Origin of the sequence: Actinokineospora terrae (assembly GCF_900111175.1) — a bacterium.
GTDB classification, from domain to species: Bacteria; Actinomycetota; Actinomycetes; order Mycobacteriales; family Pseudonocardiaceae; genus Actinokineospora; species Actinokineospora terrae.
In genome coordinates this window covers 216,198-331,540 of sequence record NZ_FOGI01000002.1, presented here as the reverse complement: position 1 = coordinate 331,540, position 115,343 = coordinate 216,198, and the positions used below count along the sequence as shown (strand labels likewise).

Sequence of the window (115,343 nt, the reverse complement as noted above, 5' to 3'; positions counted from 1 at the left end):
CGGCCTCGCTCCAGCCCTTCGAGCGGGAGAGGTTCGTGGTCTTGGGGACCCGGGACTTCGCGGAGTCGCCGCGGTTGGCGCTGCGGCTCTTGGAGCGGTTGGTGCTCTCGTTGTGCGACTCGCCGTAGTTGTTGGCGTTGCTGACGCTGTTGGCGACCGAGTGGGTCTCCTGGCCACCGAGCGTGGTGCTCAGCTGGGAGACCGTGAACGTGTACTCGCGGCCGATGAAGTCCGCCGCCCTGGTGGCCTGCTGCGGGTCGTTGAGCCGCATGAAGGTGACAACGCCGCGACCGATCATCCTGGCCGTCACGTCCTCGAACCGGCGGAACAGCGCGACCAGCCGCACCCCGCGCCGCTCGCACAGCTCCGTCAGCCGGTCCAGGTGCCGCACGGCCAGCCGGTCGGCGGCGGTGAGCACCAGCGTGGGCACCGCGCCGGGGTGGTCGATCACCTGGCGCGCGGCCCAGCCGACCAGCAGGTCACCGAGGACGTCGGCCTGCGCGCTGGTCCACTCGCTCGACATCGACAGCACCCGCAACCGGCCGACCAGCGCGGACACCTCGCCGGTGCCCATCGCCGCGAGCGGACCGGTCATCGCCTCCAGGTCCCGCAGGTTCGGCAGGACCTGGCGGCGGTACTCGTCGGAGAAGGCCCGGCGCAGCGCCGAGCGCTCGTCGAGGGAGAGCAGCGACTCGTCGGTGTCGCGGACCCGCGCCCGCATCGCCACCCGCAGCGCCGCCGCGATCCGGCCCATCGACAGCCCGCCCGCCGCGAGCACGTCGAGCACCAGGGTCATGATCCGCTCGTCCACGCCGCGCACGCCCGGGTCCAGCCGCGCCTGACCATCGTGCCTGGCCTCGACCAGCAGCCTGGACACCTGCTCGCCGCTCATCCCGGCCAGCAGGTCGACCTCCGGCAACTCGGTCGGCAGCAACCGGAACGCCACCGGGTAACCGGTTTGCCGGGCGCCGCGCACCAGCTCGCCGACCACGATGTCGCCGGTGAGGTCCAGCACGGTCACCGACCCGCCGTCGGCCAGGATCGACGCGCCCGCCACGGTCAGCAGCGCCTCGGAGCCGTAGGCGTTGTCCCCGATGACACTCACCCGCGTCACCGACGGGGACAGCGGCGCGGCGGTCCAGTCGGAGATCGTCGCCAGCCGCTCGCGTTCGCCGTCGTCGAACCGGTCGCGCCTCGCCATCCACTCGACCACGCGCTGCTCGTGCCGCTGGTGCGACAACGACCACGAGTCGCACACCACGTTCTTCAGCCCGCGCACCACGCGCGACCACGTCCACCACGCCACCGCGGCGGCGGGAACCGCCACGGCCGCCGCCCACACCGTCGTCGTACCCAATGACAGCGCCGCAGCCCCGTGGAACCAGGAGTACACACCGGACACCAGCCACGACAGGAACCCGCCTGCCAGAACGAGAACCAGCACACCGACCGCCACCGGACGGGCGTCCCCGCTCCGCCTCTCCGCGTCCACCTCCACCCGCCGCAAGTGGCGCTCCAGGGCGTTGTCCCGCGCCTGGGCCCTTGCTCCGCCGAGGAACCCGCACGCGGCGGGTAACAACACCGAGGGCACCAGGCTGCCCGGCGTGCGCACCGCCTCGCCGCGCCAGACCGGTTGCGGCTCGGTGAACACCTGCTTGTGCGCTGTGCGGTCACTGAAGCGCCACCCCAACCGCTCCGGCCCGCGGAACAACACCGGTCACGCCCCCGCGTCGTCCGACGACACCAATCCCCACCCCGCTCCCGATTCCACGGCCCGGCGTCCCCGACGCCGTGGCCGCGCCCTCCCCGAAGGCGGCTGTCACGCTTCTGACCTGTTCCGCGCCAACGCTTCCGCGTGACAGGCCGATCTGAGATCAACGCTGACCGGGCGCGATTCGAGGGGAGAGGACTCTTCGGTGATCATGTACCGGCGAACTTCACTCGATCGGCGGGCACGAGTCGACTGCGGGTGACATCCGAGGCGATCTCGCGGCGGTGTAGTTCACCAGTGCGAGGAAGTTCGTCGCGAGTTTCGGACGAAGGCGTTGCGGTTTCACGATTGTCGCGATCCGGTGAACCGCCGTTCACGTCCTGCGCTGACCACAGCGGTACCGCTCGCGCGTCCAGACTCCGCCGAGGCCATGCGGAACATTCCGCATGGCGCGGTAATCAGCGGGCTTCCGCGCGGCCGTCCAGGGAGGCGAGGAGATCGGCCAGCCCGCCCCGGGCTCGACCGCGGGTGCGGGCGCTGGTGGTGACCGCGTTGTCCTCGGCGTAGGTGTGGCGGTAGCCCGCTCGGGTGAGGCGGTTCCAGAGGCCGTGGTCCTCGCCGGTGTTCAGCGGGGGAAAGCCGCCGATCGCGTGGTAGGTGTCGGCGCGGATGGCCAGGTTGGCGCCATAGACGTTCCCATGTCCTTCTGGGACTCGGGCCAGATCCAGGACTCGGGCGTAGCGCCGGGCGGCCGCTGTGGTCGGGGCAGCCGGGTGGTCCAGTCGGGTGGTGCCCGCGATGGCGTGCGTTCCCTTGGCGGCCAGCCGTAGGAGGCTGGTCAGCCAAGTGATGGGCACGGTGGTGTCGGCATCTGTTGACAGGAGCCAGGTTCGCGCTGGGTCGTTGTTGCCGAGCAGGGCTTGGGCGTGGCGCAGGCCCAGGTCTCGGATCGTGCCCAGGGGATGGTCGACGCTGTTGTGGACGACCAGGGCGGGCAGTCCGTCCAGTTCGGACTCGGCGATGCGGGCCGTGTCGTCGCTGCACCGGTCGGCGACCAGGCACAGGGCCCAGGCGGTCGTCGGGGGTAGGGCGCGCGCGGCGGCGACGATGGCGCGGAGGCAGGCCCGGATGCGGTCGCGCTCGTCGCGGGCTGGGACGGCGATGGCGACGGCTGTGATCATCGGCGGCGCAGGACGTGCACGGCGAACTCCTGGTCGAGGTGTTCGACGAGCGGGTCGAGGTCGGGGTGGGCGAGCAGGTGGCGGTGCGCTGCCATGCCGTCGCGTGGTGCTTCGGCGGCCCAGGGCAACCAGTGCGCCGCGAGCAGGTGGCCACCTGACCGCAGTGCCGCGATCGACCGGTCCACTGTGGATCTCAGGTCCGCGTCGCTGAGGTAGTAGAGGATCTCGCTGAACACGATCAGGTCTGTGGGCCCGGTAGGCAGGTCGGCGGGCAGTGATCCGATGTGGACATTGACGTTCGATAGGTGCGCTGTGTGGGTGGTAGCTTGCGCGACCGCAGTCGGAACAGGGTCGAAGGCGGTCAGTTTGTCGCATCGAGAGGCCAGCTCGGCCGTGAGCCGGCCGATGCCACAGGCGGGTTCGACGACGGTTCCGTACCTCTGATTGGGCAGGCAGGCCAGTGTGATCGCGCGTTTGCGGTGTTCGTACCAACTGTTGTGCACTGACCACGGATCGTCCTGCGCCGCGTAGAGCTCGGCGAACCTGCTCGTCGGCGCACTGTCGCGCGGCGGCTCTCGGAACACGACCTCGACGTCCCGGTCGAAGTGGCGCAGCATGGCGGCATCGAGGATGGGCGCGCCTTCTGGGCCTGGCGCCAGTTGCGAGGTGAAGGCCTCGATACCCGCGGCCTTGCGCGCCCGCTGCTCCTCGCTGAGGCCCAGGATGAACGCCCGCGACTGCGGGATACCGGGATCGTCCGGACGCAGCCAGTGCCACATCCAGATCGGGTACGACCAGCGATGCGAGGTGACCGGTGCGACCCGCGCCGCCACCGTCCCCGCCGCCTGGTGGTCCGGGTGCGGATCGCCCGACCACGGCGCCAGGACCAGGTCGGCGTCGACCAGCAACGGCCGCAGCGCGTCGGCGAGTTCGTCGGAGTGCTCGGCCAACCCCGAATCGGGCAGCCCCAGCCACCGAACGTCCACTGCGGACAGACCCTGCGCGCGCAACGACCCAACCAGCTCCCGACGTCTCGTCCTGCCCAGCTCGACCCGGTCCGCGGCGGACAGCGTCGGGAACGCGGCCTCGCCATCGGTGGCGACCACCAACCGCACCTCGGTCCCGCGCTCGTGCAAGGACTGGATCAGCCCGCTCGCCCCCAGCGTCTCGTCATCCGGATGCGCGGCCACCACCACGGCCCGGCCAGGTCGGTCGTCCGGGAACGCCCGCAACCCGGCCAGCCAGGGCACCCACTCGGCTTCCTCGGTGGTGGTCACCGGGCCTCCAGGACCGCGCGACCGAGCGCGGCCAGGTCGCGCTCGGCGTGGTGTTGGCGGACGTAGAGCTGGAGGTCCACCAGGCGCTGGGCGAAGACCCGGTCCCGGCTCAGCGGCGTCGGTCCGACCACACGCGGCACACGGTCCAGGGTCTCCCACGCGGCCCGCTCGGCCACCGTGCGACAGGTCGCCAACTGGACGGGACGCACGTCGCCGTCGTCGATCGAGTGGGCAACGCGTTCCAGGTAACCGGCAGCGCCCTCCACGGCCGCGTGCAGTGCCCCCACGTGCGCCAGTTGGTGTTCGTCCGGTTCCCGTTCGGCCAACAGGTCGAGCACGTCGTCGAGGACACCGGCCGCGCCGCCCAGCCACACGGCCGCGACCCCGCCGCCGCCCACCAAGAACCCCGCGCGCGAGGCGTACCACCCGGGCGACCCGACCACCGTGCCCGCAACCCCCTCGAACCGCACGTCGGCACTGGCGGAGGCGTCCATCCCGATCGCCTGCCAGCTCGCCCGGTCCGGCACCACCGCGGGGTCCGCGAGGTCGACCTCCACCAGCGAGTCCCCAGCGACCACCAACGCCCGGTCGATGCCGCCCGCACCCGAGCAGTACCGCATCGTCCCGCTGACCCGACCGTCCACCAAACGGACGCTCGCCCCACCCGACCGCGACGCCCACACCCCGTACAACGCACCCGGCGCGACGCCCCGCCCGGCCTCGGCGAGGATCGCGACCGCGTCCACGTGCCCCTCGGCCACCCGCGCCAGCGCCAGGTCCGTCCGGCCCAACGCCGCCAAGGCCGCCCACCGCCCCACGGTGTCGACCGGCATGTCCAACTCGCCGGAACCAAGCCGCTCCCGTACGGCCGCCACAACACTGTCCGCCGTCCGCGGCCCCTTGAGGCGCTCAGGCCGTTCCCTGCTCAACACCGTGCCTCCCCAGTTTCGGACCGACCCCGGCATACCCCGAGGATCTCCGGGCCAACCCGGGTTTTCCGAGGTGGGGATCGGGGAACCAGTGGCGGGTGACCGACGAACCCGAGGCGCCGACCGACCTGCCCCGCCGCTCGTGGTGGGCCGTGCTGAAGAACACCGCCAAGGAGTTCCAGCGGGACAACCTGCTCGACTGGGCGGCCGCGCTGACCTACTACGGCGTGCTGTCGCTGTTCCCGGCGATCATCGTGCTGACCTCGGTGCTCGCGCTCCTCAGCCCCTCGGCGACCGCGGCGCTGGTGGACAACGTCCGCGCCATCGCGCCGGGGGAGACCGCGAAGATCATCGTGGACGCGATCGAGGAGTTGCAGCGGTCCAACGGCGCGGCCGGGGTGCTGGCCGTCGTCGGGGTCGCGGTGGCGCTGTGGTCGGCCAGCGGGTACGTCGGGGCGTTCATGCGGGCGTCGAACTCCATGTACGAGATGCCGGAGGGGCGCCCGGTGTGGAAAACGATCCCGCTGCGGTTGGCGCTCACCGCCGCCGTGGTGGTGTTGCTCGCGGTCAGCGCCTTGGGGATAGTCGCGACCGGCACCATCGCGCGGCGGGTCGGCGGCGCCATCGGGATCGGCGACACCGGTGTGCGGATCTGGGATATCGCCAAATGGCCCGTGATCGCCCTGCTCGTCGCGCTGGCGTTCGCGCTGCTCTACTGGGCCGCGCCCAACGTCCGGCAGCCCGGGTTCCGCTGGCTCAGCCCCGGCGGCCTGCTGGCGGTGCTGGTCTGGGCCCTGGCCACCGGCGCGTTCGGGCTGTACGTGGCCAACTTCGGCTCCTACAACAAGACCTACGGCTCCCTCGGCGGCGTCATCGCGTTCCTGGTCTGGCTGTGGATCTCGAACATCGCCGTCCTGCTCGGCGCGGAACTCGACGCCGAGCTGGCCAGGGCGAAGGAGGTCGCCGAGGGGCTGCCCGCCGACGTCGAGCCGTTCCTGCCGCCGCGCGACACCCGCTCGCTCGACGACGACGAGCGCGCCGAGGCCGTCGCGGGCACCCGGGGCGAGAGCCCGCGATGACGGTCGTCATGCCCGGGGTCGCCGACAGCGCTAGGGTGGCCCACGGGGAGGACGACGTGCTCGACGACTCGACCGCACAGGACCACGTGGCGACGGCCGACGTGGCGGTGGCGGGTTCGTCGACCCTGCGGGTCGAGATCACCGCGGTGACCGAGGACGTCCCGGTGTTCCGCGCCGCGCTGCGCGCCTGGCTCACCGCCCGCCACCTGCTCGACCGCCGCGGCGAGGACATCCTGCTCGCCGTCGACGAGGCCGTGGCCAACAGCGTCGAGCACGCCTACCGCGGCACCGCGCCCGGTCCCGTGGTGCTGACCGCCCTGACCCTCGGCGCCGCCACCGTGCGGATCTCGGTGGCCGACCGCGGCCAGTGGCTCACCCCGACCCCGGACGACAACGCCGTGCCGCTGCGGGGCCGGGGCCTGTCCATCATCCGCGCGGTGGCCGACATCGTCAGCATCGACCGGGGCACCCCCACCGCGCCGGGCACCACGACCACCGCCGAGTTCACCGGCCGGTGAGGTCAGAGGAAGGTCGTCTGTCCGATCGGGACGGTGATGCTGGACAGGCCGCCCAGGGCGCAACCCAGGTTCGGGTTCGCCGCGGCGACGGTCAGTGACGTCGTGCCCGCCAGTGGCCCGCTGGTCTGCCAGGTCTGCAACGTGACGAGCCCGTTGAGCGGGTTCGTGTTGACGGTGAAGTCGAACGTGGTGTGACCGCCGGTGGGTGCCCAGTCGATGGTGGCGCGGCCGGTGATGGTCGCCAAGAGGTTGCACGGGATTCCACCGAGACTGGTGACGGTCCCGGTGGCGTCGCTGACCGTCCCCGCCTGCAAGTGGCCGTAGTTCCCGCTGGGGGACAGGCAGTTGACGACGTTCGCGACGCCGGTGACCGCCGCCGTGGTCTGCGTGGCGGTGAGGGCGGGACTGAAGCTCAACTGGACGTTCACGTTGCAGGTGAGCTCGACGAGGGCGGCCTGGGCGGGCGCCGCGGGTACCAGGAATCCGATGACGAGCGCGACAACCCCCGCGTACACCGTTCTGCGTGCCATGGTCGTCCTCTCCGTCGGGCCGGTAGGGACAATGCTGGGATCCGCCGCCTGCCGCGGCAATCCCCATGACACGGTCGCCCGGCAACGTCACCCGCTCGTCCGGCAGGGCCGTCACCTAGAGTCGTGCGCATGAACGGCGTTCAGCTCTTGCTCATCGTCGGCGTCGGCATCGCGGTGACCTCCGTGGCCCGCAGGCACCGCGTCGAACCCGGGTGGTTGATCGTGGTGCTGGCCGCCGGGGCGTCGTTCATCCCCGGCGTGCCCCGGTTGGAGCTCGACAGCGAGCTGATCCTCGCCCTCGTCATCCCGCCGCTGCTGTACTCGGCCACCCGCGGCGCCTCGTTCGCCGGGTTCGGCGCGAACCTGCGGGCGATCACCTACCTGGGTGTCGTCACCGTGGTCCTCACCGCCGGGGTCCTCGGCTGGCTGTCGTCGCTGCTGCTGCCCTCGATCGGGCTGGCGGCGGCGTTCGTCCTGGGATCGGTGCTGGCCCCGCCGGACACCATCACCACGGTGTCGCACGGCGCCGAGATCGGCATGCCGCGGCGGGTCACCTCGATCCTCACCGGGGAGAGCCTGGTCAACGACGCGACCGCGCTGACCCTGTTCACCATCGCGGTCGCCGCGGTCAACGGCCAGCACGCCACCTGGTACGGCGGCATCGGCGAGTTCTTCCGCAACGCCCTGGTCGGGCTGGCCATCGGGCTGGTGTTCACCCTGGTCGCGCTGGTGATCCGCAAGAAGCTGGGCAACCCCACGCTGGAGACCGCGCTGGTCCTGCTGCTGCCGTTCACCGCGTTCCTCACCGCCGAGGCCGCGCACGCCTCGGGGATCCTCGCCGTGGTCGCCGCCGCGTTCTCGCTCAGCATCAACCTCGCGCTCGACCCCAAGCACCAGTACCCGGGCGGGCACCTGACCCGGTTGCAGGAGGAGAGCGTCTGGCGGGTGGTGGACTTCCTGCTGGAGACCTTCGTGTTCGCCTACATCGGCCTGCAGCTGCGCTTCGTCCTGGAGGACCTCGCCGACTCGCCGGACACCGGCGTGGTCAAGACCCTGGTCGCGGCCGGGGTGCTGCTGGTGGCGGCGATCGTGTTCCGGATCGCGGCGGTGTTCGGCCTGTTCGGCCGCTGGACCCTGCGCCACCGCGGCGTGCAGCGCCGGATCGACCGGGACCCCCGGTTCCGCGCGTCCCTGGCCAGGCGCCGCCGCGGCGGCGAGCCGCTGCCACCGCCGACCACCAAGGAGACCGCCCTGGTCGGCTGGACCGGCATGCGCGGCATCCTCACCCTCGCCGCCGCCGCGGGCATCCCCGAGACCACCACCGCGGGCGCCCCCTTCCCCGGCCGCTCCGAGATCCAGGCCATCGCCCTGATCGTCACCCTCGGCACCCTGCTCATCCAGGGCACCACGATCGGGTGGCTCGCCCGCAGGCTCCGCTTCGACCTGACCGCCGAACGCGCCGAGAACCACCGCCTGCTGACCGAGGGCCGCCGCCTGGTCGCCGAAGCCGCCACCGGCGAAGACGACGCCTCCTACGACGCCCAACGCCTGGCCCTCGGCGTGGCAGTCCACGAACGACGGCTGCCCGAGCACGTGGCCCGCGAGTTGGTCGAGGAAGTAGACCTGCGCCAGGCCGCCCGTCCTTTAGCGCAGTGACCGGGAAATGGTGTTCGCGGCAGTGGACAACTGTTTCGGCAACTAGGCCCTGAGCTGCGGTTCCCCGGCGGGAAAACGCCGGGGTAGTGATGGGGAACAGAACTCTTCAACCGCGTGGAGAAGGCGGGTTGACTTCCGCCGTCCAAGCTCCACGCGGATGAGGAGTACAGCAATGCCCTGCAAATCACGAACGTTACTGGCGTCCGCCGCCGCCCTGGTGGCGGTGGTCGGTGCGGTGGTGGTCACCCCGGTGGCCTTCGCCGGTCAGGCGGAGGGGCCGGTGCGGGTGGCGGCCAAGAACCCCGTCCCGGGGGTGTACCTGGTCAAGCTCAAGGACTACGCGGGTGCCGCGGCGTCGTCGAGCCGGGCGCAGGCGTTGACCGAGCAGTACGGCGGGACCGCGGCGCACGTCCTCGACCGGGTCATGCGCGGCTACGTCGCCGAGAACCTCGACGAACGGGGTGCCCGGCGCCTCGCGGCCAACCCCGAGGTCGAGTCGGTCACGCAGTCCGGCACCTCGCACGCCGCCGACGTCCAGGACAACCCCGCGAACTGGGGTCTTGACCGGGTCGACCAGCGGGACCTGCCGCTGGACAAGAAGTACACCTACCCGGCCAACGGCGGCGCCGGCGTCAACGCCTACATCGTCGACACCGGGATCCGGTTCACCCACCAGGAGTTCGAGGGCCGGGCGAAGGTCGCCGCGGACTTCGTCGTGCCCTCCACCAACGGCAACGACTGCGACTCGGCGAAGGCGGGCCACGGCACCCACGTGGCGGGCATCGTCGGCGGCAAGACCCGCGGCGTGGCCAAGAAGGTGAACCTCTGGGCGGTGCGCATCCTCAACTGCCAGTCCTCCGGCAAGGACACCGACATCGTGGTGGCCGCCGAGTGGCTGGCCAAGAACGCGGTGAAACCCGCCGTGGCCAACATGAGCGTCTACGCCGACGACCCCACCATCGGCGTCGACGCGATCAAGGGCTCGATCGCCAACGGTGTCCAATGGGGACTGATCACCGGCAACAACGGGGGCAACTCCTGCGACTACGGCCCCGGCAGCCGGGTCGACACCGGTGTGCGCACCGGCAACTCGACCTCGTCGGACCAGCGCGCCGGTGACTCCAACGACGGCCCGTGCATGGACGTGTTCGCGCCGGGCAGCAACATCGACTCGTCGATCAACTCCTCGGACACCGCCTACGGGCAGAAGTCCGGCACCTCGATGGCCGCCCCGCACGTGACCGGCGCGCTGGCACTGAGGTTGGCCGAGGCGCCGTCCTCGACGCCCGCGGACCTGAAGAAGTGGATCGTCGACAACGCCACCACCGGCAAGATGACCAACATCCGCACCGGGACCCCGAACAAGCTGCTCTACCTCCCGAGCGCGCCGCCGTCGACCAACGACTTCGGCATCGCGGCGAGCCCGGCGTCGGTCAGCGCGGACCCCGGCGCGGCGGCGACCAGCACGATCTCCACCTCGGTCGTGCGCGGCTCGGCGCAGAGCGTCGCGCTGTCGGCCAGTGGCCTGCCCTCGGGCGTGACCGCCGCGTTCGACCCGACCTCGGTGACGGCGGGCAACTCGTCGAAGCTGACGCTGTCGGTCTCCTCCAGCGCGTCCCCGGGCTCCTACCGCGTCACCGTGACCGGTAAGAGCACCGACGCCACGCACACCGTGGACGTGAACCTGACGGTCAACGGGACTGTTCCCAACGACTTCAGCCTCAGCGCCTCCCCGAGCAGCGGCTCGGTGGCGGCGGGTTCCTCGGCGTCGACGACCATCAGCGCGAGCGCTGTGCGCAATGCCCGCGACGACGGTCTCACCGATGGCACGTCCGGCACCGCGTCCGGGCCGGGTGTGATCAACGGGTCGCCGACGACGGTCGCGAAGTACCCGTTCATCATCTCCCAGCACCGCACCGGTGGCGTCCGCCCGCAGGAGCAGTCCTGCACCGGGTCGGTCGTGGCCAAGCGGGCCGTGCTCATCGCCGCGCACTGCAAGTTCTCCCAGGGCGACCCGAAGTACCTGGTGTACGGCCGCGACGACCTCAACGCCACCAACACCGGTACCCGCGTGGAGATCGAGGAGTACCGCACCCACCCCAACTACGACGCCAACGACGGCTGGCGCACCGGGTTCGACGTCGCGGTGATCTTCACCAAGACCGACATCCCGGTCCCGGCGGGCTTCCAGTTCCCGAAGATCGCCAGGTCGGGTGACAGCCTCCCGTTGGGCACCAAGGGAACCGCGATCGGCTACGGCAAGACCGACGCCAACGACGCCAACAAGAACGCCCTGCTGCGCGAGACCACGCTGCCGACCGTGGCGGACCAGAACTGCGCGAACATCAACTCGCAGTTCGACGCCCGCTACATGTTCTGCGACGGGTTCGGCAACGGCAGCACCGGCCTGTGCCAGGGCGACTCGGGTGGTCCGTACTACTACGACGGCACCATCTGGGGCGTGTTCTCCTGGCTGCGCACCGACTGCGCGTCCTACAACGCCCACGGCAAGCTCTGGGGCGTCATGGGCGACTGGGCCAACCAGCAGGTCGGCACCGGCCCGCAGCCGCCGACCGGCGACATCACCCTCTCGGCCAGCGGTCTGCCCTCCGGCGCCACGGCCGCGTTCAGCCCCACCGCGATCGGCGCGGGTGGCAACTCCACCCTCACGATCAGCACGTCCGCGTCCACGGCCGCCGGTGAGTACCGGATCACGGTCAGCGGCACGCGGTCCGGTGTCACCCGCACCACGGTCTACACCCTGACCGTCACCGGCGGCGGCAACACCCCGCTCACGGTGGCCAACCCCAACACGCAGACCAACGTCAAGGGGAAGCCGGTCAGCCTGCAGATCAACGCCAGTGGCGGCAAGGGCGGCAACCGCTTCACCGCCACCGGGCTGCCCGCGGGGCTGGGCATCGACGCCACCACCGGGCTGATCTCCGGATCGCCGACCACGTGGGCGAACTACCACCCCACGGTGACGGTGACCGACAGCTCCGGCGCCAAGGCGAGCGCCACGTTCTACTGGTTCATCTTCCCGAACTGATGATCCGACCGGGCTGGGCCCCGGTCTCCGATCGGACCGGCCTGCCGCGCCCTGGCTCCTGAGGGCGTCGACAGGGCCGCCCTGCCGGTGCAGGGACCTCGCGGGCGGCCACACCGGTCCGGGGAATGGCGGGCGGGCACCACACGGTGCCCGCCCGCTCTCGCGTGGTTACGCCGTTGCGTGGCTACATCTGGCCGTTGGCCGGCCGTGCCCTTCTCGGCGCGGCCGCGACCGTCTACCTTCCCCGGAGCACCCTCGGGAGGTGGGCGATGAACACGCAGACGCGGCGGCTGCTGCGCACCGGGCCGTTCGAGGTCGCGCTCGACACGGCCATCGAGGCGTCCGGGCTGACCCTGGACCGGTTGTGCCGCAGGCTGTCCGACCGCGGGATCACGGTGAGCCGCACCGCGATCTCGTACTGGCGCAGCGGCCGCAGCCGACCGGAACGGGCCGAGTCACTGGTGGCGCTGGGCGTGCTGGAGGAGGTCCTCGGGCTGCCCTCGTCGTCGTTGGTGGCCCTGCTGGGTGGGCGCCGACCGCGCGGTGGGGCGACGAGCCGACCGCCGGGGACGCTGTCGCGGCGCGAGCTGTGGCCCTCGTGCGGGCGGCTGCTGACCGGCCTGGACGCCGCGCCGGACGGGCAACTGGACTACCTGGGCGTCAACGACCTGCTGGTGGTCGACGACCGGACCGGCGAACGCAGGCAACGCATCCGGCTCGTCGTCCGCGCCACCGCCGACCGCGTCGACCGCTGCGTCGTCTGCCACGAGACCGACGACCCCGACTTCACCGCCCCCACCCTCCTCGGCGCCACCTTCGCCCGCCTCGGCCGCGCCCGCCACGACCCCACCACCCGCTCCCTGGTCGCCGAGTTCCTCTTCGACCGCCCCCTCAACCGCGGCGAGGACGCGGTCGTGGAGTACGACCTGCGCCTGCCGCAGGGCCAGCCGATCGACCACATCTACCGCCGCTTCCCACGCCCGGTGGGCCTCTACACGATGCAACTGCGCTTCCTGGGCGTACCACCAGCCCGAGTGCGCCGCTACGACCGGGTGGGACTACGCGGCCCGGAACAACACGTCGAAGACCTGTGGATAGGCGCCGCGGGCACCACCGCCCTGGTCATCCCCGCCGTCCGCCCCGGCACCGTGGGCGTCCGCTGGGAGCGGTAGACCGCCGCACACCCGGGGCCGCTGAAAAGGCGGTGACAGCGGGGCTCGGCCGCCGGGAGTATCTCCGGAATGGACGAACCCGACGCGCGAGACGTGGTGGCGGAGGCACTCTTCCGCCCGCACCAGGGCGGGAAGATGCCGTCTGCCGCCTACGTGAGCGAGGAAGGCGATCTCCTCACCGCACTCAAGTACACGTACCTGTTCTGGCCGAAGCTCGTCGAGGTGGAGGGTGCGGTGATCATCGTCCTGGACGGGAACGTGTACGACGAAGTCATCGGTCGGTTGGCGCAACGAGGCGACAGTTCGTCGTCGTGGACGGACGCCGTGGACAGCTTCAACTGGTTCGAGCTGTGCTACCTGTTCAGGCAGTGGTACGACCTGGGCGACTGGCACATGGACACGTCCCGGGAGCTCGGGCAGGTGCTGGTGCGGGCCTGGCGGGCCAGGCTGCTGGAGGCGTACCCGGATCGCGAGTTCCTCGTCCGGTTGCTGGAGCCGACGGACGACTGGGATCCGCGGATCGAGGTGGTCCAGGTCGCGCCGCCGCTGCTCACCCCGGACTCGTGGCGGGCCGCGAGCTGAGCGGGGGTCGGGTGTCCACGGTGGACTCTCTCGCGCCCTGTCACCGAGGTGTCACGGGGCGTTGGGTGGTAGGGCGTTGCTGGGGGGTAGGGAGTGCCAGTAGTCGACGGCGCCTTGGAGGACTGTGCGGAAGAGGGCGAAGTTGACCGGTTTGTAGATGTAGCTGTCCGCGCCCGCCGCGTAGCAGCGGTCGATGTCGGCTGAGGTGGTGGAGGAGGTGAGCACGATGATGGTCAGGTCGGCGAAGGTCGGGTCGGCGCGGACGGAGGACAGGACGCCGTAGCCGTCGACGCCGGGCATGGAGAGGTCGAGGAACATGAGGGAGGGGCGGGGGCGGGACCGGTCGCGGAGGCGGTCGAGGACGGTGTTGCCGTCGGGGAGGAACTCGAGGACCAGCTCGGGGTGGGAGCGCGACAGGGCGCGGTCGATGGCCTCGCGGTCGACCTCGCTGTCCTCGACGACCAGGACCAGGTTGTCGTCGATCACGCTGTCAGTTCGGTCCACGCGGTTCCTCCGTTGGGGTTCGTGAGCTCGATCCGCGCCCACGTCGCGTCGCCCGAGACCTTCGCGGTGATCGCGCAGGGGGCGGTGAACTGGAGCAGGTGGTCGGGGAGTGCCGCCGGGTGGCCGAGCTGCCGCAGTGCGTCGGTAACAGCACCCGGCATCTCGTCCGGCGGCAGCTCGCGGTCAAGAGTGGTGACGCCCAGGTTGCGGACCACGAGCACCGCGACGTCGTCGTTCACGTGGTACCGGTCAGAACCGGCCAAGAGAGCGTCAACCATCGCGGGCAGCGGTAGATCACGCGACCGGGTCAGAGTCAGGTTCAGCTCGGTGTCGCCATAGAAGCCCCCATCGGCGTCGCGCGCCTCGATCAGCCCATCGGAGAACAGCACCAACAGCTCCCCGGGCAGCAGCGTGCTCACACCGGGGCGCAGGTCCAACCGCGGCAGCACCCCCACGAGCCGCCCACGGCACCCCGACTCCTCCACGGACCCGTCCCGGCGCACGACCAGCGGCGGCGGGTGCCCGGCCGACTGGGTCTCGACCAGCACCTCACCCCGCTCACGCTGCGACAACGTCGCCGTGGCGATCGTCAGGAACCGCGAGATCCGCTCGCGCAGCATCTTGCGGTTGAGGATGTCGAGCGCGTGTGGCGCCGGTCCGCCCTGGGCGAGCACCGTCTCCAGGGTGTGCCGGGCCAGACCGGTGACCGCCGTGGCCGCCGCGCCGCGCCCGCAGACGTCGCCGACCAGCGCCACCACCGTGCCGTCCGGCTGGTCGACGACACCGTAGAAGTCGCCGCCCACCTCCAGCGCGTGGTCGGCCGCGTTGTACCCGGCCGCGAACTCCAGCCCCGGCACGGTCGGCAGGACCGCGGGCAGCAGGTGCTGCTGCAGCGAGGTGACGTCGTGGCGGCGCTGCTCGTAGAGGGTCGCGTTGTCGATCGCCAGCGCCGCGCGCCCGGCCAGGTCGTGCAGGAACCGGGTGGACACCCGCCGGTCGGACTGGCCGCGGTGGAAGAACGTGAGCAGGCCGACGTCGCGCCCCCGCGCGCGCAGGACCCCCATCGTCATCGTGTCCAGGCCCACCTCGACCGGCAGCCCCGCCGGGTACGGGCCGTCGACCGCCCTGGCCGTGCCCGTGACGACCGGCTCACCCGCCCAGCGCCCGCCCCGCAGGTGCTCGGCCAGCAGCCGCTCCCGCCGCGCGTCGACGTGGGCGGCGGCGATCTGCACCATCAACTCGTCGCGCCGGATGTGGATGGCCGCGCCGTCGGCCAGCGCCGGGACGACCATCCGCAGCACCGCGCGCAGCGTGTCGGCGATGTCGAGCGAGGCGTCCATCCGCAGCGACGCCTCCGCCAGCAGCGCGTCGAGCGCCTGGTGGTCCTCCAGGGCGCGCTGCTCGCTGATCCGGTGGTCCGCGGCGACCACCAGCTCGACCACCTGCGTCAACGCGGTGCGGAGCTCGTCGACGTCGCTCTCCCGGGCCGAGGTGGCCAGCGCGATCAGCCCCCGCCCGCTCTCGGCGACGCCGAAGACCGTCATCAGCAGCCCGTCGCCCCCCACCGCGGCCACCCTGGCGGCCATACCGGGGGAGCGCCGGGTCAGCTCGGCCAACGGCAGCAGGTACTCACCGGGGTCGGAGGGCAGCTCGGTGGCGTCGGCGGCGAGCCCCCTCGGTCCGCTGGACAGCCCGGACTCGTCCGCCCAGCGGGTGACGAGGACCTCGTCGGCGGGCGAGAGGCGGGCACCGAGCACGGCGCGGACGCCGGGGAGCACGAGCAGGCCGGTGTAGAGCTCGTGCGCGAACTGCCGGGTGCTCACGGCCGCGAACGCGGACCGCCACAGCCTGTGCAGTCGGTCCGGCCAGTGGCCCTGTCGGTTGGGGTGCACACTTCCACTTCGCTCGTTCGGGGACGCCGGTCCAACTGTAGGGTCTGCCCCCGGGCCCGGCCGCGCGGCTCGGGGACGGTGAACGGGGTGGGTGTGGGCACTGGCGACGACACGGTCTGGCAGCCGGACGACCGCGCCAGGGCCGCCGAGGTGGAATCCGGGACCTCGTTCGACCTGTCGGTCTGCCTGAACGAGCCGATCCACCGGCTCGGCGGCATCCAGTCCTACGGGGCCCTGCTGGCCATCGGCGCGGACGGGCGGGTCGAGGTCGTCAGCTCCAACTGCGAGTCGCTGCTCGGCCTCAGCCAGGACGCGGTGCTCGGGTCGTCCGCCGAGGCCCTTTTCGGTGCGGACGCGCTGGCCGCCGTGCACCGCACGCTCGACGCCCCCACCGGCGACCGCGGGCTGCTCAGCCTCACCGTGGCCGGGCGCGAGTTCGACGCCACGGTGTACCGCGCCGACGGGCGGCTCGTCGTCGAGCTGGAACCGGCCACCGCCGAGCGCCCGTTCGTGTTCTCGCACTTCTACCCCGCGGTCCGCGCCGCGCTGGCCAAGCTCCAGCACGGCCGCACCGTGGTCGACGTGTGCGCCGCCGCGGTCGCCGAGATCCGGGCGCTGACCGGCTACGACCGGGTGGTCGCCTACCGGTTCGAGGGCCAGGCCGGGCCGGGCGAGGTGATCGCCGAGTCGCGCGCCGAGGGGGTGGAGCCGTGGCTGGGGCTCTGGTTCCCGGCCACAGACATCCCGCCGCAGGCCCGCAGGCTCTACGAGCGCAACTGGATCCGGGTCATCCACGACGTCGACGACGACACCGCGCTGCTGGTCCCGCAGGTGGGCGAGCCGCTGGACCTGTCGGACTCGGCGCTGCGGACGGTGTCCGGGTTCCACCTGGAGTACCTGCGCAACATCGGCGTGCGGTCGTCGATGTCGGTGTCGCTGCTCAACGACGGCAGGCTGTGGGGGCTCATCGCCTGCCACGGCCTCGCGCCCCGCAAGCTCAGCGCCGAGGTCAGGGCGGCCTGCGAGTTCTTCGGCGTCACGCTGTCGCTGCAGCTGGCGGCCCTGCAGGACACCGAGGCCACCATCGCCCGCCAGCACGCCCGCACAGCGCTGTTGAGCCTGCTCACCGGTCCGTACTCGGATCTGCCCGGGTCGCTGCTGGCCAACAGCGACGAGCTGATCGCCCTCGTCCAGGCCGACGCCGTGCTGGTGCGGTTCGCGGGTCAGACCGCCGCCGAGGGCGCGCCGCTGGACCCACGCGTCATAGAGGCACTGTGGGGTCATGTGCCGCCGTTGGCCGCAGGGCGGGTGTGGAGCTGCGAGAGTCTCGCCGAGCTAGACCCGGCGTTCGTCGGTAGCGCTGCCGAGCTGAGCGGCGTATTGGTGCTGTCTTTGGACGGTGGGGATGACCTGGTCGTCTGGACCCGCGGTGAGCGGCGCGCGTCCCGCACCTGGGCGACTGACCCGGCCCAGCCTGTCCGTCTGGGACCGCACGGGCAGCGGCTCACCCCGCGCGGGTCGTCGGCGGTCTACCAGGCCGTGGTGCGGGGGCGTTGTCTGCCGTGGACCGCGGGTGACGCGGCGGTCGCGGAGGAGTTCGGCAGCGCGCTGCGCACCGCCGCCCTGCGCCGCGCGTCCGAGCTGTCCGCCCTCAACGACGAACTGCGCCGCGCCAACGACGACCTCGACACCTTCACCCACGTCGCCGCGCACGAGATGAAGGAACCGCTGCGGGGCATCGCGACCACGGCGGCGTTCATCACCGAGGACGCCCCCGACCTCGACACCACCACCGCGCGCAGGCTGGGCACCATCCAGAAGCTGGCCCAGCGGATGGACGAGCTGATCAACAGCCTGCTGCACTTCGCCCAGCTCGGCCAGGGCGCGCTGCACCCGGTCGAGGTCGACCTGCGGGCCGCCACCGAGCAGGCCATGGAGGTCGCGGGCATCCGGCTCGCCGAGCGCGCGGTCGAGGTGATCCTGCCCGAGCCGGGGGTCGTGGTGGTCGCCGACGCCGAGCGGCTCCAGGAGATCCTGGTGAACCTGCTGGTCAACGCCGCGAAGTACGCCAACCCGGAGCCCCCGCGCACGGTGGCGGTCGGCGCGGTCGGCGCGACCCTGTTCGTCCGCGACAACGGCATCGGGATCCCGCAGGCGCACCAGGAGGACGTCTTCCGCCTGTTCCGCCGCCTGCACCCCCGCGACTCCCACGGCGGCGGCCACGGCGCGGGCCTGGCGATCGTGTCCCGCATCGTCGAACGCCACAACGGCCACCTGCGCCTGGAGTCCACCCCCGCCGAGGGCACGACGGTGTGGTTCACCCTGGGCCCCGAAGTCTGAGCGCCGGGGGTGTGGTTCGTCGCGTTTGCCGCTTCGACCGTTGAGGCATCCCCGGGCATAGCGTTTCCGCCCGACGTAGGAGAACCCCCATGGTCGACGTCCAGCGCACCTTCACCGTCCACGCGACCCCCGAGGCGGTCGTGGACTACCTCAAGGACTTCGCGCGGACCGAGGAGTGGGACCCCGGCACAGTCTCCTGCCGCCGCCTCGACGACGGCCCCATCCGCGTCGGCTCCACCTGGCACAACGTCTCCAAGTTCCTCGGCTCGGAAACCGAACTGACCTACGAACTCGTCACCTCCGAGCCGGGGCACCTGAAGTTCATCGGCAAGAACAACACAGCGACATCCACCGACGACATCCGAGTGACCCCAGGCTCATCCCCCGGCGAGTCCGAACTGACCTACCACGCCCACATCGACTTCCACGGCGTGGCCAAACTCGCCACCCCGGTCGCCAAGATCGCCTTCGAGAAGCTGGCCACCGACACCGAGAACAACCTCACCAAGCTCTTCAGCGGTGCCCCCTGAGCACTTGTGCTGACCTGCGATGATTCGCTGGTGTCCGATGACGGAGACGACGTGAGATGTCGTCGGTGTGGACGGCCGGTCCGGATCAACCGGGATCGCTACGAGACGTTCGAGCGGATGCACTACGTGTGCTTCCACTACGAGTTCGAACACGAGTTGGCCGACGTCGACACTGATCCTGATGAGGACTGCGGTGCTCCCGGCTGCCCGTCGGCGGGGCTGACCGAGGTCGTCCCCGACCCGACCGCCGACTAGCCACCGCTCTGTGACTGATCGGGTTGACCGCCGGGCTTAGATGGGGCGGTGGTGGAGAGCAGTGGGGTTGTGGCGCGGCGGCAGCTGGGGTTGTTGCTGGGGGCCAAGGTGGTGTCCGATGTCGGGTACGCGTTGGACTTCGTGTGTTTGTCGATCTTCGTGTGGGAGTCGAGCCGGTCGGCGTTGGCCACGGGGTTGGTGAGCGTGTCCCTGTACGCGGGGGCGATCGTGGGGGGCAGGCTCGGGCACGCGCACGGCGCGCGGTGGGACCGGCGGGCGGTGATGATCACCGCCGACCTGGTGCGGATGGCGGCGCTGCTCACCCTCGCCCTGCTGCCCGGGCAGCCGCAGCTCTACGTCGCGGTGTTCCTGGTCGGCATCGGGCGGTCGGTGTTCGAGGGCACGTTGAGCGCGGCGACACCGGTGCTGGCGGGCGAGAGGACGCAGCTGGTCAACAGCGTGCTCGCCGCGCTCAAGGGCGTCGCGTTCATGCTCGGCATGAGCCTGTCCGCGTTGGCCGTGCCGCTCATCGGGTTCCAAGGCGTCTTCGCCCTCGACGCCGCCAGCTACGCCCTTTCCGCGCTCGTGCTCGTCGCGATCCGCGTCCCCTTCCGGGAGAACGGCCCCACCGCGGACACAACCGACAAGAAGGTCGTCTGGCCCGCGGTCGTCGCCGCCGGGCTGGTGCCGCTGTTCGTGGTCCGCTGCCTCGACGCGTTCGGCAGTTCGTCGCAGCACGTCGGCATCCCCATCCTCGGCAGCGAGCTGAACCCGGCGACACCCACCCAGGTCGCGGGCCTCATCTGGGGTGTCTGGGCGGCCGGGCTGCTGCTCGCCGGGTTCGTCTTGCGCCCGCTGGCGACCAGCCTCATCGCCCGCGCGCCTGGGGTGGTGTTCTGCCTCGCCACGATCGTCATGTCGCTCGGGTTCATCGGCATCTTCTGGTTCGACGACTGGGGACTGCGCCTGGCCTGCGCCGCGCTCGCCGGGATCGGGGACGCCTTCAGCGAGGTCGCGTTCAAGCAGGCCGTGCAACGCCTGCCCGACGAGCGGCGCGGACCGGTGTTCGGCCTGTCCCAGATCGTCGTGAACAGCGGGTTCATGGCCGGGCTGCTCGCGACCAGCCTGCTGCTCACCCCGGACATCGTGCCGCAGTGGGTGTTGCTGCTGCACGGCGTCCCGCTCGTGGTCGCCGCCGTCGCCGCTGTCCGGTTGCGTGTCCGGTGACCGCCTACCTCGACTACGCGGGACTCGGCAAGCTCCGCCAACCGGCCGTCACCGCCATGCGCGACGCGCTGGTCGACGTCCTCCCGCACGGCAGCGCCGAGATCGGCCGCATCTTCCCCGCGCGCCGCCGGGCCCGGGCACTGGCCGCCGACCTGCTGGCCTGCTCGACCGACGAGATCGCCCTCGTCACCAACACCTCGACCGGCCTGCACCTGGTCGCCGACGGCCTGGACTGGCGGCCGGGCGACGAGGTCGTGGTGTTCGACCGGGACTTCCCCGCCAACGTCCACCCGTGGCGGGCCCGCGGTGCCCGGCTGGTCTGGGTGCCGATGCGCGACGGCGGGTACCGGTTGGAGGACGTCGAGGCCGCCATCGGCCCCGCCACCCGGCTGGTCGCGGTCAGCCACGTCAACTTCGCCACCGGCTTCCGCATCGACCTCGACGCCGTGTGCGCGCTCGCCCACCGGGCAGGCGCCCTGGTCAGCGTGGACGCGGTGCAGAGCCTCGGGGTGCTGCCGCTGTCGATGGCCGACACCCCGGTCGACTTCCTCGCCGCGGGCGCGCACAAGTGGCTCTGCGGTCCGGTCGGCACCGGGATCTTCTTCTGCCGCCGCGAGCACCTGCCGCGACTGCGCCTGCCGGGTGGGTGGTTCGGCTTCCAGGGCGCCAACGACATGCTCACCAAGGGCGCCGGGCACTTCCGCTACGACCTGTCACCACTGCCCACGGCCGCGCGCGCCGAGGGTGGGATGTACGACGTGCTCGGCATGGTGGGACTCGCCGAGACGCTGGCCGAAGTGTCCGAAGTGGGCATCGCGGCGATCGCCGACCGGGTGCGCCGTTTGACACAGCGGCTCTGCGCCGGACTGCGCAACGCCGGGTGCGCCATTTCCGCGAGCACCGAGGACGACGCGTGGTCCGGCATCGTCGGGTTCAGCCACCCAGCGGTGGAATCCGTCGCGCTGGCAACCGAACTCGTGGCCTCCGGCATCCACGTGTCGCACCCGGATGGACTCGTCCGCGCGGCGCCGCACTACTGGACCGGGGAAGCCGAGGTGGACGCGCTCGTGGCCGCCATCACCCTTCGTGTTCATTGACCGGAAATGTTCGGTGTGCACCGGCGGGCATCGGCTGAAAGCAGTCTTGTTAGGCCATGGACCCGCTGCTATGTTCCGATTCACTGTTCCTCGCACCAAGGAGTCGGAAATGGCCTACGAGACTTGGGAATCGCTCGCGGACGAGGTCGAGATCAGCACCGGCGCCGCTGACTGCTGGGTGTGCCTGGTCGACGCCTGACCCACCTGGACCGGCCCCGCGCCACGGGGCCGGTCACCCCATCCGACGACGAGAACGCGAGGCGATGGACCGCTGGGAACGGGCGCACGGCCACATCGGGGCCGCCGCGCCGAGTTGGCTCACCTTCGAGGTCCACCGGCCCTACCTGGACGGCGCCGACTCGGCGCTGACCACGGTGCACGCCAGGGGATCCCTGCTCGCCGCCCGCCGCTTCGAGCGCCGCCAGCCCACCGCGCCGCGGTTCGGGATGACCATGCCGGGCAGCTACCGGAGCCTGCTCGACGGGGAGGCGCGGCTCGCCGGGTACCGGGTGCGCGACCCGCTCGGGTTGGCCGCGGACCTGGCGTCGCCGACGTGGCGGCGGATGGCCGAGGCATACGAGCACCGGGCCGATCTCGACGATGTCGACCGCGCCGGGCTTGCCCAGTGGCTGATCGCCGTGTGCCTGCCGGATTCGGTGCTGGAAGTGCTCCCCGCGGACCTTTCGGAAAGCGACTGCGCGGACCCGGTCCTGGCCATTGCGCAATGGTCAAGGGCTAGTGCTCTATTCGCCATCGAAGGCCTTTCGGACCGTGCTAGAGCGGCCTATTCGCCGTTGGTCGACAATCCCGCGCCGACCGTGGCGCACGCCCAGGCGGTCGCCGCGTGGGGCTACCTCGTCACCCGGCACGCCGCCGACGACTCCGGCACCCCGGAGCTGTTCGCCCGGGCCGAGGAGGTCCGAAAAGGACTCGACCTCACCGACTTCGAACACGCCCTGCTGCACGCCAGACTCCTGCTGCGCCGGGTGATGCACGCCGAACGGCAGAGCGCCTTCGACGAGGCGTGGCAGCTGCTCGCCGAGGCCGCGGACGTGCTCGAACCGCCGGTCGACGCCGATGGGGAAGCGCTGACCGTCGAGATGCGGCGCAGGATCATCGACCGCCGCGTCGACATCGCCGTGCGCCGGGGTGATCGCGCGGGCGAGTCCGCGTCCATCGCCGAGGGACTGGCGCTCGACCCGTACGACGTCAAGATCCGCATGCAGGCCGCCCAGGCGACGGAACGCCTGGGGGACAACGAGAAGGCGCTGGCCGAATACCTCGACGCCGCCCGGCTCGGCCCGTACGGCACCGCGTTCGCGCTGCTGGCCGCCGTGCGCTGCGCCAAGGCCCTCGGGCACGACGAGTTCGCCCGGGTGCTCGCCGAACGCGCCTACCGCACCGCGCCCCGGTCCGCCCGCACCCGGGAAGCCCTGACCGAGCTGTCCGACGGCCCGCTCGCCGAGATGATCTCGCTGCCCGCCGAGCACCCGTACGAGCACAACTGGCACTACCGGATGTACGCGGCGTACTTCAACCTCGGCGAGTCCCGCTCTCCCGGTCTCTACGCCTCTCTACCCACCCTGGCCTACGAGTTCGCCGAGGCGGGGGCACCGCCGGAGGTCAACTGGCAGCGGTTGATGCCGCCCGCGTTCCGCGCCAACCTGGTCCGCGAGTCCGGCCTCTCCGAGTTCGCCGTCACGCACCCCGCCGACCTGCCCGCCCACCTGCGGACGCCCGCGTGGGACCAGCTGTGCGCGTGGGTGGCGCGGTTCCCGACCGCCGACGTCGAACGGCAGTACCTCACCGCGGTCGTGCTGTTCCGGCTCGGGTTCGGGAAGCTCGTGCTCGACCTGCTGCCGCCTCGACCCGTCGCCGAGTTGACCACGCCCGCGCAGTTGCGGTTGTGGCACTGGCGCGATGTCGTGCGCTACGTCGGCTCGGTCGGTTCGGCGGGCGTGGCGGAACCGACCGCGTCGTTCGAGATCGCCGACCACCCGGCGTGCCCGACGCACCTGCGGTTCGTCATCGCCGTGTTCGCGGTCGTGTTCCACGCCAGGGAGACCAAGTCCCTGGAGGCCGCGTCGCTGTGGCGGGACAAGGCGCAGGCGAGCCTCGATGAACTGCTGGCGGGGGAGGAGCACTCGCCGTTCGAGAAGGCGATGATGGAGAGCCGCTTCTACCGCAGCGTCACCTACGTGCCGTTCCTGCGCCGCGACCGCGACCAGCTGGCCCGCGAGATGGACCGCGCCGAGGAGTTGGCCCGGTCGGTGCCCGCGAGCACCCGGTACGAGGAGTTCCTGGCCAGGGAGAACCTGCGGGCCTGCCTGGAGAGCCGGTCCAAGGAGGCGTTCGGGTTCGGCGAGCACGAGAAGGGCAGGCGGCTGGTCGAGGAAGTGCTGACCATCGACCCGTACGAGCCGAAGACGCACATGGAGTTGGCCGAGGTGCTGCTCGCGGAGGGTCGTGAGCGGGAGGCGGGGGAGTCGTACCTGCGGACGGCCCGGCTCGGTCCTATCGGGACGGCGCGGGGATTCGCGTTGGCGGGGGAGTGTTTCGACCGGGCGGGATTGCCGGTGTTGGCCGAGGACTGCTTCGTGCAGGCGCTGCGGGTCGATCCGCACGCGGTGTCGGCGGCGCGTGGCTGGGCTCGGGTCGCGTCGGGGGCGTTGGCGGGTGTGGCGGCGGAGTACGCGCGTGACCTGGAGGCGTGGGGCGCCGCGCGGCGGAGCCGATGACCGAGTGGCGATTGGCATCGGCTGGTGCGGGCATGTCCGTGCTACCGGCATACTCGGACCGGCTGCCTGATGTGGTGTCGGCCGAGTACTTGGCCGCCGTGGGGTTTGACGGGTCGGTCGGCCAGGTCGTCCGGGCGCCGGATGTTGTCCTTTTCGGACTCGGCGACTCGGGCGAGGTGGGCGCGGACGCTGTTCGGGCCGCCGCGGGGTGCCTCGCCCGGGAGGTCCGGGGATACTCGCACCTGTCGATCACCGTGCCCGCCGGGCTCTTGCGACCGCTGGTCGAGGGGTTCGTGCTTGGCGCGTACCGGTTCGACCGCTACCGGAGTGACGCCAGGCTGACTGCGCCTGCGCGTATCGACCTGATCGCGCCGGACGCCGACGCCGCCGAGTTGCGGACCGCGCTCGTGCTGGCCGAGGCGGTGACCCTCGCACGTGACCTGGTGAGTGAGCCGGGAGATGTCCTCACTCCGAGCGCCCTCGCCGATCGGGCCGTGGAGGTCGCCCGTGCTTGCGGCTTGAGCTGCGAGGTCTGGGACGAGCACCGGATCGCCGAGGAACGGCTCGGTGGGCTCCTGGGGGTCGCGCGCGGATCTCGCCAGCCGCCTCGGCTGGTCCGGTTGCGACACTTGCCGGACCAGGGTGCGCCGATCGCGTTGGTGGGCAAGGGGGTCACGTTCGACGCGGGCGGGCTGTCGCTGAAACCGACCCCGCAGATGATCGACATGAAGGCGGACATGGCGGGAGCGGCCACCGTCCTCGCCGCCATGTCCGCGCTGGGACCGCTGTCGTGCCCGCACCCGGTGGACGCGTGGCTGCCGCTCACCGAGAACATGGCCACAGTGGACCCGATGCGCATCGGCGATGTCCTGCGCGTCCGCGACGGCACCACCGTCGAGATCCGCAACGCCGACGCCGAGGGGCGCCTCATCCTGGCCGACGCCCTCGTCCTGGCAGGCGAGACTGACCCATCCGCCATCATCGACGTCGCCACCCTCACCGATGCCGCCGCGATCGCCCTGGGCCGGGACATCGCCGCGGTCATGGGCAACGAACAGCCCCTGATCGACGCCATCCTCGCCGCGGGCAAGCGCGCGGGTGAACCCCTGTGGCAGCTGCCACTTCCGCCGAGCTACCGGTCTCAATTGGCCTCGACCATCGCCGACCTGGTCAACTACACCACCGGCGTCCGCCACGGCACGGCGTTGTTGGCGGGACTGTTCCTCCAGCACTTCGTCACCGCCCCCTGGGCGCACCTGGACATCCAGGGCACCGCCCTCACCGACCGAACCCACGGCGAATGGCCCCAAGGCCCCACCGGGTTCGCCGTCCGCACCCTCATCGACCTCGTCACCACAGGCCTACCGCGGTGAGGTCCGCGATCCGCCGGTAATGCACGCCGGTCATCCCCACGGCCCTCGCCCCGACGATGTTCGCCTCGGTGTCGTCGATGAACAGGCACTCCTGCGGCGGTACGCCCGCTTCCCTGGCCGCTGCCAGGTAGATCCCCGCGTCCGGCTTCGCCACCCCGACCCGAGCGCTGCTGACCACGAAGTCCACGGCGTCCATCACACCCAGCGCTCGGAGGTCGTCCTCAAGCCGGGTGGTCGCGTTCGACACCAGACCCACCGGCACCTTCCCCCGCAACCCCGACAGGATCTCCTTCACGGCTTGGTCGACCTCGCCGCTGATGAGGGTCCAGGCCGCGACCACCTCGCCCGCCCGCTCGACGGAACCGCACACCTCGGCCAGGTCCTCGGCGACACCCGACCGCCACCCCGCGTCCGTCACCTGCCCGACGATCGCGGGCCCCAGCCTCGCCTCTCGGAACGCCGCCCCGGCCAGGGTTCCCCCGACCAAGCCGAACTCGCGATCCACTGTGGACATCGCATCGGCGTCCCACAGCCGCAGCACCCCGTCGACATCACACAGCACGGCACCGAAAGTGGTCACGCGGTCAGGCTATCGGCCGCAGCACGATCCGCTTGCCGTCCCGGTCGCCGCGAGCCCAGAGGGCCTCGACGTCGGCGAGCGGGTGCTGATCGGTCGCGACCTCCAGGGTGCCGGTGGCGGCGAGGTCGACAAGGGTGCCGGAGGCCTTCCGGCGGATGTCGGGCGGGGCGAAGCCGCCGGACCCGGCGAGGGTGATGGCGGCGCTGCGGAGGGTCCGCCGCCGCGGTGAACGCCTCGACGAGCGCCTCCCGCGGCTGGTCGAGCCGGATCACCGCGTCCGCGTCCAGTGACTCCAGCGCGCGCGGGTCACGCCCCGCGGCCACGACCTGGCCCGCGCCCAACACCCTCGCCAGCTGCACCGCCAACCTGCCCGTGACCCCGGTGGCCCCCACCACCAACACCGTCTCACCCTCGACCAGCCGCCCGCGCCAGGCCAGCGGCAGGTACGCCCCCATCCCGGGATTGATCAACGCCGCCGCCTCGGCGTCCCCGACCTCGTCGGGCAGTGGCGCGCTGAAGGCCTGCTGGACAGCCGCGTACAGGGCGGTCCCCGATCGGTGGCTAGTGAGTCGGTGAATCGTGATTCACTGACGTTGGGTTCACTATCCGCTCGGTCGAGAGGAGCTGTCAAGCAGCGGCACGGGACCCGCCCGCGGCGGGGCGCCGGGGCGTGTGAGATCTTCGGGACTAGGCCGGGCCGGAGATGCCGTGCAGGAGGAAGGCGGTGAGGGTGTCGATGGCCTCGTCGTCGGACAGCGGGGGCTGGGCGGGGTCCGGCTGGTCGAGGATCCAGTTCTGGCAGAACTCGGTCAGCGTCGCGAGCATCGCCGAGGCGACGTGGTCGTTGGAGCCCGGGAGCACGTGACCCCTGTGGCGCATGGCCTGCAGGTGCTCGCGCAGGACGTGCGTCTCGGCGAAGCGCAACGCGCTCAGCCTGGCGGCGAAGGCCGGGTCGACGATGGCGGCCTCGCGCAGGGCCCGGATCTCGGGGCCGTGCTCGCGGTAGGTGCGCCAGACCGCCGCCACGTGCCAGTGCAGGTGTTCGGGGTCGGACAGGTCGTGGTCGTCGCCGTGCTGGGTGAGTTCGTCGCCCGCGGCGGCGATCCAGTCCGTCAGCAACGACTCCAGCAGCGCTTCCTTGCTCGCGAAGTGGTTGTAGAACGACCCCGACGCCCGGCCCGCCTCGGTGGTGATGTCGCTGATCTTCGCGCCGACGAAGCCCTTGCGCGCGAACACCTGCCGCGCCGCCGCCTTCAGCGCGATCTCGGTCAGCTCGGCCTGCCGCTTGCGCGACCCTGGCGCCGCCGTCATGTCGTCTCCTGGCTGGCCGGGGCTGCTGGCGGACCCCATGATGAACCAGGGCTCACTGAACCACAACTCACCGCTGGGACAGGCAGAGGACGTAGGAGTCCTTGACCGACAGGGTCCGGGAGATCTCGACGCCCCCGTAGGTCTCGACGTTGTAGAGCTCGACGATGAACGCGTGGCTGTAGCCGCGCTTGCCCGCGCAGGCTTTGCCGTCGGTGGTGGCCACGAGCTTGTTCAGCACCTTGAAGGACCCGCTTTGGCACTGCGGGGCGGGGGCCATGGCGGGTGCCTCGTCGGTGCCCTGGTTGGCCAGGCACGAACCGGGTTTCACGTCCTTGAGCGCGTCCTCGCTCAGCAGCGTGCGGCGGGGTTCGACTGTCGGGGGCTGGGTGGTCGCGATCGGGAGGGACGTGGTCGTGGCCGGTGGCGCGGTGGTCGGTACCGGCGAGCGGGTCGTGGTCGGGTCGAGGGTGTAGGTCTTGACCGGCAGGTAGGAGGAGGTGGGCGCGGCCGCCTCGTCGGAGCTCAGGGTGGAACCGGCCCGCGCCACGCCGAGCGCGATGGCCCCGACCAGCACCACCCCGCCCACCGCGGCCCAGATCTTCTTGCGGTTGCTCATCTTCGGCACTTCCAGGACCCGGACCAGCATGTACGGCCCGTCCGGCGCCGTCCCGATCGGCAGCAGGGCCCCGTCCCGCACGTCCGCGGGGACGTGCACGTTCAGCGTCCCGGCCTCGCCGTTGACCGCCACGGGGATCGGCACCACCACCGGACCCCGCCCCCGGACCACCCGGATCTCCCCGACCACGCGCGGTGGCACACCCGTGAAACCGTCTTCGTCCATGGTCGTTGATACGCGACCCATCGGAATTCCGTTACGCGGGGCTACCCGTTCGGCCCAGTGCGCGCCGAAGCCTTGCGCGGGCGGCGATCGCGGTCAGCCGGTCGACCAACCGCCCTCGGCCGCGGTGGCGTGCGCGAACTCGGCGAAGGTGCGCGGCGGGCGACCCAGTGCTTGCCGGACACCGTCGGAGACGTGCGCGTCCTTGCCTTCGCGGATGGCCGCGAAGAGGTCGGCGAAGGCCTGGGCGTCTGTCGGCGATGTCCCTTGCTGGACGAGTTCGGCGACGTACTGCTCGGGGGACAGGGGCACGTAACGGATCTCGCGGCCCGCGGCCTCGGAGATCGTGGCGACGGCCTCGGCGAGCGTCACCGGGTGGGGGCCGGACAATTCGTAGACCTGGCCGGAGTGGCCGTCCTCGGTCAGTGCGGCGGCCACCACCGCGGCGATGTCCTCGGCGTCGACGAAGGTCGCGGCGGCGGACCCGCCGGGCAGCCGCAGTTCGCCCGCGCGGATCCCCTCGGCGAAGAACCCTTCGCTGAAGTTCTGGGCGAACCAGCCGGGTCTGGTGATCGTCCACTCCAGACCGCTCGCGCGGGTGGCCGCCTCGCTGTCGACGAGTCCCGGTCGTACACCGGCGGTGTCCTCGGCGTAGTCCGGGTCGTCGAGCCCGCGGCCTGACGCGAGCACAATCCGCCGCACGCCGTGCTGGGCTGCCCGTTCGAGGAAGGGGCGGACCAGCATCGTGCCGTCGAGTTGTACGACGTAGACGGCTCGCACGCCTTCCAGCGCGGCGTCCCACGTTCCCTCGTCGGTCCAGTCGAACACGGGCCGGGCGGCTGCCCTGACCGCTATCCCCTTGGCCCGCAGGTGCTGGACGACGCGCTTGCCCGATTTGCCGGTCGCCCCGGTGACGAGAAGTGACATGGGCTGATCCAACAGCCGGTTGCTGAGACGATCCATGGCTGAGCGGCTCGAGGTGATGTCTGGTCGTCTACGCTGGCCGGGTGGACACTGTGTCGGACCTGCTGGCTGACGTCCGGGCGCGGGGTGCGGTGTTCCGGCAGACGGTCATCGACCCGCCGTGGGCGCTGCGGATGGCAGGCGGCGCCCCGCTCGCCCTGGCCACGATGCTGCACGGCCACGCCTGGATCGTGCCCGACCAGGGCGAACCGGTTCTCCTCGGCGCGGGCGACGTCGCCATCATCCGCGGCGACGCCCCGTACGTGCTGGCCGATGATCCCGCTACCGCGCCGTCCCGGGTGGTGACCAGGGACGACTACTGCCCTGGTGTCTGCGGTGATCCTGTCGGCGGCGCGCCCGTGTTGCTCAGTGGCGCGTTCGAACGCCGGGGTGATCTGAGCGAGAGACTGCTGCACGCCTTGCCGCCGGTGCTGGTCGTGCCCGCCGCGCAGAGCCCGCTGACCGGGGTGTTGGCCGACGAGGTCGCCAGGGACCGCCCGGGGCAGCAGTTGGTGCTCGACCGGTTGCTGGACCTGATGCTGGTCTCCGCGCTGCGCGGCTGGCTGGCCACCCCGGACACCACCGCCCCCGCCTGGTGCCGCGCCCTGGACGACCCGATCATCGGCACCGCCCTGCGCCTGCTGCACGACACCCCCGCCCACCCCTGGACCGTCGCCACCCTGGCCGCCAGATCGGGCGTCTCCCGAGCTACCCTCGCCCGCCGCTTCACCACCCTCGTCGGCGACCCCCCGATGACCTACCTCACCACCTGGCGCCTCACCCTGGCCGCCGACCTCCTGCACCAGACCAACGACACGGTAGCCACCATCGCCCGAAAAGTGGGCTACGCCAACGCCTTCGCCCTCAGCGTCGCCTTCACCCGCCTCCGCGGCATCCGCCCCACCGTCCACCGCCGCCCCCGGACCGGCGCTGTGGGCCAGGTGTGAGGACATCGGGTTGCCAGCGCAGGTTGGCGGTCGTTGTCCGGATACCGGGCTCGACCACCGTCCACTAGCGACTGGGTGGCTTGTTAGGGTTCGGCACGTGAGTGAGTCGAGTCGTCCGCTGGGTGAGCACGTGGTCAACCGGGTTGTCGACCAGCTTCTCGGGCACCGGTTGGGGCATCCGTTGTTGGTTGCCGTCGATGGGGTTCCCGGGGCTGGTCAGGCTGTTCTGGCTCGGGAGTTGGTGGCGGCGGTCGAGGGGCGTGGGCGGGCCGCGATCCACCTGACCGCTGATGGTTCGCCGGACTTCGTGGAGACGGTGGTGCACCAGCCGGGAGCGCCGTCCGATGCCGTGGTGGTGGTCGACGGCGCGTTCCTGCAGCGCGAGCCCCTGGCCGAGGTGTGGGACGAGGTGGTGTTCGTGACCGCCGACCGGCACGACCCGTACCTGGACGAGCTCCCGGCCGAACGCGCCACCATCGTGGTCGACGATGGGCCGGTGTTGCGCCGCATCGGTGGCACGCACTCGGCCACCGTGCAGCTGTTCTCCTACGGCACCCTGCGCTTCCCGCAGGTCCAGGTCGCCCACTTCGGCCGCGAACTCGACGGCACCCCGGACACCCTCCTGGCCCACCGCGCCGACTGGATCACCATCACCGACCCCGCGGTCATCGCCGACAGCGGCACCGACCAGCACCCCATCGTCCACCCCTCCACCGACCCCACCGACTCCGTCCCCGGCACGCTCCTCACCCTCACCACCACCGACCTGGCCGCCGCCGACACCTACGAAGTCCCCGCCTACCACCGCGTCCCCGTCAACCTGGGCTCCGGCACCCGCGCCTGGACGTACCTAGCAGTCAATCCGGCAACACCCGGCTGAACCCGGTCAGTCGCAACCGCTCCGGGTCGAGCGGCGGCACGGGCAACGGATACGCCGCCGAGGCACGCATCCGTCGAGCGCCAGCCCAGGTGCCTGCGCAAGAGGCCTGCATCGACTACGCGCGCGGCGCCTCAGGCCAGGAACGCCACGTCGGAAAGGGTGAAGTCGGCCCGCTTCGCGCGCTCGACGATCTCCCGCATCAGGTCGAACCCGTGCTGCTGACCGCGCCGCGAGTTCGTCGGACCCCCGGTCGGTCGCCTGCAATTCGCTCACGCACTCCAGCAAGCGCACCAGCCCCGCTCACGCGTCCGGCATGGTCAGGGCGCGCTCGCCGACCCGCGCGACCGTCTCGGCGCGATCCGCGGGAAGTGGCTGCAGAGCGTGCCGATGTTGACCCTGGCCACTCGCGCGATCTCCTCCGGCGGGACATCCAGACGGCGCTCGGCGTAGAGCTGCCAGTCTTCGGAGCGGCCCCGCCTTGAGCCTGTCCGCCGCACGGCGCTGGTCTCCGAGTCGCGATGACCCTGGGGAGCGCCGCCCATTCGACAGGGTGGTCAGCGGCGGGCGAGGCGGCGTTCGGGGCGGGTGCCGTAGTCGAGGTGGTAGTGGGCGAAGACCTTGGGTTCGTCGGCGGCGGCGAGTTCGCCGTCGGTGGGGATCTGGGGGGCGTCCCTGACCTGGTCCTTGGTGTACTGGACGCGGACGGCCTTGGGGGTGACGGTGGCGCCGACGACCGGGACGAAGGCCAGGTGGCGGGTGAGCAGGCCGAACTGCACGGTGACGAAGAGCGGCTCGTCGCTGAGGGTGTCCACGTACACCGCCTCCAGGGTGCCGATCTTCTTGGACTCGGGGTCGATGATGTCGAGGCCGGTCCAGTCGCGCAGGTTCTCCACGGGGAACATGGTCCCGGTGTACCCCGCCGCGGCCGTGGTCACTCGGGCGCGGTGATCGCGGCGCGCGCGATGAGGCAGAACGGGTGCCCGGCGGGGTCGCGGTAGACGCGGAAGTCGCTCTCCGGGTGCGGCTCGGTCACCCGCTCGGCGCCGATCGCCAGCACCAGCCGCTCCGCCTCGACGGGGTCGTCGACCACCAGGTCCAGGTGCACCTGCTGCGACCCGGCCGGGTCCGGGAACCGCGGCGGCTCGTGCCCGGGGGACAGCTGGCAGGCGATCCGGAGCCCGGTCGGGTCGGTGACGACGTACCAGTCGTGCTCCTCCGTGGTCACCGCCCCGCCCACCAGGCCGACGTAGAACTCGGCCAGCCGCCGGGGGTCCCTGGTGTCCAACACGATGCTGCGCAGTCGTCCGATCACGACCTCCAGTGTGCCCCCGCGCCGCCTACAGTGCACCCATGACGAGCGACACCCGGCTGGCCGACTGCCTGCGCGACCACGCGGCGGGCGGCTACCCGGTGACCCACGTGGTCGAGTCCGTGTGCGACTGCGGCGGCCGCGAGTTCCGGGTCGCCGTCGACGACACCGAGGGCTGGGCGGAGCGGTTCTGCGTGGCCTGCGAGTCGATCACCGCCATCGCCGACAGCGCGGAGCACTGGGACGATGCCGAACCGGGGGAGTGCGAGTGCCCGTGCGGCGGCGCGACCTTCGCCGCGGCGGTCGGGTTCGCGCTGCACGCCGACGGCGAGGTCGGCTGGGTGAGCCTGGGCCTGCGCTGCCTGACCGACGACACCGTCGGCGTCTACACCGACTGGAAGATCGACTACCTGCCGTCGCGACACCTGCTCGACCGGGCCTGAGGGCCCGCTCGGTCGGCGGGCCCCCAGGATTGCTGTCCTCAGTAGGCGAACGCCTGGATCTCGTTCACCCGGGCGATCCCCGGCGCGCTGGTCGAGCCGACCTTGACCAGCACCCGCACGGCCCTGGTGGTGCGCGCGCCGAACCAGGCCTTCACCACGGTGTTCGTGTTGTTGTTGTAGGTGGCGACGGTGTCCCACCACTTGCCGCTCTCGTTCAGCACCTGGATGTCGAAGTCACGCGTCTCCAGCAGGAGACTGTTGTAGACGACGACGTGGCCGACGCTGCGCAGGTCCGGCCAGGTCACCGACACCCACTCCGGGTTGTCGATGGACCGGTTCGCGCTGACCCAGGCGTACTGGCAGTTCGACGCGGTCCCGATGTTGCCGTCGTTGACCTTCGCGGGCGAGTAGTAGTTGGTCAACGTCGACGACGCCCTGGCAACCCCGGACAGCGCGAAGTTCTCCCCCGGCAACGGCGGCCGGGGCGTGGTCGGCACCGGCGGCATGGTGCTGCTCGGCTGCGTCGTCGACGTCGCCAGGTAGGTGGTGCCCGACGGCGGGCTCGACGGCGGCCCCTGGTAGCACGGGTCCCACGTCGGCAGAGTGGGCGGCGAACTCGGCGGCGTCGTGGTGACAGTGGTCGCGACGGCGGTACTGGTGTTGGTGCCCGCCTGCGGTGCCGCCATCGCGGTCGGGACGAGTACACCGAGGACGGACACACCGGCCAACGCCAACGCGGCGGGAAGAAGATGTCTGCGGTCGAGGAGACGCACGGGGTTCCTCTCAGGAAACAGGGTGAGAAAACCGATATCGGGACGACCCGCTGAAACTACCGAAGATCCCCACCCCTGGAAATGCCTCCCACCAATACCCACCACCGTCCACAAACACGCCTATCGAACAATCCCCGCCACGGCAATGGCCAACGCCCCCACGACGATGTCGGACCGCTTGCCGTCAACCTCGACGTACAGCGTGCCACCGTCTGGTGAGATGTCGGTGGTGTCAGGAGTCGGCGCCGTGATCGACGCCCGGGTCCCAGGCCCGATCAGTCGGGAATCCAGCACGGGGCTGTCGTACTGGACCGCCCACTGATCACCCACCAGTCGTTCGTGGCTCCCACGCTGGAGGTAGGTCGGCTCGTTGAGTGGTGAGCACCGCCAAGTGCTGTTGATCCTGTTCAGAACTCCACCGCCGTCGTACCACACCGCGATCATGCCGCCGTAGATGTCCGAGTCGACATCCGGCGGAGCCGCGCCGGGAGTGCGAGTTTCGCCGGAGCTTGTCGACACGATGGCTGTCGTATAACGCTCCTCGCAGGAGCTGCCATGTGTTCCGCGCACGTAAGCCACTGTCTCGCCATCCGGAGCGATGGCGGCAGCGCCGACTCCCAGATTGCTGTCCGTGGTTCCGAGGCCCCGGACTTCTCCGTCCAGGTTGACCAGGTAGAGGTCTTCCGGTCCGCCATATGCCGCTGTCCCGGCCGCGTCAGGCAAGGTGACGAGCACCTTGCCCTCGGCTCCCGCCTGGAGCCTTGCTGGTTGGTCGGCGTAGTCGCTCGATGGTGGCACTGTGGGCAGCGCCACGGGCGCGACCGACTGCTGGGCTTGACCTCCCGCGAGGTCGGCGATCATCAGCCGGTTCGCTTGGTCGACCCAGGCGATGCGACTGCCGCCCACTGGCACCGCCTTCACGCATCCGTCGCAGGATATCGTGCGACCGGCTCCCGACTCGACGTCGATCGTCGTCACACCAGGCGCGTTCGCCGCGAAAGCGAACCGTCCGTCGAGGGTGAAATTGGGTGTCGGTGTCTGATACTCCTCGCGCATTCGAACATCCGCCTGCGCGGTCACCTGACCGTCTTCGACCACACCCAGTGTGTCGACCGTGGTGAACGCGAAGCGCGACTCGGCAGGCGGCCTCGATGGGGGAGCGGTGACCTTGATCCGGGCCACCTCAGGGGACTGCGGTATCGCCAGTTCGTCCAGTGTGACCGCGAGTTGTGCGGGGTCGTCGGTGAAGGTCGTGTCCGGGGCGAGGGCGCTCAGGGCGGACCGTTGGTCCTCGGGGACCTTGTGGCCGATCACGCGGAGGTCGAGGGTGAGGCCCGCTGTTCTGATGTGGTCCTGGATGGTGCGGGTGACTTCCGCCTGGTCCGCCGTGCAGGCGTCGGCGCCGGTGGTGGTGATCACGATGATGCGGTTGCGTTCGCTGCCGCGGAAGGGGTAGACGCCGGTGAAGTCGTCGACGGCGGCGAGGATTCCACTGAGGAGGGTCGCGCGGCCGGACGGGTGCAGTGACTGGAGGGCGGGCCTGGCCTCGGTGGGGTCGTCGGTGAGTTCAGCGGTGTTGTCGGCCGAGCCGCAGTCGCCGCCGAAGCGCCGGACGGACACGGCGTCGCCGGAGCCGGTGTTGTGCAGGGTCGCGCCGACGGCGTCGGCGATGGCCGGGAAGTCGGCGCCCGGGGCGGACGTGTCGACCAGCACCGTGGTGCGGTAGTCGGGGATCGCCGACACGATGACGAGGCCGACGGTGCCCGAGATCGCCGCCGCGGCCGCCACCGCGATGACGAGCAGCCGCCTCTTCTTGGTCGAGGTGGTCATGTCCGCGCTCCAGGTCCGCTTGCGCGCAGCCGCGCCAGAGTGGCGTTGACCGCGCTCACGCTGTCGTTGTATTCCTTGGCTGAACGCTGGTACGTGCTGAGGTGCTGGTCCAGCGGTATCCCGGATCTGGCCGTTTCCAGCAGTTCCCGCGCGACCTCGACCACGCGCCGATGGCGCTCACGCAGGTCGACCGCTTGGACGTGCAACGCGGTGGCCTCCGGTGTTCTCGCCCTGCTGCCCAGGTTCGCGAACTCGGCGTCCGCGGTCACCGGTTCGACCTCGTCGAGCAGCTCGCGTGCCGTGTCCAGCCTGCCGTCGAGCATCGACCGCACCGCCCGGTCGAGCTGGTCCACCGTCGGGTTGAACACGTCGACCACCTGCTTCGCCGACCGCAGCACCGGTTCGACGTTGGTGATCCAGTCCAACGCGGCCTCGAGCTCGTCCGGGTCCCGCGCGAGCACCGGCGGCGGCGCCTCGGCCCCGGCCGCGAGCGCCTCCAGCCCGCCCTCGTGCCCGGCGGGCAGTTGGTAGCCGACGAACCGGAAGTCCAGTGCCAGCCCGCTCGCCGCGACCCGGTCCCGGATCTCCTCCCGCACGTACCCGGTGTCGTCGTCGCAGGCGTCGACACCGTTGCGCGTCACCACGATGATCCTGTTGACCTGCTTGGCCTTCTGGCTGAACGGCGTCGAGAAGTCCTGTGTGGCCTCGATGATGCCGCGCAACAACGTCGCACCGCCCCCGGTCGCGGCCCCGCGCGCGGCGTCGCCGATCTCGGCGCGGTTGTCGGTCCCGAAGTCCACCAGTTGCGTCGTGTTGTCGTCGGAGCCGCACTCCCCGCCGAAGGCGCGCAACGCGATCGCGTCGTCCTCGCCGGAGTTGCCCAACGCCTTGCGCAGCGAGTCGACGCCGGCGGTGACCTCGTCCCCCGAGTCGGCGCCGGACAGGTCGATCAGGAACTCGGTCTTGTAGGTCGGCGCGAACTGCGGCACCACCCAGGTCAGCACCCCGTAGGTGACCCCGCCCAGCAGCGCCACCACCAACACCGCCACCACCGAGTTCCGCACCGCGGGCGGCATGGCCACGGTGTACCGGTGCACACGACTGATTACCCGACCGCGGAACGAGCCCGTCTGGATGACGGTCTCGGCTTGGGAGTTCGTCAGGCTGTTCCGCACCCCGGGACGATCCGGCTCGTCCATGCCCACCAGATCGCCCGCGTCTCCGCGGTGTTGCGGCCACCCACTTGACCCGACCGAATTCCGCGACGGTGTCAAGTATGTTTCCGCTGGCCACGCTCGCGTTATTGAGCGGCGGTGGGTCTCGGGGCCGGGGTAGGGTGGGTCTTCCGATCTCCTGGGGGTGGGCGTGGCTGGGTGGTCCTTTGTGGATGTTCCGGTCGTCCACCGCCTCGGGTGGGGCCGGTGACCACGTACCGCGCGCTCTTCGCGATCCGTGAGTTCCGGGTGCTGTTCGTCGTCCGGCTGTTCACCATGGTCGGTGTGGTCGTGAGCAGTCTGGCGCTGGGTACCGTGATGTACGGCGAGACCGGGTCGCCGCTGCTGACCGCGATCTCGTTGTTCGGCGGGCCGCTCGTCCAGCTCGGTACCGCGCGTTACCTGCTGGCGTCGTCCGATCTGTTGCGGCCCCGGTCCGCGATGGTCGCCATGGCGGCCATCGCGACGACGACCGCGGGCCTGCAGGCGTTGCCCGGTCTGGCTTGGTGGGCGCGCTTCGTCATCCTGGCGGCGGGGTACGTGGCGATGGGGGCGACGTCGGGGACGGTTCTGGCGTTGTTGTCGGATATCGTGCCGGAGAAGGCTTTTGTGTTGGCCCGCGCGACGATGAACATCACCGTGGGTGGCATGCAGATCCTCGGCTACGCGGTCGGGGCCGTGCTCCTCGCCGCTTTCTCGCCGACCTGGCTGTTCGGCATCGCGGCTGTCGTGGGTGCGGTGGCGGGTGCGCTGGCGTGGATCGGTCTCACGGACCGTCCCGCGCGTGCCCAGGGCAAGGTCGTCGAGCGCAGCCGTCAGGTCAACCGCGCGCTGCTCGGGTCACCGGTCGTCCGGCCGATCTACCTGATGATGTGGATTCCCAACGGCCTCATCGTCGGCTGCGAGGCCCTCTTCATCCCCTATGCCGCCGACCAAGCCGGATACCTCTTCGCTGCGGGCGCCGCTGGAATGCTCACCGGCGACATCGTCATCGGCCGCTTCGTCCCAGAATCGCTCCGCGACCGACTCATCCTGCCCTTGCGCGTCCTGCTCGCCCTGCCATTCCTGGCCATCCCACTGTCACCACCGCTTCCGGTCGCGGGCATCCTGATCACCCTCTCCGCCTTCGGCTACGCCGCCGCCCTCCCCCTGCAAGAACGCCTGATCCACCACACCCCCACCGACGTCCGCGGCCAAGCCTTCGGCCTCGCCACCACCGGCCTCATGACCGGCCAGGCCCTCGGCGCCCTGACCGCGGGCACCATCGCCCAACTCCTCCCCACCCCCCACGCCGAGGAGTGGACCATGACCACCCTGGCCGCCCTCTCCCTGGCGACCACCGCCCTCCTCCGCCCCACTCTTCAGCGTTCCCACCCAGCTCCGGTAGGCAAACCGCCTCGCGTCACCCACGGCGACGCCTGACCGCGCTGATCGCCCCCATTCCCGCCACCCCCAGAACCCAACTCGGCGCGGCGACCACGATCGCGACCAGCAGCCCCGCCGCCGAGCCGGTGAGGATCAACAGCCGCAGAAACGGCGTCCAATCACGAGCTGTGAGTGTCGCCACCAACGCGAACACCAACCGCCATTGCGGCGGGTCGGCCCGATTCGCTGGCGGACGCTCAGCCTGCGCGGGCATTCGTCACCTCAGTTTCGTAGAGAGTCCGCAGCTGCGCCAGCGCGTCATGCTGGGTGACGCGTACTTCGCCGGGAGTCGTCCCGATCGCTTGGGCTGTCTCCTCAGCGGAAAAGCCGACGATGACTCGCAGGATCACGATCTCGCGCTGCTTGTCAGGAAGCATGCGCAGAAGGGTGTTCATCTTGGTGGACAGATCTGTGCGCGTCCTGTCGCTCTCGGCTGCCAGGTCCTGCTCCCGCAGGATGCCTGCCACGAGTTTTGCCGCCCGATCGTCCAAGCTGTGACCCGCGCTGTGGGCACGTGCTGTCTCCGCACCTCGGGTGCCGAAAGACGAGCGTGCCAGCAGATCGCCAACACCGGACCTGCCGATTCGGCTAGCCCGTCCGTCCAAGGTGCGTCCAAGAAGGCGCAGTTCGTCAGTGAGCACGGCTTGGTGCTCTGGATCCGGCGCGAGGCGGTCCGGGATGTCCGGGATGTCGGCTATCGGAGCCGACTTGTTGTCCCTGGCAGCGGTCCTGTGTGCGTCCGCGACCTTGTGCGCCGCGATTCCGTAGACGAACGCGAGGAATGGTCGTCCCTGGTCTCGATACCCGGGTAGGGCGGTGAGCACCGCGAGGCAGACTTCCTGCGCGACATCGTCGGCGCTGACGAAGGCACGTTCCTGCCTGCCCACTCGGGCTCGGCAGTACCGCAGGACGAGCGGACGGATGGCGGCGAGGACGTGTTCGACGGCCCGCTGGTCTCGGGATACTGCACCTGAGATGTAGTCGTCGAGGTTGTCATCGAGGCGAATGGGGTTGGTCATGGTGTCCTCCTCCGCCGGTCTCGGAACGGTTCGACCTTCTGCCTGGCGCGGGTCACACGGCCTTCAACGGCACGTGGGGTCAGGTCCAGGTGGGCAGCGATCTCGGTGTGCGAGAAGCCTTCGCTGATCAGCAGGAAGATCGTGGTCTCGACCTCGGTGAGGATGTCCAGCAGGCGGTCGAGCAGGTCGCTGGAGTCGGCGTGGGGCGAGGTGTCCGCCAAGACCTCGTCCAGACCCGCGATGTCGACCGTCGCGTCACGGCGGTGGCGTTCGCACCACCGGGTGTACTGGGACTTGAACACCAGTTTGCAGGCACCGTCGAAGTAGGTCGCCAGCGAGGCGCCACCGTGCGGGGACCACCCAGACTCGACCAGGCCCTTCTTGACGAACAGGGCGAACCCGGCCAACACGATGTCGCTCGCCAGTTCGTCGAGGTCACCGGGTGCGCCCGCCGGTCCGGAGTACGACCTGCCCGGCAGCAGCGCTCTGGCAGCCAGGCGCATTCGGGTACGGCCCAGGCCGTAGGCGAGGAGGTGGTGGACGAAGCATTCCCAGTCGGGGCCTTGGTACTTCTGCTCGCGGAAGTAGGCGCACAGCGCGATGTCGGCGCGCCTCCTGGCCGCAGCGTCCTCTGCCGGGCGCGGGCGATTCCACTGGCGGAGGTGATCGCGCACGACCGGGTCGGTGCGGTGTTCACCGAACATCCCGCACCTCCCCGGTCGACGCCTACACCCCTTCTATGCGCTCGTTCCGGCTTGGATCCCACGGCGATGTCTGCCATTCACCCGATTGGCCTAGTTGATGTGGGTCGGTGGCTGACCATTCCCGCCGTCATCAAGTACGGGCCTACGTCTTGGCCGAGTTCCGGTGAGTCACGACTCGCCGGTGATCTTGGTTGAGCCGAGGGAGGCCGCGGTGATCGCTCGGGCGGCGGTTTGGGTGGAGGAGTTGGTGTTGAGGCTCGTCAGCGAGGCTGTGTTGAGGGCGTGGAGGACGAAGTCGTAGGTGTTGATGGTCGATGGGGAGCAGGGGCCCTGGTAGCCGTAGAGGCTCGCGCTTCCCCGGTAGTAGATCTGCCTGGCGCCTGCGGGGACGGGCGGGCGGTAGGCGTGTGCGACGTTCTGGGGTAGGGAGGTGGCGCTCACCGGGATGTCGTAGATGACCCAGTGGATGAGGTTCGCGTTGTCGAGGTCGCGCATGATGAGCGCGTAGCTCTTGGCCGCGGCCGGGGCACCCGACCAGGTCAGCGGCGGGGACTCGTTCTTCTTGGCGGGGTCGTTGCCGCCGCCGCTGGTGCACTCGTGGACCTTGGGGATGACACCGCCGTTGGCGAAAGCGGTGCTGGAGAGGGTGAACGCCGCCGCCGGGGACGCGGTGGCGGGGGTGAGGCTGACAGCCCAGGTGACGAGGAAGGCGCACAGCACGATCCGTGTGCTTCTCACTGAAGGCTCCCGTGGATCCTTGGTCCGTCCGGTGGACAGACGTGGACAAGCGCCGGGGAAACCCAGCGTAAGCGCCCCGACCCCGGGCGGCGAATCCGGAATTTCCCAGTCACGCCCAGGCGCACCCAGCCACGAACCGACATGTGCACCGTCAGGACCCAGCACGTGCGCTGCCGCGATCCAGCGTGCGCAGGATCAGGACCCGCGTTGGCGGGACCTGGCGCATGCTGTTGGGGTCTAACACGCGTGTCGTCAGGAGCTGGCGTGCGCACTATCGCGATCCAGGGTGCGCGCAGCCGGGATCTGGGGTGCTCGCTGCCAGGTCCCAGCGCGCGCTATCGGGAACCGGCGTGTGCTGTCAAGAGCTGGCGTGGGCGCGCTGGTAGGCGTTGGTTACCTCAAGGGGGATTCGGCCTCGGTCGCTGACCCTGTATCCGTTTGCCTGGCCCCACGCCCGGACCGCGGCCGGGGATACGTCGACGCGGAGTGGGATCTGGGTGATCGGCTGGTTGGCGGGTTGCAAGTGGTCCAGGAGCACGGCGAACTCGTCGGGGTGTACGCGTCGAGTGCCGTGCAGTTCGGCTTTTTCCGCCTTGCCGCCGGAGAATCCGCCGTCGGTTACCAGCAGGGCTGTTCGCCGGGATACCGAGCCCAGGACGCGGACTCCGAGTCGCTCCGCGCGCTGTTCCAACAGCTCCCGTTGCTCGGCGTCGCATCCCGTGAACGCGACCTTGTCACCGACCCGCAGCGGCTCACCGCGCGACCAGTCGGACGGCAACGGCTCCAGACCGGCGGACAGCCGTGCCAGGCGTGCGGCCTCCGCGGCGTCCAGTACGGCCGTCAGTTCCTTCTCCGGGACGCCCAGCAGCGCCGCGGTGGACGTCAGTTCCGCCTTCTCCACCCGGCTGACCCACCCGTCGTCCACCGCGAGGTGGGCAAGGCTGAGCAGGAACCCACGGTGCGCGGCCGCGACGCCGGCGTCGTCGAGTGCGTAGAGCCGAGCGAGTTCGGTCAACGCCGCCCGCTCGTCGTCGGTGACCACGCCGTCCTCAAGTACCTCGGCGAGTAGTTCGAGGTACGGCAAGGACCCGTCCGGCGCGCCGTCGTCCAGTGCGTCGGCCAGCGAGGCACGTCGCAGCAGGTCGAGCAGCGATTGGGCCGGTGGCTTGACCCGCGGCACGGGCCTGGGAGCGGGTGACGGGGGAGCGACCGGTCCGCTGGGCATGGACGGCCAGGGCACCGCGGATCCCTGCTGCGGCAACGAGAGCAGGGCGGTGCTCGGGCGCGGGCTGGTCCGGGCGTCGAGGTACCCGGCGAGCAACCGGGCGGTCGCCCTGGCGTCGCCGAGGGCCGAGTGCGCGCCGGTGTGCTGGACACCCGCGGCGGCGCAGCAGTCGACCAGGCGCCGCCGGTCCAGGTGTGGGAGGTGGTCCCAGCTGTGGTCGAGCGTGCAGGCCGCGGGCAGCAGCGGCAGCGCCCACCCGGCCCGGTCGTACTCCGCGCGCAGGAACCCGAGGTCGAACCGGACGTTGTGCCCGGCGACCGCCCACCCGGCCAGCCGCTCGGTGATCGCGGGCAGCACGTCGGCGAAACCCGGCTCACCGGCGACGTCGGCGGCGGTGATGCCGTGGATGTGCGTGGCCCCGACCGGTCCGGCCGGGTTGAACCGCGAGACCCACTCGTCGAGCACCCGCCCGCCGGGATCGGTGCGCACGATCGCCAACTCCAGGACCCGGTGCCGTCGCGGCGACAGCCCGGTCGTCTCCACGTCGATGACGGCGAACCCCTGCGCGGACGGTGCCGGAGTGCTCTTGCGGCGGAAGATGTCGAGGAACCCCACGCCCCGCACCGTCGCTCCGCGCAGTGATCTCGTTACGCCGAGTTCCACCACTGGCCAGGATATGCGGTCGAACGGGTGATCTCACCGCAGACCGCGAGCGGGTAACGCGCGCGCGGTTGTTTCGATCTTCCTGACGTCCACACCTGGAGCGGAGCGGGATGCGTTGGGACTGGTTGCGCGGCACCCGAGTGCGGGTCGCGGCAGTGCTCGGGGTCGTGGCGACCGCGGGGACCTTCTTCCTGCCCGACGCGTGGCGGCTCGACGACTGGTTCGACCTCGCCCTGGTCTTCGCGGTCGGCGCACTGCTGGCGTGGCCGAGGGTGTGGCCCGCGCTGGCCCTCGGCGGAGCTTTCGGATACCTGATCACCTTTGACGACCCGGCACGGGAGCGGCTATTCGGCGCGGTGGGCATGGCGGCGGTCGCCGGTGGCGTGGAGCTGTGGCAGCGGTTCGGCCCGAGACTCCTTGCGACCATGCGGTCCAGGGTGCGGCTGGTGTCGTCGCTGCGAACCGGCGACGTGGTGCGGCGGTCCGGGCGGGCGATCCGGTACGCGGTGACCAGCTCGTTCGACCGCTCCGGCCAGGTGTCGGAGCTGCCGCTGGCCGACGCGCGGCAGGTGCTGCGCGAGGGCGAGGTCGTGCTGGTGATCATCGCGGGCACCCTGTACGGGATGTCCTGGCTGGCCGCCCAGTGGTTCTACGGCTCGTTCGGCGTGTCCCCCGAGGAGGTCGGCCTGACCGCGGCCGACCTGCTGCTGGCGGCGGGCGTCGGCGGGGTCCTCGTCGCGGTCGGCATCCTCGTGCTGGACACCCTGTGGCGCAAGGTCCGGCACCCGGTGCTGCGGGTCCCGCTGTTCACCGCGCTCGAGGTGGCCCTGGGCGGGCTGGGCGACCTGTCGGCCGTGATCATCTACGGCGTGCTGTTCTGCGCCGTCGCGATCGGCACCTCGGAGTTCGTGCCCGAGGCGCGGCCGCGGTCGCGGGGCTGGATCCTGTCGGTGACCGGGTTGGCGCTGGTCGGGCTCCTGGTGCTGGCGTACGGGTTCGCCGACGAGATGCGGCCGCGGTTGGCCGCGGTCGAACCGGCGACGCCGAAGCTGGGCACCATCCAGATCGCCGCGCTGTGGGCGCCGACGGTGCGGGTGTGGCCGATCGAGGGTCAGCACCTGCCCCCGGACCTGCCGCCCGGCGGATGCGCGCACCGGCTCGGCAACGCGTACGGCATCACCGTGTTCCTGCGCGCGGGCCGGGTCGTGCGGGTGCCGACGCAGAACGTGGTGAGCGCGGCGGGGGAGTGCCGGTGACCGGGGAACTGTCCCGGTGGACGCTGTTGACCTGGGTGACCGCGCTGTCCGGCCCGGTCGGCTACGCGCTCGGCCGGGTCGTCGTGGAGACCTTCTACAGCCGCTTCGACGTCCTGCCGTCCGAGGTGGGGCTGCGCTACGACTCGCTGCTCGCGCCCACCCTGCTGGTCATGACCGCCACCGCGGCCGTCGGCGCGCTGCTGATCCTGCTCGGCCGGTTGGCGGCGGCGATCGGCGGCGGCATCGGCGTCTACCTGACCATCGACTTCGCCAGGGAGGGGACGCTGTTCACCTGGCGCGGCCTCGGCCTGCTCGCCCTGGTCCTGCTGGCCATCGGCGTGCTGTCGGTGCTGGGCGGCCTGGAGGAGACCTTCGGCCACCGCGTCTGGCTCCTGGTGATGGCCATGCTCGCCGTGACCGCCACGACCCTCGCCCTCACCGCCGCCTCGTCCGCGGCCGACACCGCCGCCGCGGGCAACCCGACCACCGTGACCCTCTTGGGCGTACCCCTGAGCCCCATCCACGCGACCCGGGTCCGCCTCACCGGCATCGACGGTCCTGCCCGTCCGCCCGGCGCCGACTGCCTGCTCCTGCTGGGCTCCGCCGACTCGGTCACCGTCCTCTTGGACCACGGCGTCGTGTGGCGCGTGCCCGCCGATATCGCCAACACCGCAACCGGTTGCGGCTGAAGGTGTCTACTCAGGACGAAGGGGGCTGGGGCCCGCAGGACCCCAGCCCCCTGTGGCACTACGCTATCGCCCCCCGTTTCCAGTCCCAGCCGCCCGCGCCGCTGAGCCACACGCGGTACGGCGCGCTCGCCGAGTCGCCGGAAGCGGCCGTGCCGGGGAAGGTCCAGAGCCCGGACGTGGCGGTCCCGTAGTCGTACAGGGCAAGGACATCGGCCTTGCGGTCGCCGGTGAAGTCACCTGCGGTGATCTTCGAGTTCGCCCAGGTAAACCCACCGGGGCCACTGAGCCACACGCGGCGCGGCACACTCGCCGCGTCGCCGGTCGCACCCGTCCCCTGGGCGATCCACAAGCCCGAGGTCGACGCCCCGTAGTCGTAGAAGAGCGCGACGTCCGCCTTCCCGTCGCCGGTGAAGTCACCCGCCGAGACCTTCGTGTTCGACCAGGTGAACCCGCCCGCCCCGCTGAGCCAGGTGCGGTACGGGGTCGGGGACGTACCACCGGCGGTACCGGGGAAGATCCAGATCCCCGAGGTCGAGGCGCCGTAGTCGTACAGGGCGGCCACGTCCGCCTTGCCGTCGCCGGTGAAGTCACCGGTCGCGATCTTGGTGTTGCCCCAGGTGAAGCCACCCGCGCCGCTGAGCCAGGTGCGGTACGGGGCGGTCGCGCTGCCGCCTGCGGTGCCGGGGAAGATCCACAAGCCGCTGGTGGAGTCGCCGTAGTCGTAGAACGCGGTCAGGTCTGCCTTGCCGTCGCCGGTGTAGTCACCCGCCGAGATCTTGGTGTTGGCCAGGGTGAACCCGCCCACGCCGCTGAGCCACGCGCGGTACGGGGCACTCGCGGCGCCCGCGGCGGCGCCGGGGAAGACCCACAGGCCGGTGGTGGAGTCGCCGTAGTCGTAGAGGGCGAGCAGGTCGGTCTTGCCGTCGCCGGTGAAGTCACCCGCGGTGATCTTGGCGCGGGAGGCCGTCCAGCCACCCGGCGCGCTGAGCCACGCGCGGTAGGGAGCCGACGCCGCGTCGCCGCCCGCGGCGGTACCGGGGAAGACCCACAGGCCGGTCGTCGAGTCGCCGTAGTCGTAGAGGGACAGCACATCGGCCTTGCCGTCGCCGGTGAAGTCCCCGGTCACGCTGCCGCTCTCGGGGGTGACGGGCGGCTGGGGCGGGGTGTCGACGGCGAGGGTCAGGCCGTAGCGCTGCAGGATCTCGTTGACCGGCTGGAAGTACATGGTGCCGCCGGAGGTGCAGTTGCCCGACCCGCCGGAGGTGACGCCCTGGGCCTGGTCGCCGGTCAGCCACGCGCCGCCGGAGTCACCCGGCTCGGCGCAGGCGTTGGACCTGGTGAGGCCCTGGACGGACCCCTCGCGGTAGTTGACCGTCTCGTTCTTGGCCAGGATGGTGCCGCACCGCCAGCCGGTGGTGGACCCCGAGCGGCACACGGAGGCGCCGACCGCGGCCTCGGCCGACCCGCGGACCGCGACCGTGCCGCCCGCCCAGTTGTTCACCAGCGGTCGGGGCGTCCAGTTCGCGTTGGTGCGCACCCAGCCCATGTCGTCGCCGGGGAAGTCCGACCGCTCGACGGCGCCCTGCGCGACCTGGTTGAACCCGGAGGTCGCCGTCCCCGCCGTCCCGCAGTGCCCGGCGGTCACGAACCCGCCCTGCACCGCGAAGCCGATGGAACAGCGCGACCCGCCGTTGAAGTAGTAGGCGTCCCCGCCGCGCACGTCGTGCAGCACCCGGGGTTTCGCCGCCGCCCGCGTGATCCGGACCTGCGGCGCCGTCCCCGCGAAGGCCCGCACGTCGGCGGCGTCGGGGGTGGTCGCGGTCACCACGACGCTGTTGCTCGCGCCGTCCACGTACCAGCCGGTGACCGCGTCGGGTGCCGTCCGCCTCGCGTCCAGCCCGCGCTTGACCTCGGCCAAGCGCTGCTCGCTCCACCGCACGACCGTGGCCTTCGCCCCGGCCGCCCGCGCTGTCCGCGCCGCGGCCTCGTCGGTCACCGCCACCACCAGTTCCGCGTCCGCGTCGAGCCAGGCACCGGCGAACGCCGTGCCCGTCTCCACCCGCACGCGGTGCTCCAGCCTGCCCCCGGCGGCTTCCTTGGCCAACCGCGGTGCCACCTGCTCCGGGGCGTAACCCAGGTCCCGCCCCATGGCCGCCACCACGGGATCGGACACCACCGGCCGCGCCGCGGCGGCCACGGCGGGCGCTCCGGCGCCCAATACCACCACGACAACGGCCACGGGCATGATTCTTCGCAGTCTCACAGGGGATTCCTTCCCAGAATTCACCGATCGACACAGAAGGCATCGGTGTCCGCTACCCCGCGGGCGGACAACTCCCCGATTATCGACACCGGGATCCCCGCCCCACCAGCGCTGATCAGCCCGCAACAACCGGGTCGGGCCACCCGGCCCAGGCCGCCCACACCCTCCCGGTCGGCGTAATCACTCCGCCGCGATCCTCGTCAGCGCAATGCGGTGAGGATCAGAGGGAGGGAAGCCATGAGGACGGCGATTGTCGTATTGGTGCGCCAGTATTGCGCGAGCAGGGCGACGAATTCGCGCAGGAATGCGCTGGGGACGAAATAGGTAGCGGTGGGTGCGCCGATGACGTGGAGTTTGAGGTGGAGGCGGCGGGCCAGCACGGCGGTGCGGAACACGTGGTAGTTGTTGGTGACGGCCACGACCGTGGACGTGGTGGCGTCGGTGAGCAGGGCCATGCTGTTGCGCAGGTTCTCCTCGGTGCTGGTCGCCCTGTCCTCCAACAGGATCCGCTCGTCCTGCACCCCCTGCCCGCGCAGGTACTCCGCCATCGCCTCGGCCTCGGACACCTGTTCGTCGGCGCCCTGGCCGCCGGAGACGACCAGCACCGCGTCGGCGTCGAGTCGTTCCACCGCCCGGTCGAGGCGGTTCGCGAGCAGGGGTGGCACCGTGGAACCGTTGAGCCCGGCGCCGAGCACGATGATCGCGTCCGCCCGCTTGCTCCGCCCGATCCGGCTGTAGAGCACCGAGTACGCGAGCAGCGCCACGAACAGGAACGCCAGATAAGCCGCCACCAACACCACCGACGCGACCGCGGCGACCAGCCAACGCGACCCGCCGAACCCGACCACGGCGGCCGCCGCCCCGGCCAGTCCGAGCATCGCCAGCCCGGCCAGCAGCGACAGCAGGTTCCCCAGCGTGTGCCCTTCCCGCCGCCACATCAGCACCCCGTTGGCGATCAGCGCTCCCGGCAGCACCAACGCCACCACCCCGCCGAACGCCAGCAACCCCACGACGACCACGCGGTCGGAAAGCCCGACCACCAGCCACAACCCGAGAAGGACCGCCGCGACCCCCAGCCACACCGCGTTCCCGATCCGCCGCGGCTCCCGCCACACGCGATACCCGAACACCACCAACGCCACCAAGGCGAGTACCGCGAAAGTCATGACCCTCCGTCACACCCCAGCCGTACCGGCCACGCTATCAGTCCGCAGTGGACGCCACCGATCACCGCGCGGGACTCAGGCAGGCGCGTCCAGTCCTCGTTGCCAGCGCTCGCGGCGTTCCGCTGGGTTCTGCTCCCACCAGGGGGTTCCGCGCTCGCCCAAGGCCACTTTCGCCGCGTGGACCCGCGCTCGGGCGGCTCGTTGCGCGTCGGCGTCCTCGGCGCGCAGGGCCGCTCCGACATCACGGCGGGCGGCCATCAGCAGAGCGCGCAGCCGGGCGGCCTGCTCCGGCGGGATCTCGGGATCGGTGGCCCGCCAGCGCCTGCCCTTGATGATGACGAAGTGGCCGTCCGGGGTGAGTTCGGGATCAGCCATCGGCTGCCGCGGGTAGGTGGATCCTGATCGGGCCCCGCCAGTCGGCCCCGGGGTCGAGGGCGGTGCCGCGTTGGGTGACGCGCACGGCTCCGGTGCGGGCGAGGTCGCGGGTCAGTTGCCGGGCGAGGGGCAGCAGCGGACGCCAGTCGTCGGCCACCGCCCTGGCGGCGTCGGACGGGCAGGTGCTGCTGGAGGCGCCCCGGCCGGTGGCGAGCGCGAGGATCGCGGCCCGCACCCGGTCGGCCGACGCGCCGCCGGACAGGGCGATCCGCGCCTGGTCCGCGCCAGGGCCGTCGCCATCGCGGGTCCGCTCCAGTTCGCGCCGCGGCCCGACCACCTCGGTCATCCACCCAGCATCGCACCCGAGCACCGACTCCGCCTGGCAGCGCGTGCCGGGTGGAACCCGCTTCGCTTGTGCGGAGGCCATTCGGAGCCCGGGAACGCCCGTGGTTCCTGGCTATGCTGGCGTGGATCTTGGTTCGCGGACGGTCGGTTCACGGGGTCGAGGGGGAGCGCGATGGCGTCGGTGCGGGTGTTGGTCGTGGGGGCCGGGATCGCGGGGATGGCGGCGGGGATCTCGCTGCGGCGAGTCGGGGCCGAGGTCGACCTGGTGGACATCGCGCCGGAGTGGAAGGCGGCAGGCGCGGGGTTGACGATCACCGGACCCACGCTGCGGGCGTTCCGGCAGCTGGGTGTGTACCCGGAGATCGCCGAGCGCGGGTACGTGGGGGAGGGGATCCGGGTCTGCACCATCGACGGGGAGCCGGTGCGCGACATCCCGACGTCGATGCCGGAGGGGTCCGGGGTGTGCGGATCGGGCGGGATCGCCCGGCCCGTGTTGTACGACATCCTGTCCGCGCTCGTCCTCGAAGGCGGGCCGGGCCCTCGGCTTGAGGTGTCCGTGGACCGGATGCACGACGACGGCAGCGGCGTGGACGTGGTCTTCAGCGACGGCGGCGAGGGCCGCTACGACATGGTCATCGGCGCGGACGGCGTCCACTCCCGGACCCGCGACCAGCTCTTCCCCGACGCGCCGGGGCCGGAGTACACCGGGCAGAGCGTGTGGCGGATCTTCGTGCCGCGCCCGCCCGGCGTCGACCGCAGGCACTACTTCCTCGGCGGCACCGCGAAAGTCGGGTGGACGCCGATCTCCGCGACCGAGATGTACCTGTTCGTCGTGGAGCGAACCCCGCGCGTGGTCCGGGAACCGCGCGAGCAGCCCGGTGCCCTCAGGGAACTCCTCGCGCCGTACGGGGGCTACGTCCGCGAGGTGCGGGCGTCGATCGACGACCAGACCGAGATCACCTTCCGGCCGCTGGAGTCCTTCTACCTCCCGAGCCCCTGGCACCGCGGCCGGGTCCTGCTCATCGGCGACGCCGCCCACCCCACGACCCCGCAACTGGCCTCCGGCGCGGGGATCGCGGTCGAGGACGGCTTGGTGCTCGCCGAGGAACTGGCCCGGCACGGCACCGTCGCCGAGACGTTCGCCGCGTTCACCGCTCGGCGCGCGCAGCGGTGCAGGCTCGTCGTGGAGAGCTCGATCGAGATCGGCAGGCTCGAACAGGCCCAGGCGCCGCCCGCCGCGCAGACCGCCGTGGTGGAGCGGGCGCTGGCCAGGCTCGTCGAACCCCTCTGAGCCGCCCCGCGTTTACCACACCGCCCCGGCGAAACCTCAGGGAAAGATGCCGAACCGCCGGAAAAAAAACGACGCCCCTGGTCCGGCCGCCGTAACGCCCAACGGCAGATCGGTGGACCGCGGAAATGCGGTTAGGAGATCTTTAGCGATTTTTGAGTCGACTTTCCTAGCCTCGACGCCGACTGGTATTCCAGCGACCGGGGGTGGTGGCGGCACGCTGCGGACTTCGCCCTGAACTGCGGTGACGAGCGTCGATGCGCTGGTCACCCGGCCGCAGCGGGCGGTACTGTCCGGTATGTCGCTTCCGATTCCCGGTAGTTCCCGCCCGGTCGCCGGGCCACGCGTGAGAATGCGGCACACTGTGTGCCGCGAATATGGCAGGTGGTGTTGTCGCAGATTCGACCGGATTCCGCGGGCCGTGCCCGTGGCCCGGTCCACCCGGACCCGCGAGGAATTGACCCGGAAAGGCACCCATGACCACCGCACCCGTCGTCGGGACCGCGCACCGCACACCGCAGGAGGCCCGCGGGCCAGGTCGGACCGCCCCCGGTCGGGTCCTGGTCGAGTTCCGCGCGCTGGGCCCGGTGGCGGCGACGGTCTGCGCGCAGCCGGTCGACCTCGGCGCCCCCAAGCAGCGCGCGTTGCTCGCGCTGCTGGTGAGCCAGGTCGGCCAGCCGGTGCCGGTGGACGTCGTGGTGGAGACCCTGTGGGCGGGCCACCCACCGCCCTCGGCCATCACCTCGTTGCAGTCGTACGTGGCCAACCTGCGCCGGTTGCTCGAACCCGAGCGCGCGCCGAGGGCACCGGCGACCGTGCTGCGCACCTCGCCCTGGGGCTACCTGCTCGACGGCGGTGTCGTCGACGTCGACGTCCGCCGGTTCGGCGAGCACTCCGCCGCCGGGTGGCGCGCCTGGGACCAGGGTGACGCGGAGCGGGCGCTGGCCGAGTTCGACGCGGGCCTGCTGCTGTGGCGCGGCCAGGCCTACCCCGAGGTCGCCGACGCGCCGTGCGTGGTGCCGGAAGTGGCGCGATTAGAGGAGTTGCGGCTCTCCGTCTTCGAGATCCGCTGCGCCGCGCTGCTGGCGGTGGGCGCGCACGAGGTGGTCATCGCCGAACTGGGCGCGTTCCTCAAGGCGAACCCGTGGCGCGAGCACGGCTACGAGCTGCTGAGCCTGGCGCTGTACCGGGCCGGGCGCCAGACCGAGGCGCTGGAGGTGCTGCGGGCGATCGGGCTGCGGCTCAAGGAGGAGATGGGGATCGACCCGGGACCCGCGCTCCAGCAACGCAAGCAGGAGATCCTCAACCAGGCCCCCGCGTTGGACTGGCAGCCCACCACGCGGGCGACCGTGTCCCTTGTCCCGCAGCCGAAACCGGACACCGACAAGGCCGTCTTCGTCGGCCGCGAGCCCGCGCTGGCCGTGCTCACCGAGGCGCTGGCCGCGGCGACGGCGGGCCGGGGCCAGGTGGTCGCGGTGACCGGCGAGCCCGGTGGCGGCAAGAGCGCGCTGCTGACCCGGTTCGCCGCGCGGGCGGCGGTCCCGGTGTTGTGCGGCACCTGCCCCGAACACGTTGCCGCGTCGCCGTTGTGGCCCTGGGAACAGGTGCTGCGCGCGGCGGGCACCTGCTTCACCGACAGCCCGGCGCCGGGCCCCGTGGCCGAGCTGCTCGGCGGCGTGGCCCCGGCGCCCACCGACGACGAGGACGCGAGCGGTGTCGCGCTGCGCCGGTTCGAGGCGATCGTCCACTACCTGACCGACGTGTCCCGCAACGCGCCCGTCGTGGTGCTGCTCGACCAGTTCCACCGCGCGGACCCGTGCTCTCTACGGCTGTTGGCGCACCTCGCCGAGTCGGTGCGGTCGCTGCGGGTGCTGCTGGTCGTGGCCTACCGGTCGGACGAGGCCCCGGTGCTGGCCGAGACGATGGCCGCGCTCTCCCGCGGCGACCTGACCCGGATCGACCTCGGCGGGCTCGACATCCCGGAGACCAGGGCGCTGGCCAGTGCCGTGCTGTGCCGCGAGGTCTGCGAGAGCACGGCCGAGCAACTGCGCGCCAGGACCGGCGGCAACCCGTTCTTCCTCGTGGAACTCCTCAAACCGCCCACGGGACAACAGGTCGACGACCCCAGCGCGGTCCCGCTGCCCCCGCCCGCCCGCGAGGTGGCGCTGCGGCGCGTCGCGCGCCTGCCCGGCCCCGCGGTCGAACTGCTGTCGGTGGCCGCCGTCGCGGGCCGGTGCTTCAACGTGGAGGTCGTCGCCGAGGTCGTCCCGGTCGGCATCGACGCGGCGCTGGAGAGCCTGGACGCCGCCATCGCCGCGGGCCTGGTGGTCGAGGACCAGCACCGGCTCGGCTGGTTCCGCTTCGCCCACGCCGTGGTCGCCGAGGCGCTGCACGACAACCACGGGCGGCTGCGCAGGGCCCGGCTGCGCAGGCGACTGGGCGCGGTGGCGGGCAGCCCGCGGCGGCGCGCCAGGGACTCGACCTCGCGCGGCCGCTGACCTGGACCCGGTGGTGGACAAGCCCTCGAAGGAGAAAACCATGGTGTCGACGGAGAACTCCGCGCCCGCGGGCGTCCCGTTCCTCAACGTCATCGATCCCGAGTTCGACTTCGGGTCGGCCGCGGCCTTATCGGCCCAGGCGGGCAGTTGGTACGCCGACAGCCCGCTCGGGCTGCTCGTGCTGCGCTACGCCGAGGCCCAGGAGCTGTTGCGGGACCGGCGGCTCGACCACAACGGCCGCGGCTACATGGAGCAGAGCGGCGTGGTGCGGGGCCCGATCTTCGACTGGTTCGTCCCGATGATCAACAACCGCGACGGCGAGGACCACCGGCGGCTGCGCGGCCTGGTCACCAAGGCGTTCACCCCGCGGGTGATCGACGCGCTGCGCCCGTTCATCCGCGCGCAGGCCGCGCTCATGGCCGACCGGCTCGCCGACGCCGGGGTGTCCGAGTTCGTCGAGAGCTTCGCCGACCCGTTGCCGCTGGCGGTGATGTGCGAGCTGCTCGGCGTGCCGAACGCGGACCTCGACTCGTTCCGCCGGTGGACCAACGACATCGGCCTGGTCTTCAGCATGGTCCACGGCGGCGACATCATCGCCCGCGTCGAGAAGGCCGTCGTCGGCCTGAACGGCTACGTGGCCTCGCTCATGGCGGAGAAGGCGAAGCGGCCGGGCGACGACCTCATCTCCACCCTGGTCGCCGCGCGCCGGTCCGGGGGCTCCGATGGCGTGGTCTCCGAGGAGGAGCTGCGCAACCTGATCGTCACGCTGGTGTTCGCCGCCCACGACACCACCTGCCACCAGCTCTCCAGCGCCATGGTCACCTTCGCCGAGCACCCAGGGCAGTGGGACCTGCTGGCGCGCCGACCGGACCTGGCGCCCAAGGCCGTCGAGGAGCTGATGCGCTGGGTGCCATCGACGCCGATCATCTACCGCTGCGCCGCCGAGGACTTCGAGTACGGCGGCCTGGCGGTCACCAAGGGCACGTTCCTGACGATGTGCGTGCAGACCGCGCAGCGCGACCCGAGGGTCGTCGACGGCGGGGACACCTTCGACATCACCCGCGCCGGGTCGCCCGCGCCCCTGCTGTTCGGCGCCGGACCGCACTACTGCCTCGGCGCGGCGCTGGCCAGGGTCGAGCTGGCCGAGGCGGTCACCGCCCTCACCGAGCGGTTGTCGCCGCCGACCATCGCGGGCCCGGTCAGCTGGCGGCCGCCGACCGGCATCCACGGCCCGAACGAGCTCCCGCTTCGGTTCACCTCCCGTGCGCGCTGACGGGCCGGGGTCAGCCGCTCGGCTTGCGCTTGCGGGGCACCGCGGAGCGCGGCGGCTGGGCGCGCATGTGGTCGCGCACCCTGGTCATGATGGCGCCGAGGTGGTCGAGGTCGTCGTCGGACAGCGAGTCGAACAGCAGCCCGCGGGTCACCTCGACGTGCCCGGGCAGCACCCGGCCGACCAGGGCCAGGCCCGCCTCGGTGATCGCCACCAGGGTGGAGCGCTCGTCGTCGGGGCTCGGCCGCCGGGTGATCAGCTCCGCCTTCTCCAGCAGCCCGGCCTGGTAGGTCAGGCCGCTGCGGCTGTAGACGACCCCGTCGGCGAGCTGGGTCATGGTCAGGTCGCCGCCCGCGGACGCGAGCCGGGCCAGCAGCTGGAACTGCACGTAGCTGAGGTCGCCCTCGGCGCGCAGCTGCTGCTCGACCTGGTGCTGCAGCAGGCTGACAGCCTCCATCAGCGCGAAGTAGACGCCCAGCTGCCGCGGACCGAGCGCGGGGACGCCGCCCGCGTCGGCGTCGGCAGGGGTACCGACCATGTGCCGAGAGTACCCGGCGCCATCCGGAAACCCGGGCTCCTGCGCGGTGGGTGAACCCGATGTGCTTCGAGTTCGCAGTAGGCTAGATTGGTGCTTCGACTTCGAAGCATTCCGGAGGGAAGACCATGAAGGCAGTGCGGTACCACTCCTACGGCGAGACCGACGTCCTCGTGCACGAGGAGGCCGACAAGCCCCAACCGGGGCCGGGTGAGGTCCTGGTCAAGGTGGCGGGCGCCGCGTTCAACCCGGTCGACGGCTCGATCCGCGCGGGCTTCTTCCCGCAGGTGTTCCCGCTGGTCCTGCCGCACACCCCGTCCTACGACGTCTCCGGCACCGTCGCCGAGGTCGGCGCGGGCGTCACCGGCTGGACCGAGGGCGACGCGGTCGTGGCGTTCCTGCCGATCGCGGGCCGCGGCGCCGCCGCCGAGTACGCCATCGCCCCCGCCGAGACGCTGGCCGCCGCGCCCCGCGTCGGGGACCTGGCCGACGCCGCCGCCCTGCCCTCGGTCGGCCTGACCGCGTGGCAGGCGCTGTTCGAGCACGTCGGCCTCAAGCCCGACCAGACCATCCTGATCAACGGCGCGGGCGGTGCCGTGGGCGCCTACGCGACGCAGCTCGCGGTGCGCGCCGGTGCCGTCGTGACCGCGACCGGCAGCTCCCGCAGCGTCGAGCGCCTGCGCTCCTACGGCGCCCAGCGGGTCATCGACCACACCGAGACCCCGCTGCACGACGCGGTCGCGGGGGAGCGGTTCGACGTGGTGCTCAACCTGGTCTGGTACCCCACCCCGGATGGCATCGCGCGGCTGCTCGACCTCGTCGTCGACGGCGGCGCCTTCGCCAACACCGTCCCCCCGGCCCCGGAGAGCGCCGACCGCGGCGTCCGGGTGCTGCAGGTCTTCGCCCGCAGCGACGCCGAGCAGCTCGCCGAGCTGGTCAGCCGCGTCGACGCCGGTGACCTGGCCATCCACGTCGCGCAGCGCAGGCCGCTGGCCGAGCTGCGCGCCGTCCACGAGCAGGCCGCCGCCGGGACGCTGCCCGGCAAGACGGTCCTGGTCCCCTGACCCGACCCCTCACCCGAGGGGCCGACACGTGAGCTGAGGAGTGGTTGCCCGTGCTGACGACCTTGCATTCCGACCCGGTGGTCGCCACCTTGACCAGGCTGCTGTCCGCCGAGGACCAGCAGGACGTGGTGCGGGCGTTCGCCGCCGCGGGCGTCGACGTGCACGGCGAGTACCCGGACCTGGGCGCGGCCGAGCTGGCCGAGCGCACCAAGGACGTCATCATGTCGGTGTCGCGGGAGGGCGGGGAACTGCTCTACCTGCTCACCAGGGCCATCCAGGCGCGGACCGTGGTCGAGTTCGGCACCTCGTTCGGGATCTCCACCCTCTACCTCGCCTCCGCCGTGCGCGACAACGGCGGCGGCCGGGTCATCACCACCGAACTGCAGGCGGACAAGGCCCGCGGCGCCCAGGAGAGCTTCGCCGCCGCGGGCCTGTCCGACACCATCGAACTGCGGCTCGGCGACGCCCGCGAGACGCTGAAGGACCTGCCGGAGACGGTCGACCTGCTGCTGCTCGACGGGTGGCTGCACCTGCGGCAGTCGATCCTGGAGCTGGTGTGGCCCCGGTTGCGGCCGGGCGCGCTGGTCGTCGTGGACGACATCGACCTGCACACCGACCTGGACTTCGCCCAGTCGTTCCTGGCGCACCTCAAGGACCCGGCCACCGGCTTGCTCACCCTGCGGCTCCCGGTGCACCAGGGCGTCCAGGTGTGCCTCAAGCTCGCCTGAGCGGGTGCCCCCGGGTGACATACCCCTGGCCGGGGCGCCCGCGCACCGGGCGCCCTCGGCCGGGGAGCTGGACGTGCGGGTCCTCGGCCCGCTCTCGGTGCACCACGGCGGCGCCGAGGTCACGCCGACCGCGCAGAAGCCGTGCACGGTGCTGGCGCTGCTGCTGCTCAACCACACCAGGGTGGTGCCGGTCCCGGCCCTGATCGACGAGCTGTGGCAGGACGTCCCGCCCAAGAGCGCCAGGGCCGCGCTGCAGATCTACGTCTCCCACCTGCGCAAGGCCCTGACCACGACGACCGGGCTCAGCCTCGCCGAGGTGAGCGCCGATGTCCTGCAGACCGTCCACAACGGGTACCGCCTGGTCGTCGCCCCCGGCCGGTTCGACCTGGAGACCTACCACCGGCTGCACCGCCGCGGCCACACCGCGATGACGACCGGCGACCACCGCGCGGCCGCCCAGCACTTCCGCGCGGCCCTCGACCTCTGGCGCGGCCCCGCGGTCGCCGACGTCCGACCGGGCACCAGGATCCGCGCCGAGGTCGCCGCCCTCGAACAGTCCCGCCTCACCACCCGCGACTACCGGGTCGAACTCGACCTCCGCCTCGGCGCCCACCGGGAACTGCTCAGCGAACTCGCCGTCCTCACCCTCCGCGACCGCCTCCACGAGAACCTGCACGCCCAGTACGTCATCGCGCTCTACCGCTCCGGCCACCGCATCCGCGCCCTGGAGGCCTTCCACCGGTTGCGGCACAACATGTTGGCCGAGTTCGGCCTGGAGCCGTCGCCGCGGCTCAAGGAGTTGCACCAGGCGGTGTTGACGTTGGACCCGGTGTTGGACCGGGTGGAGGTGGTGCCGTTGCCGCGGTTGCCGGTGGTGGACCTGCCGGAGTTCCCGGCGCTGGCCGGGTCGTTCTAGGGGCGGCGGGGTGGGGTCAGCCCGCGGCGGCGAGGACGGTGCGGATGCAGTCGTCGGCCAGGCGGGTGGCTCTGGCGTGCGGGACCGCGTCGTCGATGTGGGTGAAGTTCCAGTTCAGCGTGTTGTGGCTGGTGGTCACCGAGGAGGCGAGGTAGCCGACCACCGAGATGCCGCCGACGAACTGGGCGCCGGACAGGCGCCAGCCGCCCAGGGTGTCGGGGAAGTCGAAGCGGCCCACGTTGGAGACGAAGAAGTTGAACGAGCCGTGCTCCTCGATGTACCGCACCAGCGGTCCGCTGTCGGCCACCCCGGCAGGCCCCTGCGCGGCCAGCAGGCTGAACACCGGGAACTGCTCGCCCCGCGCGCGGCGGGCGCTGATGTCGTCGTTGACGAACCGGGCCATCCGCCACAGGTCGTCGGGGGCGTAGGCCACCACCGAGTGCACCGCGGAGACGAAGCACCCCACCTCGTCCTCGCCGACCGGCCGCGCCATCTCGTCCCGGAACGCCACCGGCGAGCCGACCGCGAAGTGCGCGCCCGGCTGGGCCCGGGCGTCGCGGGCCACCGCCGCCGCCATCGCCGCGGCCAGGACACCGTGCAGCGTCACGCCCTCCCGCTTGCACGCCGCGGTGAGCCGGGCCAGCGCGTCGCCGTCGATGGACCGGTGCAGCAGCCGGGTCCTGCGCTCGTGGAACGGGACGAACCGGTCCGGCACCACCCGGCCCACCACCACGTCCTCCCCGGCGGCGCGCTCGGGCACCGGGTCCGACATGCTGCGGTACCGGTCGGGGAACAGGTCCTCCACCGCCGCGGGCACCGGTCCACCCTGGACATCCGGCGTGGACGTGTCGCGATCGGCCGAGCCGGGACCAGCCGCCAGCCGCACCCACCGCCGCAGCAACGCCAGCGCGGTCGTCCCGTCGGCGACGCAGTGCGGCAGGCTCAGCACCAGGTCGTGGACGTTCCCCGGCGCTCGGATGTGGACCGCGCGGGCGAGCGGGCCGGTGCGCCAGTCGACGGACTCGGCGAACTCGTGCTCGTCCACCTCGCGCTCCCACCGCGACGGTTCGGCCTCGGTCAGCACCACCTCCCGCACCGGGATCGGGTTGTCGGTCGGGACGAACCGCGCCCCGCCCGGCTCCTCGGCGATCGCCAGCCGCAGCAGCGGTTGCCCGCCCTGCAGCGCGCGCAACGCCGCCGCCAGCGCCGCGGTGGACACCTCGCCCTCGATCCGGACGCGGGCGCAGACGGTGAGTGTGGACAGCTGGTCGATGATCCAGTACCAGCGCTCGGCCGGGCTCAGCGCCCTGGTCCGGCTCGGGTGCGCGTCGACGGCGCCGTGGTGCTGCACGCTCGGGGTGTTCATGCGAATTGGTCCCAATCACTGCGCTGTGCCCGGGGATAGGCCGGAAATGGCCGACAAGGGGAGATGTGCCCGATGCTAGCAACCGGGCAACAACTGTCAACGCGATTGGTGGTGACGTGGATCACTGGCCATTGACCGGCAGGTTTGGCGGCGCTTAACCGCTTTTCGAGTGGGCCGTGGTGCCATTCCGCACGAGGCGTCGAGTCCGTTGCGCGCCAAGGCGATCGGCTTGGTTCATCCACAAAGGACCACGCCGGTCGGGCATGTCGAAAAGCCGACAGACGATCCCGGGTCTCATTCCGGACGGCCGATGGTCCGATTCCCGCATTCCCGATACCACGCCAGCTGGAGGAATTCCGCCATGACCGCCACCACCCCGCCGTTAGTCCACATCGACCCCTCAGGCGCGGACCGGCACGGCGAGGCGGCCCGGCTGCGCGAGCTGGGACCGGTCGTGCGCGCCGTGCTGCCCGGTGACGTCGAGATGTGGATGGTCACCGACTACGCGCTGCTCGCCGACCTGGCCGCCGACCCGAGGGTGGGCCGCGACTGGCGCAACTGGGGCGCGCTGCGCCGCGGCGAGGTCCCCGAGGACTGGCCGCTGCTGAGCATGATCCGGCTCAACAACGCGATGGCCCGCGACGGCCTCGAGCACCGGCGGCTGCGCAAGCCGCTGACCCGCACCTTCACCAGGGCCAGGGTCGAGCGCCAGCGGCCGCGCATCGAGGAGATCGTCACCGGCATGCTGGCCGACCTGCCGCGCCACGCCGGACCGGACGGCGTCGTCGACCTGCGCCTGCACTACGCCTACCCGTTCCCCATGCAGGTGATCTGCGAGCTGATCGGCGTCCCCGAGGCGTGGTGGCCGCGGTTCCGGGAGCTGATCAACACCGTCATCCGGGCCGACACCACCGCCGAGGAGTACCTGTCCACCCAGCAGGAGCGGCACGAGCGGTGGCAGGAGCTGTTCGCGATGAAGCGCGCCGCGCCAGCCGACGACCTGACCAGCGCGATGATGGCGGTCAACGGCGAGGACGGCGACACCCTCACCGACGACGAGCTCGAGGACACCCTGTGGATGCTCATCGGGGCGGGCCACGAGACCTCGATCAGCCTGATCGTCAACGCGACCCGCGCCCTGCTCACCCACCCCGACCAGCTGGCCCTGGTGCGCGGCGGCGACGCCGGGACCTGGTCGAGGGTCATCGAGGAGACGCTGCGCTGGGACGCGCCGGTCGGCAACTTCCCGGCCCGGTTCCCCACCGAGGACATCGAGGTCGCCGGGGTGCGCATCGCCGAGGGCGAGGCCATCCTCGCGCCGTGGAGCGCGGTCAACCGCGACCCGGCCCGCTACGGCCGGGACGCCGACCGGTTCGACATCACCCGCGCCGACCAGCGGCACCTGGCCTTCGGCGGCGGCCCGCACGTGTGCATCGGCCCGGCGCTGGCCAGGATGGAGGCCGCGGTCGCGCTGCCCGCGCTGTTCGAGCGCTACCCGGACCTGGGCCTGGCCGTCGACCCGGCCGAGCTGACCGCGGTGCCGTCGATCTTCTCCAACTCCGTGACCAGCCTGCCGGTCCGCCTCGGCGCGCCCCGGCTGTCCACAGCGGACTGACCGGGCGGGTGACCACGGCGCGCGGGGCCGCCGGGGCCCCGCGCGCCTCATGGGGGTCAGCTCGCGGGCGGGATGTTGTGGTTGAGGCGGAACAGGTTCGCGGGGTCGTACACGGCCTTGATCTCGGTCAGCCGCTGGTAGTCCTTGGCGTCGTAGGCCGAGGCCACGTCCTTGGCGTCGTTCTCCCCGTTGAGGAAGGTCAGCGTCCGGCCGCCGGTGGCCCACGGCGCGAGCGCGGCGAACACCCGCTCGTGCGCGGGCCGCACGTCGCCGATCTCGGCGCGCTCCAACCGGGACACGACATTGATCGCGTACTGGGCGTCGCGGTGGCCGACCGCGTTGGCGACGGCGGGCGGCTGGGAGAGCCTGCCGCCGAGGTGGCGCACCTCGACCACGTGCGGCACCAGGGCGTGCGGACCGACGTGCTCGAGCAGGGCGGTCACCACGTCGGCGTCGAACGTGCCGAGCAGCGCGGTGCCGGACTCGAAGGTCCCCGGGAACGGCGGGTCGTTGTGGATCGTCCCGGCCTGGGTGTACGGGATCTCGGCGACGGTGTCGATGAACGGGTTGAGCGCCCGCAGCGGTGCCACCAGGTCCGCACCCGCGCTCAGGTTGTCCGCGGCGTAGGCGATGCGGACGTGCACGACGTACCGACCGCGCAGCGGCGGGGGCAGCACGGGGACGTCGGGGAAGGAGATCAGCGCGATCGACGAGGTTAGCTCGTCGGGGACGGTGGCCGTCCAGTTCGCGTAGGTCGTGAGGACCTCGGCCGCGGAGCCGATGTCGAAGAACAGGCCGCCGCCGTAGAGCGCGGTGATCGGCATGAGGTCGATCTCGATGCCGGTGACGATGCCGAAGTTGTCGCGGCCGCCGCGCAGCGCCCAGAACAGGTCGGGGTTCGAGGTCTCGGTGACGTTGCGCAGCGTGCCGTCCGCGGTGACCACGTCGAGGCTGCGCACGTGGTCGGCGGCGAACCCGTACCGCCGCGACAGCAGGCCGATCCCGCCGCCGAGGGTGTAGGACACCGCGCCGACCCCGGGGGCCGAGCCCGACAGCGGCGCGAGCCCGGCGGCGGCGGCCTCGTCGATCACCCGCTCCCAGGTCATGCCCGCGCCGACCCACGCGGTGCCCGCCTCCGCGTTGACCCACACGCCGGTCATCCGGGAGGTGGTGATCAGCACACCGCCCTGCGCGGCGACCGCGGACAGCGCGTGCCCGGTGCCCTGCACCGCGACCGGCAGCCCCTGCTCGGTCGCGAACGCCAGCGCCGCCCGCACGTCGGCGGGCCCGAGCGCGCCGACCACCACGTCGGGCCGGTGCCACCGGGTGGTCTGGTGCCCGGCGCGCTCGGCGTCGTACTGCTCGTCGCCCGGGACGTGCACCGGCCCCTTGACCAGCTTGGCCAGTGCCTCGACGGCCGCGGCGTCGACGACGGGGGGCGTGGGTGGTTCGTGGTCAGAACGGGTCATCGGGATTCCTACCTCTGCCGGTGATCGGGAGTGCGCCACGGGATCTGGCCAGGCGGGTACGCGCGACGACACCCGCCGTCGCCGCCTGGTTGTCAGGGTTGGGGAGACCACAGTACTATCGCGGTGCGGATGATTGTCAAGCAACCTGACGAAACTGGCGGGAGGCGGCCCCGATGCCGACGGAACCGGGCGAGCGACCACCCCTGCCCGCCCTGCTGACCCGGGCCAAGGACCTGACCATCGACCTGCTGCACCACCGCCTGGAGGACCAGGGCTTCACCGGCATCCGCTACCGCCACGGCTCCGTCTTCCGCCACATCGACGACGACGGCTCCCGGCTGACGGTGCTGGCCGAGCGCTCCGGCTTGACCAAGCAGGCCATCGGCGAGTTGGTGGACGAGTTGGAGCGCCTGGGTTATGTGGAGCGCGCCGCCGACCCGGGGGACCGCCGGGCGAAGATCATCCGGTTGACCGCGCGGGGGGCGGAGGGGCAGGCGGCCGCTGCGCGGATCCTCGTGGACATCGAACGCCAGTGGTCGGAGCACCTTGGCGCTGATCGGATCGCCTTGCTGCGCTCGACGGTTCAGGACATCGTCGCGCTCCACAGTGGAGAATCGCCGCTCGCGTGATCCGGCCTTGGTAGATTTGTCCACTGTGGATAGTCGAGGGCGGCGTGCGCTCTAGTTGATCCATCTTTCTGCCGACTTGCGCCCGACGGACCCTTCCTCACCTGCGACATGCCATCTGACCAGGCATTCTCTCGGCGGCACCCACTTGGAATTCACCCGTCCCAGCGACAAAAGTTATCCACATCTGGATCTTCGCGCCTCTGTTTCAAGATCCTCTGTCGGCGGCTCCCGATAGGCTGGGACCTGGGACGCCCCCCGGAGAGGGTGGGGGCTGGGGCCGGACTGGCGTGCGCGCGCGAAGCGGTCTGGGTGGGGCAAGAGGTTCGGTGGGGGCATAGCGGTCGGGGTGGGGTAAGAGGCGCGGGGCATGGCCTTAGCGGCGGGCACACTCCCGTGCACACCACAAGCGGCGGCGAATCGTGCCAAGCGGGTACGCGAGCGGCGGCGAACCGCGCGAAGTATGCGCCGCAAGCAGCGGTGAGCCGCCTGAGGCGCACCGCAAGCAGCGGCGAGCCGCCCGAAGGCATTTACACGCAAGCGGAGCGAACGCCCGAAGCGCGCGCCGCGAGCGGCACCGGCCGCGCCAAGTGGGCACCGTAGGCGGCAGTGAGCCGCGCCAAGCGGCACGCAAGCAGCAGCGAGCCAAGCGCGAACACGCGCCGCTCGAACCCGGCACAACCCCAGGCCCAAGTCCCGCGGCCCAAGCGAAAGCGCGGGCAAGCCCAAGTCGTGGCCAAGTGTGGGGCAAGGGGGGTGGGTGAGGGTGGGGGAGGTGCCCCGTCGAGGCGGTTGAGGGGGTGTCTGGCGCGGGAGCGGACTTGAGGGGGGACGTCAGCATGCCGACGTTGTGCAAACCGGCGGTGCGGGTGCCGGAGTACGTCATCACGCTGGAGGAGACGCTGGAGTTGGCGGAGCGGGCGCATGCCGGGAAGCCGCAGTTGCCGTTGGCGCTGCGGTTGATCCGCAACACCGGGGTGCGCAAGCGCCACCTCATCCAGCCCGTCGAGTTGGCGTTGGCGCACCCCGGGTTCGAGGAGCGCAACCGGCTCTTCGAGGCCGAGGCCCGCAAGCGCTGCCCCGCGGTCATCGAGGAGGCCCTGGCCAACGCGGCGCTGGCGGCGCGGGACATCGACGCCATCATCTTCGTCTCGTGCACCGGGTTCACCATGCCGTCGCCGATCGCCTGGCTGATCAACAACCTCGGGTTCCGCTACACCACGCGGCAGATCCCGATCGCGCAGCTCGGGTGCGCGGCCGGTGGCGCGGCGATCAACCGCGCGCACGACTTCTGCAAGGCCTACCCCGACAGCAACGTCCTGATCGTGTCCTGCGAACTCTGCTCGCTGTGCTACCAACCCGACGACGACGGCATCGGTTCCCTCTTATCCGACGGCCTGTTCGGTGACGCGGTCGCGGCTGCCGTCGTCAGGGGCAACGGCGGGTTCGGGGTTGCCTTGGAGCGCAATGCCTCTTACATCATCCCGGACACGGAGAGCTGGATCTCTTACGCCGTGCGCTCCACTGGGTTCCACTTCCAGCTCGACCGCCGCGTCCCCGGCACTATGGAGCCGCTCGCCCCGGTGCTGCGCGAGCTCGCCCTCGACCACGGGTGGGACGTCGGCGACCTCGACTTCTACATCATCCACGCGGGCGGCCCGCGCATCCTGGCCGACCTGAGCAGGTTCCTCGGCGTAGACAACCGCATGTTCCGGCACAGCTGGGCGACGCTGACCGAGTACGGCAACATCGCCAGCGCCGTGGTGTTCGACGCGCTGCGCAGGCTCTTCGACGAGGGCGGCATGACACCGGGCGCCACCGGGGTGATCGCCGGGTTCGGCCCGGGCATCACCGCCGAGATGTCGGTCGGCCGCTGGTCGAACGACACCCCGACCGGGCTCGACCGGGCCGCCGAGGCCATCGGTGCCGCGCGCTGAGCGGCCGCACCACCACCGGACCGCAGGAGGCAGCGTGACCGACCGACCGACACCCGACCGGATCATGGAGATCGCCAACGGCTACTGGGCCACCGGCATCCTGGGCACGGCGGCGAGGTGCTCGCTGTTCACCCACCTGGAGGCGGGCGTCGACACCGCGAGCGGCCTGGCCGCCGCGGCCGGGATCGCCGAGCGCGGCGCGCAGACGCTGCTCGACGGGCTCGTCGGCCTCGGCCTGGTCGAGCGCACCGCAGCGGGTTACCGCAACACCGCTGAGGCCTCGGCTTTCCTGGTCGAGGGCAGGCCCGCGAGCCTGAGCGGGTACGCCGGGCTGAAGCTGGGCCAGATGGACAAGATGGGCGACCTGCTGGCCGTGTACCGCACCGGTGGGCCGGTGGCCGCGATGACCGAGGTGGCCGACAACCCGCACTGGGAGGTCGTCGTCCCGGCCATCGCCGCGCAGTCGGTGCCGGTCGCCGAGGTCGCGGCCGGGCTGCTGGGCCTGGCGGAGGCGGGCGACATCTCCATCCTCGACCTCGGCGGCGGCTCGGGCATCTTCTCCGCGATCTGGCTGGAGCTCAACCCGGCCGCCCGCTCGACCCAGCTCGACTGGGCGCCGATCAACGCCATCGCCCGCAGGCTGCTCAAGGAGCGGCACCTCGCGGACAGGTTCACCTGCGTGGACGGCGACTTCCACACCACCGGGTTCGGCGTGGCCGCCCACGACGTCGTCGTGTACTCGCACGTCGCGCACCAGGAAGGCCCCGAGGACAACATCGCGACCTTCACCAGGGTGAAGGCGGCCCTCAAACCCGGTGGCACGTTCGTGGTCTGCGACTACGTCGTCGACGACGACCGCGGCGGCCCGTTCTTCCCGCTCCTGTTCGCCTCCGAGATGCTGCTCAAGAGCAAGAAGGGCGGGACGTGGCGCCAGGCCGACTACCGGGACTGGCTCACCGCGGCCGGGTTCGACGACGTGTCGTTCCACCCGACGTCCTCGCCGACCGGGCTGGTCCTCGCGCGGTGACCGGGTAGCGGTACCCCGGCACGTTCTCCGGATTCCCCGGCGCCGCGGCGACCCCGGCCGTTATCGTCGCCCGATGTGTCGCGGTGGACGGCTGGACGTGCGGGTGCTGGGACCGCTGTCCCTGCGCCGCGACGGCGAGGACCTGCTGCGGGTGGCCGGGAAACCCCGGCAGCTGCTGGCCCTGCTGCTGCTCAACGAGCCGCACCGGGTGTCGACCGGGTCGCTGGTCACCGAGCTGTGGGACGACCTGCCGCCGCGCAGCGTCACGACCACGTTGCAGACCCACGTGTTCGCCCTGCGCGGCGAGTTCGCCCGGACCCTCGGCGTGCCGCGCGAGCAGGTGGCCAGGGACCTGCTGCAGACCAGGGACGGCGGCTACCGGTTCGACCTCGGCGGGGCGTCGTTCGACCTCACCGAGTTCCACCGGCTGCGCGCCTCCGGCCAGGCGCTGGTCGCGGCGGGTGACGCGCTCGGCGCGGGCCGGGTGCTCAGCGCCGCGCTGCACCTGTGGCAGGGTCCCGCGCTGCTCGACATCGACCACGGCAGGCTGCTGCGGGCCTGCGTCGCCGAGCTGGACAAGTCCAGAGTGGACACCCTGGTGCTGCTGCTCGGCACCCGGCTGCGCCTTGGCGCGCACCGCGAGGTGCTCAGCGAGCTGGCCAGGCTGGTCGTGCGGCACCCGCACCACGAGGAGCTGCACGCCCAGTTCATGGTCGCGCTGTACCGCTCGGGCTACCGGACCCGCGCACTGGAGGTGTTCGACGAGCTGCGGCGCGACCTGCGCGACGAACTCGGGGTAGCGCCGTCGCCCCGGGTCTCCCGGCTCTGGCAGCTCATGCGGGTCGCCGACACCGAGGCCGTCGACGCGACCGGCGGCTACGAGACCCCGCTAGGCCAACAGGGCCGGTAGCTCGCCCAGGGCCGGGTCGCGGGTGAGAGCCGCCTGGTAGCACCGGTACAGCCGCGGGGACGGTTCGAGGCCGAACCGGCTGACCATGTCCTCGCGCAGCCGGTGGAACACCTCCAGCGCGCGGGTCCGGTGCCCGCAGCGGTACAGCGCCACCATGAACTGGGCGTGCAGGTCCTCGTTGAACCGGTCGCGCGCGGCCAGGCCCGCCAGCTCGTCGAGGATCTCGCGGTGCCTGCCCAGCACCAGCTCCACCTCGATGCGCTGGTCGAGCACCGTCGCCCTGGACTGCTCCAAACCGGCCACCTCGGCCCGGATCCCGGGACCCGGCTCCACACCTGCCAGCGCCGGACCGCTCCACGTCCACAGCGCGGCCCGCAAGTCCCACGCGGCCTTGGCCAGGTCGCCCTCGGCCAGCGCCGCCAACCCCGCCCGCTCCCGCTCGCGGAACGAGCGCAGGTCGAACCAGGTCGGCTCGGCGACGAACTTGTACCCGTTGCGCGCCCGGCACAGCACCTCGTTGGCCACGGTGCCCATGTCGAGCCCGGTGGCCTCGGCCAGCCGCTTGCGCAGTTCGAAGACGTACACCTGCACCGCGGCGCGCGCCGTCCTGGGCGCGGGCGGGGTCCACAGCTCGTCGATCAGCGTGGCCGTCGGCACGACGCGCGGGCTGTCGAGCAGCAGCAGCGCCAGGATCTGCCGGGGTTTGCGCGCGACCGGCGCCATGTCGCCCTCGGCGCAGAGAATCCGCAGCGGCCCAAGAAGGTGAACCCAGATGTCGATTCTCCTCTCCGGACACGCGCGTGCGCCGGGCCAGGATGAGTTCACCCGAGTAGCCCGCTCGCAAATCGTGCACCGCGGATATCGAGGCCGATGCTATGGTCGCCGGAAGCCGGTTGTCAAGCAACCTGATAGTTGCCGCCACGGGTAGTGCCCGCGTGGCCCAAGCGATCGCCAACTCCCCGCCAAGGCCCGGGGTCGATGCTGGCGAACGGGTGGCCGCGAACGCTGGACCCGCCGTACCGCACAGCGGGGCGGTGGGCGTGCCGTGTCGCGGCGGACGGACTCGGAGGGGATCAGCAGATGACCGCGGAAGCCACGCTCGCGCGTTTCCGGGAATACATGGTAGGGCCCGCGCGATTCATGAACCTGCTGTCCTGTTTCGAATTGGGCATCGTCGACCACCTACGCGCGAAACCCGGCAGCACGGCCGAGGAATTGGGCGCGGCGGTCGGGGCGAAAGCGGCGGCGGTCGAGCAGATGCTGTTCCTGCTGGTGAAAGAGGGGTTCGTCGCGCGCGACGGCACCACCGGCGGGTACGCGCTCGACGCGCTCGCCGAGGTGGACGAACTCGACCTGCGCAGGCCGCTGGAGTTCATGGACAAGATCAAGGTCACCACCCTGCGGCAGTTGTTCTACCTCACCGAGAGCGTCCGCGAGGGCAAGCCGGTCGGCCTGCGCGAGCTCTACGGGTTCGACGGCGACCTCTACGAGGCGATGACCGTGCACGCCGACCTGCGGGCGTCCTGGGGGCGGCTGATGGACTCCGTGACCGCGCGGATCGACCCCTGGTTCTTCGACAACGTCGACATCCCGGCGGGCTCGCGGGTGCTGGACCTGGCGGGCAACACCGGCCTCGGCGCGATCCACACCGTCAAGATGAAGCCGTCGCCCGGGCTGCGGGTGACCACCTTCGACCTGCCCGGCCGGGAAGAGGCGTGCCTGCGCAACTTCCGCGAGCAGGGGGTGGCCGACCAGTGCTCGTTCATCGGCGGCGACGTGTTCGTCTCGGTGCCCACCGGCTTCGACGTCGTGCTGATCAAGCACTTCCTCAACATGTTCGACAAGGACGAGGTGTTCGCCATCCTCGACGGCGTCCGGGACGCGCTCGAGCCCGGCGGCCAGGTGCACGTCCTGGTGCCCATCTACTCCGAGGACATCAAGGACTCCTGCACCGTCGACTACTACCCGAGCTTCTTCCTCGGCTGCGCCACCGGGCGGGGCGGCCCGCAGAAGCTGTCCACCTTCCGGTCCTGGATGCGGGAACGCGGGTTCACCATCACCAACACCCTCGCCCAGCACCCGGCCGAACTGCCGCCGGACGCCCTGCCGTTGCAGGGGATCCTCAGCGCGACGAAGACCGCGTGACCATCTCACTCACCGATAGCGGAGGGATCAGCACATGACCGCGGAAGCCACGCTCGCGCGTTTCCGGGAATACATGGTGGGGCCCGCGCGGTTCATGAACCTGTTGTCCTGCTTCGAGTTGGGCATCGTCGACGAACTGCGGGCCCGACCCGGGCTGACCGCGGCCGAGTTGGGCGCCGCGGTCGGGGCCAAGGCCGCGGCCATCGAGCAGATGCTGTTCCTGCCGGTGAAGGAGGGCTTCGTCGCGCACGACGAGACTTCGGGCGGATACCGCCTCGACGCGCTCGCCGACGTGCCCGAGGCGGAACTGGCCGGGGTGGTCGACTTCATGCACTTCATCAAGGTCGTCACGCTGCGGCAATTGTTCCACCTCACCGAGAGCGTGCGCAGCGGCACCCTCGTGGGCCTGAGCGAGTTCTACGGGTTCGAGGGCACCCTCTACGAGGCCGCCGCCACGCACAAGGACATCGGCGACCCGTGGTCGCGGGTGATGAACGCGACCACCGCCCGCATCGACCCGTGGTTCTTCGCCAACATCGACGTCCCGGCGGGCTCGCGGGTGCTGGACCTGGCGGGCAACACCGGCCTCGGCGCGATCCACACCTACCGGCACAAGGCGTCGCCCGGGCTGACCGTGACGACCTTCGACCTGCCCGAGCGGGAGGAGGACTGCCTGCGCAACTTCCGCGAGCACGGCGTGCAGGAGCACTGCTCGTTCATCGGCGGCGACGTGTTCGTGTCCATCCCCGGCGGGTTCGACGTGGTGCTGGTCAAGCACTTCATCGACATGTGGGACAAGGACGACGTCCTGCGGATCCTCTCCGGCGTCCGCGACGCGCTGGAGCCCGGCGGCCAGGTGCACATCCTGGTGCCGATCTACCCGGAGGACGTGCACGACACCGACAACTACACCATCGACTTCTTCCCCAGCTTCTTCCTCGGCTGCTCGATGGGCTACGGCGGCCCCCAGAAGCTCTCGGTCTACCGCGCGTGGCTGGAGGAGTCCGGCTTCACCGTCACCCAGACCCTCGCCAAGGACCCCGCCGACCTACCCCGCTACGCCCTCCCCGTCCAGGCCATCCTCTCCGCCACCAAACCGGTCTGACCCCAACCACCGGGCCGCCGCGTCCGCGCTGTCGCCCGGCCCCCGGTTGAACGCGACAGCCGCGCGCGGCGCGTACCGGTGCACGAGGTTGATCACGACCTCGAAGAGCTCCAGCAGCCCCTCGTCCCGGCGGATCCCGCCCCCGACCACCACGCACGCGTAGTCCTCGGCCCTGAGCGCGGTGATGATCGCCTTCTCCGGGTCGTCGTCCACCGCCACCAGGCACAGGTCCGACTCGATCCCCAACTCCGCGAACCGCGCCTGCCCCCGCGCGACGGCCGCCTGGATCGGTCGCGGGTCCCACCCCCGCGACCTGGCCGGATCGAGCCCGATCACCAGCACCCGCCCCATGGTCGCACCCCGTGGTCGCACCCCCGGATCTTGTCACACTCCAGCCCGGTGCGCCTCCGGCCGCTGTGGACTGTCTCAAGTGGACAGTCGAGGTAGTCGGGTAGCCTGGGGGCATGGTGTTCGACTCGACCCGGTTCGACCTGCGGCCCTACGCCGGGTTCGACATGGACCGGTTCGTCCGGCGCACGTTCTGCAGCTGGGCGGACGCGGGCCTGCGGTCGTTGCTGGTGCAGCGGTTCGAACACGTCGCGGTCGTCGAGGAGATGGTGCTGCCCGCCGCGGTGGACCTGCACCTGGTGCTGCCGGTGTCCGGGCTGGCGGAGATGGAGACGAGCGCGGGTGGTCGGGCGACCCGCCACCCGTGGGTGCCGGGTCGGTTGCAGGTGGGCGTCCCGGGGCAGGCCACCGTCCGCCGGTACCGGGGCGACGCGGCGATGCGGAGCATCCAGGTGCACATCCCGCGCGACACCGTCGACTCGGTGGCGGCGCGGCTGGGCGGCCGGGTGGACTTCGAGGCCCTGTCCCGGGTCACGACCGACCCGCTGGTCGAGGCGACCATCCGCGCGGTCGGTGGGGTCGGTTCCCGGGCGTCGACGAGTGACCTGTACGCCGAGTCCGCCGCCGCCTTCCTGACCACGCACCTGCTCACCCGCCACGGCGGCCTCCCGGCGGAGCGGACCCCGGCGCGGGAGGACGCCCGCGTGCGCACCGCCGTCGACATCATGCGCGAGCGGCTGGCCGACCCGATCACCCTCGCCGACATCGCGGGCGAGGTGCACCTGTCGGTCTACCACCTGGTCCGCGTGTTCAAGGCGGCGACGGGGGAGACACCGCACCGGTTCCTGACCCGGCTGCGGATCGAGCGCGCGAAGGGGCTGCTGCGCGACACCGACCTGGCGATCGCCCAGATCGCGACCCGGTGCGGCTTCGCGAGCCCCGGCGCCCTCTCGACGGCGTTCCTGCGGCACGTCGGCGCGCGCCCGTCCGCGTACCGCAATTCCTGACCGCTACACCGCAATCCAGGGCATTGGACCAGGACCGCCGCCGCCCTAGCGTGCACGCATGCCCGCCGACCGCACGACGCCCGGACCGCAGTCCTACGACGTCACCGCCGATTCCGCCGCGTCCCCCGCCGCCGTGTGGGCGCTGCTGCGCGACCCGCTGACCTGGCCGACCTGGTCACGGGTCGACACCGCGGCGCTCGACCAGTCGTCGCCGGATGGGGGAGTCGGCGCGATCTGGGTGTTCCGCACCGGCAAGGTCGTCACCAAGGAGCGCGTCACCGCACTGGAGCCGGAACGCCGGTTCGCCTACGAGGGCTTGGAGAACCCGCAGCTGACCGACTACCGGGCCGCCGTCGACCTGAGCGAACTCCCCGGCGGCGGAACCCGGATCCGCTGGCACGGCACGTTCTCAGCGCGCTGGGGGATGCGCTGGTTCACGCAGCGCTACCTGCGCCGCTACATGCTCGCCGTGGCGACGGGGTTGGCCCGGCACGCCGCCGGGCAGACCGGGCGTTCATGAGTGGTCGGTTGCCCCCGGGAATGCCGGGCCGTACGGTTCGATCAAGGTGACCCGCGGGGGCTGGAGGGTGCATGTCCGATTCCGTGCCGGACCCGGCCGCGCGTGCGGGCCTTCCGCCGTTCGCCGATCTCGCCCGGCACATCCAGGACGTGGTCTCCGTGCTGCGCGAGCTGGACCTCGGCGACACCGAGCCGTATCGCGCGGAGGTGCCCGATGCGGCCGTATGAGCTGACCCTCACCGCCGCCGCCCACGCCATCGGCGACCGCGAACTGTCCCCGGTCGAGCTGATCGACTCGGTGCTGGAGCGCGTCGCGGAAGTCGACTCCGGTCTCGGCGCTTACGCCCTGGTGACCGCTGACCGGGCGCGCGCGGCGGCAGTGCGGGCCGAGGGCGAGATCGCGGCTGGGGCGCTTCGCGGGCCGTTGCACGGGGTCCCGTACGCGTTGAAGGACCTGCTGGACGTGGCCGGGTTGCCCACGACCGCCAGTTCCCGGGTCCGGGCGGGGCATCGGGCCGACACCGACAGCGCGGTCGCCTCGCGGTTGGCCGCTGCGGGTGGGGCGCTTGTGGGGAAGACGCACACGCACGAGTTCGCGTACGGGCTCATCACGCCGCAGACGGTGAACGCGGTCGACCCGGGACGTGTCGCGGGCGGTTCCAGCGGTGGTTCGGCGGTCGCGGTGGCGTCGGGTACGGCGACGTTCGCGTTAGGCACCGATACAGGCGGGTCGATCCGGGTATCCGCGGCGCTCAACGGTGTGGTCGGGTTGAAGCCGACCCACGAACTCGTGCCCAGGGACGGGGTGGTGCCGCTGTCGTGGTCGCTGGACCACGTCGGCCCGATCACCCGCACGGTGGCCGACGCCGCGCTCGTGCTGGCCGCGTTGACCGGCCGCGAGTACGCGCCCAGCGCTGAGATCGTCGGCCTGCGAGTCGGGGTGCCGCGCAACTTCTACTTCGAGCACGTCAACCCGGAGGTCGACTCCGCTGTCCGCGCGGCCATCGCGCGGCTGGAGTCACTCGGCGCGCGGCTCGTCGAGGTCGAGGTCCCGATGGCCCGCTACATCCAGGCGACCCAATGGGGCCTGATGATGTCGGAGGCGTCGGCCTACCACGAGCGGACACTGCGCACGGTCCCGGATCTGTACACAGAGGACGTCCGAGCGCTTCTCCTGGCAGGGGAGGTGCTGACGGCGGAGGACTACCTGCGGGCACAGCGCGCCCGCACCCTCATGCGACAGGAATGGCTGCGCCTTCTGGACACTGTGGACGTTGTCGCCGCTCCCAGCTCGGCGCTGACGGCGGTCCCTGTCGGACAGAAAGAAGTGATCTGGCCGGATGGGACCACCGAATCCGTCCCCCATGCGTACGCCCGGCTCTCGCCTCCGGCCAACATCACCGGGCTGCCCGCACTGAACGTCCCAGTAGGACACGACAGCGATGGGTTGCCGATCGGCATGCAGCTCATCGGCGGCCCGTACGCCGAGGGCGTGCTGCTCGGGGTTGGGCTCGCGTACGAGCGGCTGTGAGTCCGTTTAGAGCAGGTTGTGGTCGCGGGCGTAGAGGGCGGCTTGGGTGCGGTCGCGCAGGCCGAGTCGGTTGAGGATGCGGGAGATGTGGTTCTTGACCGTGCCCTCGCTCAGGTAGAGGCGGGCGGCGATCTCGCGGTTCGTGGCACCGCCCGCGATCAGGCGGAGCACCTCGGTCTCCCGGGCGGTCAGGGCGTCGGCGGGGGAGGAGGGTGCCGCGCGCAGGGCCGCGGTGACGTGCCTGGCGGCCGCGGCGTCGAGCTGGGTGACGCCCGCGTTGGCCAACCGGACCGCGGCGGCCAGCTCGGTCGCGGGCAGGTCCTTGAGCAGGTACCCGGTCGCACCCGCGCGCAGCGCCTGCACCACGTACTCCTCGTCGTCGAACGTGGTGAGCATGACGACCCGGCAGGCCGGTGCCCTGGTCCGCAGCACCGCCACCGCGGCCACCCCGTCCAACTCGGGCATCCGCACGTCCATCAGCACCAGGTCCGGCGCCAGCGCGATGGCCCGGTCGATGGCCTCCTTGCCGTCCGCCGCGGTACCCACGACCTCGATGTCGGCCTGCAGACCCAGCAGCGAGGCAATGCCCTCGCGGATCAACTGCTGGTCGTCGACCACCAGCACCCGGATACTCACGCCGAGACCCGCAGCGACACGGTGGTGCCCGCCCCCGGCGCGCTGTCCACCCGTACCTCGGCACCGATCAGCGCCGCCCGCTCGCGCAATCCGATCAGGCCGAACCCCTCGGTCTGCGCCGGCAGGTCGAACCCGCCGCCGTTGTCACGGACGGTGAGACCCACCTCCCGCGCGGTGAACGCCACCGTGACCGCTACCCGGGTGGCCGCGCTGTGCCTGCGGGCGTTGGTCAGTGCTTCCTGCGCGGCCCGGTACAGCGTGGTGACCGCCGCCTGGCCGATCGGGCGCTCGACGCCGTCGACCCGCAGGGTCACCTCGGGGGTGGTGCCGTCGACCAGTTCGGACAGGGCCGCGGTCAGGGACACCGGCGTGCGCAACGCCCCCACCGAGGCCCGCACGTCGGCCAACGCCAACCGGGCCGACCGGCGGGCGTCGGCGACCGCGCGATCGGCCGTCCCGGCGTCGTGCTCGCGGAACGCCGCCGCCTTCTCCAGTTGCACCGAGATCGCGGTCAAGTGGTGGCCGAGGCTGTCGTGGATGTCCCTGGCCACCCGGTTGCGCTCGGTGGCCGCCGACAGCTCGCCCACCCGCGCCGCCGCGGCCCGCTCCCGCAGCACCGCGTCGGCCATCGCGACCGCGAGCACGACCCCCATGCCGAACATCAACAGGTCGGACACGTAGACCGCGTCCCGGTACCAACCGGGGACCCACACCGCGAAACCCGCGACCAGCACCGCGAGGCACACCCCGCCGGACACCAGCCCGACCAACCGCCCCAGGCTCAGGTACGCCAGGAACGGCACCAGCACGAACAGCGCCCGCGACAACCCGGACCCGTCCAACGCCGCCGCGCACGCGAACAGCGCCAACCGCAGCACCAGGAACGCCACCGCCGTGCGACGGCCGCGGTCCAGGCGCGCGGCCAGCCGCTCGACCGCGAACAGCGCGACCAGGCAAACGCCGAACCCGGCTGTCCTCAGTGGAGGGACATCGCCGAGACCGGCTGCCGCGTAGTACAACCCGGCCGCCAGCACGATCCCGTACACCGCGCTGGTCACCCAGGGCGCCGTCCGCTCAGTCACGAGCCGAGCGTACGCCGCCGCGCCGGTTGTCCACAGGGCACATGACGTCCGGCCGGGGGAGTCGTGACCCGGGCGTGCCCGCAGGCACTTCCGGCCTGCCGGTGCCCGTTCCTAGCCTCGGTTCGACCACTGAGCGAGGAGAACTCCTGCCATGAACCCCACCCTGACCCGGCTCGGCACCTACTGCGGCCTCGCCGCGGGCGCGCTGATCGCCCTCCCCGCGGCCGTCGAGACCGTCACCGGCGAGACCGCGGCCACCAGCTTCCTGCTCGGCCTCTCACCCGCACTCGCCGTACCCCTACTCGTCGTCCTACACCTGCGCCAGTCTGACGCCAGCGGCCCTTTCGGCGCTGTCGCCGCTGTCGCCAACCTCCTCGGCCTCGGCCTCTTCGGCGGCGCCGCCTTCATGCTCAACATGGGCATCTTCTACCTCCCGGAAGCAACGGCGAAGGAGCTGCTGCAAGGCACACCCAAGGTCGCCCTACTGGGCAGCGCCTTGGTCTTCACCGCCGGCTCGATCCTGTTCGGCATCGCCATGGTCCGCGCCCGCGTCTTCCCCCGAATCCCGTCGCTGGTCTACATCGGCGCCCTGCCCGCGCTGGCATTGGCGGCACCCCTGCCGGACACCTTGGTGACGAGTTCACTCCACGTCATCTGCGGCGCCACCCTGGTCTGGCTCGCACTGTCACTCGTCCGCGACCGCCGCGAGTCGGCCCTGTCGGCTGGCTAGCGTGCGGAGCCGGCCATGTCTGCGGGTGCGTGGGCCTTCGTCAGTAGGGCGTCCGGGTCGCGGAATCAGGGCCCTTCCTGCGCTGGCTGGTTCGCGCTGTCGGTCCCCGCGTGACCGCAAGAGCCGGCTATGTCGGCTGGTTGGCGTGCGGCCAGTGCGTGAGCAGTGCGTCGAGGGCGTCCAGGGTCGCGGACCACGAGGCGTCCGGGGTGCGGGCGGTGTGGCGGAAGCGGCCGGTCGACTCCAGGGTGACGTAGCCGTGGAAGGTGCTGTGGAGCAGGCGGATGGCGTCGGTCTGGGCGGGTTCGGGGAGGTGGTAGCCGCGCAGGAGGGCGCGGGTCATCTCCGAGTGCCGGATGGCGGCGCTGGTGGCGATGGTGTCGTCGTCGAGGTCGAATTGGGCGGCGGCGTAGCGGCCGGGGTGGCGCAGGGCGTAGTCGCGGTGGGCGTTGGCGAAGGCGACCAGGGCGTCCTTGCCCGCGCGGCCCGCCAACGCGGTGGCGACGTGGTCGGCGAGCTCGGCCAACGCCAGCAGCGCGACCCGGACCCGCAGGTCGTGGGCGTTCCTGACGTGCGAGTACAGGCTCGCGTCGCGGACCCCGAACCGCCGGGCGAGCATGGCGACGGTCACCTTCTCGAAGCCGACCTCGTCCGCCAACTCGGCCGCCGCCACCGCCAGCCGCTCGACCGTCACCCCGGCCCGTGCCACGCGCTCTCCTATGCCGGTTATTCACTTGCCTAGGGATACTAGGATAGTGCCTATGTTGCCGGTATCCGAGACCGCCATCCGAGCCTGCCTGGTCAACTGCACCAAGGGCGAGGCCAAACGCCTGGCCGTCCCCCGCGACCTGGCCGACCGCCCCTGGCCCCACCTCGACTTCCTCGGCTGGCGCGACCCCGCCGCCCGCGAACGCGCCTACCTGGTCGCCGAGACCCCCGACGGCCTCGTCGGCGTCGCCCTGCGCGTCGCCCCGCAGTCCACCCAGGTCCGCCGCGGCATGTGCTCCCTCTGCCTCACCACCCACCCCGGCACCGGCGTCTCCCTGATGACCGCCCGCAAACCCCGCGAGTCCACCAGCTCGGTCGGCACCTACATCTGCACCGACCTGGCCTGCTCCCTCTACCTGCGCGGCAAGAAACCCCTCGAACCCGGCGGCCGCGTCCACGAGACCCTGACCCTGGCCGAGAAGATCGACCGCACCACCACCAACCTCGCGGGCTTCCTCAACCGAGTCCGCGAATAGCCCCCCGCGCCGTGACTCCGCACAGGACCGACCCGATCGCCGCCCGCCGCGCGTCCACCCAGACCTGACAGGCAGAACCGCGACCCATCGCCCGATCGAGATCCGCTTCAGAACCGCACTGCACACCCGGGATCGCCCCCGCTTCGGCACGCGCCAACCGATCAGGATCGCCCGCGCCTCAGGATCTCCCCGCTCGATCAGAATCGGCCCAACTCCGGAATCCCGCCGCCCGATCGAGATCGACTCCGGTACGTGTCCCGACGCCCGATCCGAATCAGTCGCTCCGATCCCCGGCGCCCAAGCGGAATCGGCCGCTCCGATCCCCGATGCCCGATCGGACTCGGCGGCAGCGGACCTCCGGTGCCCGACCAGGACGAGTCCCGCAGGTCCCCGCCGCCTGACCAGGGCCACCCCCGCCCCAGGATCCCGGCGGGTGGTCGTGGGCGGTGCCGTTGAGGGCGCATTCGAGGGTGGGGTTCTGGGGCGAGGTCGGAGGCTGGAGGCGGGGCCCACGCGGCCTGGTGAGTTCAGCTCCGGTGGGGTGATCAGTCAGTTCGGGGTGTGCGCCCGGGGTACCGCGACCACCTACAGCCTGCTGAAGCCCCGTGGTGGCGTCTGGGCCTGCTCGGTCCCGCGCGGCCGCCACCCGGGTCGATTGGGGCGTCCGCAAACCCGGCGGCAGTGCTGCCGTGTATCTGCTGGCCTGAGAACCCGGCGCCCAACGAGTCCTGTGTGGACCAAGACCGCTACCACGATGCGCGGACTTGGTAGTAGGTGCCGGTGTAGGTGGGGTCTCCGGTGATGGCGATCGCGTCGCCCGGGGTGGCGGTGAGGGTTAGGTGGGTGGGGGTTCCACTGGAATCGGGGCAGTTGATCGTGGCTGTGGGGGCTTGGGGTTGGGTTCGGGCGCGGCAGCGCTCGTGGGTGGCCGCGTGCAGGGAGATCGAGTACGCGGGGCCGACCTCGGTGACGGTGAGGGTGAAGGAGTCGTCCAGTTGCCAGCGGCCGGTGAGCAGGTCGTTCTCGGGGACCTCGCTGGGGGAGGGGGCGCCCGGCACGGTGACCCGGTTGCGGCTCAGCCGCACGGACAGGGTGGGTGCCGTGAGCTCCATGAGGTCGCCGGTGGGTTCGTCGATGGTGGCGGTGAACGCTCCGGAGTCGACGCGGCCGGTGAACGTGCAGGCGGTGTGTGTCACGGACTCGGCTCGGTTGAGCAGGGAACGCGTCTGCTCCACGGTGTCCAGCGCGAGGGCGGCCGGGGTGTCCGCGCCCAGGCCCGACGTGCGCCAGTCGCCCGGTTCGGTGCCCACCACCGGGCCGCTGAGCCAGATCCGGCCGTGGTCGACCCGCGCCACGCCGCCCGCCAGCCGCAGTGACGCGACCTCCCGCTCCGGGTCGACCTCACCCGCGGCGACCGGGTCCGTCCGCCGTTCCAGCCGGTAGCTGCCGTCGGACACCGAGAAGAGCCCGGACAGCAGAGACTGCTGAGGATCGCCGTCACACGCCTGAGGCGGGTCGTCCGGCCAAGCCCACAACGCCACCCCGCCCACCACCGCGACCAGGACGATCGCCACCACGACCAGACGTCGGTACACCCAGGCCACCTCACCGCGATCCGGAACGGACCGCCCGAACCTACGAGATCGACACCGGTCGCCGTGGGGCTTTCCGACAACCGGGCCGCCCGCGGTGCAATTCCAGGGCGCCGAGTTCCGGCAAATGGGGACGAGAGGGGCAGGCGTCCGGTCAGCTCGGGGCGGCCGAATGGACCAAGGGGCGGCGATTGTCCGGAAGAGCAGTCACTCGCTCGGAGCATGGGGGACCGGGCGCGGGTTGATATCATTTCCTATTCGCCCTGAATCGGACCGGGCGGCGGTTATCAGGTGATGGCCTAGCGGCGGGCAACTCCCTTACAGTGAAACCGACGCCGCCGTCCACGGGGGGAAGCGAGTGAGCCCGAGCGAGGGGGTGCCCGCCGCGGCGCCGGACTACCGGATCCTGGGTCCGCTCGAGGTCGGCACCGGGGCGAGCACCAGGCTCAGGGTGGCGCCCGGGCGGCAGCAGGTCGTGCTCGGCGCGCTGCTGCTGGAGCCCAACCGGGTCGTCAGCATCGCGCAACTGGTCGACACCGTGTGGTACGAGGACCCGCCCGCGACCGCGCGCACCCAGGTGCAGATCTGCGTGTCGTCGTTGCGCGCCAAGCTGGCCGAGGCCGCGAGCGGGGCCGCCATCGTCACCCGCCCGCCGGGGTACCTGCTGCGCGTCGACGAGGACGCCATCGACGGGCACCGCTTCGCCGCCATGGTCTCCGAGGCGACGACGCTGACCGCCGCGGTGCGCTGGGCGGAGGCCGCCACCCTGCTGCGGGCCGCCGACGCGCTGTGGCGCGGCCCGGCGCTGTCCGGGATCCCCAGCCGCATCCTGCAGGTCCGCGCGGGCCAGCTCGACGAGAGCAGGCTCAACGCCGTCGAGTCGCGCTTCGACCTGGAGCTGCGCCTGGGCCGCCACCACCAGCTCGTCGGCGAGATCGCCACCCTGCTCAACGAGCACCCCCTGCGGGAACGGGCCCGCGGCCAGCTGATGCTCGCCCTGCACCGCGCCGGGCGGCAGAGCGAGGCGCTGCGGGTCTACCGCGAGGGCCGCGAGCTGCTGGTGGAGCAGTTCGGCCTCGAACCGGGCGACGAGCTGCGCAGGCTGGAGCGGGCGATCCTCGCCGACGACGACTCCCTGCGCGTCACCCCGCCCCGCGGCCCGGCCCAATTGGTGTCCACTCAGGACAGAACCGGCCCGGCCACGCCGCCACCGGCGGGACCGACCGAGGTACCGCTGCAATTGCCCGGCGACATCGCCGACTTCGCCGGGCGCGCCGACCTGGTGGCCCGCACCGAGAACCTGCTGCTCGAAGGCGCGGGCCGGGTGGCGACCCGGGTGGTCGTGCTGCTCGGCAAACCGGGCATCGGCAAGACCGCGCTCGCCGTCCACGTGGCGCACCGGTTGTCGTCGGACGACTTCCCCGACGGCCAGCTCTACTGCGACCTCGGCGGCACCCGGGCCCGCGCGGTCAGCGCCGCGGAGGCGCTCGGCCGGTTCCTGCGCGCGTTGGGCGTGCCCGGGTCCTCGGTGCCGGACGTCCTGGCCGAGCGCGCCGAGATGTACCGCAGCCTGCTGGCCCGCCGCCGGATGGTCGTGCTGCTCGACGACGCCGCGGCCGAGACCCAGGTGCAGAACCTGTTGCCGGGCACCAGCGGCTGCGTCGTGCTGATCACCAGCCGCGCGCGGCTCACCGGACTCGCGGGCGCCAGGCTGGTCGACGTGGAGGTGATGGACCACACCCAGGCCCACCGGCTGCTGACCACGGTCGTCGGCCAGGAGCGGGTCGACGCCGAGCCGGTCGCCGCCGCCGAGCTGATCGAGGTGGCCAGTGGACTCCCGTTGGCCCTGCGCATCCTCGCCGCCCGGCTGGCCGCGCGCCCCGGTCGGTCCCTGGCGTGGATGGTGCGCAGGCTGGTCGACGAGCACCGCAGGCTCGACGAACTGGCGCACGGCGACCTGGCCGTGCGCGCGAGCGTCGCGCTGAGCTACGACAGCCTGCCCCCGGACGCCCGCAGGCTGGTGCGGCGGCTGAGCGTGCTCGACGTGCCGAGCGTGCCGGTGTGGGTGGCGGACGCGCTGCTCGACGACGACTCCGAGCGCACCGCGGACCTGCTGGAACTGCTGGTGGACGAGCAGATGCTGGAGGAGACCGAGGACGCGTCCGGGCTGCGCTACCGCTTCCACAACCTCATCCGGCTCTTCGCCAGGGAACGCCTGGAGGCCGCCGAGACCCCGGGGGAGCGCCGCCGGTCGGTGAGCCGGGTCGCCGACGGCTGGCTCACCCTCGCGGGCGAGGCGCACCGGCGCATCTACGGCGGCGACTACGCGATCCTGCGCGGCGTCGAACCGCGCTGGGTGCCGGGGGCGGAGTACCTCGACCGCGTGCGCGCGGATCCGTTGGCGTGGCTGGAATCCGAGCGTGCCACGCTGTGCGCCGCGGTCGAGCTGACGGCCGCGGCCGGGCTGGACGAGATCTGCTGCGAGCTGGCGATCACGTTGGTGACCCTGTTCGAGTCCGGGTGCTACTTCGAGGACTGGGAGCACACGCACCTGCGCGCGCTGGAGGTGGCCGAGGCGGCGGGCAACCGGCGCGCGCTGGCGGTGCTGCGGTGCTCGCTGGCGTCGCTGCACCTGAGCCGCGGCAGGCTCTCGGCGGCCCAGGAGCTGCTGGAGCCGGTGCTGGTGGAGTTCACCGACCTCGGCGACGTCCACGGCCAGGCGATGGCCCGCCGCAACCTGGCCCTGGTCGACCACCTGCGGGGCGACCTCGACCCGGCGCTGATGGGCTACCGGGTGGCGTTGGCCCAGTTCCGCACCGCCGGTGACCCGGTGGGGCAGGCGCACGTGCTGTGCCAGATCGCGCAGCTCGACCTCGACGCCGAGCAGTTGGCCGCCGCCGAGACGAACCTGATGGCCGCGCTGGAGATCTGCGGCCGGGTCGGCAGCAGGCGCGTGCAGGTGCAGGTGCGGTTCCGGTTGAGCGGGTTGCTGGTGGCGCAGGGCCAGTTCCGGCAGGCCGCTGCCGAGTTGGCCGAACTGCTGGTCGCCGTGCGGTCCACCGGGGACGTGGTCGGCGAGGGCCGGGTGCTGCACCGGCTGGGGACGGTCGAGGCGTTGCTGGGGCGGACCGACGAGGCGGTCGCCGTGCTCACCGAGGCGTTGGCGCTGCGGGAGCGGACGATGGACCTGAGCGGCGCGGCCGAGATCCGCAAGGAGCTGGCCAGGCTGACCGGCTGAGCTCAGCCGCCCCAGGGGGTGTCGCCGAGGGTGGCCGCGGCGGCGCTGGGGGCGGTGCCGGTGATCGCGGTGGTGGCGGTGGTCGCGGTGCGGGTCATCTGATTCCCCTTTTCCCTGGGTCGGTATTCGCTGTCCGACCGTCTGTGCCAACGGTAGGAACGCCCGGCATCGCGGGGTTATCGCCCGCGCGGCCGGTGCCGGGCGCGCCGCGTGGTCGCGTGATAACCGGGCGATAAGCGCGTGCCGATGCTGGAGACACGGGACGCCGCGACCTCGTTCGGCGTGGGAGAACGTGATGGGAAGTGAAATGCGCATACCGCACACGCGTCGGGATTTCGGCGAATTGCTCAGAATCCACCGCATCCGCAGGGCCGCCACCCAGCACCAGTTGGCCGGGTTGTCCACGGTGAGCGTCCGGGCCATCCGCGACCTGGAGCTCGGCAAGGCGCACCGGCCGCGCCGCGACACCGTGCGGCTGCTCGCCGACGGCCTCGGGCTCACCGGGCGGGAGCGGGTGGAGTTCGAGACCGCCTCGGCCGCCCCCGGCTGGGCGACCCCGGCCCACGACCTGACCGCCGCCCCGCCGCCCGCGCCGTTGGACGCCGTCGTGGGCCGCGACGCCGAGGTCGCCGTGCTGACCGAGCTGGCCCGGTCGGGCAGTCAGCGGCTGGTCACCGTGGTCGGCCTGCCCGGCGTGGGCAAGTCGCGGGCGGTGCTGGAGGTGGCGGGCGCGCTCGGTGACCTGCCGGTCCTGTGGAGCGACGCGGCCGCCGAGCCCGCGCCGGACACGCTGGCCGCGCTGGTCCGCGCCGCGCTCGGGTCGCCGGGTTCGGCTCGTGGGGCCGACGTGGCCGCCGCGCACCTGGCCGAGCTGGTCGGTGACGCCGCAGCGGTGCTCGTCCTCGACGGGTACGACCGCGACGACGTCGACCGCGAGGCGCTGCCCGTGCTGCTCCAGCGCTGCCCCGGCCTGCGGATCGTGCTCACCACCCGCGTCCCGTGGGGGTTGGCGGGGGAGCGGGTGTTCCCCCTGGGACCGTTGGCCGTTCCGGCGGCCGACGCCGACCCTGGCTCCGTGCCGTCCGTCCGGTTGCTGCTGTCGCACCTGGCCCGATTACAGCCAGGGTCCACCCACACCGCGACGGGCGTGGTCGCCCTGTGCCGCGCGCTCGACGGCATCCCCTCGGCGCTGGAGGCCGCCGCGTCCGCGCTGACGGTCTACCCCCTGGCTGAGCTGGCCGAGGAACTGGCCGACGACCCGTTCGACATCGCGGGCGAGCACCTCGACACGCACCTGCGCCGCGCGGTCGCCACGCTCGACCCGCCGGTGGCCGCGCTGCTGTCCCGGCTCGTCGGGCTGCGCGGGGGCTGGTCGATGACCGACGCCGTGCGGGCCAGCGGGCTGCGCGCCGGGGTGTGCGCGCCGCTGGTGCGCGCCCTGCTCGTGCGCGGCCTGGTGCGCTGCGCCGACGACACCGACCGGACCCGGTTCACCGTGCTGGGCCTGGTGACCGCGCTGCACCGCGCCCCGCGCCTGACCGCCAAGGAGGCGATGTGACCGCCACGCTCGACACCGGCAGGCTCTCGACGGGCCTGCGCGCCCGCACCGCCGCGATGATCTTCGGGACCACCCCGGCGGAGCTGACCGGGGAACTGCGCCTGATCTCCACCGTCGACCTGGCGCACGTGGTCATGCTCGCCCGTCAGGGCCTGCTCGACGCCGACACCGCCGGGGCGCTGCTGCGGGAGATCCGGTCGCTGCGCGCCGAGGACTTCGCGTCCCTGCACGGGTTGCCCGCCCCGCGCGGGGCGTACCTGATGTACGAGAACCAACTCGCCGCCCGCCTCGGTGAGGACATCGGCGGCAAGCTGCACACCGGTCGGTCCCGCAACGACCTCAAGGCGACGACGACGATCCTGGGTCTGCGCGCCTGGCTCGCCGACTTCCTCACCGAGGCGCTGCGACTGGAGGCGGTGCTGCTGGGCCGGGCGCGGGCCTACCGGGGCGTCGTCATGCCGGTCTACACGCACTTCCAGGCCGCGATGCCGATCACCTACGGGCACTACCTGCTGGGCGTCGCCGTGGCGCTGGGCCGGGACATCGACGCGGTGTTGGCTGCTGCCGAGGGCTTGTCCCGGTGCCCGATGGGCGCGTGCGCGGTGGCGGGCACCGACCTGCCGTTGGACCCCGCGCTCACCGCGCGCCTGCTCGGGTTCGCCGCCGGTCCGGGGCACGCGGTGGACGCGGTCGCCAGCCGTGACGTCCTGCTGCGGGTGCTGGCCGCGGTGGCCGGGCTGGGGATCACGCTGAGCAGACTCGGCACCGACCTGCAACTGTGGAGCAGCGCCGAGTTCGGCCTGGTCGCCTTCCCCGACCGGCTGGTCGGCGGCAGCTCGGCGATGCCGCAGAAGCGCAACGCCTTCCTGCTGGAGCACGTCAAGGCCAAGGCGGGCGCCGCGATCGGCGCGTGGACCGCCGCGGCGGCGATGACCAAGTCGACCCCGTTCACCAACACCATCGAGGTCGGCACCGAGGCCGTGGCCGCGGCTCGTCCGGGTCTGGCGGCGGTGGCCGACGCGGTGCTGCTGAGCCAGGTCCTGGTGGGCGGCGCCACCCCCGTCGCGACCCGGATGACCGAGCGCGCCGAGCAGGGCTTCACCATGGCCACCACAGCAGCGAACCGCCTGGTGCTGTTCGGCACCCCGTTCCGCGCCGCCCACCACACCGTGGGGGCCGCTGTCCGCGACGCGATCGCCGCGGGCACCACCGACCTGGGAGCTCTCGGCCTTCCCCCAACCGCCCTGCCCGCCGTAGTAGCCACGACCTCCCACGGCGGCGGACCCGGCGCCTTCGACTCCATCTTCACCACGGCGACAACGTCAGCTGCCGCCCGCGCCACCCTCTGCCGCACCCACCGCACCACCCTCCTGGCCGCGGAATCCCATCTCGCCGCCGCCGTCGCCGCGCTCGCGGGCGGTGCCCGATGAGTGACTGGTTTGTGTTGGTCGAGAGCAACACCACCGGGTCCGGGCAGGTGTTCTGCGCCAGGGCGAGGGCAAGAGGCCTGCGGCCGGTCGTGCTCACCTGCTCCCCAGGGCGCTACCCGTACCTCGACGAGGACGCCATCGACAGGCTTGTGGTCGACACCGGTGACATCGAGGCAGTCCTGGCCACGTGCCGGACGTTGTCGCGGGTCGCGGGTGTCACCTCCAGTTCCGAGTACTTCATCGCCACCGCCGCCGAGGTGGCCGCGAGGCTGGGGTTGCCGGGGCCGGATCCGGTGGCGGTGCGGTTGTGCCGGGACAAGGCGTGGCAGCGGCGGACCCTGGCGAAGGCCGGGATCGCGGTGCCCGGGTTCCGGGTCATCACCACCGACGCGGTCGACGGGGTGCTCGCGGCGCGGGAGTTGGGGTTTCCGGTCGTGGTCAAGCCTGCCACCGGGTCGGGGTCGCTGGGGGTCAGGCTGTGCGCCGACGAGGACGAGGTCGCGCGGGCGGTCGGGTTGCTGCTGGCCAACACGACCGATGAGCGGGGCGCCCCGCGTGAGCCGGTGGTGCTGGTGGAGCGGTTCGCGCGCGGCCGGGAGTTCTCCGTGGAGACCGTGGGCGACACGGTCGCGGGTGTCACCGGCAAGCACCTCGGTGTGCCCCCGTACTTCGTGGAGACCGGGCACGACTTCCCCGCCCGGGTGCGCGACTCCGAACGCGACGACCTGGTCGACACCACCCGCAAGGCCCTCGAAGCCCTCGGTGTCGGCTGGGGCGCGGCGCACACCGAACTGCGCCTCACCCCGGCCGGACCGGTGCTCATCGAGGTCAACCCGCGGCTTGCGGGCGGCATGATCCCCGCCGTCGTGGCGGCCGCGACCGGGCTCGACCTGGTCGACGCCTGTGTGGCGCACGCCTGCGGGCAACCGCCACCCCCGGCGGTCGGCGGCCCCGGTGCGGCGGCGATCAGGTTCGTGCTCGCCCGCGGCCCGGGCGTCGTCAGCGCCGTCACCGGGCTGAGCGAGGCCGCCGCCCTGCCCGGGGTGGCGGCCGCGAAGGTCACGACCGCGGTCGGCGCGCGGCTGGGGGAGCCGACCGGGTCGTTCCAGGACCGGGTCGGCCACGTGATCACCACCGGGAGCGCGACCCCGACCGCCGCGGCGCGGGCCGAGGCGGCGCTCGCGGCAGTCGGTGTCGCGGTGTCGCGCACCACGCACGCAGACGCCCTGCGGCTGCCGCGCTAACTGCCGCTCGGCGCCACCTCCGGGCCATACCGTTCTCTTCAGGACCGGAAACCCCGGGAACCCAAGCCGGACAACGACTCTTGTGAGCGTGGATGATGATGTCCTCACCTTCGGGGGAGCCGGTCGTGATCAGCGGCACCTCCTCGGACTCGCACACGTGGAACCTGGTCTACCTCCAGTTGCTCGTGCGGGAGCTGGGCCACCCGGTGCTCAACCTGGGCCCGTGCGTCCCGGACGACCTGCTGGTCGCCGAGTGCGCGCGGACCGGGCCGCGGCTGGTGGTGATCAGCACCGTCAACGGGCACGGGTACGCCGACGCCGTCCGGGTGGCGCCCCGGCTGCGGGCCCGCCGGGAGCTGGCGGGTACCAGGCTGGTGATCGGCGGCAAGCTCGGCATCCACGGCGCGGCGGCCGCGCGGCGCCGCGACCAGCTCGTCGCGGCCGGGTTCGACCGCGTCTACGAGGAGACCGAGCTGGCCGCCTTCGCCGACGACCTCGCCCGGCTGCGGGTCGGGGTGGCGTCGTGACCGCGGGGTTCGGCGGGTTCGTGGCCAGGGCGCGGGCGGCGGGGCGGCTGGTGGTGCAGCCGAGGATGGGCTTCAGCGACACCGCGACCATGCGCGCCGGACTCCTGGCCACCAAACGCGTCCCCGCCACCACGGTCGGCACCCTGACCCTCGACAGCTACACCCGCGTCAACGACATCGCCGCCGCCGACCACGCGCTCGCCGAAGGCATACCCCTCAACGGATACCCCATCGTCTCCTACGGGCCCGAGCGGACCGCGACCGTCCTCGACGGCATCCGCGACGCCGGTTTCCCGGTGCAGGTGCGCCACGGATCGGCACGCCCGCAGGACATCGTGCGCGCCTCCCTGGCCGCCGGGCTCGACGCCACCGAGGGCGGGCCGGTCTCGTACTGCCTGCCCTACAGCAGGATGCCGCTCACCGACGCCGTCCGGAACTGGTCGCACACGGCCGACATCCTCGCCACCGCGCCGAACGCGCACGTGGAGACCTTCGGCGGGTGCATGCTCGGCCAGCTCTGCCCGCCCAGCATGCTCGTCGCCCTCAGTGTCCTCGAAGGACTGTTCTTCGTCCAGCACGGACTGCGCAGCGTCTCGTTGAGCTACGCCCAGCAGGTCGACGCCGAGCAGGACGAGGAAGCCGTGCACGCCCTGCGCAGGCTCGCCGCCGACCTGCTGCCCGGGGTGGACTGGCACGTCGTCGTCTACACCTACATGGGCCTCTACCCGACCACCCCGCACGGCGCGGCGGCGCTGCTGGAGAGCAGTGCCCGGCTGGCGGTGCGCTCCGGGGCGGCCCGGCTGATCGTCAAGACCGCCGCGGAGGCCAGGCGGATCCCCACCATCGCCGAGAACGTCGACGCGCTCACCCTCGCCGCCGAGGTCGCCGCCGCCACCCGCTGGGCCGACGACGAACCCGACGCCGCCGACACCACCGTGCACACCGAGGCCCGCGCCATCGTCACGGCCGTGCTCGGCCTGGCCCACACCGTCGCCGAGGCGCTGCCCGCGGCCTTCCGCCTCGGCTACCTCGACGTCCCCTACTGCCTGCACCCGGACAACGCGGGCCGGGCCACCAGCGAGATCGACCCGACCGGGCGGCTGCGCTGGGCCGCCACCGGGTCGCTGCCCTTCCGCGCCAGGCCCGCCGCCGCGGGCCGGGGACCGACCTCCGCGGGCCTGCTGGCCGCGCTCTCGCACACGCAACGCCGTTTCGACGGCCTGCCCGCCACCGCGGGCGCGGCCGACCGACCCGTCCTGGGAGCACAGATGACCATCACGACACCGGGTCCCACCAGCACCTACCTGCCGCCGTCGCCGCCGGAGCACCTGGCGTCGCCGGTGACCCGCGCCGCGCTGCGCGTGCAGCAGCAGGTGCTCACCGCGGCCAGGTCCTTCCTCGCAGGCGACGGGTTCATCGAGCTGCTGCCGCCGGTGATCGGCCCGGTCACCGACCCGGGGGTGCGCGGCTCCAAGCAGCTCGACGTCGACTACTACGGCCACCGCTACAAGCTGATGACCAGCGGCATCCTCTACAAGCAGGCCTCCCTGCTCGCCTTCGACAAGCTGTTCTTCATCGCCCCCAACGTGCGCGCCGAGCCGGTCGAGACCTGCAACACCCGCCGCCACCTCGCGGAGTTCCACCAGATCGACGTCGAGATCTCCGGCGGCACCCGGGCCGACGCGCGCAGGCTGGCCGAGCGGCTGCTGGTGCACGTCGTGCGGCACGTGCTGCGCACCGCGGGCGACGACCTCGCCGCGCTCGGCCGCGACCCGGTGGTGTTCGCCGAGCTGCTGCGCGAGCCGTTCGACGTGCTCACCCACGCCGAGGCCGTCGCCGCGCTGCACGACCTGCAGTACCCGCAGAGCACCGACGCCGAGATCGAGTGGGAGGGTGAGGAACTGCTCTCGCACAAGGCGCGCAGGCCGTTCTTCGTCACCGACTACCCGAAGGGCTCGCGCGGGTTCTACGACCGCGAGAACCCCGAGTCGCCCGGCACGCTGCGCAACTTCGACCTCATCGTGCCCGGCGGGTACGGGGAGCTGGTGAGCGGCAGCGAGCGCGAGTCCGACTACGCCACGATCGTCACCCGGATGCGGGAGACCGGGGAGAACCCGGCGAAGTACAGGTGGTACCTGGACATGGTCCGCGACGGCATCCCGGCCAGCGCCGGGTTCGGGATGGGCCTGGAGCGGCTCACCCGGTTCCTCACCGGACTCGACTCGGTGTGGCAGGTCAACGCCTACCCCAAGGTCCCCGGTCTGGTGGCGCCATGACCGTCCGGGCGGAGGGCCTGCCGGAGGCCGCGATCCGGGACCGGGCCCGCTCCGGTGCCGCCGCGGTGTTCCCGGCGCTGGCGGGCTACGGCGAGCAGGTGTACGGGCAGTCACCCGGGTGGTCCACCGCGGACGAACTGGACCGGACGAGGTTGGTCCCGCCGGTGTTCGTGCCGCGCAGGCTGGAGAAGCTCATCGAGCTGGGCCGGGAACCGCTGTACTCCGATGTGGACACACGAACCTCGGTGGGCGGGTTCACCGCCACCCTCCCGCTCTACCTCTCGGCATTCGGCTCCACCCAGCTCGGCAGCACCGGACTCGGCGTGGCAGCGGCCAGGCAGGCAGGCGAGCTGGGCATCCCGATGGTCATCGGCGAGAACGTGGTGCCGGTCAACGGGTACGGCCGGGGCGCCGCCGACGCGGGGGCGATGCTGATGGCCAGGGTGCGCGCCTACCTGGAGCGCGTACCCGACGACGTCGGTGGCGTGGTGGTGCAGCAGAGCACCGAGGACGCCGACGCCGAGGTGTGGAACCTGGTCTACAGCGACCCCGCCGTGGCGCCGCTGCTGGCCGAGGGCAGGCTCGCGTTCGAGCTGAAAGTCGGCCAGGGCGCCAAACCCGGGCTCGGCGGGATGACCGTGCTCGGCGCGCAGGCGGCACGTCGGGTCGGTGACCAGTTCGCCATCGACGCGATCTTCGCCGACGACCGCGTGCTGCGCTCCAGCAGTCCGGGGACGTTCACCGACGAGATCCTGCGGCAGCAGATCCGCCTGATGCGCAACAACTTCCCGCGCGCCAGGGTGTGGGTGAAGCTGCCCGGTGCTCGCGACGTCGCCGCTGCCGCGGCGGTGGCCTGGGCGGCGGGCGCGGACGCGGTGACCGTGGACGGCGCCGAGGGCGGCAGCGGCTGGGCGCCCACGGCGTTCCTGGACACCGTCGGCCTGCCGCTCGCCGAGTGCCTGCGGCGCATCGGTTCCCCGGGCGGCTGCCTGCTGGCCAGCGGCCGGATGTGGGAGGGCACCCGGGCGGTGAAGTGCCTGGCGCTGGGTGCCAGGGCGGTCGGCCTCGGCCGCGCGGCGCTGGTCGCGGTGGACGAGGACCCCGACCACGGGCTCGTGCGGCTGGTGGCGGCGCTGGCGCTGGAGATGCGGCTGCTGGCGAGCGCGCTGGGCAAGTACACCACCGGCGCGCTCGACGCCGCCGACCTGTGGCTGCCCGGCACCCCGGCAACTGCCGACGTGCTGCCCGCGCTGGTGCCCGGGACGACACCCGGGAATGGCTAGTTTTCCTTCCAGGGGAACGAGAAGACCCAGCTGACCGCGCGACGAGACGGGCTGCGGAGCGGACATGACGATGAGCGAGAAGTGGTACCCGACCGCCGCGGGCGAGTCGGCGATCGGGGTGGTCGAACCGCCACCGGCCCGCACGGGCGTCGCGACGGCGAGCACCCACCACGGCGAGATCCTGCAGGGGATGTTCGAGGACGCGGACGGCAGGCTGCACCGCGGTCTGCTGACGATGCCCTGCGACCTCTACCGCACCCGGGCCACCTACACCCCGGTGAACCTGCCCTCGGTCGTGGTGCGCCAGGCCGACAAGGTCAAGGCGCGGCGGGCGGCGGAGGAGACGTTGGCGGTGCTCGGCTGGCCGTGCACCGGCGGCTACCTGGACCTGCGGGGCGAGGTGCCCGCCTCGCGCGGGTTCGGTTCGTCCACCAGCGACGTGCTGGCCGCCATCCGCGCGGTCGCGGACGCCTTCGACTGCGCGCTGCCCGACTGGCTGGTGGCGCAGCTGGCGGTGCGCGCGGAGACCGCGTCGGACTCGCTGATGTTCGGCGACAACACCGTCCTGTTCGCCCAGCGGGAGGGGATCGTGCTGGAGGACTTCGGCCGCCGGTTGCCCCGCCTGGCCGCGGTGGGCTTCGGCACCAGCAGCACCGGGTCCGGAGTGGACACCCTCGCGCTGCGGCCCGCCGACTACGGCCCCTGGGAGATCGCCCGCTTCCGCGAACTGCGGGCCCAGTTGCGCGCGGCGCTGGCCGCGGGAGACGCCGCCGGGCTCGGCGCGGTCGCCACGGCCAGCGCCGAGATCAACCAACGGCACCTCCCGGTGCCCGGCTTCGACCGGATCACCGCGCTGGTCCGGCGCACGGGGGCGGTCGGCCTGCAGACCGCGCACAGCGGCGACATCGCCAGCCTGCTGTTCGACGCCGCCCAACCGGACCACCGGCGGCGCTGCGAGCTGGCCAGGCGGCTGCTCGCCGGGATCGGTGTCGACGACGTATGGCTCTTCACGACGGGTGGATGAGGACATGACCGTGACCATGAGTGCCCAGACCAAGGCCTTCCCCTCGATCGTCGAGGCCACCGAGTTGCCCAGGATCATCGAACTGGGCACCAACTTCTACGCCGCGTCCTTCACCCTGATGAAGCTGCTGCCCGCGCGGTTCATCATCGACCGCGCCCGCCGCGACGGCCTGCTCGCGCCCGGCGGCATGGTGATCGAGACGTCCTCGGGCACCTTCGGCCTCGGCCTGGCGCTGGTGTGCCGCCGCCACGGGCACCCGCTGGTGGTGGTCGGCGACCCGGCCATCGACGCCAACCTGCGCACCCGCCTGGAGCTGCTGGGTGCCCGGGTGGAGATCGTCGACGACTTCGACGCCCCCGGCGGCATCCAGGGCGCCCGGCTGGAGCGGGTGCGGGAGCTCAGCGAGCGCAACCCCGGCAGCTACGTGCCCGGCCAGTACGACAACCCGGACAACCCGGCCGCCTACGACATCGTCGCCGACCTGCTCGCCGACACCATCGGCCCGATCGACCGCCTGGTCGGCCCGGTGGGCTCGGGCGGGTCGACCGGCGGCCTCGCCACCGCGCTGCGGCTCGCGGGCCACGACACCCGGCTGTCCGGTGTGGACACCCCGGGCAGTGTGATCTTCGGTGACCGCAACGGGCCCCGGCTGCTGCGCGGTCTCGGCAGCAGCATCCACGCCGCGAACGTGCGGCACACCGCCTACGACGACGTGCACTGGGTCGGCGCGGGCGCGGCCTTCCACGCCACCCGCGAGCTGTACGCCACGCACGGCATCTTCGCGGGCCCCACCAGCGGCGCGTCGTTCCTGGCTGCCCGCTGGCACGCCGCCCAGGACCCGGACGCGGTCACCGTCGCCCTCATGCCCGACGACGGCTACCGCTACCTCGACAGCGTCTACGACGAGAGCTGGTTGCGCGCCAACGGCCTCGCCGACGCGATCGCCCCCGCCGCGCCGAAGGCCGTCACCGACCCGACCGACCTCGACGAGCATTGGTCCCACCTGCCCTGGGGCCGCCGCGAGCTGTCCGCCCACCGCTAGATCCGAGTACCCGACCGACTGAGGAGTGTTCCCGATGAGCAGCAACCCGTTCGACAACGAGGACGGCGTGTTCCTGGTGCTGGTGAACGCGGAGAACCAGCACTCGCTGTGGCCGGAGGCGGTCGACGTGCCCACGGGCTGGACGGTGGCGCACGAGCGCGACACCCGGCAGGCCTGCCTGGACTACGTGGAGCGCACCTGGACCGACATGCGCCCGGCCTCCCTCATCGCCGCGATGGGCGACTGACGCATACCCGAACGCACCAGTGGATAAGGGGTGGATCTCCGTGGTTCCGTTGTCGTTCGCGCAGGCGCGCTTGTGGTTCCTGGACGAGTTGGGAGGAGGGGGCTCGGCCTACACGGTCGCGGTGACCGTGCGGCTGGGCGGCGCGCTGGACCGGGTCGCGCTGGCGGGCGCGCTGGTCGACGTGGTGGACCGGCACGAGGTGCTGCGGACCGTGTACCCGGCCCCCGAGGGCGTGCCCAGCCAGCACGTGCTGACCGCGCCCGCCGTCGAGATGTCCACTGTGGAGGTGACGGCGGCCGAATACGAGCAGCGGGTCGTCGACACCGCGCGGCAGGCGTTCGACCTGGCCACGGAGATCCCCATCCGGGCGACCCTGTTCGCCGTGCCCGCCGAGGAGCCGCACCACGTGCTGCTGCTCGTCCTGCACCACATCGCCTTCGACGGCTGGTCCCTGGCCCCGCTGGTGCGCGACCTCGGCGAGGCCTACTCCGCGCGGCGCACCGGCTCGACACCGGACTGGCCCGAATTGCCCGTCACCTACCAGGACTACACGCTCTGGCAGCACGACCTGCTCGGCGCCCAGGACGACCCGGACAGCGTCGCGGCCACCCAGCTCGGCTACTGGTCCGGGCAGCTCGCGGGCCTCCCCGAGGAACTGGACCTGCCGCTGGACCGACCCCGCCCCGCGACGGCCAGTGCCGAGGGCGACGTCGTCCACGCCACGGTCGACCCGGCGACCACCGCCGCGCTGACGAACCTGGCCAAGACCAGGGGCGCGTCGCTGTTCATGGTGCTGCGCGCGGCCCTCGCCGTGCTCTACACCAAGCTCGGCGCCGGGACCGACCTGCCGTTCGGCTCACCCATCGCGGGCCGGACCGACGAGGCCCTGGAAGACCTCGTCGGGTTCTTCGTCAACACGGTCGTCCTGCGCACGGACACCTCCGGCGACCCGACCTTCACCGAGTTGCTCGACCGGGTCCGCGAGACCGACCTCGCGGCGTTCGCCAACCAGGACGTGCCGTTCGAGCGGCTGGTGGAGGTGCTGAACCCGGAGCGGTCGAGCAGCAGGCACCCGCTGTTCCAGACCCTGTTCGCGCTGCAGAACAACGCCGAGGCGGAGCGCGGGTTCGGCGGGCTCGACGTGCGGGTCGACGTGCGCTCCGGCGGCACCGCCAAGTTCGACCTGCAGTTCGAGCTGACCGAGCACCCCGATGGGCTGCGCCTGGCCCTGGAGTACGCCACGGACCTGTTCGACCGCCCGACCGCGCAACTGCTGGCCCGCCGGTACCTGCGGGTGCTCGACCAGGTCGCCACCGACCCCGGCCGCGCGCTCTCCGGGGTCGACGTCCTCGACCAGCCGGAACGCCACGCCCTGACGGTCGCCTACAACGACACCCCCGCCGCCGCGTCCGGCTCGCTCACCGGCCTGTTCGAGGCCAGGGCAGCCGTGACGCCGGACGCGGTGGCGATCCGCTGCGGCGCGGAGGTCTTGACCTACGCCGAGGTCAACGCCAAGGCCAACCGCTGGGCGCGGCACCTGCGGGCCCAGGGCGCCGGGCCGGAGCGGTTCGTCGGGCTGGCCATCCCGCGCTCGGCCGCCGCGGTGGTCGCCATGCTGGCCGTGGCGAAGTCCGGCTCGGCCTACGTGCCGATCGACCGCGCCCAGCCCGCTGCCCGCGCCGCCGCGGTCCTCGCCGCGGTGGACCCGGTGCTGGTGCTCGACGCCGAACCCCCGGCGTCGGTGCTCGCCGGGTACGCCGCCGCGGACCTGGACGTCGCGGTCGGCCCGGACGCGCTCGCTTACGCAATGTTCACCTCCGGCTCGACCGGTGTGCCCAAGGGCGTGGCCGTGACCAGGGCGAACGTGGTGGCGCTGGTCCGCGACCACGCGTGGAGCCGCGGTCACGAGCGGGTGCTGTGCTACTCGGTGCAGGCGTTCGACGCCTCGGTTTACGAGACCTGGGTGCCGCTGTGCGCGGGCGGTTCGGTGGTCGTGGTCCCGGACGGCCGGGTCGACACCGACGTGCTCGCGGGCGTGATCAGCTCCGGCGCGGTGACGGCGGCGTACATGACCACCGCGCTGTTCGCCGCCATGGCGCAGGACGAGGTCGAGGCGCTGGCGGGCCTGGACGTGGTGTGGACCGGCGGCGACGTGCTGTCCCGCGAGGCCCTGCGCCGGGTCCTCCGGCAGTGCCCGGACACGGCCGTCGTCCACGTCTACGGACCCACCGAGACCACGGTGTTCTGCAGCCACGAGTCCTTCCGGGACACCGACGTCGACCGGCTCTCGCTCGGCGTGCCGATGGACGGCACCGCCATGTACCTGCTCGACGCCGACCTCCAACCGGTCCCCGTCGGCGGACTCGGCGAGCTGTACGTGTCCGGGTCGCACGTCGCCCGGGGCTACCTGGGCCAGCCGGGGATCACGGCGACGCGGTTCGTGGCTTGTCCGTTCGGCGGCCGGATGTACCGCACGGGTGACCTCGCGCGCTGGCGAGCCGAAGGGGTGCTGGAGTTCGTCGGGCGTGTCGACGGACAGGTGAAACTGCGCGGGTTCCGGATCGAGCTGGGCGAGGTCGAGCGCGCGCTGACCGCCGTGCCCGAGGTCGACCAGGCCGCGGTGATCGTCAGGGAGGACCGGCCGGGCGACAAGCGCCTGGTGGCGTACGTGACCGGCACCGCCGATCCGGCCGCCCTGCGCCGAGCCGTGGCCGACGCCGTGCCCGGCTACATGGTGCCCTCGGCGTTCGTCATGCTGGAGTCCCTGCCGCGCAACACCAACGGCAAGCTCGACCGCGCTGCCCTGCCCGCGCCGGACACCGCCGCTACCAGCCGAGCGCCCCGAACCGGCACCGAGGAGATCCTCTGCGGCCTGTTCGCCGAGGTGCTGGGTGTGTCGTCGGTCGGGGTCGACGACGGGTTCTTCGACCTGGGCGGCCACTCGCTGCTGGCCACCCGGCTGATCAGTCGCGTTCGGACGGTCCTGGGCGCCGAGCTGGGCATCCGCGACCTGTTCGCCGCGCCCACCGTCGCCGGTCTCGCCGGGCGGCTGCGGGTGGCCGACCGGCAGCCACCGCGCCCGGCCGAGCGCCCCGACCCGATGCCGCTTTCCCCAGCGCAGCACCGGCTGTGGTTCCACCACCAACTCGAAGGCGCGGGGGCCACCTACAACATCCCCCTCGCGCTGCGGCTCACCGGCCCGCTCGACCGCACCGCGCTGGCAGGAGCTCTGACCGACCTCACCACGCGCCACGAGTCCCTGCGCACGGTGTTCCCCGCGATTGACGGCACCCCGGTCCAGCGCGTCCTCGACCACGCCGACATCGACCTGACCTGCGTCGACACCACCCCAGACCAGCTGGAGACCCTGCTCGACCACGCGGCCAGGTACTCGTTCGACCTCGCCACCGCGCCACCGATCCGCGCCTGGCTCCTCACCCTCGCCGCCGACGAGCACGTCCTGCTGCTGGTGCTGCACCACATCGCCGCCGATGGCTGGTCGCTCACCCCGCTGCTCACCGACCTCGCCGCCGCCTACGGCGCTCGCACCGGCGACACCCCGCCTCGCCCCGACCTCCCGGTGCAGTACGCCGACTACACGCTCTGGCAACGCGAACTGCTCGACCGGATCGCCGACGAGCAACTCGCCTACTGGACCGAGGCGCTCGCGGACCTCCCGGACGAGTTGCCCCTGCCGTTCGACCGCCCGCGTCCCTCGGTGGCCTCGCACGCGGGCGAGGTGCTGCCGCTGACCCTCGACGGCGACCTGCACCGCGCGGTGGCCGACCTGGCCCGGCGCAGCGGCGTGACCGTGTTCATGGTGCTCCAGGCCGCGCTGGCCACCGTCTACACCAAACTCGGCGCGGGCACCGACATCCCGCTGGGCGCCGCGGTGGCGGGCCGGTCGGACGAGGCGCTCGACGACCTGGTCGGCTTCTTCGTCACGACCGTGCTCCTGCGCACCACCACCTCGGGCGACCCGACGTTCGCCGAGTTGCTCGACCGGGTCCGCGAGACCGACCTGGCCGCCCTCGCCCACCAGGACGTGCCGTTCGAGCAGGTCGTGGAGGCGGTCAACCCGGTGCGCACGGCGGCCAGGCACCCGCTGTTCCAGACCATGATCACCGTCCATGGCGCCGCCGAGGTCGAGTTCCCCGGGCTGGCGGCGACCCTCGACTCGCGGGCGGCGGGAGCGGCCAAGTTCGACCTGACCTTCGCCTTCACCGATCGGCGCGCGCCCGATGGCCGCCCGGAGGGCATCGGCGTCGATGTCGAGTACGCCGTGGACCTGTTCGACCGGTCCACCGTGGAATCGCTGGCCGCCCGGCTGGTCCGGGTCCTGGTCGCGGTGTGCGCCGACCCCGCGGTACGGCTGTCCGCTGTGGACGTGTTCGACGCCGACGAGCGGACCGCGCTCGTCCACGCCTACAACGAGGTGCCGCCCGCACCCGCCCCGGCGACCGTGGCCGGGTTGTTCGCCCGGCAGGCCGTCGCGACACCGGACGCGGTCGCCGTCGGCTGCGGCGAGCGCGAGGTCACCTACCGCGAGCTGGAGGAGCGGTCCGGCCAGATCGTGGGCCTGTTGTGCGGCAACGGGGTCCGGCCCGGCGACGCGGTCGCGGTGCTGATGGCCCGCTCGATCGACGCCGTCGCGGTGGTCGTGGCGCTCGCCCGCCTCGGCGCGGTCTACGTGCCCCTGACCGAGCACTACCCCCTGGAACGGGTCCGGTCGATCGTGGCCGACACCCGGCCGGTGGTGCTGGTGGCCGACGACGTCACGGCGTCCACTGTGCGTGACCTCGGAGCGCCCGTGCTGTCGGTCGCCGAGGCCGTCGTGGAGGTCTCGCCACCCGAGCCGTCGCCGGAGTCGCTGCTCTACGTCATGTTCACCTCGGGGTCCACGGGTCGACCCAAGGGCGTCGCGGTGACCCACGCCAACGTGGCCGACTTCGTCCGCGACAGCGCGTGGACCGGTGCGTACGACCGGGTCCTGTCCTACTCGGTGTCGGCGTTCGACGCGGCCGTGTTCGAAACCTGGGTGCCGCTGTGCTCGGGCGGCCGCGTGGTCGTGGTGCCCGACGGCCCGGTCGACACCCAGGTCCTGGCCCGGGTGATCCGCTCCGGCGCGGTGTCGGCGGCCTACATGACCACCGCCCTGTTCTCGGCCATGGCCGACGCGGAACTCGACGCCCTCGCCGCGCTGTCGGTGGTGTGGACCGGCGGCGACGTGCTCTCCCGCGCCGCCGCGGCCAAGGTGCTCGACCACTGCCCGGACACCTCGGTCGTGCACGTCTACGGCCCCACCGAGACCACGGTGTTCTGCAGCCACGAGACCTTCGGCCCGGGCAAGCCGCTGACCGGCGCGTTGTCGCTGGGCACGCCGATGGACGGCACCGCCATGTACCTGCTCGACGCCGACCTCCAGCCGGTTCCGGTCGGCGGCACCGGTGAGTTGTACGTCGCCGGAACCCACGTGGCCCGCGGCTACCTGGGCCAGCCCGGGGTCACGGCGACGAGGTTCGTGGCGTGCCCGTTCGGCGGGCGGATGTACCGCACCGGCGACCTCGCGCGCTGGCGGGCCGAAGGGGTCTTGGAGTTCGTCGGCCGGGTCGACAGCCTGGTCAAGGTCCGCGGCTTCCGCATCGAACTGGGTGAGGTCGAGCACGCCATCGCCGCGCTGCCCGGCGTCGGGCAGGTCGCCGTGGTCGTGCGGGAGGACCGGCCGGGGGACAAGCGGCTCGTCGCCTACGTCACCGGGCACGCCGACCCGGCCGCCCTGCGCCGCGGGCTCGCCGCGACCCTGCCCGAGTACACGCTCCCGTCCGCGTTCGTGGTGCTGGAGTCACTGCCGCGCACCGGCAACGGCAAACTCGACCGGCAGGCACTGCCCGCACCGCGACACGAAGCGAGCGACGCCTCGGCCCGTTCACCACGCGCGGTGGCCCTCTGCGGCCTGTTCGCCGAAGTCCTGGGTGTGGCATCAGTCGGCGTGGACGACGACTTCTTCGCTCTCGGAGGCCATTCCCTGCTGGCCACTCGCCTGGTCAGTCGCGTTCGGACGGTCCTGGGCGCCGATCTGGCGCTGCGCGACCTGTTCCTCACCCCGACCGTCGCGGGCCTGCTCGAACGGCTGCGGGAGAGCGAACACCGCCCCGGCCCGCGACCGGTGCCGAGGCCCGACAGGCTGCCGCTGTCCTACGCGCAGCAACGGCTCTGGTTCGCCGCGGCGGTGGGCGGCGCGGGAGCGGCCTACAACATCCCGCTCACACTGCGCTTGACCGGCGCGGTCGACCGCGCCGCCCTCGCGCTCGCGTTCGCCGACGTCATCGGCCGCCACGAACCGCTGCGCACGGTCTTCCCGGCCGTGGATGGCGTGCCGTACCAGCGGGTCCTCGACCGGCCGACAACAGCTCTGACTGTGGCCGAGGTGCCGGAGTCGCGGATCGCCGGGCTTGTGACCGAGTACGCGCACCACGAGTTCGACCTCGCCACCGAGGCCCCGCTGCGGTTCGGCCTCTACACCACCGCGCCGGACCGGCACGTGCTGCTGCTCGTCCTGCACCACATCGCCTGCGACGGCTCCTCGCTCGCCCCGCTGACCCGCGACCTGGGTGTGGCCTACGCCGCGCGACTGGCAGGGGAAAGTCCACAGTGGTCAGAACTGCCCGTCCAGTACGCCGACTACACGCTCTGGCAACGCGGGCTGCTCGACGACGGCTCGCTCGCCGCGCAGACCGAGTTCTGGACCCGCGCCCTCGCCGACCTGCCCGTCGAACTGGACCTGCCCGACACCCGCCCACGGCCGGCGGTCCTCAGCCACACCGGCGGGGTCGTCACCGCGGCGCTCGACGCCGACCTGCACCGCGGCCTCGCGGTCCTGGCCAGGGCCGAGCACGCGACCGTGTTCATGGTCCTCCAGTCGGCGCTCGCCGCCCTCTACACCGCCCTCGGCGCGGGCACCGACATCCCCCTCGGGTCGCCGGTCGCGGCCCGGGGCGACGAGTCCCTCGACGACCTGGTCGGGTTCTTCGTCAACACCCTGGTCCTGCGCGCCGACACCGCGGGCGACCCGACCTTCGCCGAACTGCTGCGCCGGGTCCGCGACACCGACCTGGCCGCGCTCGCCCACCAGGACGTGCCGTTCGAGCGGCTGGTCGAGGTGCTCAACCCCGACCGCTCCAGCGCCCGCCACCCGCTGTTCCAGACCATGCTCACCCTGCAGAGCACCGGCGACGTCGCCCCTGACCTGCCAGGGCTGGCCGTCGAGGCCGACTTCGGCGGCATGGGCGGGGCCAAGTTCGACCTGACCGTCGCCGCCACCGAGCGGCACACCGACGACGGCCTGCCCGCCGGGATCTCGCTGGCCGTCGAGTACGGCGACGACCGGTTCGCCGGGCAGACCGTCCAGACGCTGGTCGAGCGGTTCGTCCGGCTGCTCGCCGCCGCAGTCGCCCGCCCGCTCTCGCCGCTGTCCGCGCTGGAGGTGCTGTCGGACACCGAGCGCGACCTGGTCGTGCGGGCCTGGAACGACACCGCCGTCGAGGTCCCCGACACGACCGTCACCGGCCGCTTCGAGCAGCAGGCCGCGGCGACACCGGACGCGGTCGCGATCGTCTCCGGCGCCGAGCAGGCGACCTACGGCGGCCTTGACGCCCGCGCCGACCGGCTCGCCCGCCACCTGGCGGACCTGGGTGTGGGGCCGGACGCGGTGGTCGGGGTCTACCTCGAACGCGGCGTCGACCTGATCGTCGCGCTGCTGGCGGTGCTCAAGGCAGGTGGGGCGTACACGCTGCTCGACCTCGAACACCCCGTCGAGCGGCTGCGGTCCGTCCTGCGCGGGGTCGGCTCCGCGGTGGTGCTCACCCGGGCCGGGCTCGGCGAGCGGCTCGCCGATCCGGGCACCCGCCTGGTGGACGTCGCCACCGCACCGGACAGCGGGGGTGACGGCCCGTCCGTGCCGGTGGACCCGTCCGGGCTTGCGTGCGTGATGTTCACCTCCGGCTCGACCGGCACCCCCAAGGGCGTGATGACCCCACACCGGGCGCTGGTGTCCACGCTGGTGAACCAGGACTTCATCGACTTCGGCCCCGGCGAGGTCTTCCTCCAGTGCTCGCCGGTCCCGTGGGACGCCTTCGCGCTGGAGCTGTTCGGCGCGCTGTTCCACGGCCGCACCTGCGTGCTGCTGCCAGGGGAGCGCACCGACCCGACCGCGGTGCGCGACCTGTTGCGCGACAAGGGGATCACCACCGCCTACCTGTCGTCGAGCCTGTTCAACTTCCTGCTCGACGAGTACCCCGGCGTCTACGCCGACCTGCACCAGGTGATGACCGGCGGCGAGCCGCTGTCGGTGGCGCACGTGGCCAGGGCGCGGGCCGAGTACCCGCGGCTGCGGATCGTCAACGGGTACAGCCCGCTGGAGAACACGATCTTCACCGTCTGCCACACCGTGCGCCCCGAGGACACCGAGGCGGCCACGATCCCGGTCGGCAAGCCGATCGCGAACAAGACCACCTTCGTCCTCGACGAGCACCTGCGGCCGGTAGCGCCAGGCGTGGCCGGTGAGCTCTACATGGCGGGACGAGGTCTGGCCCGTGGCTACGCCGCGCAGCCCGCGCTCACCGCGGGCCGGTTCGTGGCGTGCCCGTTCGGCGCCGCGGGGGAGCGGATGTACCGCACAGGCGACCTGGTGCGCTGGACGTCGGCGGGCCTGCTGGAGTTCCTCGGCCGGGTCGACGACCAGGTCAAGATCCGCGGCTTCCGGGTCGAGCCCGCCGAGGTCGAGCACGTGATCGGCGGACTGCCCGGGGTGGCCAGGGTCGCGGTCGTCGTCCGGCAGGACACGCCGGGGGACAAGCGCCTGGTGGCCTACCTGGTACCCGACGGGCCGCTCGACGTCGACCGGGTGCGGGCCGTCGTGGCCGACCGGCTGCCGGACTACCTGGTGCCCGCCGCGTTCGTCGTGCTCGACGCGCTGCCGATGACCCCCAACGGGAAGCTCGACCGCAAGGCCCTGCCCGAGCCGGTCCGCGTGGACACCGGCGGCCGCGCGCCGGAGACGCCGCAGGAGAAGGTCCTCTGTGGACTCTTCGCCGAGGTGCTCGGGCTGGCGTCCGTGTCGGTCGACGGCCACTTCTTCCACCTGGGTGGGCACTCGCTGCTGGCGACCAGGCTGGTCAGCCGGGTGCGCACGGAACTGGGCGTGGAGCTGGGCATCCGCGAGGTGTTCGGCAACCCCACCGTAGCCGGGCTCGTGCCGCTGCTCGGCGGGCTGCGCAAGGCCCGCCCGGCCCTGCGCCGCCGCTCGGCCGGTCCTGAATCCCTGATGACCTCGCTGACCCCGACCACGAATGGGTTGTCATGATCCCCTTGTCGTTCGCCCAGCAGCGGCTCTGGTTCCTCAACGAGCTGGAGGGCCCCAGCTCCACCTACACCGTGGTCGTCGCCCACCGGATGGCCGGCTCCCTCGACCGCGCCGCGCTCACCCAGGCGGTCACCGACGTGGTCGGCAGGCACGAGGCCCTGCGCACCGTCTTCCCGGCCGAGAACGGCGTCCCCTGCCAGCGGGTCCTCCCCGTGGCCGAGGCGGGCATCACCCCGCACCTGGTCGAGGTCCCCGAGGGCGGTCTCGACGCGGCCCTCGCCGCGACCCGCGCGCACCGGTTCGACCTCTCGGTCGAGCCGCCGGTCCGGGTGTCGCTGCTGGCACTGGCCCCCGACGAGCACGTGCTGGTGCTCGCCGCGCACCACATCGCCTGCGACGGCTGGTCGCTGGCACCGCTGATGCGCGACCTCGGCGCCGCCTACACCGCCCGTCTCGACGGCGCGGCACCCGGCTGGGACGAGCTGCCGGTCCAGTACGCCGACTACACGCTCTGGCAGCGCGACCTGCTCGGCACCGAGGACGACCCGGACAGCCTGCTCTCCGCGCAGCTCGACTACTGGCGCCACCGACTCGCCGACCTGCCGGACGAGATCACCCTGCCCTGGGACCGGTCCCGCCCCGCCGTCGCGTCGTACCGCGGCGAGGTCGTCTCCACCCGGCTCGACGCCGCGCTGCACAGCGCTCTGCGCGACCTGGCCGCCGCGCACGGCGCCACGCTGTTCATGGTCGTGCAGGCGGCATTGGCCGCGCTCTACACCAAGCTCGGCGCGGGCACCGACGTCCCGTTCGGCACCGCGCTGGCCGGGCGGACCGACGACGCGCTCGACGACCTCGTGGGCTTCTTCGTCACCACGGTAGTGCTGCGCACCGACACCTCGGGCAACCCGACCTTCGCCGAGCTGCTGCGCCGGGTCCGGGAGGACGACCTCGCCGCGTTCGGCAACCAGGACGTGCCCTTCGAACGGCTCGTGGAGCTGCTCAACCCCAGCCGCGGCACCGCGCGGCACCCGCTGTTCCAGACGATGCTGTCGATCCAGAACAACGCCAGGGGCGAGGCGGGCTTCCCCGGCCTGGAGCTGACCGAGCTGCCGGTCGCCCTCGACGCCGCCAAGTTCGACCTGGTCATCGCCATCACCGAGGACTTCGACGCCACCGGCGCGCCCGCCGGGCTGCACGGCGCCGTCGAGTACGCCGTCGACCTGTTCGACCGGATCACGGTGACCACGCTGCTCGACCAGCTCGTCCGACTGCTCGCCGCCGCGGCCGAGGATCCGACCCGCGGGCTCGACCGGCTCGACGTGCACGCGCCCGACGAGTTCCGGCTCCAGACCACGGAGTTCAACGACACCACCGACATCGACCCCGTTCCCGCGCGCGGCTGCCTCGGCACGCTGTTCGAGGCGCAGGTCGCGCGCACCCCCGACGCCGTCGCCATCTCGTGCGGTGACCGGCGGCTCACCTACGCCGAGGTCAACGCCACGGCCAACCGGCTCGCCGCGTGGCTGATCGACCGCGGCGTCGAGCCGGAGAAGTTCGTCGCGCTGTCGCTGCCGCGCTCCCCGGAGGCGCTGATCGCCACGATCGCCGTGGCCAAGACCGGCGGCGCCTACGTCCCGCTGGCCCGCGACCTGCCGGAAGCCCGCCGCGACCACCTGCTGGCCACGACGGCGCCGGTGCTCGTGCTCACGGACATGCCCGCCGACCTCGAGTCCTACCCCGCCGAGAACCCCGGCGTCGCGGGTGAGCCGGACGCGCTGGCGTACGTGATGTTCACCAGCGGGTCGACCGGCAAGCCCAAGGGCGTCGCCGTCAGCCACGCCAACGTCGCCGCCTACGCCGCGTCGTCGTACTGGGGCAACGAGACCCACGCGCGGGTTCTCTGCTACTCGGTGCTCTCGTTCGACGGCACCGTCTTCGAGACCTGGGCACCGTGGTTCGCGGGCAACGAGGTCGTCGTGGTGCCGGACGGACCGGTCGACTCGGACGTGCTCGCCGGGGTGATCAAGGCCCGGGGCGTCACCGCGGTGTTCATGACCACGGCGCTGTTCGCCGCCATGGTCGACACCGAGATCGACGCGCTCGGCCTGCTGCGCGAGGTGTCCACCGGCGGCGACATCCTGTCCCGGGCCGCGGTCGACAAGGTGTTCCAGGAGTGCCCCGACCTGAGGCTGATGCACGCCTACGGCCCGACCGAGACCACTGTGTTCAGCATCCACGGGCTGTTGCCGCGACCGCTGCCGTCCGCCGTGCCGCTGGGGCGGCCGTTGCCGGGTGCGCACGAGTACGTGCTGGACGAGAACCTTCGGCCCGTCCCGACCGGCGGCACCGGGGAGCTCTACATCTTCGGCACGCAGGTGTCCCGCGGCTACCTGGGTCTGCCGGGCCTCAGCGCGTCGAGGTTCGTCGCGTGCCCGTTCGGCGAGCCGGGCGAGCGCATGTACCGCACGGGTGACCTGGTGCGATGGCGTCCCGGCGGGGTATTGGAGTTCGTCGGCCGCGTTGATGGGCAGGTGAAGCTGCGCGGGTTCCGCATCGAACTCGCGGAGATCGAGCACGCGCTGGACCTGCTGCCCGACGCGGGCCACTCGGTGGTGGTCGTGCGCGAGGACCGGCCGGGCGACCGGCGGCTGGTGGCCTACCTGACCGGCACCGCCGAGCCCGACGCGGTGCGCCGGGGCCTGTCCGCGACGCTGCCCGACTACATGCTGCCGGTGGCGTTCGTGCGGCTGGAGTCGCTGCCGTACAGCTTCACCGGCAAACTCGACCGCTCGGCGCTGCCCGCCCCGGACTACGAGCAGGTCCGGGGTCGCGCCGCCCGCTCGCCGCAGGAGCAGATCCTGTGCGGACTCTTCGCCGAGGTCCTGGGCCTGCCCGAGGTCGGCGTGGACGACGGGTTCTTCGACCTGGGCGGGCACTCGCTGCTGGCCACCCGGTTGATCAGTCGCGTTCGGACGGTCCTGGGCGCCGAGCTGACGATCCGCGACCTGTTCCAGGCCCCGACCGTCGCGGGTCTGGGGGAACGTCTCCGAGCGGCCGCCGACACCCGTCCAGCGCCTCGCCGGTACGACCGGCCGGAGCGCCCGCCGCTGTCGCACGCCCAGCAGCGGCTGTGGTTCCTCGGCGAACTGGAAGGCGTCAACGCCACCTACACCGTGCCGGTGACACTGCGGCTCACCGGACCGCTCGACCACGACGCGCTCGCCGCAGCCCTGGCCGACGTCGTGGACCGGCACGAGACGCTGCGCACGATCTTCCCCACCTACGACGGCGTTCCCTGCCAGCTGGTCCTGCCCGAGGGCGACGCGCTGCGCGTCGTGCACACCGACCCCGCCAGCCTCGACGCCGCCATCGAGGCCGACGCCGCGCTGCCGTTCGACCTCGCCACCGAGACCTCCCTGCGCGCCACGCTGCACGTCCTGGGGCCGGACGACCACGCGCTGTCGGTCGTGGCGCACCACATCGCCGCCGACGGCTGGTCGCTGGGCCCGCTGCTCGACGACCTCGCCACCGCCTACACCGCGCGGACAGCCTGCCAGGCTCCACAGTGGACCGAACTGCCCGTCCAGTACGTCGACTACACGCTCTGGCAACAGGACCTGCTCGGCACCGGCACCGACCCGGACAGCCTGCTCACCCGCCAGCTCGGCTTCTGGGCCAAGTCGCTGGCGGGCGCCCCCGCCGAGGTGACCCTGCCGACCGACCGGCCCCGGCCCGCCGTCGCCTCGCACGCGGGCGAGATCCTGCCCTTCACCGTGGACGCGGACCTGCGCGAGTCCGTGCTGCGGCTGGCAGGCTCACACGGCGTCACACTGTTCATGGTCCTGCAGGCCGCCATCGCCACCGTGTGCACCAAGCTGGGCGCGGGCACCGACGTCGTGCTCGGCACCGTGGTCGCGGGCCGCACCGACGAGTCCCTCGACGACCTGGTCGGCTTCTTCGTCAACACCCTCGTGCTGCGCACCGACACCGCGGGCGACCCCACCTTCGCCGACCTGCTCACCCGGGTCCGCGAGACCGACCTGGCCGCCTTCGCCCACCAGGACGTGCCGTTCGAGCGGCTGGTGGAGGAGCTGAACCCGCAGCGCTCACCGGCCAGGCACCCGCTGTTCCAGGTGATGCTCACCGTGCAGAACGCCACCTCCGGCGCGGGACCGGCCGAGTTCGCGGGCCTGCCCGCCGCCGGGCGCCAGGTGACCACCCGGGTCGCGAAGTTCGACCTGACCTTCGCGTTCGCCGAGTCCGCCGAGGGGCTGGCCTGCACCATCGAGTACGCCACCGACCTCTACGACCGGGAGACCGTCGAGACGCTGGCCCAGCGGGTGCGGCGCCTGCTGGGGCTGGTCGTGGCGAACCCGTCCGCCCGGCTCAGCGAGCTGGACGTGCTGGCCGCGGCCGAACGGCACGCCCTGGTCACCGCGTACAACGACGTACCCGCGACACCGGCGCCGATGCTGTCGGTCGGCGAGTTGTTCGGCAGGCAGGCCGAGTCCACTCCGGACTCCGTCGCGGTGGAGTGCGGCGATTCCCGGCTGTCGTACGCGGAACTGGCGGACCGGTCTGCCCGGATCGCGGGGCTGCTGCGGTGGCACGGTGTGCGCCCGGGTGACGCGGTCGCGGTGCTGATGGACCGCTCGGTCGACGCCGTGGCGGCCGTGGTCGCGCTGGCCCGGCTCGGCGCGGTGTACGTGCCGCTGGTCGAGAGCTACCCGCTGGAGCGGGTCCGGTCGATCGTGGCCGACACCGAGCCGGTCGTGCTCCTGGTCGACCGGCCGTCGCGAGGGCAGGAGATGGCGCTGCCGGTGGTCGTCGCCGCAGACGCGGCCGGGTCCGAGCCTGCCTCGGACGCCGTGGTCGACCCGGACGCACTGCTGTACGTCATGTTCACCTCCGGGTCGACCGGGCGCCCCAAGGGCGTTGGCGTGACCCACCACAACGTGGCGTCCCTCGTCCGCGACTCGGCCTACGCGGGCGGTCCGCAGCGGGTGCTGTCGTACTCGGTGCCCGCGTTCGACGCCTCGGTCTACGAGATCTGGGTCCCGCTCGCGCAGGGCGGCCGGGTGGTCGTGGTGCCCGAGGGGCGGATCGACACCGACGTGCTGGCGGCCGTGCTGAGCGCGGGCGCGGTCGACGCGACGTACATGACCACGGCGTTGTTCGCGGCGATGGCCGAGCACGAGATCGCCGCACTGCGCGCGCTGGACGTGGTGTGGACCGGTGGTGACGTGCTCTCACCCACCGTGCTGCGGCGGGTGCTCGACCAGTGCCCGGGGCTCACCGTCGTGCACGTCTACGGGCCGACCGAGACCACGGTGTTCTGCAGCTACGAGGTGTTCGGTCCTGGGAGGCCGTTGAGTGGGGCGTTGTCGCTCGGTAAGCCGATGGACGGCACCGCGATGTACCTGCTCGACGCCGACCTGCGGCCGGTTCCGGTTGGCGGCGTGGGGGAGTTGTACGTCTCCGGCGACCACGTCGCCCGTGGCTACATCGGGCGGCCGGGGACTACGGCCTCCCGGTTCGTGGCGTGCCCGTTCGGCGGTCGGATGTACCGCACCGGTGACCTGGCCCGATGGCGTTCGGCGGGGGTGATGGAGTTCCTCGGTCGGGTCGACGGGCAGGTGAAGCTGCGCGGGTTCCGGGTCGAGCTGGGTGAGGTCGAGCGCGCGGCCACCGCCGTCGCGGGTGTCGAGCAGGCAGCGGCGGTGATCCGGGAGGACCGGCCGGGGGACAAGCGGCTCGTCGCCTACCTGACTGGCGATGGCGACACGGCTCGTGTGCTGAGCGCGCTGGCCGAGACGCTGCCGGAGTACGTGCTGCCCTCGGCGGTGGTGTGGCTGGAGTCGTTGCCGCGTAACGGGAACGGCAAGCTCGACCGACAGGCGCTGCCCGCGCCGGAGCTGTCCGTGTCGGTCGTGGGAGCGCCGAGGACCGCGCAGGAGGAGATCCTGTGCGGACTTTTCGCCGAGGTGCTGGGCGTGTCGTCGGTGGGGGTCGACGACGGGTTCTTCGACCTGGGTGGGCACTCGTTGCTGGCCACCCGGTTGATCAGTCGTGTTCGGACCGTTCTGGGCGCCGAGTTGGGCATCCGGGACCTGTTCACCGCGCCCACGGTCGCGGGGCTGGTGGGGCGTCTGGAGGCCGCGCCACGGCCTGCCCTGCGCCCCGCCGTGCGCCCGGAGCGGTTGCCGTTGTCACCGGCGCAGCGCCGCCTGTGGTTCCTGGAGGGCTGGGAGGGCAGGCGGTCGGTCTACAACGTCACCGTCGCGTTGCGGATGACCGGCCCGCTCGATGTCGGCGCGCTGGCTTGCGCGCTGGACGACATCGCCGCGCGGCACGAGAGCCTGCGGACCGTGCTGCCCGCCGAGGACGGCGAGCCGTGGCAGCACGTCACCGACCTGGGCATGCGGCTCGACACCCGCTCGACGGATCCCGACCGGCTCTCCGACGACCTCGCCGAGGCCGCCGAGCACGCGTTCGATCTGGCCGTCGAGCCGCCGGTGCTGGCCACGCTGTTCACCGTCGACGAGCAGGACCACGTCCTGCTGCTGGTGATCCACCACATCGCCTGCGACGGCTGGTCACTCGGCCCGCTCGCCCGCGACCTCGGCACGGCGTACACCGCCCGAGCCGCCGGTGGCTCTCCACAGTGGACCCCGTTGCCGGTGCAGTACGCCGACTACACCCTCTGGCTGCGCGACCTGCTCGGCACCGAAGACGACCTGGACAGCCCAGCGGCCACCCAACTCGCCTACTGGCGCACGCGCCTGGCCGCACTGCCCGCCGAACTCGTCCTGCCCACCGACCGGCCGCGCCCACCGATCGCCTCACACCGCGGCGAGGTCATCCCGATCACGGTCGACGCCGACCTGCACGCCGCACTGCTGCGACTGGCCAGGGCGAACGGCACCACGCTGTTCATGGTCCTGCAGGCCGCGTTGGCCGCGCTCTACACCAAGCTCGGCGCGGGCACCGACATCGCCTTCGGCACCCCGGTGGCCGGGCGCGGTGACGAGGCGCTGAACGAGCTGATCGGGGTCTTCCTCAACACGCTGGTGCTGCGCACCGACACCTCGGGCGACCCCACGTTCGCCGCGCTGCTCGGGCGCGTCCGGGAGACCGACCTGGCGGCGTTCGCTCACCAGGACGTGCCGTTCGAGCGGCTGGTGGAGGTGTTGAACCCGGAGCGGTCGAGCAGCAGGCACCCGCTGTTCCAGACCTCGCTGACCCTGCAGAACCGCGACGAACGAGCGGTCACCGTCGAGGGCGACCTCACGGTGACACCGATGTCGGTCCGCTCGGCGGCGGCCAAGTTCGACCTGTCCTTCGCCTTCGCCGAGACCCACGCCGATGGCGCGCCCGCGGGCCTGGAGGGCGGCGTCGAGTATGCCACCGACCTCTTCGACGGCTCCACGGTGGAATCCGTCCTCGCCCGCCTCGTCCGGATCCTGGCGCAGGTGAGCCTCGACCCGACCGTCCGCCTGCGGGACTTGGACGTGATCACCCCGCAGGAGCACCAGCGGTTGGTCGAGGGAACCGGCGAGCCCCTGTGCACCCTCCCGCACGCCGGGGTGCACGAACTCTTCGAACACCACGCGGCCACCACCCCGAATGCCATCGCCGTCGAGCACGCGGGCACGGAACTCACCTACCGTGACCTCAACACCGCGGCCAACCGCCTGGCCCGCCGCCTGCGGACCCTCGGCGCGGGCCCGGAGCGGTTCGTGGCGCTGCTCCTGCCGCGGGTGCCGGAGTCCCTGACAGCGATCCTCGCCGTACTCAAGTCCGGCGCCGCCTACGTCCCCATCGACCCGGCCTACCCCGAGACCCGCGTTCGACAGATCCTCGACGGCACGCGACCGGTCGCGGTCCTGACCGTGGGGGACACCGCCGTGCCGGACTATCCCGTCCTGGTGCTCGACGAGCCGGACGAGGTGGGACGCCCGGGCCACGACCTGGGCATACCGCTGCACCCGAGCGCTTTGGCGTATGTCATCCACACCTCCGGGTCCACCGGGAAGCCCAAGGGTGTCGCCGTGCAGCACGACAGTGTGACCCGGTACCTGCGGTGGTCCGTGGAGCACTACCCGGGGCTCACCGGCTCGGCGCTGATGCACTCGTCGTCGTCGTTCGACCTGTCGGTCACGGGGTTGCTCGGGCCGCTGATCAGCGGGGGGCGGGTCCGGCTCGCCGATCTCGACGCGGCCACCGCGCCGGGGCGGGTGCCGACGACGTTCCTCAAGGCCACACCCAGCCACTTGGCGTTGCTGCTCGCCGGGCCCGCCGACTGGTCGCCCTCGGGTGAGTTGGTGCTCGGGGGCGAGGCGTTGACCGGGGACCAGCTCCGCGAGTGGCGGCGCCGCAACCCGGGGGCCACCGTGATCAACGAGTACGGCCCGACCGAGGCGACCGTCGGGTGTGCCGAGTACCGCGTCGAGGCCGGTGCCGACCTCGCTCCCGGGCCGGTCCCGATCGGCCTGCCCGGGCGGGGCAGCACGCTGTACCTGCTCGACGACGACCTGCGGCCGGTGCCGCCCGGGGTGCGCGGCGAGCTCTACATCGGCGGTGTCCAGCTCGCCCGCGGCTACCTCGGCCGCCCCGAGCTGACCGCGGCCCGGTTCGTCGCCTGCCCGTTCGGCGGCCGGATGTACCGCACCGGTGACATCGCCAGGTGGACCCCGGCCGGTGTCCTGGAGTACCTGGGCCGGGCGGACGACCAGGTCAAGATCCGCGGCTTCCGGATCGAGCCGGGGGAGGTGGAGAAGGTGCTCGCAGGCTGCCCCGGCGTCGCGCAGGTGGCCGTCATCGCCCGCGAGGACCGGCCGGAGGACCAGCGGCTTGTCGCGTACCTGGTCGGCGACATCGGCGTGGACACGTTACGTGCCAAGGCGGCCGCCGTGTTGCCCGAGTACATGGTGCCCGCGGCCTTCGTCGTCCTCGACGCGCTTCCGTTGACCACCAACGGGAAGCTCGACCGCCGCGCACTGCCCGCCCCCGAGTACACCGCCGACCCGGCGGGCCGGATGGCGGGCACCCCGCGTGAGCAGATCCTCGCCGGGCTGTTCGCCGAGGTCCTCGGCCTGCCCTCGGTGGGCGTGGACGACGACTTCTTCGCCCTCGGCGGCCACTCGCTGCTGGCCACCCGGCTGATCAGTCGCATCAGGACGGTCCTGGGCGCCGAACTCGGCATCCGCGACCTGTTCGCCGAGCCGACCGTCGCCGGGGTGGACCACAGGCTCGACCCGCTCACCGGCGCCCGACCCGCGTTGACGGTCCAGGAACGGCCCGAGCGTCTCCCGCTGTCCTACGCCCAGCGCAGGCTGTGGTTCCTCACCGAACTCGAAGGCGCGGGCGCCACCTACAACTCCTGGCTCGCGCTGCGCCTGGCAGGCCCGGTCGACACGGACGCGCTCCGGGCCGCGCTCGGCGACCTGCTCGACCGGCACGAGGTGCTCCGCACGGTGTACCCGGTGGCCGATGGCGTCCCCTGGCAGCAGGTCCTCGCTCCGCTGCCCGCCGACCTGGACCTGGTCACGGCCGCCCCGGACGAGGTCGAGCGGCTCATGCTCGCCGCAGCGGAACACCCCTTCCGGCTCGCTGACGGCCCACCGGTGCGGGCGACGTTGATCACCGTGAGGCCGGACGAGCACGTGTTCGTCCTCGCCGTGCACCACATCGCCTCCGACGGGTGGTCGCTCACGCCGCTGACCCGCGACCTCGCCGCCGCCTACGCGGCTCGAATGGCAGGTGCCGCTCCACAGTGGACTCCGTTGCCAGTCCAGTACGGGGACTACACGCTGTGGCAGGACAAGCTGCTCGGCAGCGGGACCGGGGACAGCACGCTCGCCCGCCAGCTCGCCTTCTGGCGCGAGACCCTGGCCGGGCTGCCGGAGGAGATCGCGCTGCCCACCGACCGGCCGCGCCCCGCCGTGGCCTCGGCGGCCGGTGACCTGGTCGACATCGACCTCGACGCGGGCACGCACGCCGCACTCGTCGCGCTGGCCAGGGCCCAGGGCGCCACGCCGTTCATGGTCCTGCAAGCCGCGGTCGCGGTCCTGCTGACCGCGCTCGGCGCGGGCACCGACATCCCGCTGGGCACCCCGATCGCGGGCCGCACCGACGACGCGCTCGACGACCTGGTCGGGTTCTTCGTCAACACCCTCGTCCTGCGCACCGACACCTCCGGCGACCTCACCTTCGCCGACCTGCTCGGTCGGGTCCGGGCCGCCGACCTGGCCGCGTACTCGCACCAGGACGTCCCGTTCGAGCGCCTGGTGGAGGCGATCAACCCGGTCCGGTCCACGGCCAGGCAGCCGCTGTTCCAGACCATGGTGGCGCTGCAGAACACCAGCGGCGACGGGGTCGTGCGGTTCGCCGGGACTGACGCCGAACCGATCGCCGTACCGGTCCGGGTGGCGAAGTTCGACCTGTCGTTCACCTTCGTGGAGACCACCGCGCCGGACGGGACACCCGCGGGCATCCTCGGCGGCCTGGAGTACGCGACGGAGCTGTTCGACCGGGCGAGTGTCGTCGGCCTGCTCGACCGGTTCACCCTGCTGCTCGGCCAACTGCTCAAGGACCCGACCGTCCCGCTGAGCAGACTGGAGATCACCACAGCTGCCGAGCGCGATCTGCTGGACGCGTGGAGCGGCCCGGTCTCCGCCGTGTCCGAGACTGTGTTCGTGACCGCCTTCGAGGCCCAGGCTCGGCGCACGCCGGACCGGTTGGCGGTGGTCTGTGGCGATGATCGGTACACCTACGCCGAACTCGACGTACGGGCTGGTCGGCTGGCTCGCTACCTGGTGGACCACGGCGCGGGGCCGGAGCGGGTGGTCGCGGTGCTGCTGCCGCGCTCGGCCGAGCTGGTGGTCGCCATGCTCGCGGTCTTCAAAGCGGGCGCGGTGTTCCTGCCGATCGACCCGGACCTGCCCGCCGTCCGCCGGGAGCACGTGGTGCGGGAGACGGCACCGGTGGTCGTGCTCACCGACCCGATGCCGGTTCTCGACGGTCCCCTTGTGTCCGGTGTGGACATAAACCCGGACAGTGCCGCTTACATCATCTACACCTCCGGATCGACTGGCACGCCCAAGGGTGTGGTCGTCAGTCACCGTGCGTTGGCGAACCTGATGACGACACAGCAGGGCGACGCGCTGGTCGACACCGGCGGGGCACCGGTGCGGGTGGCGGTCACCGCGCCCGCCTCGTTCGACAGCTGGCTGGAAGGCCCGCTGCGGTTGGCGCAGGGTGGTGAGCTGCACCTGCTGACTGATGAGGTCCGGCGCGATGCCGACGCGGTCGTCGACTACGTGCGGCTACACCGGATCGACCTGCTGGACGTGACGCCGTCGTTCGCCACGCACCTCGTCGCCGCTGGGCTGCTCGACACCGGGTTGCCGTTGCTGGTCCTCGGCGGTGAGGCGGTGCCCGCGGTCCTGTGGCAGGACTTGGCTTCGTCCAGTACGACGACGTACAACCTCTACGGGCCGACGGAATGCACGGTCGACGCGTTCGCTCGTCGGGTCCAGGGCTCGACGCCGTCGATCGGTCGACCGCTGCCCAACCTGCGGGCCCACGTGCTCGACGACGCGCTCCGACCGGTCCCGCCGGGAGCGCCGGGTGAGTTGTACCTGGCGGGCGTCCAGTTGGCGCGCGGGTACCTCGGCAACCCCGGTCTGACCGCGAGCCGGTTCGTCGCCGACGCGCACGGGAACCGGATGTACCGCACGGGCGACCGGGCCCGCTGGACCATCGCCGGGCACGTCGAGTTCCTCGGTCGGGTCGATGACCAGGTGAAGCTGCGCGGGTTCCGGATCGAACTCGGCGAGGTGGAGCGGGTGCTCGGTGCTTGTGCCGAGGTCGCGCAGGTTGCCGTGGTGGTGCGCGAGGACCGGCCGGGAGAGCCGCGTTTGGTGTCCTATGTGGTGGGTGCTGCCTCGGAGGCCGAGCTGCGGGAAGCCGCGGTGGCTCAGCTGCCGGACTACATGCTGCCGTCCGCCTACGTCTCGCTCGACGCGTTGCCGGTCACCGCGAACGGCAAGCTCGATCGGGCCGCGCTGCCTGCGCCGGACGTGAACCGGGTGTCGGTGGGTCGCACCGCCCGTACGCCGCGCGAGTCGGTCCTGTGTGGACTGTTCGAGGAAGTGATCGGGGTCGAAGGGGTTGGTGTGGACGACAACTTCTTCGAACTGGGCGGCCACTCGCTGCTCGCCACCCGGCTCGTCAGCCGGGCCAGGCAGGTGCTGGACATGCCGCTGACCGTCCGCACGATGTTCCGCCGCCCCACCGTCGCCGCCCTGTGCGCCGAGCGGGACGACGCTTCCGGCCTCGACGGCGGCCTTGGCGTGCTGCTGCCGCTGCGGACCGGGGGAGTGGGCGCGCCGCTGTTCTGCGTGCATCCCGCCACGGGCATCAGCTGGTCGTACTCGGGTCTGCTGCGGCACCTCGACAGCCCGCTGTACGGCCTCCAGACCTCGGTCCCCACCGAACCCGGCCTGCCCGGCTCCATCGACGAGGTCGCCGACCGCTACCTCCGCGCCATCCGCACCGTCCAACCCCACGGCCCCTACCACCTCCTCGGCTGGTCCTTCGGCGGCCTGGTAGCCCACGCCATGGCAACCCACCTACAAGCAACCGGCGAGGACGTCGCCCTCCTGGCCGCCCTCGACGCCTACCCCGTCCCTCCGGGCATCACCGCCCCCGTCACCCCGGACGAAACCCTCGCCATCCTCATCGGCGAACCCCCCACCGACCACACCTGGCCCACCACCCCTTATGACCTGACCACCGAAGCCCGCCGCGCCAACCCCGTCCTCGCCATGCTCACCCCCGCCGAGGTCACCGCCCTGGCCACCGCCGCCACCAACCACGCCCACCTCATGGACACCTTCACCCCCTCCCGCTTCACCGGCGACCTACACCTGTTCGTCGCCACCGAGAACCACCCCCAAGGCCCACCCCTCAACCGCTGGCACCCACACATCACCGGCGCGCTCCACACCCACGAGATCGCCACCGGACACCTGCGAATGACCGACCCCGCCCCCCTCGCGGCAATCGCCGCGGCGCTCCGGCCCCACCTCGGCGCACCTGTCCCGGAGCAGGTGCGGACATGACCGTGATCTCCTTGGTCGTCCACCTGGCCGGCTCCCCCGAGATCGCCGCCGAACACCGGAACCCGTCGCCTCACCACCACAGCTCGATTCGACCGCACGAGGCCACCGCGGGGTGCCCGCGGTCGGCTGGTCCAGCGCCGCTCGGTGCGGTGCTCCAGTCCCGTATCGGGGCTCCTTTCTCGGAAGAGGTGCGCACGTGACCACGTCCACGCCGGTATCGTCGACCGGGCGGAGTGCTCCGCCGTTGTGGCGGGACACCGCCACGCTGGGGTATGCGTTCGCCAACGGGGTGTCGCAGATCGGGGATGAGATCTGGTTCGTCGCCCTCGCCTACACCGCCGCCCAGCTCGGGGACGCGGGGCTGGCTGGGCTCGTCCTCGCCTGCGCCACCCTGCCCCGGGCGCTGCTGATGCTGCTCGGTGGCGCGCTCACCGACCGGCTCGACGCCCGGCGGATGATGATCACCAGTGATGTCGCCAGGATCGTGGTGCTCGCGGGTGCCCTGGCCGTCCTGGCCGCGCAAGGGGTGTCCGCGGGGCTGCTGATCACCGTCGGGTTCCTCTTCGGGGTCGCGGACGCCTTCTACGGGCCCGCGTGCAGCTCGTTCCCCCGGCAGCTGGTGCCCAAGGACCAGCTCGTCCGGCTCTCCGCGCTCCGCCAGCTCATCAGCCGGTTCGCGGGCGTGCTCGGCGCCCCGATCGGCGGGCTGCTCGTCGCCGGGTACGGGCTCGGCGGGGCGATGCTCACCGACGCGCTGTCGTTCGCGGTGATCCTGGTCGTGCTCGTCCTGGTCCGCCCCCGCTGGCCCAGGGCGAAGTCGACCGGCGTCTCCGTCCGCGCCGACGTCCGCGACGGCCTGGACTACCTGCGCCGCACACCCAGGGTGCGCGACCTGGTGATCACCCTGTCCGGCCTGAACGTGTTCGTCTCCCCGGTCCTGTCCATCGGCCTGGCACTGCACGTCAGCGCCAACAGCTGGGGCGCGGCGGGCCTCGGCTGGCTCTCCGGCGCCATCGGCGTCGGCGCCGCCGCGGGCACGGCGGTGGCCATGAAGTGGCGCCCCGCCCGCCCACTCCGCGCGGCACTGCTGTTGCTGCTGGCCCAAGCGGCGGCACTGGTACTCGTCGGCTTCGCGTCGTACGCGGTCACCATGGGCGCGATGGTCGTCGTCGGCGTCGTCGCGGGTCTGGCCTCCCCGCTGC

The 115,343-nt window shown here is 72.0% G+C and carries 85 protein-coding genes (2 of these 85 cut by a window edge); 52 read left to right on the top strand and 33 right to left on the bottom strand.

Translation table 11 applies throughout. The features are described 5' to 3' along the window. From BMY07_RS04815 to BMY07_RS04800, 4 genes are all read right to left on the bottom strand, one after another. Positions 1-1,714 carry the 5' portion of a hypothetical protein gene (locus BMY07_RS04815; protein WP_092775208.1) on the bottom strand. Its footprint begins 260 nt before the window's first position, so the window shows 1,714 of its 1,974 coding nt (coding positions 1-1,714); its start codon is at positions 1,712-1,714; its stop codon lies off the left edge, out of view. 455 nt (positions 1,715-2,169) lie between these two features. Beyond that, complete coding sequence (locus tag BMY07_RS04810; RefSeq protein WP_092775207.1) at positions 2,170-2,892, bottom strand: glycosyltransferase family 2 protein; 723 nt, start codon at positions 2,890-2,892, stop codon at positions 2,170-2,172. Next, positions 2,889-4,169: a bifunctional PIG-L family deacetylase/class I SAM-dependent methyltransferase gene (locus BMY07_RS04805; protein WP_245782209.1), complete on the bottom strand. Its 1,281-nt coding sequence runs from the start codon at positions 4,167-4,169 to the stop codon at positions 2,889-2,891. Before BMY07_RS04805 ends, BMY07_RS04810 begins: the two co-directional genes overlap by 4 nt. Continuing rightward, positions 4,166-5,101 carry an acyl-CoA dehydrogenase family protein gene (locus BMY07_RS04800; protein ID WP_425426229.1) on the bottom strand — a complete coding sequence of 312 codons (936 nt, stop codon included), beginning with the start codon at positions 5,099-5,101 and terminating at the stop codon, positions 4,166-4,168. The genes BMY07_RS04805 and BMY07_RS04800 overlap by 4 nt, the downstream gene beginning before the upstream one ends. 95 nt (positions 5,102-5,196) lie before the next feature. Here BMY07_RS04800 and BMY07_RS04795 point away from each other — a divergent pair, with 95 nt between their 5' ends. Beyond that, positions 5,197-6,177 carry a YihY/virulence factor BrkB family protein gene (locus BMY07_RS04795; protein WP_092775205.1) on the top strand — a complete coding sequence of 327 codons (981 nt, stop codon included), beginning with the start codon at positions 5,197-5,199 and terminating at the stop codon, positions 6,175-6,177. Then, entirely contained in the window at positions 6,174-6,695 is a 522-nt protein-coding gene (locus BMY07_RS04790) for an ATP-binding protein (protein ID WP_092775204.1), read from the top strand. The genes BMY07_RS04795 and BMY07_RS04790 overlap by 4 nt, the downstream gene beginning before the upstream one ends. A gap of 2 nt (positions 6,696-6,697) precedes the next feature. On the opposite strand, the gene BMY07_RS04785 is transcribed toward BMY07_RS04790, so the two are convergent. Then, on the bottom strand, positions 6,698-7,225 hold the full coding sequence (locus BMY07_RS04785; RefSeq protein ID WP_143073354.1) for a hypothetical protein: 528 nt from the start codon (positions 7,223-7,225) through the stop codon (positions 6,698-6,700). A gap of 129 nt (positions 7,226-7,354) precedes the next feature. Here BMY07_RS04785 and BMY07_RS04780 point away from each other — a divergent pair, with 129 nt between their 5' ends. From BMY07_RS04780 to BMY07_RS04765, 4 genes are all read left to right on the top strand, one after another. Continuing rightward, positions 7,355-8,881 (top strand): cation:proton antiporter, encoded by a 1,527-nt coding sequence (locus tag BMY07_RS04780; protein ID WP_092775202.1) that lies wholly within the window; start codon positions 7,355-7,357, stop codon positions 8,879-8,881. Positions 8,882-9,053: 172 nt separating this feature from the next. Next, positions 9,054-11,930, top strand: coding sequence for a trypsin-like serine protease (locus BMY07_RS04775; protein ID WP_092775201.1), 2,877 nt, complete (start codon positions 9,054-9,056; stop codon positions 11,928-11,930). Between the two features lie 269 nt (positions 11,931-12,199). Then, on the top strand, positions 12,200-13,102 hold the full coding sequence (locus tag BMY07_RS04770) for a PE-PGRS family protein (protein WP_092775200.1): 903 nt from the start codon (positions 12,200-12,202) through the stop codon (positions 13,100-13,102). A 69-nt stretch (positions 13,103-13,171) separates the two neighbouring features. Further along, a complete protein-coding gene (locus tag BMY07_RS04765; RefSeq protein WP_092775199.1) occupies positions 13,172-13,684 on the top strand; it encodes a hypothetical protein in 513 nt (170 codons plus the stop codon). A gap of 51 nt (positions 13,685-13,735) precedes the next feature. Here BMY07_RS04765 and BMY07_RS04760 read toward each other — a convergent pair whose 3' ends face one another. Both BMY07_RS04760 and BMY07_RS04755 read right to left on the bottom strand, forming a co-directional pair. Next, entirely contained in the window at positions 13,736-14,188 is a 453-nt protein-coding gene (locus BMY07_RS04760; protein WP_092775456.1) for a response regulator, read from the bottom strand. Next, on the bottom strand, positions 14,167-16,011 hold the full coding sequence (locus BMY07_RS04755; protein WP_245782207.1) for a PP2C family protein-serine/threonine phosphatase: 1,845 nt from the start codon (positions 16,009-16,011) through the stop codon (positions 14,167-14,169). Before BMY07_RS04755 ends, BMY07_RS04760 begins: the two co-directional genes overlap by 22 nt. 156 nt (positions 16,012-16,167) lie before the next feature. Here BMY07_RS04755 and BMY07_RS04750 point away from each other — a divergent pair, with 156 nt between their 5' ends. The 7 genes from BMY07_RS04750 to BMY07_RS04725 all read left to right on the top strand — a co-directional run bounded on the left by BMY07_RS04750 (position 16,168) and on the right by BMY07_RS04725 (position 25,640). Next, positions 16,168-18,420, top strand: coding sequence for an ATP-binding protein (locus tag BMY07_RS04750; protein ID WP_245782206.1), 2,253 nt, complete (start codon positions 16,168-16,170; stop codon positions 18,418-18,420). An 89-nt stretch (positions 18,421-18,509) separates the two neighbouring features. Beyond that, positions 18,510-18,950, top strand: coding sequence for an SRPBCC family protein (locus BMY07_RS04745; RefSeq protein ID WP_092775197.1), 441 nt, complete (start codon positions 18,510-18,512; stop codon positions 18,948-18,950). Positions 18,951-19,001: 51 nt separating this feature from the next. Beyond that, positions 19,002-19,205 carry a hypothetical protein gene (locus BMY07_RS33400; protein ID WP_143073353.1) on the top strand — a complete coding sequence of 68 codons (204 nt, stop codon included), beginning with the start codon at positions 19,002-19,004 and terminating at the stop codon, positions 19,203-19,205. A gap of 51 nt (positions 19,206-19,256) precedes the next feature. After that, on the top strand, positions 19,257-20,432 hold the full coding sequence (locus BMY07_RS04740) for an MFS transporter (protein WP_177215444.1): 1,176 nt from the start codon (positions 19,257-19,259) through the stop codon (positions 20,430-20,432). Continuing rightward, on the top strand, positions 20,429-21,529 hold the full coding sequence (locus BMY07_RS04735) for an aminotransferase class V-fold PLP-dependent enzyme (RefSeq protein WP_177215443.1): 1,101 nt from the start codon (positions 20,429-20,431) through the stop codon (positions 21,527-21,529). Before BMY07_RS04740 ends, BMY07_RS04735 begins: the two co-directional genes overlap by 4 nt. A 263-nt stretch (positions 21,530-21,792) precedes the next feature. Further along, positions 21,793-24,267, top strand: coding sequence for a hypothetical protein (locus tag BMY07_RS04730; protein WP_092775194.1), 2,475 nt, complete (start codon positions 21,793-21,795; stop codon positions 24,265-24,267). Between the two features lie 32 nt (positions 24,268-24,299). Further along, positions 24,300-25,640: a leucyl aminopeptidase gene (locus BMY07_RS04725; protein WP_177215442.1), complete on the top strand. Its 1,341-nt coding sequence runs from the start codon at positions 24,300-24,302 to the stop codon at positions 25,638-25,640. Here BMY07_RS04725 and BMY07_RS04720 read toward each other — a convergent pair. Beyond that, a complete protein-coding gene (locus BMY07_RS04720) occupies positions 25,618-26,220 on the bottom strand; it encodes an HAD family hydrolase (RefSeq protein WP_245782205.1) in 603 nt (200 codons plus the stop codon). The genes BMY07_RS04725 and BMY07_RS04720 overlap by 23 nt on opposite strands. 134 nt (positions 26,221-26,354) lie before the next feature. Between BMY07_RS04720 and BMY07_RS34125 the strand changes: the two genes are divergently transcribed. Further along, positions 26,355-26,510 carry a hypothetical protein gene (locus BMY07_RS34125; protein ID WP_177215441.1) on the top strand — a complete coding sequence of 52 codons (156 nt, stop codon included), beginning with the start codon at positions 26,355-26,357 and terminating at the stop codon, positions 26,508-26,510. Between the two features lie 397 nt (positions 26,511-26,907). Here the strand turns inward: BMY07_RS34125 and BMY07_RS04710 are convergent, their stop codons facing one another. The 3 genes from BMY07_RS04710 to BMY07_RS04700 form a co-directional block, all read right to left on the bottom strand. Further along, a complete protein-coding gene (locus BMY07_RS04710; protein ID WP_177215440.1) occupies positions 26,908-27,531 on the bottom strand; it encodes a TetR/AcrR family transcriptional regulator in 624 nt (207 codons plus the stop codon). 67 nt (positions 27,532-27,598) lie between these two features. Next, positions 27,599-28,372 (bottom strand): hypothetical protein, encoded by a 774-nt coding sequence (locus tag BMY07_RS04705; protein ID WP_092775190.1) that lies wholly within the window; start codon positions 28,370-28,372, stop codon positions 27,599-27,601. Between the two features lie 93 nt (positions 28,373-28,465). Then, positions 28,466-29,296: an NAD(P)H-binding protein gene (locus BMY07_RS04700; RefSeq protein WP_245782204.1), complete on the bottom strand. Its 831-nt coding sequence runs from the start codon at positions 29,294-29,296 to the stop codon at positions 28,466-28,468. An 80-nt stretch (positions 29,297-29,376) separates the two neighbouring features. Here BMY07_RS04700 and BMY07_RS04695 point away from each other — a divergent pair, with 80 nt between their 5' ends. Beyond that, the gene (locus BMY07_RS04695; protein ID WP_092775189.1) at positions 29,377-30,279 is read left to right on the top strand and encodes an AraC family transcriptional regulator; all 903 of its coding nucleotides are present in this window, start codon (positions 29,377-29,379) and stop codon (positions 30,277-30,279) included. A 97-nt stretch (positions 30,280-30,376) separates the two neighbouring features. Then, positions 30,377-31,159 carry a gamma-glutamylcyclotransferase gene (locus BMY07_RS34790; RefSeq protein WP_218150595.1) on the top strand — a complete coding sequence of 261 codons (783 nt, stop codon included), beginning with the start codon at positions 30,377-30,379 and terminating at the stop codon, positions 31,157-31,159. 554 nt (positions 31,160-31,713) lie between these two features. On the opposite strand, the gene BMY07_RS04685 is transcribed toward BMY07_RS34790, so the two are convergent. After that, on the bottom strand, positions 31,714-32,061 hold the full coding sequence (locus tag BMY07_RS04685; protein ID WP_092775451.1) for a PRC-barrel domain-containing protein: 348 nt from the start codon (positions 32,059-32,061) through the stop codon (positions 31,714-31,716). 29 nt (positions 32,062-32,090) lie between these two features. Next, positions 32,091-32,471 carry a VOC family protein gene (locus tag BMY07_RS04680; RefSeq protein WP_092775188.1) on the bottom strand — a complete coding sequence of 127 codons (381 nt, stop codon included), beginning with the start codon at positions 32,469-32,471 and terminating at the stop codon, positions 32,091-32,093. Positions 32,472-32,509: 38 nt separating this feature from the next. Here BMY07_RS04680 and BMY07_RS04675 point away from each other — a divergent pair, with 38 nt between their 5' ends. Beyond that, positions 32,510-32,911: a hypothetical protein gene (locus BMY07_RS04675; RefSeq protein ID WP_218150594.1), complete on the top strand. Its 402-nt coding sequence runs from the start codon at positions 32,510-32,512 to the stop codon at positions 32,909-32,911. A gap of 38 nt (positions 32,912-32,949) precedes the next feature. Here BMY07_RS04675 and BMY07_RS33395 read toward each other — a convergent pair whose 3' ends face one another. The 3 genes from BMY07_RS33395 to BMY07_RS04660 form a co-directional block, all read right to left on the bottom strand. Further along, complete coding sequence (locus BMY07_RS33395; protein ID WP_143073350.1) at positions 32,950-33,684, bottom strand: discoidin domain-containing protein; 735 nt, start codon at positions 33,682-33,684, stop codon at positions 32,950-32,952. Positions 33,685-33,804: 120 nt separating this feature from the next. Further along, a complete protein-coding gene (locus BMY07_RS04665) occupies positions 33,805-35,514 on the bottom strand; it encodes a TolB-like translocation protein (protein WP_092775186.1) in 1,710 nt (569 codons plus the stop codon). Beyond that, positions 35,511-36,689: a VWA domain-containing protein gene (locus BMY07_RS04660; protein ID WP_245782203.1), complete on the bottom strand. Its 1,179-nt coding sequence runs from the start codon at positions 36,687-36,689 to the stop codon at positions 35,511-35,513. The genes BMY07_RS04665 and BMY07_RS04660 overlap by 4 nt, the downstream gene beginning before the upstream one ends. A 246-nt stretch (positions 36,690-36,935) precedes the next feature. On the opposite strand from BMY07_RS04660, the gene BMY07_RS04655 reads away from it, so the two are divergent. Continuing rightward, the gene (locus tag BMY07_RS04655; RefSeq protein WP_092775449.1) at positions 36,936-38,150 is read left to right on the top strand and encodes an MFS transporter; all 1,215 of its coding nucleotides are present in this window, start codon (positions 36,936-36,938) and stop codon (positions 38,148-38,150) included. A 200-nt stretch (positions 38,151-38,350) separates the two neighbouring features. Here BMY07_RS04655 and BMY07_RS04645 read toward each other — a convergent pair whose 3' ends face one another. The 4 genes from BMY07_RS04645 to BMY07_RS04630 all read right to left on the bottom strand — a co-directional run bounded on the left by BMY07_RS04645 (position 38,351) and on the right by BMY07_RS04630 (position 42,454). Further along, positions 38,351-39,172, bottom strand: coding sequence for a sigma-70 family RNA polymerase sigma factor (locus BMY07_RS04645; RefSeq protein ID WP_092775183.1), 822 nt, complete (start codon positions 39,170-39,172; stop codon positions 38,351-38,353). Beyond that, entirely contained in the window at positions 39,169-39,876 is a 708-nt protein-coding gene (locus BMY07_RS04640) for a helix-turn-helix transcriptional regulator (RefSeq protein ID WP_092775182.1), read from the bottom strand. Before BMY07_RS04640 ends, BMY07_RS04645 begins: the two co-directional genes overlap by 4 nt. A 168-nt stretch (positions 39,877-40,044) precedes the next feature. Further along, positions 40,045-40,614, bottom strand: a complete 570-nt coding sequence (locus BMY07_RS04635) for a YbhB/YbcL family Raf kinase inhibitor-like protein (protein ID WP_092775181.1) — start codon at positions 40,612-40,614, stop codon at positions 40,045-40,047. Between the two features lie 358 nt (positions 40,615-40,972). Then, positions 40,973-42,454, bottom strand: a complete 1,482-nt coding sequence (locus tag BMY07_RS04630) for an exonuclease domain-containing protein (RefSeq protein ID WP_143073349.1) — start codon at positions 42,452-42,454, stop codon at positions 40,973-40,975. A gap of 158 nt (positions 42,455-42,612) precedes the next feature. On the opposite strand from BMY07_RS04630, the gene BMY07_RS04625 reads away from it, so the two are divergent. Further along, positions 42,613-43,758 (top strand): hypothetical protein, encoded by a 1,146-nt coding sequence (locus tag BMY07_RS04625; RefSeq protein WP_092775179.1) that lies wholly within the window; start codon positions 42,613-42,615, stop codon positions 43,756-43,758. After that, the gene (locus tag BMY07_RS04620; protein ID WP_143073348.1) at positions 43,755-44,447 is read left to right on the top strand and encodes a hypothetical protein; all 693 of its coding nucleotides are present in this window, start codon (positions 43,755-43,757) and stop codon (positions 44,445-44,447) included. The genes BMY07_RS04625 and BMY07_RS04620 overlap by 4 nt, the downstream gene beginning before the upstream one ends. Before the next feature lie 58 nt (positions 44,448-44,505). Here the strand turns inward: BMY07_RS04620 and BMY07_RS04615 are convergent, their stop codons facing one another. The 4 genes from BMY07_RS04615 to BMY07_RS04600 form a co-directional block, all read right to left on the bottom strand. Further along, positions 44,506-46,710, bottom strand: coding sequence for an FG-GAP-like repeat-containing protein (locus BMY07_RS04615; RefSeq protein ID WP_143073347.1), 2,205 nt, complete (start codon positions 46,708-46,710; stop codon positions 44,506-44,508). Between the two features lie 200 nt (positions 46,711-46,910). Further along, positions 46,911-47,876 (bottom strand): YdcF family protein, encoded by a 966-nt coding sequence (locus BMY07_RS04610; protein ID WP_092775176.1) that lies wholly within the window; start codon positions 47,874-47,876, stop codon positions 46,911-46,913. 75 nt (positions 47,877-47,951) lie between these two features. Next, complete coding sequence (locus tag BMY07_RS04605; protein WP_092775175.1) at positions 47,952-48,251, bottom strand: hypothetical protein; 300 nt, start codon at positions 48,249-48,251, stop codon at positions 47,952-47,954. Then, positions 48,244-48,597, bottom strand: a complete 354-nt coding sequence (locus tag BMY07_RS04600) for a DUF3253 domain-containing protein (RefSeq protein WP_092775174.1) — start codon at positions 48,595-48,597, stop codon at positions 48,244-48,246. The genes BMY07_RS04605 and BMY07_RS04600 overlap by 8 nt, the downstream gene beginning before the upstream one ends. Before the next feature lie 171 nt (positions 48,598-48,768). Here BMY07_RS04600 and BMY07_RS04595 point away from each other — a divergent pair, with 171 nt between their 5' ends. From BMY07_RS04595 to BMY07_RS04585, 3 genes are all read left to right on the top strand, one after another. Then, positions 48,769-49,887 (top strand): FAD-dependent monooxygenase, encoded by a 1,119-nt coding sequence (locus tag BMY07_RS04595; protein ID WP_092775173.1) that lies wholly within the window; start codon positions 48,769-48,771, stop codon positions 49,885-49,887. Between the two features lie 473 nt (positions 49,888-50,360). Continuing rightward, complete coding sequence (locus BMY07_RS04590; RefSeq protein WP_092775172.1) at positions 50,361-52,382, top strand: ATP-binding protein; 2,022 nt, start codon at positions 50,361-50,363, stop codon at positions 52,380-52,382. Between the two features lie 40 nt (positions 52,383-52,422). Further along, positions 52,423-53,655: a cytochrome P450 gene (locus tag BMY07_RS04585; protein ID WP_092775171.1), complete on the top strand. Its 1,233-nt coding sequence runs from the start codon at positions 52,423-52,425 to the stop codon at positions 53,653-53,655. Positions 53,656-53,665: 10 nt separating this feature from the next. Here BMY07_RS04585 and BMY07_RS04580 read toward each other — a convergent pair whose 3' ends face one another. Next, a complete protein-coding gene (locus tag BMY07_RS04580) occupies positions 53,666-54,190 on the bottom strand; it encodes a MarR family winged helix-turn-helix transcriptional regulator (RefSeq protein WP_092775170.1) in 525 nt (174 codons plus the stop codon). A gap of 125 nt (positions 54,191-54,315) precedes the next feature. On the opposite strand from BMY07_RS04580, the gene BMY07_RS04575 reads away from it, so the two are divergent. From BMY07_RS04575 to BMY07_RS04565, 3 genes are read left to right on the top strand one after another with little or no spacing between them, the layout of a single operon-like run. Further along, complete coding sequence (locus tag BMY07_RS04575) at positions 54,316-55,251, top strand: NADP-dependent oxidoreductase (protein WP_092775169.1); 936 nt, start codon at positions 54,316-54,318, stop codon at positions 55,249-55,251. Between the two features lie 50 nt (positions 55,252-55,301). Continuing rightward, positions 55,302-55,979: an O-methyltransferase gene (locus BMY07_RS04570; RefSeq protein ID WP_218150593.1), complete on the top strand. Its 678-nt coding sequence runs from the start codon at positions 55,302-55,304 to the stop codon at positions 55,977-55,979. A gap of 4 nt (positions 55,980-55,983) precedes the next feature. Further along, complete coding sequence (locus BMY07_RS04565) at positions 55,984-56,895, top strand: AfsR/SARP family transcriptional regulator (RefSeq protein WP_218150592.1); 912 nt, start codon at positions 55,984-55,986, stop codon at positions 56,893-56,895. A gap of 16 nt (positions 56,896-56,911) precedes the next feature. On the opposite strand, the gene BMY07_RS04560 is transcribed toward BMY07_RS04565, so the two are convergent. Continuing rightward, entirely contained in the window at positions 56,912-58,261 is a 1,350-nt protein-coding gene (locus BMY07_RS04560) for a phthiocerol/phthiodiolone dimycocerosyl transferase family protein (RefSeq protein ID WP_092775168.1), read from the bottom strand. 361 nt (positions 58,262-58,622) lie between these two features. Between BMY07_RS04560 and BMY07_RS04555 the strand changes: the two genes are divergently transcribed. Beyond that, positions 58,623-59,876 carry a cytochrome P450 family protein gene (locus tag BMY07_RS04555; protein ID WP_092775167.1) on the top strand — a complete coding sequence of 418 codons (1,254 nt, stop codon included), beginning with the start codon at positions 58,623-58,625 and terminating at the stop codon, positions 59,874-59,876. Positions 59,877-59,932: 56 nt separating this feature from the next. Here the strand turns inward: BMY07_RS04555 and BMY07_RS04550 are convergent, their stop codons facing one another. Beyond that, the gene (locus BMY07_RS04550) at positions 59,933-61,345 is read right to left on the bottom strand and encodes an FAD-binding oxidoreductase (protein ID WP_092775166.1); all 1,413 of its coding nucleotides are present in this window, start codon (positions 61,343-61,345) and stop codon (positions 59,933-59,935) included. A gap of 173 nt (positions 61,346-61,518) precedes the next feature. On the opposite strand from BMY07_RS04550, the gene BMY07_RS04545 reads away from it, so the two are divergent. The 4 genes from BMY07_RS04545 (at position 61,519) to BMY07_RS04530 (ending at position 65,845) form a co-directional block, all read left to right on the top strand. Beyond that, on the top strand, positions 61,519-61,974 hold the full coding sequence (locus BMY07_RS04545; protein WP_092775165.1) for a MarR family winged helix-turn-helix transcriptional regulator: 456 nt from the start codon (positions 61,519-61,521) through the stop codon (positions 61,972-61,974). Between the two features lie 836 nt (positions 61,975-62,810). After that, positions 62,811-63,908: a type III polyketide synthase gene (locus tag BMY07_RS04540; protein ID WP_177215438.1), complete on the top strand. Its 1,098-nt coding sequence runs from the start codon at positions 62,811-62,813 to the stop codon at positions 63,906-63,908. Between the two features lie 34 nt (positions 63,909-63,942). Continuing rightward, entirely contained in the window at positions 63,943-64,935 is a 993-nt protein-coding gene (locus BMY07_RS04535) for a class I SAM-dependent methyltransferase (protein WP_245782202.1), read from the top strand. Between the two features lie 73 nt (positions 64,936-65,008). Then, a complete protein-coding gene (locus BMY07_RS04530; protein WP_092775164.1) occupies positions 65,009-65,845 on the top strand; it encodes an AfsR/SARP family transcriptional regulator in 837 nt (278 codons plus the stop codon). Here the strand turns inward: BMY07_RS04530 and BMY07_RS04525 are convergent. Beyond that, entirely contained in the window at positions 65,825-66,568 is a 744-nt protein-coding gene (locus BMY07_RS04525; protein WP_092775163.1) for an AfsR/SARP family transcriptional regulator, read from the bottom strand. The genes BMY07_RS04530 and BMY07_RS04525 overlap by 21 nt on opposite strands. 357 nt (positions 66,569-66,925) lie before the next feature. On the opposite strand from BMY07_RS04525, the gene BMY07_RS04520 reads away from it, so the two are divergent. Beyond that, positions 66,926-67,990, top strand: a complete 1,065-nt coding sequence (locus tag BMY07_RS04520; protein WP_245782201.1) for a methyltransferase — start codon at positions 66,926-66,928, stop codon at positions 67,988-67,990. A 34-nt stretch (positions 67,991-68,024) separates the two neighbouring features. After that, positions 68,025-69,095 (top strand): methyltransferase, encoded by a 1,071-nt coding sequence (locus BMY07_RS04515; RefSeq protein ID WP_218150591.1) that lies wholly within the window; start codon positions 68,025-68,027, stop codon positions 69,093-69,095. Here the strand turns inward: BMY07_RS04515 and BMY07_RS04510 are convergent. After that, entirely contained in the window at positions 69,039-69,446 is a 408-nt protein-coding gene (locus tag BMY07_RS04510; protein ID WP_092775162.1) for a hypothetical protein, read from the bottom strand. The genes BMY07_RS04515 and BMY07_RS04510 overlap by 57 nt on opposite strands. A gap of 113 nt (positions 69,447-69,559) precedes the next feature. On the opposite strand from BMY07_RS04510, the gene BMY07_RS04505 reads away from it, so the two are divergent. From BMY07_RS04505 to BMY07_RS04495, 4 genes are all read left to right on the top strand, one after another. Then, complete coding sequence (locus BMY07_RS04505) at positions 69,560-70,450, top strand: helix-turn-helix domain-containing protein (protein ID WP_092775161.1); 891 nt, start codon at positions 69,560-69,562, stop codon at positions 70,448-70,450. 58 nt (positions 70,451-70,508) lie between these two features. After that, on the top strand, positions 70,509-70,970 hold the full coding sequence (locus tag BMY07_RS04500; protein ID WP_092775160.1) for an SRPBCC family protein: 462 nt from the start codon (positions 70,509-70,511) through the stop codon (positions 70,968-70,970). Positions 70,971-71,041: 71 nt separating this feature from the next. Continuing rightward, the gene (locus tag BMY07_RS34120) at positions 71,042-71,197 is read left to right on the top strand and encodes a hypothetical protein (RefSeq protein ID WP_177215437.1); all 156 of its coding nucleotides are present in this window, start codon (positions 71,042-71,044) and stop codon (positions 71,195-71,197) included. Then, positions 71,184-72,500, top strand: a complete 1,317-nt coding sequence (locus BMY07_RS04495) for an amidase (protein ID WP_092775159.1) — start codon at positions 71,184-71,186, stop codon at positions 72,498-72,500. Before BMY07_RS34120 ends, BMY07_RS04495 begins: the two co-directional genes overlap by 14 nt. Before the next feature lie 6 nt (positions 72,501-72,506). Here the strand turns inward: BMY07_RS04495 and BMY07_RS04490 are convergent, their stop codons facing one another. Next, positions 72,507-73,136 carry a response regulator gene (locus BMY07_RS04490; protein ID WP_092775158.1) on the bottom strand — a complete coding sequence of 210 codons (630 nt, stop codon included), beginning with the start codon at positions 73,134-73,136 and terminating at the stop codon, positions 72,507-72,509. Then, the gene (locus BMY07_RS04485; RefSeq protein WP_092775157.1) at positions 73,133-74,218 is read right to left on the bottom strand and encodes a sensor histidine kinase; all 1,086 of its coding nucleotides are present in this window, start codon (positions 74,216-74,218) and stop codon (positions 73,133-73,135) included. Before BMY07_RS04485 ends, BMY07_RS04490 begins: the two co-directional genes overlap by 4 nt. Positions 74,219-74,369: 151 nt before the next feature. On the opposite strand from BMY07_RS04485, the gene BMY07_RS04480 reads away from it, so the two are divergent. Beyond that, complete coding sequence (locus tag BMY07_RS04480; RefSeq protein WP_092775156.1) at positions 74,370-74,948, top strand: hypothetical protein; 579 nt, start codon at positions 74,370-74,372, stop codon at positions 74,946-74,948. A 127-nt stretch (positions 74,949-75,075) separates the two neighbouring features. Here BMY07_RS04480 and BMY07_RS04475 read toward each other — a convergent pair whose 3' ends face one another. Further along, complete coding sequence (locus BMY07_RS04475) at positions 75,076-75,657, bottom strand: TetR/AcrR family transcriptional regulator (protein WP_092775155.1); 582 nt, start codon at positions 75,655-75,657, stop codon at positions 75,076-75,078. A gap of 52 nt (positions 75,658-75,709) precedes the next feature. Between BMY07_RS04475 and BMY07_RS04470 the strand changes: the two genes are divergently transcribed. After that, a complete protein-coding gene (locus tag BMY07_RS04470) occupies positions 75,710-76,192 on the top strand; it encodes an FBP domain-containing protein (RefSeq protein WP_092775154.1) in 483 nt (160 codons plus the stop codon). A gap of 746 nt (positions 76,193-76,938) precedes the next feature. Here BMY07_RS04470 and BMY07_RS04465 read toward each other — a convergent pair. Next, positions 76,939-77,787, bottom strand: coding sequence for a hypothetical protein (locus tag BMY07_RS04465; RefSeq protein ID WP_143073346.1), 849 nt, complete (start codon positions 77,785-77,787; stop codon positions 76,939-76,941). A 355-nt stretch (positions 77,788-78,142) separates the two neighbouring features. Here BMY07_RS04465 and BMY07_RS04460 point away from each other — a divergent pair, with 355 nt between their 5' ends. From BMY07_RS04460 to BMY07_RS04400, 13 genes are all read left to right on the top strand, one after another. After that, complete coding sequence (locus BMY07_RS04460) at positions 78,143-81,022, top strand: AfsR/SARP family transcriptional regulator (RefSeq protein ID WP_245782200.1); 2,880 nt, start codon at positions 78,143-78,145, stop codon at positions 81,020-81,022. Positions 81,023-81,365: 343 nt separating this feature from the next. After that, a complete protein-coding gene (locus BMY07_RS04455; RefSeq protein ID WP_245782199.1) occupies positions 81,366-82,580 on the top strand; it encodes a helix-turn-helix domain-containing protein in 1,215 nt (404 codons plus the stop codon). Then, positions 82,577-84,010, top strand: a complete 1,434-nt coding sequence (locus tag BMY07_RS04450) for a lyase family protein (protein ID WP_092775151.1) — start codon at positions 82,577-82,579, stop codon at positions 84,008-84,010. Before BMY07_RS04455 ends, BMY07_RS04450 begins: the two co-directional genes overlap by 4 nt. Next, on the top strand, positions 84,007-85,254 hold the full coding sequence (locus tag BMY07_RS04445; RefSeq protein ID WP_092775150.1) for an ATP-grasp domain-containing protein: 1,248 nt from the start codon (positions 84,007-84,009) through the stop codon (positions 85,252-85,254). Before BMY07_RS04450 ends, BMY07_RS04445 begins: the two co-directional genes overlap by 4 nt. A 125-nt stretch (positions 85,255-85,379) precedes the next feature. Then, complete coding sequence (locus BMY07_RS04440; RefSeq protein WP_245782198.1) at positions 85,380-85,781, top strand: cobalamin B12-binding domain-containing protein; 402 nt, start codon at positions 85,380-85,382, stop codon at positions 85,779-85,781. After that, positions 85,778-88,057 carry an amino acid--tRNA ligase-related protein gene (locus tag BMY07_RS36030; RefSeq protein ID WP_092775148.1) on the top strand — a complete coding sequence of 760 codons (2,280 nt, stop codon included), beginning with the start codon at positions 85,778-85,780 and terminating at the stop codon, positions 88,055-88,057. The genes BMY07_RS04440 and BMY07_RS36030 overlap by 4 nt, the downstream gene beginning before the upstream one ends. After that, entirely contained in the window at positions 88,054-89,340 is a 1,287-nt protein-coding gene (locus tag BMY07_RS04430) for a glutamate synthase-related protein (protein ID WP_092775147.1), read from the top strand. The genes BMY07_RS36030 and BMY07_RS04430 overlap by 4 nt, the downstream gene beginning before the upstream one ends. Before the next feature lie 70 nt (positions 89,341-89,410). Continuing rightward, entirely contained in the window at positions 89,411-90,364 is a 954-nt protein-coding gene (locus tag BMY07_RS04425) for a GHMP family kinase ATP-binding protein (protein ID WP_092775441.1), read from the top strand. Positions 90,365-90,368: 4 nt separating this feature from the next. Further along, on the top strand, positions 90,369-91,406 hold the full coding sequence (locus tag BMY07_RS04420) for a PLP-dependent cysteine synthase family protein (protein WP_092775146.1): 1,038 nt from the start codon (positions 90,369-90,371) through the stop codon (positions 91,404-91,406). A 34-nt stretch (positions 91,407-91,440) separates the two neighbouring features. After that, positions 91,441-91,653 carry an MbtH family protein gene (locus BMY07_RS04415; protein ID WP_092775145.1) on the top strand — a complete coding sequence of 71 codons (213 nt, stop codon included), beginning with the start codon at positions 91,441-91,443 and terminating at the stop codon, positions 91,651-91,653. Positions 91,654-91,693: 40 nt separating this feature from the next. Next, entirely contained in the window at positions 91,694-101,014 is a 9,321-nt protein-coding gene (locus BMY07_RS04410) for a non-ribosomal peptide synthetase (RefSeq protein WP_092775144.1), read from the top strand. Then, positions 101,011-114,141, top strand: a complete 13,131-nt coding sequence (locus tag BMY07_RS04405; protein ID WP_092775143.1) for a non-ribosomal peptide synthetase — start codon at positions 101,011-101,013, stop codon at positions 114,139-114,141. The genes BMY07_RS04410 and BMY07_RS04405 overlap by 4 nt, the downstream gene beginning before the upstream one ends. Before the next feature lie 196 nt (positions 114,142-114,337). Further along, positions 114,338-115,343, top strand: partial view of an MFS transporter gene (locus BMY07_RS04400; protein WP_177215436.1) — the 5' portion only. The gene runs 254 nt beyond the window's last position; only the first 1,006 of its 1,260 coding nucleotides appear in the window; the start codon lies at positions 114,338-114,340; the stop codon falls past the right edge of the window.

What these genes read in the sequence shown, in the direction of transcription:
- BMY07_RS04595 (WP_092775173.1), top strand. Translation starts at nt 48,769, where the DNA reads ATGGCGTCGGTGCGGGTGTTGGTCGTGGGGGCCGGGATCGCGGGGATG.
- BMY07_RS04525 (WP_092775163.1), bottom strand. Translation starts at nt 66,568, where the DNA reads ATGGCGCCGGTCGCGCGCAAACCCCGGCAGATCCTGGCGCTGCTGCTG.
- BMY07_RS04710 (WP_177215440.1), bottom strand. Translation starts at nt 27,531, where the DNA reads ATGACGGCGGCGCCAGGGTCGCGCAAGCGGCAGGCCGAGCTGACCGAG.
- BMY07_RS04700 (WP_245782204.1), bottom strand. Translation starts at nt 29,296, where the DNA reads ATGTCACTTCTCGTCACCGGGGCGACCGGCAAATCGGGCAAGCGCGTC.
- BMY07_RS04405 (WP_092775143.1), top strand. Translation starts at nt 101,011, where the DNA reads ATGATCCCCTTGTCGTTCGCCCAGCAGCGGCTCTGGTTCCTCAACGAG.
- BMY07_RS04785 (WP_143073354.1), bottom strand. Translation starts at nt 7,225, where the DNA reads ATGGCACGCAGAACGGTGTACGCGGGGGTTGTCGCGCTCGTCATCGGA.
- BMY07_RS04705 (WP_092775190.1), bottom strand. Translation starts at nt 28,372, where the DNA reads ATGGACGAAGACGGTTTCACGGGTGTGCCACCGCGCGTGGTCGGGGAG.
- BMY07_RS04445 (WP_092775150.1), top strand. Translation starts at nt 84,007, where the DNA reads ATGAGTGACTGGTTTGTGTTGGTCGAGAGCAACACCACCGGGTCCGGG.
- BMY07_RS04425 (WP_092775441.1), top strand. Translation starts at nt 89,411, where the DNA reads ATGAGCGAGAAGTGGTACCCGACCGCCGCGGGCGAGTCGGCGATCGGG.
- BMY07_RS04590 (WP_092775172.1), top strand. Translation starts at nt 50,361, where the DNA reads ATGACCACCGCACCCGTCGTCGGGACCGCGCACCGCACACCGCAGGAG.
- BMY07_RS04675 (WP_218150594.1), top strand. Translation starts at nt 32,510, where the DNA reads ATGACGAGCGACACCCGGCTGGCCGACTGCCTGCGCGACCACGCGGCG.
- BMY07_RS04495 (WP_092775159.1), top strand. Translation starts at nt 71,184, where the DNA reads ATGCGGCCGTATGAGCTGACCCTCACCGCCGCCGCCCACGCCATCGGC.
- BMY07_RS04605 (WP_092775175.1), bottom strand. Translation starts at nt 48,251, where the DNA reads ATGGCTGATCCCGAACTCACCCCGGACGGCCACTTCGTCATCATCAAG.
- BMY07_RS04775 (WP_092775201.1), top strand. Translation starts at nt 9,054, where the DNA reads ATGCCCTGCAAATCACGAACGTTACTGGCGTCCGCCGCCGCCCTGGTG.
- BMY07_RS04665 (WP_092775186.1), bottom strand. Translation starts at nt 35,514, where the DNA reads ATGACCACCTCGACCAAGAAGAGGCGGCTGCTCGTCATCGCGGTGGCG.
- BMY07_RS04540 (WP_177215438.1), top strand. Translation starts at nt 62,811, where the DNA reads ATGCCGACGTTGTGCAAACCGGCGGTGCGGGTGCCGGAGTACGTCATC.
- BMY07_RS04510 (WP_092775162.1), bottom strand. Translation starts at nt 69,446, where the DNA reads ATGGGGCGGGTGCTGGTGATCGGGCTCGATCCGGCCAGGTCGCGGGGG.
- BMY07_RS04500 (WP_092775160.1), top strand. Translation starts at nt 70,509, where the DNA reads ATGCCCGCCGACCGCACGACGCCCGGACCGCAGTCCTACGACGTCACC.
- BMY07_RS04765 (WP_092775199.1), top strand. Translation starts at nt 13,172, where the DNA reads ATGGACGAACCCGACGCGCGAGACGTGGTGGCGGAGGCACTCTTCCGC.
- BMY07_RS04780 (WP_092775202.1), top strand. Translation starts at nt 7,355, where the DNA reads ATGAACGGCGTTCAGCTCTTGCTCATCGTCGGCGTCGGCATCGCGGTG.
- BMY07_RS34120 (WP_177215437.1), top strand. Translation starts at nt 71,042, where the DNA reads ATGTCCGATTCCGTGCCGGACCCGGCCGCGCGTGCGGGCCTTCCGCCG.
- BMY07_RS04810 (WP_092775207.1), bottom strand. Translation starts at nt 2,892, where the DNA reads ATGATCACAGCCGTCGCCATCGCCGTCCCAGCCCGCGACGAGCGCGAC.
- BMY07_RS04625 (WP_092775179.1), top strand. Translation starts at nt 42,613, where the DNA reads ATGCGTTGGGACTGGTTGCGCGGCACCCGAGTGCGGGTCGCGGCAGTG.
- BMY07_RS04640 (WP_092775182.1), bottom strand. Translation starts at nt 39,876, where the DNA reads ATGTTCGGTGAACACCGCACCGACCCGGTCGTGCGCGATCACCTCCGC.
- BMY07_RS04585 (WP_092775171.1), top strand. Translation starts at nt 52,423, where the DNA reads ATGGTGTCGACGGAGAACTCCGCGCCCGCGGGCGTCCCGTTCCTCAAC.
- BMY07_RS04545 (WP_092775165.1), top strand. Translation starts at nt 61,519, where the DNA reads ATGCCGACGGAACCGGGCGAGCGACCACCCCTGCCCGCCCTGCTGACC.
- BMY07_RS04610 (WP_092775176.1), bottom strand. Translation starts at nt 47,876, where the DNA reads ATGACTTTCGCGGTACTCGCCTTGGTGGCGTTGGTGGTGTTCGGGTAT.
- BMY07_RS04685 (WP_092775451.1), bottom strand. Translation starts at nt 32,061, where the DNA reads ATGTTCCCCGTGGAGAACCTGCGCGACTGGACCGGCCTCGACATCATC.
- BMY07_RS04415 (WP_092775145.1), top strand. Translation starts at nt 91,441, where the DNA reads ATGAGCAGCAACCCGTTCGACAACGAGGACGGCGTGTTCCTGGTGCTG.
- BMY07_RS04770 (WP_092775200.1), top strand. Translation starts at nt 12,200, where the DNA reads ATGAACACGCAGACGCGGCGGCTGCTGCGCACCGGGCCGTTCGAGGTC.
- BMY07_RS04575 (WP_092775169.1), top strand. Translation starts at nt 54,316, where the DNA reads ATGAAGGCAGTGCGGTACCACTCCTACGGCGAGACCGACGTCCTCGTG.
- BMY07_RS04505 (WP_092775161.1), top strand. Translation starts at nt 69,560, where the DNA reads ATGGTGTTCGACTCGACCCGGTTCGACCTGCGGCCCTACGCCGGGTTC.
- BMY07_RS04560 (WP_092775168.1), bottom strand. Translation starts at nt 58,261, where the DNA reads ATGAACACCCCGAGCGTGCAGCACCACGGCGCCGTCGACGCGCACCCG.
- BMY07_RS04550 (WP_092775166.1), bottom strand. Translation starts at nt 61,345, where the DNA reads ATGACCCGTTCTGACCACGAACCACCCACGCCCCCCGTCGTCGACGCC.
- BMY07_RS04600 (WP_092775174.1), bottom strand. Translation starts at nt 48,597, where the DNA reads ATGACCGAGGTGGTCGGGCCGCGGCGCGAACTGGAGCGGACCCGCGAT.
- BMY07_RS04430 (WP_092775147.1), top strand. Translation starts at nt 88,054, where the DNA reads ATGACCGTCCGGGCGGAGGGCCTGCCGGAGGCCGCGATCCGGGACCGG.
- BMY07_RS04645 (WP_092775183.1), bottom strand. Translation starts at nt 39,172, where the DNA reads ATGACCAACCCCATTCGCCTCGATGACAACCTCGACGACTACATCTCA.
- BMY07_RS04530 (WP_092775164.1), top strand. Translation starts at nt 65,009, where the DNA reads ATGTGTCGCGGTGGACGGCTGGACGTGCGGGTGCTGGGACCGCTGTCC.
- BMY07_RS04420 (WP_092775146.1), top strand. Translation starts at nt 90,369, where the DNA reads ATGACCGTGACCATGAGTGCCCAGACCAAGGCCTTCCCCTCGATCGTC.
- BMY07_RS04790 (WP_092775204.1), top strand. Translation starts at nt 6,174, where the DNA reads ATGACGGTCGTCATGCCCGGGGTCGCCGACAGCGCTAGGGTGGCCCAC.
- BMY07_RS04745 (WP_092775197.1), top strand. Translation starts at nt 18,510, where the DNA reads ATGGTCGACGTCCAGCGCACCTTCACCGTCCACGCGACCCCCGAGGCG.
- BMY07_RS04580 (WP_092775170.1), bottom strand. Translation starts at nt 54,190, where the DNA reads ATGGTCGGTACCCCTGCCGACGCCGACGCGGGCGGCGTCCCCGCGCTC.
- BMY07_RS04480 (WP_092775156.1), top strand. Translation starts at nt 74,370, where the DNA reads ATGAACCCCACCCTGACCCGGCTCGGCACCTACTGCGGCCTCGCCGCG.
- BMY07_RS04470 (WP_092775154.1), top strand. Translation starts at nt 75,710, where the DNA reads ATGTTGCCGGTATCCGAGACCGCCATCCGAGCCTGCCTGGTCAACTGC.
- BMY07_RS04520 (WP_245782201.1), top strand. Translation starts at nt 66,926, where the DNA reads ATGACCGCGGAAGCCACGCTCGCGCGTTTCCGGGAATACATGGTAGGG.
- BMY07_RS04725 (WP_177215442.1), top strand. Translation starts at nt 24,300, where the DNA reads ATGTCCGTGCTACCGGCATACTCGGACCGGCTGCCTGATGTGGTGTCG.
- BMY07_RS04555 (WP_092775167.1), top strand. Translation starts at nt 58,623, where the DNA reads ATGACCGCCACCACCCCGCCGTTAGTCCACATCGACCCCTCAGGCGCG.
- BMY07_RS04515 (WP_218150591.1), top strand. Translation starts at nt 68,025, where the DNA reads ATGACCGCGGAAGCCACGCTCGCGCGTTTCCGGGAATACATGGTGGGG.
- BMY07_RS04730 (WP_092775194.1), top strand. Translation starts at nt 21,793, where the DNA reads ATGGACCGCTGGGAACGGGCGCACGGCCACATCGGGGCCGCCGCGCCG.